Source organism: Dialister succinatiphilus (assembly GCF_928721695.1).
In the GTDB taxonomy this organism is placed as follows: Bacteria; Bacillota; Negativicutes; order Veillonellales; family Dialisteraceae; genus Dialister; species Dialister succinatiphilus.
The window spans coordinates 1,818,187-1,933,529 of record NZ_OV788641.1; the positions used below are offsets into that span (position 1 = coordinate 1,818,187).

The window sequence follows — 115,343 nt, forward strand, 5'->3', positions numbered from 1 at the left end:
ACACGGCGCTGAATCTTTTCAAAGATGAAGAATGCTACTGGACAGGCCTTTGGGTAGATCCCGTGGTGTTTGCGGTGAACGAGGACTATGTCAGGAAGCATCCGGCTTTTTCCTATAGCTGGAATGAGGTGCTTACCAGGAATTCCCTGCGACTTTCCATGACCGATTTCGTTGCTGCCGATATGGCGGAGGATCTCCTCATGTGTCTGGCTGAGCACTTCGGCATCGGGGAGACCTTTTCCCTTCTGGGTAAAGCCCAGAACCATATCGTTCAGTACGGAAAATACCTGTCCACGCCTTCCCGCATGGCAGGCATGGGAAAGTGCGATATCGGTATTTCCGGTCTGAATGAGGCTGTCCGCAGCCGTCAGGAAAAACTTCCGGTGGTCATTATGTATCCGGAGGACGGATCCCCCTGGTACCTTTTCGGTGCCGGTATTTCTGCTGATGCTGCCTATCCGGGCAGAGCCCAGAAACTTTTGAACTGGCTTCTCACTTCTTCCGAATACAAGGCAAGAATGGAAGAAAACCAGTATTATTATGTATATGTCAATGATTTCAATATGGCACCGGACAGCGGCGGCCATTCCTTGGAATTCTGGAATCTGGAAAAAGTATATTTCGATGAAGGAAGAAAGGATCTCCTCACACAGTGGGGCGAGAAGATACGTTTTGGAGGTACGAACAGTTGAAAAAGAAACTTGGATTTATAAGCCTGGGATGTTCCAAAAACCTGGTGGACACGGAAATGATGGTAGGTATTATGGAAAAGGCAGGCTACGAGCTCACTGAGGATTTATCCGAAGCACAGGTAATTATTATCAATACCTGTACCTTTATCGACCCCGCCAAAGAGGAATCGGTGGAGACTATTTTGAAGGCGGCGGAATACAAGAAAACAGGAAAATGTGAAAAACTGGTGGCCGCCGGTTGTCTGACCCAGCAGTATAAAGAAGCGCTGGGAAAGGAAATCCCTGAAGTTGATGTATTTATTGGTACCGATTCCTGGCAGCACATTCTGGACGCGGTGAATGAATCCTATGAAAAGGATGAAAAGGTGTATAGCTTTGATACCAATCCCTGCGCCAATGAGGAACTCATTCCAAGGCAGACCCTGACACCAAAGTACTCCGCCTATGTGAAAATTGCAGAAGGCTGCAGCAATGGCTGCACATTCTGCTACATTCCCTATGTGAGAGGACCCATGCACAGTCGTTCCATTCCTTCCATTGTTCATGAGGTGAGAAGACTGGCTGCTGAGGGCACCCGAGAATTCAACCTCATTGCCCAGGACCTTTCCTGCTATGGCAGGGATTTGAAGAACGGAACAAACCTGGCCGCCCTTCTTCGGGAGCTGGTAAAGATTGAAGGGGTGAAATGGATCCGTCTGTTCTATTTGTATCCCACTTATTTTGACGATGAGCTGCTGGACGTGATTTTGAAGGAAGATAAAATCTGCAAGTACGTGGACATTCCTCTCCAGCATATCAGCGATTCCGTGCTGCAGCGCATGCACAGAAGGGATTCTTCTGCAAGCATCAGAACCCTGCTTCACAAGCTTCGGGCCGCTTCCCCCAGAATGACTATCCGTACCACCCTCATGGTGGGTTTCCCGGGAGAAACGGAGGAAGATTTCAAAGAGCTCTGTGATTTCATCAGGGAAGTCCGCTTTGATGACATGGGAGCCTTCAAATTCTCTCCCCAGGATGGCACTCCGGCGGCCAGAATGACCGACCAGATTGAAGAAGAAGTAAAAGAAAACCGGTACCATGAACTCATGGCCATTCAGGCGGGAATTTCTGAAGAAAACAACGAAGACCTCATCGGCGTGGAAACAGAAGCCCTGGTGGAAGAACTGGTGGACGATGGAGAAGGTCACACGCAGGCAAAAGGCCGCACCGCCTTCCAGGCACCGGAAGTAGACGGCAGCGTGTATATTGACAATCCGGGAGATTTGAAACCCGGTGATTTTGTAAAGGTTAAAATCGTAGACGGCTACGCCTATGACCTCATTGCGGAAAGAATCTGACTTTCCAGGAAAATCTATGATTACTGAAATTATTACTACAGGGTCGGAGCTTCTTCTGGGAGAAATTGCTAATGAAAATGCCCAGTGGCTGGCTGCTTTCCTGAATGAGCATGGCTATACGGTGGCTTATATGACCGTAGTAGGGGATAATCCCCTACGCATGGAAGAAGCCTTCCGCCATGCCCTTACTCGGGCGGACCTTGTCATTACCTCCGGCGGTCTTGGCTCAACTTTGGGAGATATTACGAAAAAGGCAGGCGCCCGGGCGATGAATCTTCCCTTTGTTCGGATAGAAGAAGAATCGCGGCGGTTGAAACTATATTATGAGGAAAAACACCGGCCCTATCTTCCATCACTGGACCGACAGGCCTGGTTTGCCAAAGGTGCTCGCCTGTTCTTTAATGAAGCAGGATCGGCCAGCGGCTGTGCCGTAGAAAAAGGCGGCAAAATCCTTATCCATCTTCCGGGACCGCCCTTCGAAATGAAGACCATGATGAGGAACCATGTCATGCCCTGGCTCACCGAAAAGCTGGGTTCCCAGGGTATCATCCGCTCCCTTGTCCTTTCTGCCGTTCATATGACAGAAGCGGAAATTGAAGAGAAAATAGGGGACCTTCTCCGCAGTCAGTCCAATCCCACCATTGCCCTTCTGGCAAGGCCCGGATATGTGGCCGTGCGGGTCACCGCCAAAGGAGCAGATGAGAAGGAAACCATGGACCTCATCGAAAAAACGGCGGTCGAAATCGAAAAAAGGATGCCCCTTTCAAGATATCATCTGGAAGGAGATGTGCTCAACGATTTGCATCATTTTCTTCTGGAGAACCACCTTTCCGTCAGTGCGGCAGAATCCTGTACCGGCGGCCTCATTGGAAAATTTCTGACTGACAATCCCGGAAGTTCTTCCTATTTCAAAGGAAGCGCCGTCACCTACTGGAACGAAGCAAAGGAAAAGGTTCTTTCTGTGAATAAAGATACCTTGCGTCAGCTCACGGCCGTGAGTGGCCCTGTGGCAAAAGAAATGGCGGAAGGCTCCCGTGCTCTTTATGGCAGCGATATAGCTGTTTCTACCACCGGCTATGCCGGCCCCGGCAAAGGGGAAAGAGGGGAGGATCCGGGTCTGGTGTATATCGGCGTTTCCGGTCCTCTGGGCACGGAGGTGCACAAAGAGCAGTTCTTCGGCTCTCGGAGAAGCGTGCGCTATGGCGCGGCGGAAAAGGCGCTGTACTATCTTCTGCAGTATGGGAAAAGGATGAAATCCTGATTTCCAGAAGCTTCCTGTATATAGTAAAATAAGAATAAAAGATACATAAGGAAAGTGAAAGATAGCTGCTTTCCCATTTCATAAGGAGGATTTCCATGGCAAATCAAACTGAATTAAGCCCGGAAAAGAAAAAGGCCCTTGAAAGCGCCATGCACCAGATTACAAAGGAGTTCGGTGCAGGCTCCATCATGCGTCTGGGGGATATGGGGGACAAGCTGGACATTGATGTCATTCCCACCGGCTCTCTGGCCCTTGATATCGCGGTCGGCGTAGGGGGATACCCCAGAGGCAGGGTCATTGAAATCTATGGTCCTGAATCATCCGGTAAAACGACCCTGGCTCTTCATGCCATTGCGGAAGCCCAGAAACTGGGTGGCGTGGCAGCCTTCATCGATGCGGAACACGCCCTGGACCCCATGTATGCTCATCATCTGGGCGTAGATACGAAGGACCTTTTGATTTCCCAGCCGGACAGCGGCGAACAGGCCCTTTCCATCTGTGAATCCCTGGTACGGAGCGGCGCTGTGGATATCGTAGTCATCGACTCCGTGGCAGCTCTCGTTCCGAAGCAGGAAATCGAAGGGGACATCAGTGACCAGTCCGTAGGCCTTCAGGCTCGTCTCATGAGTAAGGCTCTTCGCAAACTGACTGGCATTATCAGCAAATCCAGAACCATCGTTATTTTCATCAACCAGATCCGCGAAAAGGTGGGAGTTATGTTCGGTAATCCGGAAACCACCACTGGCGGCAGGGCTCTGAAATTCTACGCTTCCATGCGTATTGAAATCAGAAGGGCTGAAGCCATCAAGAGCGGAACTGAAGTGATCGGCAACCGGACCCGGGCTAAAGTAGTGAAGAACAAGGTGGCGCCGCCTTTCAAAGTGGCTGAATTTGATATTATGTACGGCGAAGGGATTTCCAAGGAAGGCACCCTTTTGGATATTGCGGTGAATATGGATATTATCCAAAAGAGCGGCGCCTGGTATTCCTATAAAGGAAACCGCATCAGCCAGGGCAGGGAAGCGGCCAAGACTTATCTGAAGGAACATCCTGATGTGGCGCAGGAAATCGACAAGATTATCCGAGACACCCTGGTAGTAGAACCGGATCATTTCGAAGATGGCGTATTATCAGAACAGGACGAAGAAAACTGAGAGGAGCTGCTATGAAGCAGCCCTTCATCTCCTGAAATATCGGGGCCAGAGTGAAATGGAAATGCGCCGGAAACTGAAGGAGCGGGGCTATGGGGAGAAAGATATCAAAGAGACCCTGAAAAAGCTTATGCATTACGGGTATGTGGATGATGAAAGTTTGGCGGAAGATGTGTTCCGGTCCTTCCGCAGCCGCCGCTGCTACGGCAATAACTACATCCTTCAGAAAATGAAGGCTCGGGGCCTTCCCTGTCCTTACCGCATTCCGGAAGAAGAGGAAAGGGACAACGCCTTTCGCGTCCTGGCCAGCAGGGCTAAAGTGATGCCTTCCATTTTGAAAAATTACAGAAAAGCGGCTGCCTTTCTGCTCAGAAGAGGATTTTCTTCATCGGTGATTCATTCCGCCCTGGCTGAAGCAGGAGTGGAGGATGAGTTTCCTAATTGGTAAAAGTCAAAAAGAAAAGTCAAAAATAAAAAATAAGAAGCCCTTTTTCTATCATAGGAAGAGGGCTTTTCTTATGCCTTAATAAGAATATGATTCTCAAATAATATAGATAAAACCGAAGAAAAATAATTCCAGACCGATAAAAAAAGAAAAGTAAAATTTTTTAATTTAACCTATTGACTATTTGACATTAAAGGAGTACAATAGATTCGAAAGTTGAGAGATGAAGGAAAGTGGTGAGTGCTAAATGAATAATACAATGTTATCAGACAGGATTGAAAAGTTTATCCTGGAAATGCTTGATAAAGAAACGAATGACCAGGTGCTCCTGAAGAGGAAAGATGTGGCAGATCTGTTAGAATGTGCCCCCTCTCAGGTCACCTACGTCATCAATACCAGGTTTTCTCCTGATGACCGGTTTGTTGTGGAGTCCAGAAGGGGAAGCGGGGGATACATCAAGATTTCACTGAAAAGTCAGAACCCGCCGCCACGGCGGGAAGCGCCTTCACCAAACCGCGTGGGAAAAAGCAGCCAAAAGAGCAGTCCTAAAGACAATCCCAACAGCATAGAAGCCATTGAGAACGGATTGGACGGCTATTACCGCATGCTTGTTGATTATGACATTATTTCCAATCAGGAATACCGATTGATTTGTGCAATGACCCATACCATGCTGGAATATTGTCCTGAAAGCCACCGCAGGGAGGCAGCCAAGACTATGATTCACCGCGTCGAATGGGCTTTGAAAGGAGAATGAACTATGCTTTGTGATCGCTGTCATGGAAGAGAAGCAGTTGTCCATGTGACACAGATCGTCAATGGACATAGAACAGAAAGACACCTGTGCAGGGAATGCGCAGCCAGGGAAAACCTGGTGAATAACTCCATGGGTTTCTTTGGCCATGATTTATTCAGAAACAGTTTTGATACCTTTTTCAACGACGGTTTTATGGATTCCCTTTTCCGCCCTGCCAGAACGGCTATCGAAAACCTGTCCTGCCCGGAATGCGGAAAGACCTATCATGATTTCAAAAAAGACGGCCTGCTGGGCTGCCCGGGATGCTATGAAGCATTCCGCGAAAAACTCCGCCCCGCATTTCAGCATATGCAGGGAGCTCACCGCTACGAAGGCGATGAACCGAAGAAAGCGGAAGTGAAGGAAGAATCGCCGGAGCTCACAGACCTGAGAAACAAACTTTCCAAACTGGTGGCTGATGAGAATTATGAAGAGGCTGCCAAAGTGCGGGATGAAATCCATAAACTGGAAGAGGAAGGGAAAGGAGGTACATCCAAATGACCCTTCAGGAAATATTGGGAAATGAGCTTCCACGGTGGGCCCAGATTTCTAAGGATGATCCGGTCATCTTTACTAGGCTTGCCCTTTTCAGAAATATAAAGAGTACCCGTTTCCCCTCCATGCTTCAAGGCTCCGAAAAGGCAAAAGCGGCGGGAAAGCTGGATGAAGCGGTGAGATATATTAATGATCACGGCTTCGGGCCCTTTATCCCCTATAGCATGGAATCCCTGAATGAAGAGGAAAGGAATGTACTTTCAGAAAAAGGGTTCCTGCCGGAAGAGGGTAGGCTCCTGGATGGAAACAGCCGGCTCTATCTCAATGAAGACGGAAGTCTGGCCATCAGGACCAATGTCCATGACCACTTGGCCTTTCTGGGGTTTTCCGGAGGCAATACTGTGTTCAGTCTCTGGAAAAGGACGGCGCGCCTAGCCGACGAAGCATCGGATATTCTGGACTACGCCTTTGATAAGGAATTCGGATATCTCACTGCGTCGCCCCAGTTCACAGGCTCAGGGATGAAGATGGTCTCCCTTCTGTTCCTGCCGGGATTTGCCCTGCACGATAGAATCGGAAGCCTTTCCGAATTTCTGGAACTCCGTGGTTTCCACCTGTCACCGGCGGCGGGAAAAGCCGACGGGCGCCTGCCCTTCTACCTTCTGGAAAACACCAGGTCTCTGGGCATCCGGGAAGTGGACTACGTGTCGGAGCTGGATAAAATCCTTCAGGAAATTACGGAAGAAGAGAAAAAACTCTGGAAGGACACCTTCCAAAGCTCGGAGGAAGAACTTCGGGACCGCATCTGGCGAGCCCTGGGCACCCTGAAATATGCAAGACGCATGACTAGGGAAGAAGCCCTTTATCTCTCAGGTCTCATCCGCATGGGCATTAATGCGGACATGATTCCCGATGAAGACGGCCTCACATTTTACCGTCTATATTCCCTGATTCCCGACAGTCAGGTGGCGCTCATCAGCCACACCGCGCCGGATGACCGGACTGCTATGGAAAAGTGGAGATCCGCACTTCTGCGGGATGTGCTCAAAAACCTGTAAGAAAAAACCATTTGAAATGGTAAATACTCTGCTGTGAATCAGCTTTATCGTATATATTCATATATCAAATAGTAGTAAAAGTAGAAAACTCTGAAAAAAAGGAGGAGTTATTATGGAAGATAGATTTACTGACGGCGTGAAAAACGCCTGGAAATTTGCCGCTTCCGAAGCTGCCAAACTGGGCAGCGACTATATTGGCACGGAACATCTTCTTCTGGGCATTGCCCATGAAAAAGACAGTGCCGGTGGCAAGATTCTGAATTCCTTGGGCGTCACTGTGGATGCCGTGGAGCAGCTGCTCTCCCAGTACAGCCAGGGCCGGTCTCTTTTCAGCACCGGTGAAGTCTATGCAGCACCCCGCACCAAGAGAGTGCTGGAAATGGCAGTGGAAGAAGCCAATGAACTGGGAAATTCCTACGTAGGTACAGAACACCTGCTTCTGGCTATTCTTCATGAAGGCGGCGGCCTGGCTGTCCGTATTCTGGAAAGTTTCGGCGTTACCCAGGATAAACTGCAGAAAGCCTTTGAGAAAGTACTGTCTGAAGACAGCGGCAAATCTGATAAATCTGTGAATCTGGGCGATTTGGACGGCTTTGCAGTGGACCTCAACGAAAAAGCAAAACAGGGCAAAATCGATCCGGTCATCGGCAGAAACGATGAAATCAATCGGGTAATCCAGATTCTGTCCCGCCGTAACAAGAATAACCCTGTTCTCATCGGTGAACCGGGCGTTGGTAAAACGGCCATTGCTGAAGGTCTGGCTCAGCGCATTGTCAATAACGATGTACCGGAAATCCTTAAGAACTGTCATATCATTTCCCTTAACATGTCCTCCGTGGTGGCAGGTACCAAGTACAGAGGCGAATTTGAGGAAAGACTGAAAAAAGTCATTGATGAAGTGAAGAAACACAAAGACTGGATCCTCTTTGTAGATGAACTGCACACCCTGGTAGGCGCAGGTTCCAGCGAAGGCTCCATGGATGCTGCCAACATTATGAAACCGGCACTGGCAAGAGGCGAGCTGCGCTGCATCGGTGCCACCACTTTGAAAGAATACAAGAAATACATTGAAAAAGATGCCGCTTTGGAGCGTCGTTTCCAACCTGTCAAAGTGGGCGAACCGACTCCGAAGGACACTCTGGAAATCCTGAAAGGCCTCCGCGACCGCTATGAAGCCTTCCATAAAGCCAAAATTACCGATGAAGCACTGAAAGCGGCAGTAGAACTTTCGGGCCGTTATATTACCGATCGTTTTCAGCCTGATAAAGCAATCGACGTTATCGATGAAGCCGCTGCCAAAGTCCGCATGGAAGCATCCTCTACGCCGGAAGGACTGAAAAAGAAAGAAGAAGCCCTGGAATCGGTAAACAAAGAAAAGGAAGCTGCCGTTTCTGCCCAGGACTTTGAAAAAGCAGCCATTTACCGGGATCAGGCAAAGAAACTGCAGACTGAAATCGATACCCTGAAGAAAGACTGGAAAGGCGGAGACCACGATCATCTGACTGTCACAGAAGAAGATGTGGCAGAAGTGGTATCCAAATGGACCGGCGTTCCGGTGCAGAACCTGAAGAAGAGCGACTCCGAACGGCTGCTCCATCTGGAAGACGAACTCCATAAGAGAGTCATCGGCCAGGACGAAGCTGTCCATGCCGTAGCCACTGCCATTCGTCGGGCAAGGGCCGGCATGAAGGACCCGAAGCGTCCTATCGGCTCCTTCCTCTTCCTGGGCACCACCGGTGTAGGCAAGACTGAACTGGCACGGGCACTGGCAGAGTGTATGTTCGGTAGTGAAAAGAACATGATTCGCTTCGATATGTCTGAATACATGGAGAAACACGAAGTCTCCCGTCTTGTGGGTGCACCTCCAGGATATGTAGGCTATGAAGAAGGGGGTCAGCTCACCGATGCGGTACGCCGTAATCCTTACAGCGTCATCCTCTTCGATGAAGTTGAAAAAGCCCACATGGACTTCTTCAACATCCTCCTGCAGGTTCTTGACGATGGCCGTCTGACTGATGGTCAGGGCAGGACCGTGGATTTCACCAACTGTGTCATCATCATGACCAGTAACCTGGGGTCCAATTTCCTGAAAGGCCATATGGGCAAGAAACTGGGCTTCTCCTCCGGCGAAAAGGAAGAAAAAGAAGAATCCTTCGAAGATATCAGAAAGATGATTATGGACGAAGTGAAACGGACTTTCCGTCCGGAATTCATTAACAGAATCGATGAAATCATCGTATTCCATCCGCTCACTCCGGAAAACCTCTCTGAAATCGTAGATCTCATGCTGAAGAAAGTAGCAGGCAAACTGGAACGCTTCCATGTATCCCTGGACGTTTCCGACGAAGCCAAGAAGGTCATCATTGCCGACGGTACCGATGTGGAATACGGTGCTCGTCCGCTGAAGAGGACCATCCAGAAAGAAATGGAAGATCCTATTTCCGAACTTATCCTGCAGGACGGACTGAAAGATAAGAAGGTCCTCCATGTAGGTAAAGATGAAAAAGGCAAACTCACCTTTAAAGCGGAATAATCCCATGAGGGGAATGTAGTATAATGGAGCTGTGCATCACGCACGGCTCCATTTTTTGTTTTGTTTTTGAATAGGAGCCACAGAGATTGGGCGTCTCGCCAATATATGCTGATTTGGGCGGTTTCAAACGGCGTCCAAGAGGAAATACCGCCCCTTTGAGCTCTTTGGACCCTATGGATTCTGAAACCGGGGACTGCGAGGGATCCCGGGGGCCCACATTCCATGGAAGAATCTGTTTCTTCCCATCACGAAGGAGAACTTTATGAGCAGCAAGGTACATACGAAATACATATGCTCCAACTGCGGAGCGGAAACTTTGAAGTGGATGGGGCGTTGTCCCCAGTGCGGGGAGTGGAATACGCTGGAGGAGCGGGTAGAAACGATGGCGCCTAAGAGCTTGGGGCCTTCTCTTTCTGCCAATCTGCAGAGCAATGCCAAACCACAGAAGCTTTCAGCCATTCATTTCAACGGAGACAAACGCATTCTTCTACATATGAATGAAGTGGACCGTCCTCTGGGTGGCGGCATTGTGAAAGGATCCGTCATTCTTTGGGGCGGCGAGCCGGGCATCGGTAAATCCACCCTCATTCTCCAGATCTGCCATGCCATGGCTTCCCAGGGGGAGAGCGTGCTTTACTGCAGCGGCGAGGAGTCGGAAATCCAGGTGAAGCTTCGGGCGGAAAGGCTTCATGTGAATGACGAAAACTGCTATATCTATGCCGGCAGCAGCATTGACGGCATTTTGCAGGAAGCGGAGAACCTGAAGCCTTCCATGCTGGTTATCGATTCCATTCAGACCATGTATATTTCAGGCGTGGATTCCCCCATGGGAAGTCCTGCCCAGATTCGGGACTGCACCTCGGCGCTGGTCCGTTTTGCGAAAAGAACCAATATTTCCGTCATGATTGTGGGCCATGTGACGAAGGAAGGAAATCTGGCGGGCCCCCGCATTCTGGAGCACATGGTGGACGTGGTGTTTTATCTGGAAGGGGACAGGAGCTACCAGTTTCGAGTGCTCCGCACAGTGAAGAACCGATTTGGCTCCACAGGGGAGTCAGGCCTCTTTGTGATGGAAGGAAACGGACTCAAAGGCATTGAGGACCCATCAAAATACATGCTTAGAAACCGCAGCGAATCAGCGCCGGGCTCCATGGTGGTGGCATGCATGGAAGGCCTTCGGCCGGTGCTGGTGGAAATGCAGGCGCTCACGGTGCACTCGGTGCTTGCCATTCCCAGAAGAATTGCTGCCGGATACGACTATAACCGCATGATCATTCTTCTGGCGGTACTGGAAAAAAGGGTCCGTATTCCCTTTTCCTCTGATGATGTGTACCTTAACGTGGCAGGCGGCTTTCGGGTCAGGGAAACAGCGGCAGACCTGGGCATTGCCCTGGCTCTGGTATCGGTGAAAAAGGACATTCCCCTGCCGGGAGGACTCATGGCTTTAGGGGAAATCGGCCTCACCGGTGAAGTGATGCCGGTTTCTAAAATCGGTCCCCGTTTGAAGGAAGCGGTAAAAATGAAATTCGACCGGTTCCTCCTGCCAGAAGGAAACAGGGAGGAAGTGACAGATTTCTGCAAAAGTCATGGCCTCACCGGTATGTTGAACTCCATGGTCTTCATCAGGCATCTGTCGGAAGCGTTGGAGTATATACGGTGACACGCTTTTTGAGGGGATATGAAGTGTGCTCGGGTTCTGCCCGTCATGCCCTTTCTGCCTGCCCTCTTTCATTTCATAGAGGAAATCCCTTCCCGAATGTGATAAAATATAAAGGAAATTAGTATGCTGCATTGGACAGTTATGAAATTGGGAAGAAATTGACAGAAGAGAAGACTGGTGGCACCGGACTTCAAGGATTGAATTTGGTAGAAACGAGGGAAGTGCAGGCATGAAGAGAAGACTGTGCGTTCTGCTGTTGACAGGCGTGCTTGCTTTGGGGACAGCAGGAATTTCACATGCAGATTATATGATCGGCTCCCAGGGGCCGGAGGTGCGGAACCTGCAGAAAAGGCTCAATGTATATGGCTTTAAGGTCAAGGCTGATGGGAATTTCAATGTGGCTACCTGCAATGCAGTGAAGAAGTTCCAGCGGCGGAAGCATCTTTCCGCTGATGGCATTGTAGGTCCCGTGACTTATAAAGCACTCATGGGTAAGACCATGTACAGGGCAAAGGCAGACAAGCCATCCGGCAGGGGAAATGCGTCTATCCCTTATGTAGGCATCGACGATTCCCGGGTGGAATGGCATAAGGCAGGACCGGTGAGTGATACGGTCCGCGCCATTACCGATGAAGCGCAGAAGTATGTAGGTGTACCTTACCAGTTTGGAGGAACCACGCCCAGCGGCTTTGACTGCTCCGGCTTTATCCAGTATGTCTTCAACAGGAAGGGCATTATCCTTCCCCGAGGTGCTGACGAGCAGTACCTGTCGGGCAGAAAGATTTCAGTGAATGCACTGGAACCGGGGGATTTGGTTTTCTTCAATACCTATGAAGAAGGTGTTTCCCATTCGGGGCTTTACCTGGGGGATGGCTATTTCATCAGTGCCACCAGCAGCCGGGGCGTGGCTGTAGCCACCATGAAGAACGGTTACTGGCATGACCGGTATGTAGGCGCCAACAGGGTGCTTTGATAGAAAAATGAAACCAATGAGGGCTGTAAAGAAATATGATTCATATTTCCTACAGCCCTTTGTACATACTGAGGTGATGGAATGAGAATTGCAATGCTGCAGATGGATGTGGCAGAGGGAGATAAGGAGAGAAATATCCGCCACGGCTTTGACCTTTTGGAGGAGGCGGCATCATCAGCGGATGTACTGGTGATGCCGGAGCTCTGGACCATCGGGTACAATTTCCATGATTTTAAGAATCGGGTAACCAGGGTCAATGATGGTCTGCTGGACCGCCTTTCCTCTTTTGCCGCCTATCACCATGTGACGCTGGAAGCGGGCACCCTGCCCATTGAAAAAGAGGGGATTGTGAAAAATACGGGACTCCTTTTTGGCCCTGACGGAAGAATCCAGGCTCATTACAGTAAAAGGCACCTTTTTTATGGTTACCTGGAAGCCCAGCTCATGGCGCCGGGCACTCATCTGATGGATACGGCCATTGGCGGTGTCCGGACGGGCATGGCCGTATGTTATGAATTTTATTTTCCCAAAATGTGGAGAAAAATGGCCAAGGCCGGTACTACCCTGGTGCTGGCTCCCGCCTCCTGGCCCCGGGTCCATCTATCCCAGTGGGACGTACTTACCAGGGCCAGGGCCATTGAGAACGGCATGTGCATCTGCGCCGTCAACATGGTAGGCACCTATCACGGCGTGCAGCTGGGCGGCCATTCCCGATTCATTGATCCTGTGGGAAACCTGGAAGTGGAAGGGAATCTGGAAGAGCATATTTATTATGCAAACTATGATGAGGTGAAATATAAAAACCTGGGAAAGCAGCTGGCTGTAATCCGGTTGGAAAAGGAAATCGGGCAGTGAGGGGACGGAGCGCCCCTGAACCTGAAAGATTCAGAGGCTGCAGAAGGGCGCGTCAACCTTCGGAAATACCGATAAAAGCCTCACATAAATCTAAATCATAAACAAATATCTATTTGCATGGACTGTGCCAGTCATATATAATGAAGAACACAACTACATTAAGGGGGTTTATCATGAAGGGCAATGATATTCGTGAATCATATCTTTCATTTTTTGAAAATCAAAAAGGCCATCTGAGATTGAAGAGCTTCTCTCTGATCCCGAAAGATGACCCCAGTCTTCTTTTAATCGGTGCAGGCATGGCGCCGCTGAAGCCTTACTTTACAGGCAAGGTGGAACCGCCGCGTCATCGTGTCACCACCAGCCAGAAGTGCATCCGCACCGGCGATATTGAAAACGTAGGCCATACAGCCCGCCACCATACTTTCTTTGAAATGCTGGGGAACTTCTCCTTTGGCGACTATTTCAAGAAAGAAGCCATCAGCTGGGCCTGGGAATTCCTGACAGAAGTTTTGAAACTGGACCAGTCCCGCCTGTATGTCACCATTTATCCCGATGACCATGAGGCCCATGATTACTGGCACAAGATGGTCGGCCTGCCGGAAAACCATATTTATCCGCTGTCCGATAACTTCTGGGAAATCGGGGAAGGTCCCTGCGGCCCGGACTCTGAAATTTTCTACGACCAGGGCGAAGAATTCGGCACGGACCCGGAAAACCAGATGGGTGGCGACGGCGATCGCTTCCTGGAAATCTGGAACCTGGTTTTCTCCCAGTATGACCGCCAGAAAGACGGCTCCTACCTGCCTCTGGCTAAGAAGAATATTGATACCGGCGCCGGCCTTGAACGTCTGGCTGCCGTGCTTCAGAAGAAAAAGAATAATTTTGAAACAGATCTTTTCTTCCCAATTATCGAAGAAGCCGCTGCTTTGTCCGGCGTGCCCTATGGCCAGAGCGCCCAGGGAGATGTGGCTCTGAAGGTAATTTCCGACCATGCCAGAGCCATTACCAATATGATTGCCGACGGCATCCTTCCTTCCAATGAAGGCAGGGGCTATGTGCTCCGCAGAATCCTGCGCCGGGCTGTCCGTTTCGGAAAGCTTCTGGGTATTCAGGACGCTTTCATCGGCCAGATGATCGACGTAGTCATCAACATGATGAAACCGGCCTATCCGGAACTGGTGGACAAGCAGGCCTTTATTAAGAAAGTGGCTGGCGTAGAGGAAGACCGCTTCCATTCCACCCTCAATGCAGGCACGGATCTTCTTTCCGAAATGCTGGAAGATACAAAGAAGAAGCAGGGCACTGTCCTTTCCGGGGATAAGGTGTTCAAGCTGTATGATACCTACGGCTTCCCCTGGGAACTGACCGATGAAATTGCCAAGGAACAGGGCCTCACCATTGATAAGGAAGGCTTTGAAGCATCCATGGCAGAACAGAAGGAAAGAGCCAGAGCTGCCAGAGCCAAGGTTTCCGCCAAGGTGGCTACTCCGGACACTACCAAACTGGATGCAGCAAGCCTGACTACCGAAGACAGGGATGGAGAAACAAAACTTCTCCTTCTCGGTAAAGAAGGCAAAGAAATCAAAGAAGCTGCAGACGGCACCGAAGTGACTGTAATCCTTCAGAATAATCCATTCCATGCAGAAGGCGGCGGTCAGGTCGGCGACACCGGCACCATTACCGGCGCTGAAGGCGTAATTGACGTAGAAGATACAAAGAAACTTCCTGACGGCATTATGTACGTTATCGGCACTGTCCGTGAAGGCACCATTTCCGAGGGAGATACGGTGAAAGCAGTGGTGGATCGGGACAGAAGAGAAGATCTGGCCAGAAACCACACAGGCACCCATATGCTGCAGGCAGCGCTCCGTGAAGTGCTGGGCGGACAGGTCAACCAGGCTGGATCCCTGGTGCTCCCTGACAGGCTCCGTTTCGATTTCACCTGGCCTGAACCTCTTTCTTCCAAACAGCTTTCCGCTGTAGAAGAAGCGGTAAACCGTGAAATCCTTCATGCCCTTCCGGTAAATATCACAGAAATGCCTCTGGAAGAAGCCAAGAAATCGGGAGCCATGGCACTGTTCGGTGAAAAATACGGCTCCATAGTCCGCGTTGTTTCCGTAGGAGATTTCAGTAAGGAACTCTGCGGCGGCAGCCATGTAGGAAATTCCGGCGAACTGGGTTCTTTCCGCATTATCAGCGAAGGCGGCATCGGTTCCGGTCTGCGCCGCATCGAAGCAGTCACAGGCAAAAAGGCCTATGAAATGATGAAGGCTGACCGGGCGCTTCTTGAAAACTCCGCAGCCCTTCTGAAGGGAAAGGTGGAAAACATTCCGGAAAAGATTGAAAAACTCCTTTCCGAAGTGAAGGACTTGGAAAAACAGCTGGAAGCCATGAAGAAGCAGCAGACAAAGGATGAACTTGGTTCCATCATGCAGAACATCCAGGAAAAGAAGGGTGTTCCCTTCTTCGGTGCTGTGGTGCATGCGGATAATATGGACGACCTCAGAAAAGCCGCAGATGTGGTAAAAGCCAAACTGACCGGCGGCGCCTTCATTCTTGGCACCGTATCCGGCGACAAGGTGAATCTGGTGGGCATGGCTTCTCCGGAAGCGGTGAAAGCCGGCGTCCATATGGGCAAAGTAGTTTCCAAAGCAGCCAAAGTATGCGGCGGCGGCGGTGGCGGCAAACCGGCAGTAGCGCAGGCCGGCGGCCGTGATACATCGAAGCTGGAAGAAGCAGTCAGCGCAGGCGTTGCGGCTATTGCTGACATGCTTGGTTAAGGAGGGATATATATGTCAGTCTCTGATGAAACGATTTTGTTTAATACCAATGCTGATGAAGGAGAAAATCGGCAGGCAGCCATGGTTCTGCAGGAAGTTTATGCGGCTTTGAAAGAAGCAGGGCATAATCCTACGGTACAGCTTGTAGGATATCTTGTTTCAGGGGAGCCGACATATATTACCAGCCGCCATGACGCCAGAAGGCTTATTTCCGGCATCGAAAGAGATGAACTGGTGGAAGAACTGGTCCGTTTTTACGTAAAGCACAAGGGCCTCTGATATGAGGATCATGAGTCTTGACGTAGGCTCCGTCACCATTGGCGTGGCAGTGAGTGACCTCTTCGGCTGGACAGCTCAGGGCCTGGAAACCATCCGCCATACCACCAGGGAAGCGGATTTCAAAAGGCTCCGGCAGCTTACTGACCAGTACCAGGTGGAAGAATTCGTCATCGGTCTGCCCCTGAATATGGATGGCACCCGGGGAATCCGGGTGGAAAGGACCGAAGCTTTCGCCGAAGAACTGGCTAAGGCCTTTCCGGACATTCCCTATCACTTCTGGGACGAAAGGCTTACCACCGTGATGGCCCAGAAACAGCTCATCGCTGCCGACGTGAGCCGGAAGAAACGAAAGAAAGTCATAGATAAAATGGCAGCTGTGGCCATCCTGGAAGGATATCTGCAGCATCTTTCATTGAAAAACAGAGGATAAACCTATGACCGACAAAAAAGAAGACCCCATCATTATTACCATCACCGGTCCCGACGGCGATGAAAGGGACTACGTGCAGGACACGGTGATTCCCTTTGCGGGGAAAGAATTCGCCGTGCTTGTGTCCATTCCTGAAAAGGAAGACTCCGAAGAAGAGCCGGACATCATCCTGGCCAGAATCGACAGGGACGAAAATGGCGAAGCAGTATACCTGCCGCCTACGGACGAGGAATATGATGCGGTGGCGGACATTTACGACGCCATGTAAGAGATCAGGCAAAGAGAACTGCGGCTTACCCTGCCGCAGTTCTTTTGTGCTTATATATGTGATAGAATAGGAAGAAAGCGCTCTTGATGACACGCCCTGTCAGGCGTGAAGGGCGGGCTGCTTCACTGCGGCGGTTGTCAGTATTTTCGCATGCGAAAGGGGGAGCGCTTTTGGCGCCCGGGTTCTATCGTTCCCGTGCTCGTTCCTGTGCTGATGTACTAGTAAGGGTGGCCGCAGAGCGGGCACAATATGAGCCTCAAGCCAAGCCTCACCATTCATTGATGCATGTGACCGCCCCTTCCGTCTTGCTGCGTTTACCCCGAAAGGGGGCAGGCAAAACGGAGGAGAGGAGAGCGCCCCGATAAAACTGGCGGCGGAGCCGCCACCACCCTCTGAATCCTTTGAACTTTCGGGACCAAAGGGCCGGTCCATCTTAAGAACCTTACCTTTTAAACTAGAGTCTGGAAACTCCAGAGACATATACAAGGAGGACTTATGGGTAAACATTTTTCTTTTATCCATTGTGCTGATCTTCATCTGGGAGAACCGTTCCGCGATATCCGCATGGGAAGCAGCGGTCCCTGGAATGAACAGATAGGAAAGGCTACGTTTAAAGCCTTTGAAAAAGTGGTGGATGCAGCGCTGGAGAACCGTGTGGACGCCATTCTCATATCCGGCGACGTGTACAACGGGGATCACCACAGCTTGTCCGCCCAGATGGCCTTTGCCCGGGAACTGTACCGGGCAGCCCAGGGAGGCATTGAAATTTTTATGGTCCACGGGAACCATGATCCCGGCGAAGCCTGGCGCGCGGACATTCCGCTGCCGGAAACAGTCCATATTTTTCCGGCTGATCAGGTGACTTCCATTCCCCTGATGAAGGATGGGGAGAAGGCAGCCACTATTTATGGGATTTCCTATAAAACCCGGCATGTGAAGGAAAATCTGGCCAAAGAGTTTCATCGGGAAAAGGATGACGGCTTTGCCATCGGCATGCTGCATACCGACATGGGCGGCGCTGATTCACCCTATGCGCCCTGCACGGCGGATGACCTGAAGGCAGTAGGCATGGATTACTGGGCTCTGGGCCATGTACATACAAGAAAGACCGTTTCCACCTCTCCTTACATTGTGTATCCCGGAAATACCCAGGGTCTGTCCCTTCGGGAAATCGGACCCAGGGGCTGCTATCTGGTGGATGTAGGGGCCTATGGTACGGTGACTTTGAAGTTTATTGAAACCGACACCATCCGCTGGATGGATATGACTATGGATATTTCTGCCTATTCCCAGACAGAAGAGCTGATTTCCGCGGTGACGAAAAGGCGGAGCGGTTTGAAGGAACTGACAGGAAGGCCTAATATCATCCGTCTGGTGTGCACCGGCAGCGGCCCTCTTCATGCCGTACTCTCCAGCGAGGACGGCAGGGATTTCATTCTTCAGTCTTTGAACGACAAGGAACAGTTCCGATATCTCTTCGCCTGGTTCGTGCGCCTGGAAGATCGGACCCGCACGTCTATCGATCTGAAGGAGCGAAGGGAACTGCCTGATGTGACCGGCAATTTTCTCAAAGCCTACGATGCTTTGAATGACCTTCCGGTGGATAAGAAAAAGGAAGAGCTCCGTACCATGGCGGAAAGCCAGCCGGAATTTGTGAAATATAAAAAACTGCTCCATTCCCTTCCCGACGAAAGTCTGCTCCGGTCCTTCCGGAAAGCAGAATTTTTGGGAGCGGAAATGCTGACGAAAGAGGAGGAAAAATGAAGATTACCGATCTCCAGCTCCAGCAGTACGGCATTTACCATGATGCCTCCTGGCAGCCTTCCCAAACCTCTCTTAACATTGTGATGGGGGAGAACGAAAGCGGTAAGACCACCATGCTCCGTTTCATCCGGGACATGCTCTTCGGCTATGGCCGGGGCAAATGGCAGGGACGGAAAGGAAATATGGGATTCATCCGCTCCGACGGCCAGACTTATCGGGTATACCGTAATGAAAAAGAGCAGTGGTTTGAAAACGCAAACCATGTGAAATTTACGGAAGACCTGCCTGCCGCCTGGTGGCATGGTCTTAACCGGTCCATTTATGAAAAAATTTTCGCCGTAGGCCTGGAAGACCTGCAGGGAGCCAATTTCCTGGCCAATGATCGTGTGAGAAGCCGTTTCTTTATGCTCCAGGGCGGCGACAAGCTGGCAGCGGCCAAGGCGGAACTGGAAGAAGAAAAGGCCAAGCTCTTTTCAGGAAGCCCCCAGGGAAAGCGGAAAATCAACCAGCTGGCCGCCGATTTGGAAGAAGCGGAAAAAGAACTGGACGGCCTGTCCAATCAGGAAAAGGAATTTTCCGACCTCCAGCGCAGGCAGGAGGAAATGAAAAAGCAGGCTTCTGCCCTCAAGCAGCAGCTGGACAGGGACAACGAAGAAAACGACCGCCTGGAAAAAAGGCTGGGCGCATGGAAATACTACCAGCAGGCAGTAAACGTGAAACACCAGCTGGACCTGTCTTCCCAGGTCACCATGTTCCCGTCCAACGGTAAGGAACAGTGGAACCAGCTCATGAACCGCATGAAGGTCATCCATGACCAGAAGGAATCGCTCCAGGAAAAACTGGACGCCTACAAGCCCGTAAAGAAAGAGGAAATCATCCCCTGGATGGGCGTGGAAAACGAACTGGAAAAGCTGTATGTGGACCTGGGCCAGTGGCGGCAGACCCTTTCAGATGCGGAAAACATGGAAAAGGAAAAAGCAGACTGGCGCATGGATTTCGTCAATCTGGGCTATTCCCTTCCCCTCTGGGACCGCCCTTTAAGTTTGGACAAACCCTGCGCCAGCGTGGACTGGGAAGAAGGACGCCGCCTTGCCGGTAGCCTGGGCGTCCGGAACAATGAACTCCATTTCTGGGAGCAGCGGGAACCGGAAGTGGAAAAACTCTCGGGCGACCTGGTCCTTCCAAAACAGGAAGAATCGGAGTCGGACTGGCAGAAAATCGAATCCATGGCCGCTGAACTGGAGCAGGTGCTCCACGAGGAAGCGGACATACAGTCCGAAATAGATGATATCAGCGGCAGAGAAGATAAGAAATATACGCCCTGGCTGTGGATGAGCCTTGTGCTCCTTCTGGCAGCGGCCGCAGGCATTGCCGCCTTCTACACCGCCAGAGCCGGAGTGGCTGCTATGTACGGTTCTGCCGGTGCTGCTGTCCTGGCCATCCTTTCTTACGTTCTCCACAGCCATGTGGTCCATAAAAAAGGAAATACCCTGGAAAAACTGGCTTCCCGGAAAGACGAACTGGAAGCATCCCGCCAAAAGATCAGCGAAAAATTCCCCGGCCAGGCGCCGAAAACAGTGGATGAACTCAAGGCCTTCCACAATCTCATGCAGGAAAAACGATCCGGCTTCTACAAGGATCAGGCCAAAAGACAGGCCATTTCCTGGAAAAAGGAAACCATTCGGAAACAGGAACAGCAGCATAAAAACTGGGAAGAAGAAGGCAGCATCCTTACAGAAAAAAGGGATAAGGCCGAAAAAGCCTGGAATAACTGGCTTTCTGAAAACAGCCTTCCCCGGACGGGAGCGGAAAACCTGTCTGCTCTCCAGGAACAGTGGCAGAAAATTTACTCTGCCGAAGGGAAAGGGAAAATCATGGACCTCCGGCTGGAACAGATCGATGCCAAACTGGACGCCTTTGCTGAAAGGGCCCAGTCCATCATCGCTGCCACGAAACTTCCCTATGCCGTCAATCCCGACAGCATAGCCGACATTTACGAAGAAAACCACCGCCGAAGCCTGGAGTGGGAAGCGCTGCAGGAAAAGAACAACCAGCACGCCGCCTACGAAAAGGAAATGGCCAAACTGGACGAAGGCTGGGCCTCCTGCCAGCGTGAAATGGATACACTGCTGAACCTGGTCCACGCCAGAAACGCGGAAGAATTTGCAGAAAAAGTGAACGCCCACGAACACCATGACCAGATTGCCAAGGAATGGGAAAGAGTAAAACAGGACCTCCGCATGTATGCTGGCGGGGAAGAAGAATTCGAAACCCTTTGGCATGCCCTGGAAACAGGCCAGTACGACCAGTGGATGGAAAAACATAACGAACTTTCCAGAAAAGTAGAAGAAGAAACAAAAGAACTGGGCGAACTCCAGAGAAGCCAGGGCGCCATTGACAACGAAATCTTCCGCCTGGCAGGAGACGATTCTATGACCGCAGCGCTGCAGAAAAAAGAAAAAATCGAAGCAGAACTGCAGTCGGCTCTGGAAGAATGGCTCACCCTCATGTATACTGAAGAACTTCTGACCCGGGCCCAGTCCATTTACGAATCGGGCCGGCAGCCGGAAATCATGAAAATGGCCAACGAATTCCTGAAAGACATGACCATGGGGAAATACGCCCTTCATATTTCTGACAACGGAAAGGACATTTATATCGAAGACAGCATGCACGGCGTAAAGACAGAAAAAATCTGGTCCTCCGGCACCGGAGACCAGGTTTATCTTGCCATCCGCCTGGCCATGGCTCTCTCCTTTGGAGAGCACATTGAACCGCTGCCCATCGTTCTGGACGATATCTTCGTCCGCTTCGATGAAAAACGGCAGCGTGAAACCCTCCGCTTCCTCATGGACCTGGGCAAAAAACAGCAGATTTTCCTCTTCACCTGCCATGAAAGAACCATGCACATTGCAGAAGAAGTAGGATATGAAAAGGGAACAGGAGAGTTCATCCATCTGTCTGCCGGACAGATCGAGCAGGTAGGGCAGTAGAGGTATCAAACGTCAGAAGGTTGTATTCCCGGACCCAAGAGGGGGCTTCTTAGGCGCCACCGTCATACATCACTGATGGCACAAGGGTAAGCACGTAACGTCAGGCTCCTTCTTTGGACGGCAATTCTGCGTAGAATTCCAAGTCGGGCAAAGTTGGCCCTCACAGAATGATTATGATACTCGATGTGGACGTGACCGCCGAAAGGCGGCATTATAATACTCATCGCCCGAGAGGGCGATACCACCACCCTCTGAACCTTTTGAACCTTTTGAACCTTCTGAACCTTTTGAACCTTCTGAACCTTTTGAACCTTCTGAACCTTTTGAACCTTCTGAACCTTCACACCGAAGGTGTGTCCAAAGGCGAAGCCGCCACCACAACCCTCGGCCCAGGGGGGGGTCTAACCCCTGAACCCCGGGTCCCAAAAGCCTATCCATCCAAAGAACCCTCATCGCCCGCAAAGGCGATGCAGAAAGAAGGTATCCTATTGAACACAGAAAAAACAGTTTCTGCCGGCAGAAAGAAGAAGAAGCTCCATATTGAATTTCTTCGCGCTCTCTGCATCTGGCTGGTTATGTTTACCCATACATCGACTGCTGGCTTTTCTTTATATATTGAGAGGCCCGCTTCATTTTTCTATCCTCTCTATCTGGCTGTGCCTTTCTGGGTGAAGACGGCGGTGCCCATTTTCTTTATGATTTCCGGCGCCCTTCTTCTGGGAAAAGAGGAGCCGATCTCTACCATCTGGAAGAAGAGGATATGGCGGTTCCTGCAGGTGATTTTTGTATTTTCCCTGATTAACTATGTGTGGTTCTACCATAACCTGCCCCTGTCCATTCCCGGACACATAGCCAAGTTCTTTACCCTTCTCTACACGTCGGACCTGGCTACGGCCTACTATTTCCTATATATCTATATTTCATTCCTCCTCATGCTTCCCATCTGGAGGAAGCTGGTGAAAGTACTGGATGAGAAGCTTTATCTGTACCTCATCGGTCTGAACCTGTTCTTTGTGGGTGTGATGCCCATGGTGTCTTTCCTCATTTTCAAGGGGAGCGCGGAAATGAATTATTTCCTGAATCCTCTCCTGGCGGTGAGCGAGCCTACTTTTTACTTCCTCATGGGCTACTGGATTGAAAACGTGCTGCCTCAGAGCTGGCTGACGAAAAGGAATCTGGTGAAACTGGGAATCGCTGCTCTCCTCGGTACTGCAGCCGCCGGCGCCATGACCTGGTACCACGGCATCGCAGCGGGGGGGATGACCGAGGCCATTTCCGAACGGTTCTACGATTCCTTCCTCTTCTTGAATACCGCTTTTGTCTTCTGCACCTGCCGCTGGTGGTTCAGCACTCATCATGTGTCGGAAAAGGCGGGTAAGGCGCTGGTATTCTTTGGCAGCATGTCCTTCGGCGTCATGCTTTTTGAAGAAATTACAAGAAATCTGACCCACGTAATTTACACCCATATTCTTTTGAAATATATGTATCGTATTCCTTTCATTGATGCGGTAATATGGATTTCCATGGCCTATGCTCTGGGCGTTGTGATTACCTGGGGACTGAAGAAGATACCTTACTTTGCCCGCCTTATATAGGGAAGCACTGATTAATTCATAGAGTTTTCTTTTATAAGAATTTTTATGCACTGTTTCGTCATGGGCTTCCTTAAATAGCTCGCTATTCGCGTCAGCCCATTCCTCACATTGCATAAAAATTCAAGAATAAAAGCAAACAATGATTTAATCAGCGCTTCCATAGGGAGAACTCGTCCAAAGGGCGGTACCTCCGGATTCTCTCAATATACAAACATTGACAGACATCTCTGACCCGCCGAAAGGCGGGTTAAACTTAGTGTAAAATTTTACTCGGTAGGGGAATTTTTCCAGAAACAATAAAAGAGGAAAGCCTCCCCTTGAGTGGAAATGTTATAATTTCCGTGCACAAATAAAACAAAGAAAGGGCTTTCCTCATGGATATTATAACAAAAACTGGAGAAATTTGGAGTGAAAATGCAATTGGTGCAGTCATTTCTCTCATTAAGGAATCTGATGACTCTATCGAGGCTGAAAGGAAGCTAACTCATTGGCTCACTGAAATGAACTGTCAGCTTATAGCTATGGCCCTGGCGCGTATTGACGCTGAGCTGTATCAGATTTACAAGGTACAGGGGTGGCGTGTGGCGCGCCGGGACTCTAGGACGATTTGCTGCCGCTATGGAGAGCTGACCTATACCCGACGACTTCTGCAGAAAAAAGGGAAGACCTTCTATCCTTTGGACCGTAAAATGGGCTTTGAGCCTAGAAAACACTACAGCTTGGGAATGATTGAGCGGATTGTCGAGGCTGTCGCAATTACCACATCTCGCAGTGCCAGCGAACTCCTGCAAAGCCTGGCGGGAATTACCATCTCCCATCAGTCTGTTATCTCACTCAAGAACTATGCCGGTAAGAAGGCGAAGACTTATGAAAAAGCATTGGCAGAAGAGGAAAAGGTTGAAAAGCCGACACAACCGGAAATTATAGCGATTGAAGGAGATGGAATTGTACTCAAGAACAAGGAGAAAGGCGGCGTTTCGGAAGTGCACCGCCTCCAGGTATATGAGGGAGTCAGGAAAAATGGCAACAGGACAGAACTGGTAGGACTTCGCTGCTTTGCATCTACCAGCAGAAAAGAACTTTTTGCAATGGTAAGAAGCTATCTGCTTGGGCACTATGACCTGTCTAAGACCACAGTGCTGTCGAATGGGGATGGAGGGTCCGGATACCAGTTTCAGGACTTTGAGCAAATGGTAGAAGGCTGCCTGGATCACCAGCACTTCCGCGACTGCTATCATGTGCATGAAAAGATCCGGACCCGGCTCAGCTTCTGCAACAGGAAACTGATAGACCGTATTATCCGAGAACTTCACCAGAGCGACGATATTATGAAACAGATTCCCGTATGGATGGATACTGCCCGGAGCTGCGCCCGAACAGAGGCGGATTTGGAGGAGGTAGACAAGCTGCAGAGCTATCTGGAGAGAAATGCTCCCTATATCCCCAGCCTGAGTCAGCGCGGCATCCATACAGAGATTCACCTGGGGACTGCAGAAACAAACCACCGGTTTTACAGCTATCGCATGAAGCGGCAGGGACGTAGCTGGTCCAGCGAGGGAATGGAGTGTATGGTTTGGGTATTAACCGCCCGGAAGAATAAAACACTTACAGCAGCTCTCCTGTACCATGCTAATGGGAAAAGCTACAAAAAGATGGATAGAGCCATGCACAAGGCTGCGGTGCAGGCAGAGCGTAAAATCGCCCAGAATGTCCGGAATGAGGCGCAGAAGCGTAAAATGAGAAACTATAGGCCGGGATGCCTGGAGGGACGTATAGGCGTTTATGGAGCTTCTTCTTCACCAATGGGGAGACTGGCCAGAGCTATACAGAAATACTGATAAAGCCGAAGCCACGGAGATAGTAATTATCGACAGTCAAATGAATTACCGAGGAAAACTTGACACTTACCGGGTTAAATTTTCCCCTTGCAAGTGTCCTTTCTTTTTGATAAAATAGAAAAGCTTGAGTACAAGTACACATGTCCGTGGATTTCGTATCTGTGCCCTCTGACAGGGTGGTTACGGGAGAAGAAGCGGGCAGAGGTTATTAACAGGAGGTTTTTATTATGTCAGTTGTATCCATGAAACAGTTGTTAGAAGCAGGCGTTCATTTTGGTCATCAGACCCGTCGCTGGAACCCGAAGATGGCTCGGTTCATTTTCACCGAACGCAACGGTATCTACATCATCGATCTGCAGAAGACCGTGAAGAAAGTAGAAGAAGCATATGCTTTCATCCGTGATGTAGCAGCTAAAGGCGAACCCATTCTCTTCGTAGGTACCAAGAAGCAGGCTCAGAATTCCGTGAAGGAAGAAGCTACCCGCTGCAATCAGTTCTATGTCAACGAACGCTGGCTCGGCGGCATGCTCACCAATTTCCGCACCATCCAGACCCGTATCAACCGTCTGAAAGAACTGGAAAAGATGTTTGAAGAAGGCACCACTGACCAGTATCCGAAGAAGGAAGTTATCCTTATGAAGAGAGAACTGGAAAAGCTGGAAAAGAACCTGGGCGGCATCAAAGACATGAAGAGACTGCCGGGAGCTATTTTCATCATCGATTCCAAGAAAGAAGAAATCGCTGTTTCCGAAGCTCACAAGCTCCACATCCCCGTTGTTGCTACCGTTGATACCAACTGCGATCCCGATGTCATTGATTATCCGATTCCTGCCAACGATGACGCTATCCGCGCTGTAAGACTGCTCACCAGCAAGATGGCTGACGCTGTTCTCGAAGGCCGTCAGGGCCAGCAGGAAGAAGCCGCTGCTGAAGAAGCAGGCGAAGCTGCTGAAAACGCAGAAGAAGCTGCTGAAGCTCCGGCTGAAGATAAGGAATAATCTTAAACTGTAAGGCAGGGGCTTCCTTAAAGCCCCGGGGCTTCGGCCCAAGAATCAGACAAACACCTTGAATTTTATGATGGAGGTCATAAGATGAAAATCACAGCTAGTATGGTAAAGGATCTGCGTACTAAAACCGGTGCAGGCATGATGGACTGCAAGAAAGCACTGGTTGAAGCTGATGGCGATGTAGAAAAGGCTGTAGACATTCTCCGTGAAAAGGGACTGTCCCAGGCTGCGAAGAAGGCAAGCCGCGTAGCTGCTGAAGGTGCTGTAGTTTCCGCTATCTCCGAAGATGGCAAAACCGGTACCATCGTTGAAGTCAACTGCGAAACCGATTTCGTAGGAAGCAATGATGATTTCAAGGCACTGGCTCACTCCATTGCACAGCAGATTATCGCCGTAAATCCGGCTGATGTGGATGCTCTCCTGGCATCTGACATGAACGGCAAGTCCGTGAAAGACACCGTAACGGAAGCGGTTGCCAAGATCGGCGAAAACATTTCCGTTCGCCGCTTCGTCCGCTATGAAAGCGCTGAAGGCAAAGTGTACAGCTATATCCATGGCGGCGGCAAGATCGGTGTCCTGGTAGAACTGAAAGGCGGAGACGACGAACTGGGCAAGGACATTGCCATGCAGGTTGCTGCTGCTAATCCTTCCTACCTGGACCGCAGCGAAGTTCCCCAGGCTGAAATCGAACACGAAAAAGAAGTTCTTGCTGTGGAAGCAAGAAATGAAGGCAAACCGGAAAAGATTATCGAAAAGATGGTTCTGGGCAGAATCAACAAGTACTACAAGGAAGTATGCCTCGTAGACCAGGAATTCATTAAAAACGGCGATCTGACCATTGCCAAACTTCTGAAATCCAAGAATGCGGAAGTTCTTCGTTTCGCCCGTTACCAGCTTGGTGAAGGCATCGAAAAGAAGCAGGACGACCTGGCAGCAGAAGTTGCAAAACAGCTGAATCAGTAATCCTAACAATTATAAGAGGACACTTTTTAGTGTTCTCTTATTTTGTAAATGGGAGAAAATTACTATATAATAAATAGAGAACTTTTATGTTATTTCTGGGGGTGTACCATGGAAGCTGAAACGAAACATTACAAAAGAGTTATGCTGAAATTGTCCGGTGAGGCGCTGGCCAACGACAAGGGATTCGGCATTGATCCGGAAGTGGTTTACAGGCTGGCCCGGGAAATCAAGGAAGCCTGCGAATCGGGCGTAGAAGTGGCTGTAGTCGTAGGCGGCGGCAACATCTGGAGAGGCCTGAAAGGCAGCCAGGGCGGCATGGACCGTGCATCCGCCGACTACATGGGCATGCTGGCTACAGTTATCAACTCCGTGGCTCTGCAGGATGCGCTGGAAAAACTGGGCGTATCCACCCGCGTGCAGACCGCCATTGAAATGCGGCAGATTGCGGAACCCTATATCCGCCGCCGCGCCATTCGCCATCTGGAAAAGGGAAGGGTAGTCATCTTCGGCGCCGGCACCGGCAATCCCTATTTCACCACCGATACCACCGCGGCTCTGCGCAGCGCCGAAATCGAAGCAGACGTTATGCTCATGGCAAAGAAACAGACCGACGGCGTATACGATGCAGATCCCAAGTACCATCCGGAAGCCAAAATGTTTACGCACCTCACCTACAACGATGTACTGCAGAAACAGCTGGCTGTCATGGATAACACGGCCATTACACTGTGCATGAACAATAATATTCCTATTGTTGTCTTTAATATCGACGTTCCCGGAAATATTGTCAAAGCGTGCAAAGGCGAAACCCTGGGCACCCTCATTGAAAGGAAATAATTATGTACGAAGACGAACTGAAAACCTTATCCGAAAAAATGGACAAGTCCATCAACGCCCTGAAGAGCGAATTTACCTCCATCCGTACAGGCCAGGCCAATGCCAGCCTGCTGGACCGGATTTTCGTAGAGTATTACGGCAGCCGCACCCCGGTGACCCAGGTAGCCTCCGTTACCGTACCGGAAGCCAGGATGCTGGTAGTGCAGCCCTGGGATAAATCTCTGTTGAAAGAAATTGAAAAAGCCATCCTCCAGTCCGACCTGGGCCTGGTTCCCATGAACGATGGAAACCTCATCCGCATGGCCATTCCCCAGCTCACAGAAGAAAGACGTAAAGAACTGGTAAAAGTGGTCAATAAGAAATCGGAAGAAGCCAAAGTCGCAGTCCGCAACATCCGCCGCGACGGCAACGTATTCCTCAAAAAAGAAGAAAAGAACAGCGACGTGTCCAAGGACATCATCAAAGATACGGAAGACAAAATTCAGAAGCTCACTGACAAGAAGATTAAAGAAGTAGAAGCAGTGACCGAAAGAAAAATCAAAGAAATCATGTCCGTTTGAGACCCCTTCACGGGCAGGGCTGAGAGGATTTTCCCCGAAAGGGTTATAATTGGGCGCCTTTACATCATAAAAGGCGCCCTCTTATGATGTAACTGTTTTAGCCTGTGAGCTGGTGGCGGCCAGGATCGGGAGGGGGAGGTTCCCGCATGTCGTCATTTCTACCGATGCGAAGGAGGAGTGGAAAAAATCTCCCGGCAGAATGGGGCTGGCAGCTGGGGCGGCCAGGACCGGGATCGGGGCATGCTTTCCCGTATTCCTAGAAGGGCCTGCGGCTATGAGGGCTGCGGCAGGCACCTTAAATAGATGGCGCCAGTTTGTATAAAACCGGGGGAGTGACCCGGTGGGCTGTGAAAACCATACAACCGCCTTGCGGGCGTCGGAAATGCACCCCTTTTGGTGGCTGGCGCCACCACCTTCCCCCCGGCGGGGGGACTTTATTCTTCGCTATGCGTTAGCTTTATTCTGCCCCTGTGCACATCCTGCATAGGATGTGCAAGTCGGTCAAAGTAGGCCCTTAGCCTGCCCATAAAAGGGCCTTCCTTTCGATTGACCGACCGAACTGCGGGGGAAGTCTGGCGAAGCCGGATAGGGGGAGGCGAGCGCAGCGAGCCAGTCAGCAGAATGCGTATCAAGCTATATGACCCATAACGACAATCCCGTAACGCTGATTTTATAAGCATTGCCCCCTAAAGGGGAAACGACTCACTACATTTTGCGCGTCGCTAGCGCTCCTTCAAAATGTGTTCGCTGTGCACCGCCAAAAGCGGCTATCCACAACCCTCGGCCTGAAAGGCCGTTGCCCCCTGAGCGAAAGCGAACACAACCCGCCGCCGTCAGGCGGCCACAACCCTCGGGCCGTAGGCCCGTCAACCCTCACACCGAAGGTGTGTCCAAGCAATTAAATCTTTGTATCCTGAAACGAGGAATGATATATGTCTGATAAAAAGGCATTTCCTGAACATGTGGCCATCATTCTGGATGGCAATGGCCGGTGGGCCAGAGAGAGAGGCCGGGAGAGAACTTACGGGCACCAGGTAGGTGCCGCCAATGTGAAGACCATTGTACGGGCTGCCGGACATATGGGGATCAAGGTGCTCACTCTCTACGCCTTCTCTACGGAGAACTGGAAAAGACCGTCTCTGGAAGTACGCTTCCTGATGAAGCTTTTTAAAAATTATCTGATTTCCCAGTTGAAAGAGCTGGTGGAGGACAATGTGCAGGTCCACATTGTGGGCGATACGTCCGTTCTTTCCGAAGGCCTTCGGAAAGGCATTGCAGAGTGCGAGCGGGACACTGCCAAAAATAACGGCATGGTGCTCAATGTGGCCATCAATTACGGCGGCCGTATGGAAATTGTCCATGCCATGCGTGAAATAGCCGAAAAAGTAGAGAGGGGAGAGATTGATCCTTCTACTATTTCTGAAGATACGGTGAAAGCCCATCTCTATCCCTCCGATGCCATAGATGTGGATCTTCTCATCCGTACAGGCGGGGAGTCCCGTATTTCCAATTTCCTTCTCTGGCAGGCTTCCTACAGCGAGCTCTATTTCACTCCCGTGCTGTGGCCCGATTTCACAAAAGAAGAGCTTGAAAAGGCTGTGGACTGGTACACCGGAAGGGACCGCCGGTTCGGCGGCCTCACGGAAAAGGATCACTAGGAGGTATTATGAAAGTTCGTGTTTTGACTGCCATTGTGGGAATTATCGCCGTGCTCTGCCTCGTGTGGCTGGGCGGCTGGTTCCTGACGGGGGCTGTATTCCTTGTTTCCCTCATAGCCCTGGCGGAGTACGACCGCATGCTGAAGCAGCTTTCCATCCGCATCTACCGCATTCCTGCGGCCATTGCCATAGGGGCGGTGGTGCTGTCTGCCGGCTTCTATTCCGTGAAGGTCTTTACAGCGGTGATTTTCCTTTCCTTCTGTCTTCTTCTTTTCCTCATTCTTTCCATTAAGAAGGAAGAAATGACAAATCTGGTGTACACTTCCTTCGGGAGCCTTTATTTCGGCCTGGGGTTCGGCACCCTGGCCCTTCTCCGGGGCAGCCGCGAGCTGCTTCCCGCAGGGGCAGTGAACGGGGATCCGGGGATTTTTCTCATCCTCTTTGCCCTGGTATGCACCTGGGCCAGCGATTCCTTCGCCTATCTGGCAGGGAAGAGCTTTGGGAAACACAAAATGGCGCCCCATATCAGCCCCAATAAGACGGTGGAAGGACTGATCGGCGGTGTTCTGGGCTGCGTAGTGCTGGGCATGGCCATTGCCTATGGTTTTTCCTACGACATGACCCATGCTTTCTTCCTCTCCTTCATGGCGGCCGTTATGGCGCCGGTGGGGGACCTCTTTGAGTCCTACATCAAGCGGGCCTGTGATATTAAGGATTCCGGAAACATTCTTCCAGGCCACGGCGGCATGATGGACCGTTTCGACAGTCTGCTTTTTGTAGCGCCGTCCCTGGCGGCGGTGCTGGCCCTGCTTAGGTGAAAGGAGTTTCTATGAAGGAAATTGCAGTATTAGGTTCTACCGGTTCCATCGGCACCCAGACGCTGGACGTGATCCGCTCTCATCCGGACCTTTTCCATGCTCAGGTGCTCTGCGCTAACAAAAGCGTGGACAAACTCCTTCGGCAGGCAGAAGAATTTCATCCTGCCGCTGTCGTAGTCAGTGATGAAGAAGCGGGCAGGAAATTCAAATCTCTCTATACAGGACCGGCCGAAGTGATCATCGGGCAGGAGGGCCTCACTGAAGCCGCCCTTCGGGATGATGTGGATCTGGTGCTGGTGGCAGTGGTGGGCATTGCGGGACTGGCCCCCACTCTGGCTGCCATTGGAGCAGAAAAGGAACTGGCCCTGGCCAATAAGGAAACCCTGGTGGCCGGCGGCAGTCTGGTGCTGGCGGAAGCCAAAAAGCACCATGTTCTCATCCGTCCCGTAGACAGCGAGCACAGCGCCATTTTCCAGTGCATGCTGGGACAGGACAGAAAGCATATCCATAAACTTCTCCTCACCGCCTCCGGCGGTCCCTTCCGGGGGAAAACAAGGGAAGAACTGAAAAAGGTGACTCTGGCCGATGCTATGAAGCATCCTACCTGGAACATGGGCATGAAAGTGACCCTGGATTCGGCCACCATGTTCAACAAGGGTCTGGAAGTCATCGAAGCCCATTGGCTCTTCAACGTGGACTACGATGATATTGAAGTGATCGTCCAGCCCCAGAGCCTGATCCACTCCATGGTAGAATATGATGACGGATCCATTATGGCCCAGATAGGAAATCCCGATATGCGTCTGCCTATCCAGTTCGCCCTGACCTATCCGGAAAGACTGCCTTCCCCTTCGAGGCAGTACGTCAACTGGCGGGACATCGCCTCCATTATTATTGAAAAGCCGGACTTGGAAGTTTTCCGCTCCCTGAAAATGGCCTATGAAGCCGGGAAACAAGGAGGCACCGCAGGCACCGCCTTCAACGCAGCCAATGAAGAAGCCATCCGCGCCTTCATCGCCGGCCGTATTTCCTTCCTTTCCATTTATGACGTGGTGGAAGAAACCCTTTCCAGGTTTATCTCCCGTGAAATTCGCTCCTATGAGGACATTATGGAAGCAGACCGGCTGGCAAGAGCGCTGGCAGAAAGTGAAATCCGGAGGATTGCTTCATGTTAGTCAATATTCTGGCTCCCATCTTTGTTTTTGCAGTGATCGTCCTCATCCATGAAGGAGGCCATTTCCTGATGGCCAAGTTCACCGGCATGAAAGTAGAAGAATTTGCCGTAGGCTTTGGACCCAAACTGGGCGGTATAAAAAGGGGAGAAACCCTTTATTCCCTTCGGGCTATCCCCCTGGGAGGATTTAACCGCATCGCCGGCATGGACAGCAGTGATAAAAACGATGACCCCCGGGCCTTCGTGAACCGTCCCGTCTGGGCCAGACTCGTTGTCATTGCGGCAGGCTCCGTTTTCAATGTGCTCCTTGCCTTCTTCATCTTTGCTGGCGCCTTTCTCTACGCAGGATATCAGACATTCCCGGACCTTCCCGTCGTAGGCGGCGTCCTCTCCGGCACCTCTGCAGAAAAGCAGGGCATAGAGAAGGGGGACACCATCCTCACCGTGGCCGGCCGGAAAGTAGATACCTGGACGGACATCGGAAAAATCACAAAAACCCTGGACACCCGTATCGTCCCCGTCACCGTGAGCCATGAAGGAGAAGAGAAAACCCTCACCATCATGATGACAGACGGTGACAATGGCCGGCCCATCATCGGCATTTCCCCCTACCTGGAACACCATGACGTAGGCTTGGGAGAGGCCTTCCTTATGGGCGGAGATCGCTGCCTCTTCCTACTTAAAATGATGGTCACCGGCCTCGTCGATATGATTTCCGGCCACGAAGCAGACGTAGCCGGCCCTATCGGCGTCGCCCGCATGAGCGCCCAGGTAGCTGACACTGGCTTTCTCTCCCTCCTTCTCTTCATCGCCCTCCTCAGCCTGAACCTGGGCTTCCTGAACCTTCTCCCCATTCCCCTTCTGGACGGAGGCGTCCTCATTCTGACCCTCATCGAAGGCGTGAGTGGAAGAGAACTTCCGGAAAAAGCGCTCTACTACATACAGGCCGTGGGAGTCACCATTCTTCTGGGACTCTTCCTCTTCGCCATGAGCAATGATATTCAGGGACTGATGAAATAGGGCCGTCAAACTTACGAACCCTCCAGCCGTGAGGCCGGTCAATCTTAAGAACTTCACGCCGCAGGCGTGTCCAAGGGCGGAGCAGGCACCTACCCTTTGAACCTCCTGAACCCGGGCTGCAGAGTGGCCCCATGGCGATCACACAACCCTTCTACACAACCTGCGGCACCTACCTTAACCTTTTTTTATCTGCGGCGAAGCCGCTACCGCAACCCTCGGCCTGAAAGGCCGTCAAACTTACGAACCCTTCGGCCAACGGCCGGTCAATCTTAAGAACCCTCACATCAAAGAGGTGTCCATGAATACTTTATTAATTCAAACAATCAGGTGAAAAAATGGAAAAAACCAGACAGATCCATGTAGGCCCCGTTGCCGTAGGCGGCGGCGCGCCCATTGCCATTCAGTCCATGAGCACCTTCAGCCCTGTGGATACAGAATATGCGGCAGCTCAAATCAATGCCCTCCACAAAGCGGGCGCCGACATTGTCCGGGTAGCGGTGCCCGATAGAAAGGCCGCCGAATCCCTGGGGGCCCTTCGGGAAAAAGTGGACGTGCCGCTGGTGGCGGATATCCATTTCGACTACCGCCTTGCCCTGACTGCCATGGAACAGGGCATTGATGCCCTCCGTATTAACCCGGGAAACATCGGCAGCCGGGACAATGTAGTGAAAGTGGTGGACATGGCCAGGGAAAAACAGATTCCCATCCGTATCGGCATTAACGCCGGCTCCCTGCCTCAGCACATTCTCGACGCATACGGCGGCCATCCCACGGCGGAAGGCATGGTGGCCGGCGCCATGGAACATGTGAAAATCCTGGAAGAAGAAAACTTCCACGATATCGTCATTTCCGTCAAATCCACTGACGTTCCCATGATGGTGAAGGCCAACCGCCTCCTTCATGAAAAGGTGAACTACCCCCTTCATTTGGGCGTCACCGAAGCAGGGACCCTCTACCGCGGCACCATTAAATCGGCCATCGGCATCGGCAGCCTCCTTCTGGACGGCATTGGCGATACCATCCGTGTCTCCCTCACCGACGACCCGTTGAAAGAAGTGAAGGCCGCCAAAGAGATCCTGAGCTCCGTGGGCATGCAGCAGTACGGCCCCGTCCTCGTCTCCTGCCCCACCTGCGGCCGCACCCAGGTGGACCTCATCCATATGGCTCAGGAAGTGGAAGAAAAAATCCAGAAATTCAAGAAACCCATCCGCGTAGCCGTCATGGGCTGCGCTGTCAACGGTCCCGGCGAAGCCAGAGAAGCAGACTTCGGCATAGCCGGTGGAAAAGGCAGCGGTCTCCTCTTCAGAAAAGGAAAAATCCTGAGGAGCGTACCGGAAGGAGAACTGATTCCTGCCTTGATGGAAGAAATAGAGAAATTTGAAAATCAGTAATTTAAGGGCTGTGAATTCATTCATCACTATAGCGCCCTATGAAAACCAGAAAAAGGACTTTGGCACTTACGAGTGCAAAGTCCTTTTTCTGGTGAATACATGTTTATATTGACTCTCTCCGGTTAACCCGGATATACTAAAAAAATAATATGTCAACAAAAGCAAAAGACTCTAGCTTACAAAAAGGCGGAGGGAACATGATGGACAAGGTAAGGCGTGCAGGAATTCTGGGGACTGGGAGGTATGTGCCGGATCTTTGCCCAACAAGCTCAAGAGGGAATGTGCAAAAAACACACCGGAAGGCAGTACGGGGGAAGCTGAAGGAAGTACTATATTTTATATGGGCGAAGCCCTGAGAATAGGTCCGTATTTTGAGTAGTAGAACTGATGCTGTTCCTCCGTCGCCTGACGGCGTGCACAGCGAACACATTTTGCGCGTCGCTAGCGCTCCATCAACCGCTGCTGTCACTGACTCACTGGATTTTCAGGTCGCTGATGCTCCCTAACAAATCCAGTTCGCTAGTGCAAAATGTGTTCGCTATGCATCGCTTTGCTCAGGGGGCCGCCGATTGGCGGTCAGGACCGCGATGGAGCATCCTATCGGTGCTCTGCCCCGTACACCCTTTTGCCACTACGTGGCATTTCCCCTCAAGGGGAAACGAGAAAATAGGTGGCACTGGATATTGTGTCACATATGATACAGACAGCTAATCCCGTAACGCTGACTTTATATTCATCGCCCGAGAGGGCGATACCACAACCCTCGGCCTGAAAGGCCGTCAAACTTAAGAACTCTTGGGCCCGAAAGGGCCCATCAATCCTAAGAACCTTTTTCCGCAACCCTTCTATACAACCTGCCGCCATCAGGCGGCCACAACCCTCGGGGCGAAGCCCCGTCAACCTTCCCCTCTGAACCCTCTGAACCCTCACACCGCAGGTGTGTCCATTTTGATGATTGCATTTCTTTTGCATATTCCGTAAAATGAAGAAAAAATAAATTTTTTTATTTTCCACGTTCACATACAAGCGATTTTTTCTATTCATATAGTAGAAGGGACAAGTTTATAAAGCAATTCTGAAGTCACAGGCTTTCCTGCCAATCCTAGGTCCGGCAGGGAAGGGTATTTCGGACACGCGGGGATTCCCTTGTTTCCTTCCATCCAATTTGGCCAAAAAGGATAAAAGATATGAACTACACAATGAACCCAGGACTCTAAATCAGCTCCACATATGCAGAAATGACGGGAGACTCGTGTATGGCGCGCGCCGTCGTACTTCGGTACAGCAGCGGCCGTAGACCATGCAGACACCGAACTCATTGGGCATAGGGGATGGGAAGGTACCGGGGTTCTTTGTGGTGGGGGACGCGGCGAAGCCGCATCCTTTTGACGCAAAGGCGCAGCCCTCAGCGCAAAGGGGGCCAATGAACTCTTTGAACCATCTCCTGTTCATGATATAATGTCCATAATCACCAATAGAAAGAAGGTATACCATGCAGAGACTTGTTTCTTATAATTACAACGGCCAGCGCCAGTGGGGCGTGCTGGCTTCTGATGGAGTTTCCATTTATTCCGCTGAGGATCTGGAGGAGACTTATTTCATTCCTCTGGGGGAGACTATGGAGGAGTTTATCGAGTCTGGCGAGGAGGGGCTTTTGAATCTGGCCAGGGCTTTGGAAATGAATGAGAAGGATAAATCCATCGAGCCTCTTTCTCTGAAGGATGTGCGGCTGGAGGTGCCTTTTTATCCTCGGCGCAATATTCTGTGCGTGGGCAAGAATTACCAGGCCCATGTGAAGGAATTTGACCAGAATGCCAATGCGAAGAATCCTGCTGTTCCTATTTTCTTTACGAAGGCCACCACATCTGTCATCGGTCCTGAGGAGGAAATCGACAGTCATCCGGCTGCGACGAAGGAAGTGGATTATGAAGGGGAGCTGGGCGTCATTATCGGTAAGCGCTGCACTAATGTGGCTGCAGAGGATGCCATGAAGTATGTGTATGGCTACACCATTATCAACGATGTAACGGCCCGGGATCTGCAGAGAAAGCACGTACAGTGGTTCAAGGGGAAGAGTCTGGATACTTTCTGCCCCATGGGGCCTACGGTGATGGTGGGGGACTGGCCTGTGCCCTTTACTATTTACACGAAGGTGAACGGTCATCTCCGCCAGGAGGGGTCTACCAATGATTTGATTTTCTCCATTCCCCGGCTCATCGAGGTTCTTTCCGACGGCATGACGCTTCTTCCCGGCGATGTGATTGCCACCGGTACGCCCCAGGGGGTAGGTATGGGACAGAACCCGCCGCAGTTCCTGAAAAAGGGGGATGTGGTGGAAATCACTATCGATCCCATCGGCACTCTGAAGAATACAGTGAAATAAGGAATGTAAAAAGACCGGCTGCCCGGTCTTTTTTGATGCGCTTTTATCGGCGGAAATAGAAAAGAAGCGGCAGATATTGTATAATAAAACAAATATCCGTGATTCAAATGAATGGAGGAGATTTCTATGGAAGAAAAAAGAGAAGCCGCTAACTTTATTGAAGCGGAAATCAATAAAGACATAGCCAATCATGTCTATGCCAATGGAAGGGTGCTCACCCGTTTCCCGCCGGAACCGAACGGCTATCTTCATATCGGTCATGTAAAGAGTATCTGCCTGAATTTTGGGCTTGGTGAAAAGTATCATGGCGCCACTAATGTTCGTTTCGATGATACGAACCCCACGAAGGAAAATCAGGAGTTTGTGGATTCCATTCTGGAAGATGTGAAGTGGCTGGGATTCAAATGGAAGGAACCGGTCCATTTTGCTTCCGACTATTTCCCGGAACTCTATGAGTTTGCCTGCAAGCTCATCCGCATGGGCTTGGCTTATGTAGATGATCAGAGCAGTGAGGAAATCCATAATACCCGCGGCGATCTGGAACATCCGGGGAAGGAAAGTCCCTGGAGAAACCGTTCCGTAGAAGAAAACCTGAAGCTTTTCCAGGAAATGAAGGAGGGCAAGTACAAGGATGGTGAAAAGTGCCTCCGTGCCAAGATTGACATGGCTTCTCCGAACCTTGTCATGAGGGACCCTGTCATTTACCGTATCCTTCACGCCACCCACCACAGGACGGGAGACAAATGGTGCATTTATCCACTCTATGATTTCGCTCATCCTCTCTCTGATGCCCTGGAAGGCATTACCCATTCCATCTGTACCCTGGAATTTGAAGAAAGAAGACCTCTTTACAACTGGTGTCTCCAGGCCTTTGACGGCAAGGAAAAGCCGCGGCAGATCGAGTTTGCCCGCCTGAATGTAACCACCATGATAACCAGTAAGAGAAAGCTCCGTAAAATGGTGGAGGCCGGCCTGGTATCCGGCTGGGATGATCCCCGCATGCCCACCATCTGCGGTATCAGAAGAAGAGGATACACCCCGGAATCTCTTCGTCATTTCTGCGATCTCATCGGCGTGGCCAAAGCAGACAACCTGGTAGACGTTTCCCTTCTCGAATACTGCATCCGGGAAGATCTGAAGGCCAAGGCACCCCGCATTATGGCAGTCATCGATCCGGTGAAAGTAGTGCTTACCAACTATCCGGAAGATAAGATTGAATACATGACCCTGGAAAATAATCCCGAAGATGAATCCATGGGTACCCGCCAGGTTCCCTTCGGACGGAATCTGTACATCGAAAGAGAAGATTTCATGGAGCATCCGGTCCATAAATTCTTCCGCATGACCCCGGGAAAGGAAGTCCGCCTCAAAGGGGCTTACATTGTGAAATGTGAAGATGTGGTGAAGGACGGGGAAGGAAATATTACAGAAATCCACTGCACCGTGGACTTTGATACCAGAAGCGGCACACCCGGCGCTGACCGCAAGGTGAAGGGCACTCTTCACTGGGTATGCGCCGACACGGCGGTGGATGTGGAAACAAGGCTCTACGACTATCTCATTTCCCCAGATGACAAGGAAGACGGCAGGGATTTCATGGAAAAGGTGAATACTAACTCCCTTACTGTCATGAAGAGCAAAGCGGAACCGGCCATTAAGGAATACCCTGTAGGCAGCCGCTTCCAGTTCCTCCGGAAAGGCTATTTCATCATTGACCAGGACACCACCAAAGATCATCTGGTGTGCAACCGCATCGTAGGTCTCCGCGATACCTGGGCTAAACTGCAGAAGAAACAGGCAAAGGCGTAATCCATGAAGAGAGCATCTTTGGCGGCCTTCATGGCAGCATTCCTGATCTTTGCCGGCGCCTTGGAAGTTTCTGCAGCGGATAAGCTCAGTCTTTCGGGCATCGGCACCATGGACGTTCCGAAAAACATAACTTTCACCGAAGGCGCCCAGAATGCCCTGCCTTTCATGAAGGACGGCGGCACGAAGCGCTTCTTCATCCGGAAAGGCATGTCTGACAGCCAGTATTACACCATGACCTGGAAGAAGGGCCCTGACTTTTCCTACGGATGGGCCATGTCCCATGAAGCAGGAATCCCTTTCCTGCAGGACATCGGGGAGTTCAAACACAAGGACGATAAGCCGGAAGCCCAGATGGACATCATGGCAGCATGGCTGAACCGGCAGCTGACTCAACAGGGTGCCGTATTCGAAGGCCCGTCGCCTCTGCAGAAAATCAATGACAGCAGGCACCCCAGGTGGGAGGGCTTCGTGAAGGTAAAGACCACGGAGCAGGGCATTACATACAATGAAGCTTATACCATCATTCTCCAGTGCGACGGTTATTTCACAACTCTGGGCATCTTCAACACCGACGGCGACAGGGCAGACATTACGGAAGACGTAAGGAAAATGGTTTCGAAACGGAAATTTCCGAAAAAGGTGAAGCTCCTGGATCTTTCTAAAAAAGGCACATCCCTGACTGAATGGGATTAATTGTTTTTAGAAATTGACAAGGAGCTCTGGAATCAGTAAGATAGAAGAGTAAGGCATTTTATCAATTAGATATTGATAGGAGGAATTTTAAATGGCAAAAGTTGCAATTGTATATTGGTCCGGTTCCGGTAACACAGAAGCTATGGCTCAGGCTGTAGAAGAAGGTGCTAAGGCTGCAGGCGCAGAAACCACCCTTTCCTTCGTCAGCGACACCACTGCTTCCGATGTAGCTGCTTATGACCACATCATTCTCGGCTGCCCGGCTATGGGAAATGAAGAACTGGAAGAATATGAATTCGAACCGTTCTTCGAAGAACTGCTTCCCCAGCTCAAGGGCAAAGTAGTAGCCATCTTCGGTTCCTATGCATGGAACCAGGGCGACTGGATCGAAAACTGGAAGAAACGTTTTGATGAAGCAGGCATCAAACTGGCTGCTGACCCTGTCAAAGCATACAGCTATCCTGATGACGATGCACTGGAAGCATGCAAGAAACTGGGCGAAACTGTAGCTAAGGCATAATTTCAGAGATAAGAAGAGCGTTCTTTTTTAAGGACGCTTCTTTTTTTAGGGGAAGAAGGCTGTGAATCCTTAAAACCCTGTTAGTATAAAGGAGGCCATTATGTCAGAAAAAGTGGCTGTGATTTACTACTCTGCCACAGGAAATACGGAAGCCATGGCAGAGGCTGTGGCAGTGGGAGCCAAAAGCACCGGCGCCGAAGTGCTTCTGGCACCGGTTTCCGATGTGGATTCTGTGGAAATCGGAAACACCTACCATCATATTATCCTGGGCTGCAGCGCCTGGGGCGTCGAGGTCATTGAAGAGGCGCAGATGAAACCTTTCTGTAATAAACTGAAGCCCTATTTGAAGGGGAAAATCATGGGTATTTTCGGTTCCTGCGGATGGAGCCGGGGAGCCTGGCTCAATTCCTGGTACAATGAGCTCCATTTCGCCGGCGCTTCTTTCCCGGCCCAGCCTCTTCTGGCTTACGGCTATCCCGATGAGCCGTCGCTTAAGAAGTGCGAGGAACTGGGAAAGAAAGTGGCGGAAACGAAGTAAGGCGCCTTTCCATATTTCATATTGAAGGAGATTATATAGAATGAATTGGGATGAAAAAGTGGCATCCAATATTAAAGCGGTGCCTTTTTCCGGTATTCGTAAATTTTTCGACCTGGCCAGCTCCATGAAGGACGTGATTTCCCTGGGCGTAGGGGAACCGGACTATTCGGCTCCGGATAAGGTGATTGATGCCTGCATGGAAAGCCTGAAACGGAAAGAAACCTCCTATACGTCCAACTGGGGCCTTCTCCCGCTTCGCCAGGAAATTGCAAAGCTTTTCCATAACCGATACCATGTGGATTATGATCCGGTGGATGAGATCATGGTGACTGTAGGCGTTTCCGAAGCCATCGGCGTCGTCATGACCACCCTCCTCAATCCGGGAGATGAAGTACTCATTCCGGACCCCGCTTACCTGGCTTATCCTGCCTGCGTATCCATCGCCCGGGGCAAACCGGTGCTGGTGCCTACCAGGGCTGAAGATGAATTCAAACTCACTGTGGAAGAACTGGAAAAGAAAGTGACTCCCCGGACCAAGGCTATCCTTATTGGCTACCCCAATAACCCTACCGGCACTGTCATGGACAGAGAGTCTCTGGTAAAAATCGCCGACTTTGCCCAAAAGCATGATCTGGTGGTGATTTCCGATGAAATCTACTGTGATCTCACCTATGAAGGCACCCATACCTGCTTTGCATCGCTGCCGGGCATGAAGGAAAGAACACTCACCATGAACGGCTTCTCCAAGTCCTATGCCATGACGGGCCTTCGCGTGGGCTATATCTGCGGACCCCGTGAAATCATGGAGCAGATTTACAAAGTCCACCAGTATGAAATCCTCTGCGCCAGCGTTACCAGCCAGTATGGTGCCATCGCAGCTCTCAAGTACTGCGATGACGATGTAAAGGCCATGTATGATGAATACGCCGCCCGCAGGGAAATGGTCTACGAAGGACTGAAGAAAATCGGCCTTTCCGTGTTCAAGCCCAAAGGGGCCTTCTACATTTTCCCCGATATCAGCATCACCGGCATGGATGACGAAGAATTCGCCGACCGCCTGTTGAAGGAAGAAAAGGTAGGGGTAGTGCCGGGTTCCTGCTTCGGTCCTCAGGGAAAGAACCACATTCGTATTTCCTACGCTGCCAGCAGGGAAAACCTGGCGGAAGCGCTGAAACGAATCGGTCATTTTGTGGATAAGTATAGAAAGAATTAAAGAAGAGGGGCTGTGAAAAATGGTTTACATTTTTTCACAGCCTTTTTTGTATACATTCATTTTCATGGGAATTGACCAAATGACCGCCTGCTGCCTGTCTCTACGTCATTTCGCGGGATGCGGCCTGTGGTTATGGGTAGGCCCTTCGGGGCTTTCCGGCCCCTTGACAGAAGAGGTTTACACCTTCATAATAAACTAGTACCCTTACGTCCAGGTACTTTTGCATTTTGTTAAGGAGACTGCCCATGAAATATAGGATGAAGGCGGCGCTGCTGGCCATTTGTGTTTCTGCCTGCAGTGCCTTTGGTTTTTCTGTTTATGCCGAGGGGTCCCCTGCGGCAGCTGCCGTTTCTGATCAGAAGGCAGGGACCGGCGTGAATCACTCTGCAGAGAAGAAGCAGGGGGGAGAGGCCCATAGCCTTTTCCCGATTTCCGGAAAGACGCTTTCTGCCTTCGATTTTTCTGTGGGCGGTGTGTCTCTGGGAGATTCCATTTCTTCTCTTTCTTCTCGGGGCAGGGCGGAAAAGGTAATCCATGAGAATACCAGGGATTCTTATGTCTTTAAAGATATGACGGTAAAGAGGACAGCGCCTTTTCTTCTTTCCTATTCCCACCGCGTAGATCTGCCGGAGGACTTCAAGTTTCCCGGAAAAGGGATATCAGAAATCGTTGTGTCCGGTGCAGGCGCAAAGACGCCCCGGGGGATCGGCGTGGGCAGCAGCCGGGAAGATGTGCTTCGTGCCTATGGCAGGCCCCTTATGGTGCTTTGGGACGGCAGGGGAAAGTCTTTTCATTTCCGCTATGGTTCAGGCCTGCAGGAAATGGATGTGACTCTCACCGGTGACAAGGTGTCTTCCATTCGTCTTGCGTCTCTCACTTCTCCAGTGAAAAGGGGAGATGTTTCCTATGACAGCGGCGAAGGTCCCCTGTACCTGGGAGACCGTGATTTCAAGGTGGCTGGCTATGAGCTGGGAAGTACTTTCCAGGCTCATCCTTTTGAGGAATGGGAGAAGAAGATGGCCAATCCCAAGGAGGAAATCCTTTATTTCCCGGGTTATGCAGTGCGCCTTACGGTGAAGAGTTCTCTGATTTCCGCCCTCTTTCTCACGGATAACCGCATGGTCACTTCCCGGGGCCTGTCTCTGGGGGATGATGTGTCTACGGTGGATCTGCTTTACGGGAAGCCGCACCGGGTGGAAATGAATGTGTCCGGCAGCGAGCCGAAGACGTCTTACATTTATTTTTCCAAAGGGAAAAGTGATGTACTGATTATTAATTTTTCAAAGAATAAGGTGGAAGGCATTGTGAATGCCATGAATCCCACGAAGTAATGAACCGTTTGAGGTGTTAGAGTGTACGAATATTTCTGTGCTTTGGTTGTGGGCATTGTAGAAGGGCTCACGGAATATATCCCTGTTTCTTCTACAGGCCATATGATTATTGTGGGCCATATGCTGGGATTTGAAGGAACCCTGGCAGACCTTTTCGATGTATTTATCCAGCTGGGCGCCATCCTTTCGGTGCTGGTGGTGTATCATGAAAAATTTACCTATATTCTGAATACCCATCACTGGTTCCGCCGGAAAGGGCCTTCTGTATTTAATATCTGCATTGCCATGTTCCCGGCCTGCCTCATGGGCCTTCTTTTCCACGGCTTCATCAAGCACCGTCTCTTCAGTCCTACCACCGTCATCATCGGCCTGGTACTGGGAGGCATTTTCATGATTGTGGCGGAAAAGGCAAGAAAGGGAAAGGAATTTGCAGTAACCGATGTGGATAAGATTTCCACGAAACAGTCTTTTATTATCGGCCTCTTCCAATGCCTCTCCCTGTGGCCCGGCTTCTCCCGGAGCGGCAGTACTATTGCAGGCAGTCTTCTTCTGGGCATTTCCCGGAAGGCAGGCGCTGACTTTACTTTCATTATGGCAGTACCCCTCATGTTCCTGGCCTGCTTCTATGACCTTCTTAAAGTTATCGGAAGTCTCTCGGTAGGTGACCTGGGCGTGCTGGCGGTGGGGTTTGTCACTGCCTTCGTGGTGGCCTATGCTTCCATCCTCTGGTTCCTGAAGTTCCTGAATACTTCCACCCTGACGGGCTTTGCCATTTACCGTTTCTTTGTGGCGGCTTTTGCTCTGGTTTATTTCTGGTAAAGTTGTGAAATCAAAAGGGGCTGTGAAAAAATGTTCAATCATTTTTTCGCAGCCCCTTTTTTTTGCCAAACAGGGGGCTGGTATGGGGCGTTGTACATGAAATTCGGGGAAAGGGGAACGGTTGATGCTCCTGGCGGCGGGGGCTGTAAACTCATGCTTCAAAGACGCTGCCGACTACTTGAGCGAGAAGACGGTCAGAGGAAAAGCCAATGCCATGGAGCCGTAGAACTTGAAACTCTTTTTCTTTTCAGAACTTCCAGGCCCGGTGACCTGTCATTTTTCCCTGTCTTACACTCTCCATCCATGGTATAATAATACGAATCCATTGGAAAAGGCGGTATGCATGAGTATGTTTTCTGCAATGTTAAATTGCCTGGGGCTCGATATGGGATCTTCCCAGGTTCGTATATATCAGAGAGACAAGGTGCTTCTGGAAGAAGCTTCTACGGCGGTGGTGGATAATATCAGCGGCCAGGTGCTTGGTTTTGGCACGGAGGCGCTGATTATTTATCATAAGGAGCCGGAGAATTACACGCTGGAGTGGCCGGTGAGGAATGGGGTCATTGCTGATTATGATATGACTAAGTCCATGCTTCGTTTCTTTTTAAACAAGTCTCTCAGGCGGTCTGTTTCAAGACCCAATCTAATGGTGGCTATTCCTGCCGAAATTTCTTCAGTTACCCGGCATGCCTTGGTGGATGCGCTCATTCATGCAGGGGCCCAGGGGGTGTATCTTATCCCTTCGCCGGCAGCTGCAGCTATCGGCGCGGGAAGGGATCTGCAGGTGCCTTCTTCTACGCTGTCCCTGGTCATAGGGAGGGATGTGTCAGATGTGGGCATTTATGGCTGCGGCGGTATTTTGGCGCAGGAAGGGATTTCTTTCGGCGGTCATGATATTGACCGGGCTATCTGCCGTCATATCCAGGACCGCTACAGCATGATGATCGGTCTGGAGCAGGCGGAGAAGCTGAAGAGCGAGATGCTTTCCATGACGGGCACCGGAAGCGACCGTGCTTTCACGGTGCGCGGAAGGCGGCATGCCGACGGTGTGGAAGTGGTGGTGGAGCTTTCAGTGGCTGAAATGAGTTCTGTCATGCAGCGCATTATGGAGCCGGTGCTTCTTCTGATCAGGCGTGTCATGAGCCGGGCTACGCCGGAGATGGCTGATGATTTCCTGAAGAACGGCATGCTCCTTTCAGGTGGCGGCGCCCTTCTTGACGGTCTTAGGGACTGGCTTTCCGAGGGGCTTCATATGCCTGTTGTTATTCCGGCCGATCCGGCCTCGGTGATTGCGAAGGGCTGTTTTGCGGCGTGCATGATGGACAAGGATCATTCCCTGCTCATTGAAAATGGTGATAAATACTTTGGGGGAGCTTGATTTTGATATTCTTCAGTAAGAAAAAGATGTTAAGTATTGTTCTGCTTTTGGCTTTCCTTGGCGGCTGCGGATGGTTCTGGCGTCACAGGGAATATATTCCATTCGTGTCCCAGCCTTTGTCCGTAGGAGCTGCTCCTTTTGAGTACGGTGTGTCCCGGGCTGCCTGGCTGGGGGAGAATGGCATCGGTTTGTTCCGTCAGGTGTTTTCGAACTGGAAGGAACTGGATGAGCTCCGTAAGGAAAATGAAAGTCTTAAGTCTGAGCAGGATCATTACAGTGAAATCCTGGCGGAAAATATCCGCTTAAGGAGTCTTTTGCAGTTCAAGCAGGGCTATACCAGCTACCATATGCTGGGCGCTTCTGTGATTGAAAGGGATTACGGCGGCTGGACCCATACCATGGTCATTGACCGGGGCGAGGACAGCGGTCTGAAGAAATACATGCCTGTCATTGTGCCCTCGGGCATTGTAGGCTTTGTAAGCGAGGTATACCTGAATTCAGCCAGGGTGCAGCTTCTTCTGGATCCACGGACTACAATCGGCGGCATTGTGCAGCGGCCTGCTTCCCGGGTGGTTTCTATGGTGAGCGGCAACAGCGGCAATCCGGGTTACCTTTCCCTGGTATCCCTCCCCAAGGAAGCGGATGTGATTAAGGGGGATATTATCGTTTCATCGGGCTATGGCGGCGTGTACCCCAAGGGTATGGTCATCGGCACGGTGGAGCAGGTGGATGTGGATGCCGAGGGCGGCACCCAGTCTGCCCAGATCCGGCCGGCAGCCGATTTCTCCCATATGGAAGAGGTTTTCGTTATTACGGATCATATCCAGAAGACAAGCCCTGAAAGCATTACGGTAAAGCCGCCGAAGATCGAACCGCCTATGAATCCGAACAAGCAGCAGGCAGGTGATAAATGATGAGTACCTACAGCCTTGTGGTTTTAAGCGCTGTTATATTTCTTCTGCAGTCCTCTTTTCTGCCTTTCCTTTTCAACGGTATCATGCAGCCTGATTTATGGCTCACGGTGATTGCTCTGTCCGCGGTGATTCTGGACAGGAAATCGGCGCTCATCCTGGCGGGAGCCGGGGGATTTCTGCAGGATATTGTGACCAGTAATTTCTTTGGTCTCCATCTTCTTCCCTACCTGGTGATTACTCTGCTTTTTCTGAAATTCGGCAGAGATCGGTATAACCGGCACTGGTATGTGTCTCTGCTGTCGGTGCTTCTGGCTTCTGTCATTTATGTCTGTTTTTCCAGTGTCATCATGGGATGGGCCGGCAGTCGGTATCCCTCCCTCTTTTATTTCGTCTATCTGGGCATTCCCCTGGTTCTGATGAATGGGGGATGTGCTCTTGCTTTGCATCCTCTCATCTGGATGCTGAAACGGGAGGAGGAACCCCGTTGGTGAAGAAACGTATTCCTTCCATCCTGGATTCGCTGGTGAAGAATCGGGAAGAGTCGCGGTATGGCCGTATGATTTATGCGGCCATGATCCTTCTTCTCATCCTGAGCGCCCGCCTGTTCTGGATGCAGGTGGTGGAAGGCAATTATTATAAGGAAGAGGCCGACGGCAACCGTATCCGCCATCTGCCCCAGCAGGCGGCCCGGGGTGTCATGTATGACAGGAATGGTGTCATTATGGCAGGCTCAAGACCTGCCTACAGCGTCATCATGCCGGTGGAAAGGAAGAAGAATACCCTTTCCGATGAGGAGCTGGACCGTCTGGCCGCTCTTCTGAAGGTGAAGCCGGAGGATATTAAAAAGAAAATCAATGATAATAAGCTGGCTTTTGGTGCCATTTATCTGGCTAACGATGTGGGTATTGATGTGGCAACCCAGATCGAAGAAAAGAAGGATGATTTCCCGGGCATTGAAATCGAAGTGAATCCGCTCCGCGTGTATCCGCTGGGCGCCGCAGGGGCCCAGGTGCTGGGCTATGTAGGAGAGGCGGGACCGGACGACCGGGATGCCGAGGGGAATCCTTACAAGACGGCTACCCTGGTGGGCCGTTCAGGTCTGGAAAGGCAGTACAACAAGTTCCTGGAAGGAAAGAACGGTTCCAAGACGGTGGAAGTCAATGCGTCCGGCCAGCCGGTGCGCTATGTGGAAGGGACGCCTGCCGTATCCGGCAACAATGTGCGTCTCACCCTGGATGCGAACCTGCAGAAGGCGGCGGAAGATGCCATGGAAACCCAGGTGAGGACGCTGGCTCATTCCGGCGTTTTCCCCACCGGCGCTTTCGCTGTAGCCATCGACCCCAATACGGGGGCGGTGCTGGCTATGGCAAGCTGGCCAAGTTATGATCCCAACCATTTCAGCAAGGGTATTACGGCGGATGAGTGGAACAAGATTATCAACAACAAGAACCATCCTATGCAGAACAGGGCCATTGCAGCCATGTATCCTCCGGGCTCCCTGTTCAAGGTGATTACGGGTTCGGCTGCTCTGGAAGCCAAGGTTACCACGCCGGAGGAGAGAATTTTTGACTCCGGCAAGCACTGGCTGGTAGATAAGAGAAACTCCGAAGGCGAGGCTTTCGGCTGGATTAATTTCTATGAAGCTGTGGAAAAATCGGATAATGTCTATTTCTATGAAATGGGACGGCGCCTTGGCATCGACCGCATCTCTGCCATGGCCGGTGAGTACGGCCTGGGTAAACCTACAGGCATCGACCTGGCAGGGGAAGCGGAAGGCAATGTGGCCAGTGAAGAGTACAAGCGCAAAGTATTCAAGCAGGACTGGTATCTGGGGGAAACCATGGATGCTGCCATCGGACAGAGTTTTACTCTGACCACGCCTATCCAGATGGCCATGGTTTATTCTTCCATTGCCAACGGCGGTTTCCGCTACAAACCCTATCTGGTGAACCGTATCGACAAGCTGGACGGCAGCCCTCTTAAGATTTATTCGCCGGAAAAGCTGGGCACCCTGCCGGTGTCCAAAGCTACCCTGGATGATCTTCACCAGGCTCTGCGCATGGTTATGACGAAAAACGGCACCGGCGGCGCTCTTTTTGCCAATTATCCCATAGCCATGGCTGGCAAGTCGAGCACCGCCGAGACGAACGGCCTTGATAATGGCTGGTTCGTAGCCTATGGGCCTTTCGACAAACCGGAAATCGTGGTGCTCTGCATGTTCGAGCATTCAGGCTTCGGTTCCGAGTCGGCGGCTCCGGTGGTGAAACAGATCATGAATGCCTATTTCCATTTAGGCGATTATGCACCGGGAAAAAACAAGGACGAAAAGAAAGACAAAAATGGAGGTAACCACTGATGGCGGTCATTGTGTCTACAGCTTCCGGCAAAGGCGGGGTAGGAAAGACCCTGATTACGGCCTCCCTTGGCATCACTCTTGCCAGGCTGGGGAAGAAGGTGCTTCTCATAGACGGTGATATGGGTCTTCGAAACATGGACCTTATACTGGGATTGGAAAATGACTGCTTCTATAATATCTGCGATCTGGCAGAGGGAAAATGCTTCCTGGAGGATGCGGTGCTTCCGGTGACGGACCATCTCGATTTCCTGCCGGCGTCCCAGAAGGAATCCTGGGAAACCGTATTTCCTGCGGCCATGGACACGGTGATGGACGATATCCACCGCCTTTATGACTTCATATTCATCGACTGCCCTGCGGGTATGGGAAAGGGTGTGGAAACGGCCTTCCGCCTGTCAGACAGGGTGATTCTCCTGGTGGCGCCGTCCTGGTCTTCCAGAAGGAATGCGGACCGCCTGCTGCCTCTTATCGGAAAGGGAAAGATTTGGAAATACGTACTGAACCGTTTCACCGCAAAGGAAGGAAGCGGACTTTCTTTCCAGGAAGTCTATGATACGCTGGACGAAGAATCTTTCGGCGGAGTGATTCCCTATTCCATCATGGCAGACCGCCTGGGAAACAGGGGAGAGATTGCGGAATTCAGGGAAAAGAGTGCCTACGGCCGCGCCCTCTATGATGTGCTCCGCTGCCTTCTGAAGGATAAAGATATTCCTGCTGCCCGGTGGTTGAGTTCCCTGCGTCTTTCAGACAGGGAGAATGAGGAAGAAACAGAAAGCAAAAATGATAGAAATAAGAGAACTGAAAGGGCCGGTCTTTCCTGGCACTCTTCCAGCAGCGCCTATAAGTGGCGGCGGAGGAGATGAGAGACTATGAATCTGATTCGTTACTGGAGGAGGATTGACAGCAGCCTCCTCATGACTGTACTGGGGCTGGCGGTGGTATCCCTTCTCATCATTGCCAGCGCCACCCATGCCAATGTGCCGGGCCATCCGGGACAGTTTGATTTCGTCATCAAGCAGGGGGTGTTCCTTCTTCTGGGCCTGGCAGTGGCAGGAGGATCCCTCTATTTTGACTACAGGAAACTGTACCGCTTCGTGCCGGCCCTTTATGTGGTGAATGCGGTGATGCTGCTGGTGGTTAAATTTGCAGGTACCAGCGCCCTGGGGGCTCAGAGGTGGATCCAGATAGGACCTTTCACCCTGCAGCCATCAGAATTTGCAAAAATTATTATGATTATCTGCCTGGCCCGGCTTCTGTCCAATAATAAAAAGGGGTACCGCACCTGGAAGAGCCTTCTTCCTGTGGCGGGGCTCATGGCGCTGCCTACCCTTCTGATTTTTATCCAGCCTGATCTGGGTACCAGTCTGGTTTTCGGCGCTATTACCTTCGGCATGCTTTATATCTGCGGCCTTAATATGTCCCTGGTAAAGAAGGCTTTCATCGCCTTTGTGGCCATATTCCCGCTGATCTGGTTCTTTGTACTGCACAGCTACCAGAAAATGCGCATTCTTGTACTTTTCAATCCTTCCGTGGATCCCTATGGCTCCGGCTATCACGTGATCCAGTCCAAGATTTCCATCGGAAGCGGCGGCTTCATCGGCCAGGGACTCTTCGCAGGCACCCAGAGCCAGCTGAATTTCCTCCCTGAAAACCATACGGATTTCATCTTTTCCGTTATCGGCGAGGAACTGGGGTTTGTAGGGGCTATTTTCGTACTTTTCCTCTACTTTATCCTGCTCTATCGGGCCCTTATGATTTCCCGCTCTTCCGGCGACGCCTTCGGAAGTCTTCTGGCCTGCGGCATTTTTTCCATGTGGCTTTTCCAGATTTTTATCAATGTGGGAATGACCCTGGGCATCATGCCGGTCACCGGCATTCCGCTGCCTTTCATGAGTTACGGCGGCAGTGCCCTTTTGATGAATCTCCTCTGTGTAGGACTTTTAATGAATATTTATGTGCGGCGTAAAAAACTGATGTTTGATTAGGAGTGAACATGAATCCTGTAAAAATTGATCCCGTATGGCTGATGCATATCCAGAAGCCTGCCCGCTATATCGGCGGTGAATGGAACAGCGTGGTAAAGGACCATGACAGCGTGGATGTGAAAGTGGCCCTGGCTTTCCCCGATGTGTACGAAGTGGCCATGAGCCATCTGGGGCTGAAAATTATTTACAGCGTGCTTAACGCAAGAGATGACACGCTGGCGGAAAGGGTCTATGCGCCCTGGGTGGATATGGAAGCCCTCATGCGGGAAAAACATATTCCCCTCTATACCCTGGAATCCAAATGCCCTGTGAAGGACTTCGACGTGCTGGGGTTCACCATGCCCTTTGAAATGTGCTACACCAATATCCTGAATATGCTGGACCTTTCCGGCATTCCGCTCCTTGCCAGAGACCGGAGTGATGAGGATCCCATCATTGTCTCCGGAGGCCCCTGCGTGTACAATGCAGAACCGGTGGCCGATTTCTTCGATGTGTTCTTTATCGGTGAATCGGAAGAAGCTATCGGCGAAATGGCGGATATCGTCAAGGCCTGGAAGAAGGAAGGGAAACCGGGCGGGAGAAGGGAAATCATCCGCCGCATGGCTTCTATCAGAGGCTGCTATGTGCCTTCCCTCTATAAGGTATCCTATTATGAAAACGGCGTTTTCCGCTCCATTGCTCCTACCGACGAGGCGGCCCAGTTCCCGGTGGAAAAAAGGCTGATTCCCGATTTTGACAAAGTGAAGGTGGACGACAAGCCCATTCTGCCCCATATTGAAATCGTTCATGACAGGGCGGTGCTGGAAATGTTCCGGGGCTGCAGCAGAGGCTGCCGTTTCTGCCAGGCTGGCATGATTTACCGTCCGGTGCGTGAAAAGAGCGAAAAGAAATTGCAGGAAATCGCCGATACTCTGATCCGGAATACGGGGTACAATGAAATTTCCCTTATGTCCCTTTCTTCCGCTGACTATTCCTGCCTGCCGGAACTGGTGGACCATCTTTTGGAGACCTTTAAGAACCGCCGGGTATCTGTAAGTCTTCCCTCCCTACGGGTAGATTCCTTCTCCATAGACATTGCCAAGAAGATCCAGCAGGTCAGAAAGAGCGGCCTTACCCTGGCTCCCGAAGCGGGCACCCAGCGTCTCCGGGACGTGATTAATAAAGGTGTCACGGAAGAAGATATTATGGGCGCCTGTGCTAATGCCTTTAAAAACGGCTGGAGCAAGGTGAAGCTCTATTTCATGATGGGTCTTCCCACAGAAACTGATGAAGACCTGAAGGGCATTGCAGACCTGGCTATGCGTATCAAAGAGCTCTACCATACCATCCGTGGCAGGAACGACTGCCGCATCACTGTCAGTGTGGCCAGCTTCGTGCCTAAGCCTTTCACTCCTTTCCAGTGGATGGCCCAGTGCAGTGTGGAAGAAATCGAAAGGAAACAGCAGTACCTGAAGAGCCTTTTCACAGACCGGCATATTAAATTTGCCTACCATGACGCCAAGACCGGCCGTCTGGAAGCCGTGCTGGCCCGGGGAGACCGTCAGCTTTCCAAAGTCATTCTGAAGGCCTGGGAAAAGGGCTGCAAGTATGACAGCTGGACTGAATTTTTCGATTATGACCGCTGGATGGATGCGTTTGAGGAATGCGGCGTGGACCCTGATCTTTACGCTTCCCGGAAACGGGACGAGTACGAAGCGGAACCCTGGGACCATATCGACTGCGGTGTAAACAAGGACTACCTTAGAAAAGAATGGCGTCTGGCCCAGCGGGGCGTACTGACGCATGACTGCCGCCACCTGTCCTGCAACGGCTGTGCCGTATGCCCGGTACTGGATGTGAAACCAATCGATCATAAAGAGGAGAATGCACATGAAAAGACTGTTTTTATCTATCACGAAAGGTGAGGAACTCCGTTTCCTGGGCCATCTGGATTTCCTGCGCACCATGGAAAGAGCAGTCATGCGTTCTGAAATCCCGGTTGCTTTTTCCGAAGGGTTCAATCCTCATATGAAGCTTTCCCTGGACTCCGCCTTAGGTGTAGGTGTCACCGCGGATCCTTTGTATCTGGAAATCAAACTGGAAGAGGACATGTCCACGGAAGAAGTGAGGGAACGGCTTTCCCGCCAGCTCCCCAGGGGGATTACCATCCATTCCATTGTGGAAGCGGAAAAGAACTGGCCCAAGTTCGTAGCAGTTTTCAACGAAGATGCCTATGAAATGGAAGGCCCCGTAAAAGAAGGGACAGGAGAGAAGGATTTTGCAGAGGCCAGAGCGGCCCTTGAAGAATTCAATCATCTTTCCTCCTTCCTTTACAAAAGGGTGACTCCGAAAAAGGTGCGGGAAATGGACGTGAAACCCATGATTTTAGAACCCATGAAAGTAACCTTTACCAAAGACAGGGCCTATCTGACCTTCTCTCTCATCCGGAGCAATACAGGTACCGTTCAGCCCAAGGATATATGGAAAATGCTGGCGGAATCCTTCCACATGCCCTGGACGGAAGGAGAATTTATCTGCTCCCGCACCGGCACCTACCGGCGGCTCAATGGGAAACGGCTTACCCTTTCGGATCAAGGCGTTTTTCAGGGATTATTGAAAGGACAATGAAATGAAACAGCTTCTTCTCCACGTAAGACCGGACCAGACGGTACTTGCGTGCCTTGATGATGATATTCTTTCCGATCTCTTCGTGGAAAGAGCGGGGGAAGAAGACATTGTAGGCCGGGTATACAAGGGGGTCATCAAAAATGTGGTTCCTTCATTAAACGGCATGTTTCTGGATATAGGCATTGGACGAAACGCCTTCCTCAGAACCCGGGACATTCTGCCTGGATCTTCTCACACCGAAGGCAGCACTCTGCTGGTGCAGGTGGAAAAAGACAGCACCGAAACAAAGGGTCCTCTGGTGACGGAGAAAATCAGCTTTGCCGGAAGATATGCCGTTGCTCTCTACGGATCCTCCTATATCGGGATTTCAAAAAAAATCACCGATGAAAAAAAGAGGAATTTCCTCAGAAACCAGGCAAAAGCCATCTGCGGAGGCGCCATGGGCCTCATTGTCCGCACCGCCGCTGAAACGGCGGAGGAGGAAGATTTCAAAAAAGACCTGACGTCCCTTACCCGTATAATGGAAGTGGTCATGAAACGGGGAGCCATTGAAAAGGGACCGGCCCTTCTTTACCGGGACGGAGACCTGGCGGTGAAAAGCCTCCGGGACTACCTCACCGGCGGTGTGGAACGAATCCTGGTGGATGACAGAGATGTGTGGCAGCGGCTCATCACTATGGCCGAAGAGGAAAAGAATATTTCCAAAGACCGGATTCTCTTTTACGATGAGAGAGAAAGCCTTTTCAAATCCTTTAAAGTGGATGGACAGATAGAAGCCCTCTTCGACAGGACTGTGCCCCTTCCCACCGGCGGCTCTCTCGTCATTGACTATACGGAAGCCCTTACGGTGATTGACGTAAACTCCGGGTCTTTCCGGGGTAAAGGAATTCCTCATGACCAGCTGGCCTTCCTTATCAATAAGGATGCGGCCCGGGAAATCGCAAGGCAGATCCGCCTTCGCGGCATCGGCGGCATCATTATGATTGATTTCATCGATATGGAGAAAAAGGAAGAAAAAGAAAAACTTCTCCGCATCCTGCGTCAGGAAGTCAGAGATGACCATGTGAAAACCGTGGTGTGCGGCATGACGTCCCTGGGCCTTGTAGAAATGACGAGAAAAAGGACCACCAAAAGGCTATGGCAGTACTACTACGATACCTGCCCCCTCTGCAAAGGCACCGGCCGCATTCTCTCTACCCGGGCGGCGGCAGACAGGATACTGGAAGATCTGGAAAACAGAAGACGGAAGGGCCCTTTCCAGAGAGACCTGGAAATCCGCTGTCCGGCGGACGTGAAGAAAGTGCTGGAATCGGCCCCCTTCCGGGACGTACTCCAGAAAACGGTGCTTCGGGATATTCGAATTACCGAAGAGCCCCATTTCAGCCGCGAAACCTATACTATTCTATCCCTGTAAAGGAGACAATATGATCACAGAAATTAGAAATGACGCTGACCTGGATAGAGAATTCATAGACAAAAAAGGCTTTGTTCTTCTGGAACTGGGTGCTTCCTGGTGCCGCCCCTGCCAGGTCATGGCCCCTGCATTCAAGGCAGTGGAAGAAGAATTCAAGGGAGAAGTCCGCCTCTGCCACATCGATGTGGATGAAGCAGAAGACCTGGCAGCCCGCTTTGCCCCGGAGGGGATTCCCACCTTCATTTTCTATAAAGACGGAAAAGAACTGGGAAGAATCATCGGCTATCGTCAGAAGAATAAATTTTTTGAAGATATAGCTAAAATGATGAAATAAGACACGCCTGCGGCGCTTTATGGACAAGCCCCTATGGGGCTTGAGGGTTGACGGCCCTTCGGGCCGAAGGTTCTTAAGAGGCTTAAGTTTGACGCGCCTTTAGCGCGAGGGTTGATGGCGCCGCCGGGCCTGACGGCCCTGGGCGCCAAGGGTTCTGCCTGTGATCGGCTTCGCCTTACAGGCGGGTTGAGGGCTTTCGCCCTCGGGAGGTATATAGTACCGCTCCGCTGGGAAGGTGGGCGCCCTTTCGGGCGCCGGCATAAATGTCGCCTTTGGCGTCGAAAACCGGACAGCCGGGCTTCGCCCGAGGAAAACAGGCCAACCTCGCTGCGCTCGAAAGGTTGATGTGCACATCATGCATAGGATGTGCAAGTCAGCCAAAGTAGGTCCTTAGCCTGCCCATAAAGGGGCCTTCCGATTGTCGGCTGACCGACCCCGGATGACGAGTGTCCGGCGGGAAGAAATCGAGGCAGCACTGGTCATGGGATGGCCCCTTGACTCTGTCATTCTGAACGCAGTGAAGAATCTCGGTGCGTGGCGAGGATGACGTCATTGGAATTCATGCAGGGGCCTGGTACTTCGCCCTTCCCGCCGACTGGTATTTACTATCGATTAGCTCATAAGTGCCTTGTACCGAGATTCTTCGCCTACGGCTCAGAATGACGATGAGGGCGGGAAGGCAATCCCGTAACGCTGACTTTAAAACTTGCGGCGAAGCCACCACCACCACCCTCCGCCCGTTAGGGCTGTCGCCCCTTGAGCGCCAGCGAACACAATCCGCCGCCGTCAGGCGGCCACAACCCTCGGGCCGTAGGCCCGTCAACCCTCACACCGGAGGTGTGTCCAATGGCGCAGCCCGGATAGGGGGTGGCGAGCGCAGCGAGCCAATCAGCAGAATGCTTATCATGTCATATGACACTGAAAGTAAATCCCGTAACGTTCTTGCGTCCCCTTTAGGGGAAGAGGGCCACGAAGTGGCGAAGGGATGTACGAGGGTAAGAATGATTATGACACTCGATGTGGACGTGACCGGAAAGGCGGCATTATAATACTCATCGCCCCCTAAAGGGGAAACGACTCACTACATTAGGGGTGCTCACGAAGGCGTAAGAGCTGCCATGAAGCGTGGACTTATGGGGCCGGTAGAAAAGGTTTAGCTCACGGCAGGCACAGAACGTGTATGCCAGCACTGCGCAGGGCTCAATGGCAAGGTGGTTGGATTTGATGACAACTTTGACATTCCAGGCAGGATTCTATTCGATGGTATGCATGAGACACCTCCGGCCCATCCACGGTGTAGATGCGTCGTTCAGTACCGTGAGATAGGGGAGCCGGTAATACGTCAGCAAGAAAAAATGCCAACGCTTACAAAAGACGAAGAAGAGGCAATACTACGGTACATGAGTTCAGATTCATATGGCTTGAACGAAGCACTCAGGAATGGGGAGGAGCTAAGCGAAGAAGACAAGGAATGGGTCAAAACCTTGATAATGCACTTGATAAAATGCCATACTATGAAGGTTCTCTTCAACGTAGTCTATCGTTTTTAGCGAAGAAGGCTTGAATGATTTTCTAAAAGACCACCAAGAAGGCTATGTAGTTACATATCCTGCATATACATCAATGACAGCTAATGATACACCTTACGATACGAATGCACAGGTTCAAATAATTTTGCTCCATACTTCACATGGTAAAGACATTAGGCACTATAATAGTAATGAACAGGAAGTACTTTATAAACGTGATAAAAAATTTAAAGTGTTATATAATGGTGTTGTAGATAATGTCTATGTCATTTACATGGAGGAAGTGGGAAAATGAGCGAGAAACTTTTTTCAGCAAGAAAATGGAAGGACCCTCCTGCTTACAGAGTGGTAAAGGTCGGAGGAAGTAAGGAAGATAAAATTAACGGCGCTATATGGGCGCTAAAGAATGGTATTATCAACAAAGAAAAATACGATAAACAGATAAAAGAAATTGAAGAAGAATTCAAGAATAAGTAATTTATCAAAGCACTTACAGAAATGCAGGCGCTTTTATTTTGCTAAAAACGAAGGTAAACCATGATTACAGAGACTTCGATTCTTGAGAAACTAAATACACTCCAGTCGGCGTACAACGGCTCAGGCAGCGTTTTAGCCCTATTCACGCCCGTTTCTGCATCAGTCACTACTTACTTTACACAGGGGAAGGCAAAGCTGACGCATGATATCCAGTACACCATCTGCCAGCTCATGCTGGACATACAGAACCGTAAAACGGTGTACGAACACCAGAATCTAATGCCGTCAGCGCCCACGAACTACCCGGCAGGGTACGAAGATGTGAGGACGATTTTCACGGCAGAAGGAGAATATTAAATGGAGATTCATTTAATGAGTAAAGAGGAAAACGAAGCATTAGACGCATTCGAGATGGTACAAGACGAGTACATTCAGAAATTTGGAGAGGATTCTCTTGATACGGTTATTTTGATGAATCCTTCTCGTATAGACGTAAAAGAAATACAAGAGGCTACAAAGAAATTGCAGTCAGCTATAAAATCAGGGAAACCACTCCCACGGATTGATCCAAAAGTGTTTGAGCGTCTTGAGTTTTAAGATGGTCAAGGAGATGTCAAAATGAACGAACTTTTTTCAGACGTATGGGATTTACCAGAGAGAAACGATGATAATCCATATGCGGCTTATAAAGAAAAAGGGGAACCTTGTGGAGAAGAGCTGTATGAGTATTGGGAGAAATTTCATGTTCAGTTTCCTATTGGGTTGGATGGTTACATGAAGAGTGAAGAAATAAAAGTGCTCATTGCGGAGGCTATTAAAACCGGGAAACCTGTTGAGCCTCCTACATTACCGGATGGAGCAATTCCATGATTACAGAGACTTCGATTCTTGAGAAACTAAATACACTCCAGTCGGCGTACAACGGCTCAGGCAGCGTTTTAGCCCTATTCACGCCCGTTTCTACAGCAGTCACTACCTACTTTACACAGGGGAAGGCAAAGCTGACACATGATATCCAGTACGCGATCTGCCAGCTCATGCTGGACATACAGAACCGTAAAACGGTGTACGAACACCAGAATCTACTGCCGTCAGCGCCCACGAACTACCCGGCAGGGTACGAAGATGTGAGGACGATTTTCACGGCAGGCGGAGCCCTTGAAGCCATCATGAACATCACTCCGGAAACCTTCAATAAAGGGTATACATACACGGCAGGCACAGAAAAAACGGCGGCACCGATTTCAAACAGTTACCTTAATGAATGGAAAGCGGATATTGAAACTGCCAGAGATAAAGAGCTGGCAGGACTCACAGCCATTTCCTCATTCTGCGAATCAGGGAGCTACAACAGCGGGCTTGCATCGTATTTTGAAAGTCTCGGGAAGGTGGTTTCATCAATAGGCAAGGATGAGATGGCGGAGAGGATATTTAAAACAGGCGGATATAAAGAAATCATTCAAAGGTTTGGCCTTGATGTCCACATACCAACGTTAGTCAGATAGAGCGCTCAGAAATGGGCGCTTTTATTATGCAATGAAGGCGGAAAAATGAATACTACCATTGTAAAGGGGAGATTCAGGATTGAAAAGGCCGACAATGACAAGCGTCTTGCCTTCGGATGGGCCAGCATCTCATTGACAGAAGGCGGTGGAGAGCTGGTTGACATGGTCGGGGATTTCATAGACCCGGAAACGCTTGAAAATGCCGCCTATGATTTCGTGCTTAATTCACGGGACGGCGGAGGCTGAACCGGTAGAGGAAGGAGGTGATGAATAATGAAGAAACAGCATAAACTTAAGAATTTAAAAATCACGAAGGTCGATTTCGTGGATGCTGGCGCTAACCAGCGGGCAAACATCATGCTTAAGAAGCGTGCTCAGGAGGGGTTCAAAGAAGCGTTTGAACATGCCTTCAATAAATTTGCCGGTGTGCATGAAGTCAGCAAGAAGGCCATGAGCTTCACTGAAACCATGGAGGCTGTGAGGCTCCGAAATAATGGGGAGAAAATATGCGATGCCATGTATGCACTGCGTGACAGTATTTTCTCCATCATCAATGATGAAGACGTGTAAGATAAGGCAGAAATGCAGAACCAGACCATCGATTCGTTCGCTGACACCTGCAAGGAAATTGTAGGGGAAATCAAAAGCAGCGTTTCCAAGTATGAAACTCACGGTGAACCGGTAGTGTAAAATATTTTGTGTAAATGAATCTTGCTCAAAATATTTTCATACCTCATACTTAAGGGGAGAAAGAGGAAAAGGAGTTACTACCATGGCAAAGCGTACCCCTACCCCTGGCGAAAAAATTGCGCAGGAAATCTACGAAACCTACAAACCGACCACTGTCGAAGAGATGCAGTCCGCCTTAAAGAGTGTCTTTGGACCATTGTTTGAAGCAGCTCTTAAGGGTGAATTGGATAACCACTTAGGCTATCCCAAGAACGGCAGCACCCCTGAGGATTCCAAGAATACGAGAAATGGGTATTCCAGGAAGAACCTGAAGACCTCCATGGGAACGGTACCCATCCAAGTCCCTCGTGATCGGGAAGGTACTTTTGAACCCCAGTTAATCCAAAAATACCAGCGTGATGTTTCCTCTATCGAAGGGAAAGTTCTTGCCATGTATGGCCGTGGAATGAGCCAGAGAGACATCTCTTCGACCATTGAAGAAATCTACGGTTTCTCCATCTCCCATGAACAGATTGCCCATATTACGGACCGGATCCTGGACGAAGTATATGCGTGGCAGAATCGCCCACTGTTTCCTTTTTATACCTTTCTCTTCATCGACTGTCTGTATGTTCCCATGAAGACTGACAGAGCCCTGAAACAAAAGGCTGTCTACGTCATCCTTGGGTATGACATCAATGGTGAGAAGGATATCCTTGGTATCTGGATCAACGAAACGGAAGGTAAGCATACCTGGATGCAGATTTTCGATGAAATCAAGAACCGGGGAGTACAGGACATTGGTTTCATCTCCATGGATGGTGTCAGCGGCCTTGAAGAAGGCGCTGCTGCCATCTTCCCTGGCACAGTGGTGCAACGCTGCATTGTCCATCTGATCCGTAATTCCATGCGGTATATTCCCTGGAACAAATCCAGAGAGTTCTTGAAAGAACTGAAAGAAATCTACAAGGCTACCAATGTAGCAGAAGCTCGCAGATTGTTTGAAAAGTTCAAGGGAAAATGGGCAGCCTATCCTGGGGCTATAGCGGTCTGGGAAAACAACTTCCAGCACGTGGAACAGCTGTTTAACTACGGCTCTAATGTACGGAGAGTCATGTACACTACCAATGCCATAGAAAGCATCAATTCCAGTTTCAGAAAGGTAACCCGTAAGGGCTCTTTTGCCAATGACGAGGCCATCCTGAAGCTTCTCTACCTCCGTGTCCTTGAGCTCAAGAACACCAAATGGAAGGGCAAAGGAAAGGTCTTTAACTGGCAGGCTGTTATGAACCAATTATTGATTGACGAACGTATGAGCAAACTAATCGCTAAATACGATTGGTTAATCTAAAAACACAAAATTCTTGACATCCCCGGTGAACCTGCCAAAAGTACACCCAGTATCCAAAAATCTATTACAACTTGCGCGTCGCTAGCGCTCCTTCATCCACTGCTGTCACTGACTCACTGGATTTTCAGGTCGCTGGTGCTCCCTTACAAATCCAGTTCGCATAGTGCAAAATGTGTTCGCTGTGCATCGCTTCGCTCGGGGAGCCGCCGATTGGCGGTCAGGAAAATGATAGAGTGTCATATCTCTGCTCAGCCCCGTACACCCTTTTGCCACTACGTGGCATTTCCCCTCAAGGGGAAACGAGAAAATAGGTGGCACTGGATATTGTGTTACATATGACACAGACAGCCAATCCCGTAACGCTGACTTTATACTCATCGCCCGATAGGGCGATACCACAACCCTCGGCCTGAAAGGCCGTCAAACTTAAGAACCCTTGGGCCGAAGGCCCATCCATCTTAAGAACCTTTCCCTTCACAACCCTTCTACACAACCCGCCGCCGTCAGGCGGCCACAACCCTCGGGCCGTAGGCCCGTCAACCTTCCCTTTTGAACCCTTTGAACCTTCTGAACCCTCACGCCGCAGGCGTGTTCAAAGGTGTGTCCCATGGCGAAGCAGCTGTCACAATCTTCGAATCATTTTAAAGCCTTCTTTGGGGAGGCTTTTTTTCATTTATACCGGTCAGTCGTGATATAATATAACAATCTGGGGAATGTTTATTTCTTTTGTGTTTTACAAGTAAGGGGGCGGTGGTATGAAGAAAAAAATACTGATCGCTGTATTGCTCATTCTGATCCTTGCTCTGGGCGGGGGCTGGTACTGGTATAACCGGACCCATCAGAGCAAAAAGGATACTTATACGTTAGGCACTGTGAACAGGGATAACATCAGTCTTACTGTGGATGCTACAGGCACCATTGAACCGGACAACAGTGTCGATTTGTCTGCTACGGCTTCGGGCACCCTGGAAAAGGTGTACGTGAAGCAGAACGAGAAGGTCACGAAGGGGCAGGTGCTGGCCACCATTGAATCCAAAGCTCTGACGTCTACCATGAAGCAGGCCCAGAATACGCTGGAAAACAAGGAGTCCTATTTCAACCGGCTGAATTCTCTCTACAGCCAGGGCGCTATTTCCTATCAGGAAATGGACAATGCCCGGCTGGAGTATCTGAATGCCCAGGCTGCCTATGACAAGGCTCAGGCTGATGTGAATGATACAGTCATCACTTCGCCTATGGACGGCGTAGTTGTAGGTGAACCCATGAAAGAAGGGGAAACCGTATCCCAGGGGCTCTCCAGCCAGATGGTTATTGTGAGCGTGGCTGATCTTTCCGCCATGCGCATTGAACTTCTGGTAGATGAAACGGATATCGGCGAAGTGAAAATCGGCCAGAATGTAGATTTCACAGTCGATGCCTATCCGAACCGGACTTTCCACGGCATGGTTACCGATATTTCAAAGAAGCAGTACTCTTCTTCCTCATCTTCGTCGTCTTCCTCTTCCTCCTCCGTGGTGTACTACACGGTGTATGTGGAAATCAACAAGGATGAACTGGAGGGTCTCTATCCTTCTATGACGGCCAGAGCCACCATTCACGGCAGGGAAAGTGACAATGCCCTCACTGTTCCGGTGACAGCCATCCGAAGCGACGGTGAAGGTTCCTACGTGTACGTAAAGAAAGGGGATGGCGTGTCCAAGGCTTATGTGACCACCGGCATCACCACCGACAAGGAAGTGGAAATTCTTGACGGTCTCCATGAAGGAGATGAAATCGTGGTGAGCGGTACGGTGTCTGCGGAAAAGTCCACGCCCACCAATAAGAACCAGCGCGGACCGGGACCGAGGTTATAATGATGGCCGGCGCAGATAAAAATGAGGTCATTCGTCTTTCAGGTATCGGTAAAAGCTACTACATCGGCAAAGAAGAAGTGCCGGTGCTGACTCACATCGATTTATCCATCAGAGAAGGGGAATTTGTATCCATTATGGGGCCCTCCGGTGCCGGCAAATCCACCCTCATGAATATCCTTGGCTGCCTTGACCGTCCCACCAGAGGCTCCTACCTTCTGGACGGGAAGGAAGTGGCCAACCTGAATGACAGTGAACTGGCCTATACAAGAAACCGGAAAATCGGATTTGTCTTCCAGAGTTTTAACCTCCTTCCAAGGCTTTCGGCTCTGGATAATGTGATCCTTCCAATGATTTATGGCAGTCTCTTTAAAAAGGAACGGAAGGAAAGGGCTGTAAAAATGCTGGAATCCGTGGGTCTGGGGGATCGCATCAACCATATGCCTGCGGAAATGTCCGGTGGACAGCGCCAGCGTGTGGCCATTGCCAGGGCGCTGATTAACGACCCTGCCATTATCATGGCCGATGAACCGACGGGCAATCTGGACAGCCATTCCACCAGGGAAGTGATGGAAATCTTCTCCAAACTCTATGAACAGGGGAAAACCATCATCCTTGTGACCCATGAAATCGATGTGGCCGCCTATGCAGGAAGGCACGTGATTTTATCGGATGGCCATATCAGTAAAGATATCAGGGGGCCCCTGCCATGACAAACATTTACATTGAAAGCATCTTTATGGCCTGGGGCTCTATTCTGAGCAACAAAATGCGCTCCCTCCTCACCATGCTGGGCATTATCATCGGCGTAGCCGCCGTTATTGCCCTTATGTCCATCGGCTACGGAGTGCAGAGCGACATTGAAAATAATATTTCCTCCCTGGGTTCCAATACCATTACCGTAACCCCCGGCACCGGGAGAAAACCGGGCATCCGTCCGGCTGCAGGCTCTATGCAGACCCTGACCTACAAGGATTACCTGGCCATCAGGAACCTGCCCAATATTTCCTATGCCGCTCCCCTGGTCAATACAAGCTACCTGGTGGTGAATGGAAATAAGAACTGGACCACCCGTATCTATGGCTGCACCGAGGACTATGCCACCCTGTCCAGTCTTTCCGTGTCCGAAGGCCGGTTCTGGACGGATAAGGAATACAATGCCCGGGCCCGGGTGTGTATCATCGGCAAAACCGTGGCCACCAGCCTTTTCGGCGAAGAATCGCCTATCGGACAGAAAGTCCGCATCAACGGCAATCCATTCACTGTCATCGGAGAACTGGAGGAAAAAGGTTATTCTTTCATGGACCAGGATGACCGGGTCCTCATTCCCTTTACCACCGTGCAGGAACGAATGATGCACATTACCTATGTGAACAACATTGTCATTTCCTCTGACAATGCCGATGACCTCTCCCAGATCGAGTCCGACGTGACCAACCTTCTCCGTACCCGCCACCGCATCCAGACAGGGAAAGAAGACGATTTCTCCATCCAGAACTCCCAGGATCTTATGGAGACCATGAAATCCACTACCCAGACCCTGACCATATTCCTCGGAAGCATTGCCGCCATCTCCCTTCTGGTAGGGGGCATCGGCATTATGAACATCATGCTGGTGTCCGTCACGGAAAGGACCAGGGAAATCGGTATACGAAAGGCCCTGGGTGCCACATACAACATGATTATCGTGCAGTTCCTCATCGAATCGGTGACCGTCAGCGTAGCCGGAGGCCTGATAGGTGTTCTTTTCGGTATCGGCATATCCAAAGTCATACCCCTTGTCACCTCCCTCCACACCCTCCTCTCGGTGACCCCCATTGTAGGTTCTTTCCTTTTCTCTGTTTTCATTGGCCTGATCTTTGGACTTTATCCGGCCCAGAAAGCGGCGAGACTGAACCCCATCGATGCACTCCATTACGAATAAGAGCAAAACCGGCAGAATCTGCCGGTTTTTTGGTTGACACGCCCGAAGGGCGTGAGGGTTGACGGCCCTAATGGGCCGAAGGTTCTTAAGGTTGACAGCGCTTTTGGCGCTGAGGGTTGCGGTGGGCGCCTTTTAAATAATTGAAGGCGCCAATTTATAGAAAACCGTACAACCGCCCTTGCGGACGTGGGAAAGACATCAGAGGTGGCTGACTCGCCGTCATGTTTAGAGTGACTTATGCAGCGGGAAGGCAATCCCGTAACGCTGACTTCATAAGCATCGCCCGCAGGGCGATACCACACCCCTCGGCCCAAAGGGCCGTCGCCCCCTTCTACACAACCCGCCGCCCCGGGCGGCCCTAACCTGCGCCGTCAGGCGCGCCCCTTTCTCAAAAACTGCCGCGAAGCGGCCACCACAACCCTCGGGCCAGGGGCCCGTCAAACCTAAGAACCTTTGGGCCCGAAGGACCCATCAATCTTAAGAACCCTCACACCGCAGGCGTGTCCATCGCCCCCCTTCGGGCGATGGTCCCCCGGTTTCAAAATCCTTTTTGATAATCATTATGGGTTATGATAAAATATAAAAGTCATCATTTATTTCTGATAAAAAGTATGATAATGCATATATGAGAGGCGATTTTTATGGCACATTGCAATGAAAACTATTTAAATCTTCAGGGGGCTTATCTGTTCGCCACAGTGAGACAGAAGCAGAATGCCTATGTGGAAGCACATCCCAATGCGGATATTATTTCTCTGGGCATCGGGGACGTGACCCAGCCCCTGGCTCCTGCTGTCATTGAAGCTATGCACAAAGCTGTAGATGAAATGGCCCATATGGAAACTTTCCGCGGTTATGGTCCCGAACAGGGTTATCTTTTCCTGAGAGAAGCCATTGCCAAGCATGATTTCAAAGACCGGGGCTGCGATATCTCCCCCGATGAAATCTTCGTCAGCGACGGTGCCAAGTGCGATACCGGCAATATGCAGGAAATCTTTGCAGAATCCGATGTTGTGGCTGTTACGGACCCGGTATATCCGGTGTATGTGGACAGCAATGTCATGGCCGGCAGAAGCGGCAAGTTTGTGAATGGTTCCTATGAACGGCTGGAATACCTGCCATGCTATGAAGAATGCGGTTTCAAAGCAAACCTGCCATCCCATGATCCCATGATTATTTACCTCTGCTCTCCGAACAACCCCACCGGTGCTGCACTGAATAAGAAGGACCTCACCATGTGGGTGAAGTATGCAAAGCAGACAGGCTCTGTCATTTTCTTCGATGCTGCCTATGAAGCCTTCATTACGGAAGACGACATTCCCCACAGTATTTATGAAATCGAAGGAGCCAAGGAAGTGGCCATTGAGTTCCGCTCCTATTCCAAAACTGCCGGCTTCACCGGTGTACGCTGTGGTTACTGCGTAGTGCCGAAGGAACTGATGCTGGAAACAAAATCCGGTGAAAAGGTTTCTGCCAATGCCCTCTGGGACCGCCGTCAGTGCACCAAGTTTAACGGCTGTTCCTACATTGTACAGAGAGGCGCCGAAGCCATCTATACAGAAGAAGGACAGAAAGAAATCCAGGCAACCCTCGATATTTACAGAAACAATGCCAGAGTCATCCTGGAAGGTGTGAAGGAAGCCGGTCTTACTGCCTGCGGCGGCGTGAACAGTCCTTATGTATGGCTGTCTGTGCCGAAGGGCATGACCAGCTGGGAATTCTTTGACTATCTTCTGAATGAAGCCCAGATCATCTGCACCCCGGGTTCCGGTTTCGGACCCTGCGGCGAAGGCTATGTACGCCTGACATCCTTCAACACACCGGAACTGACGAAGGAAGCTGTGGAAAGATTGAAAAAGGCTGTCAAGAAGCTGGAAAAATAAACTGGTTTTGGGAGTAGAAATCTACCGTCCGTCCTGGGGGGTAGATTTCTGCCTGTTTAAGAATGTAAGGAGTTCTCATGAGTACAAATCTGCAGATTGGCATTGTGGGCCTTCCAAATGTAGGGAAGAGCACCCTTTTCAATGCCATCACAAAAGCCGGTGCCGAAGCGGCCAATTTCCCCTTCTGCACCATTGAACCGAACGTTGGGGTAGTGGAAGTGCCGGACCATCGCATTTACGACCTGGCAGCCATGTTCAAGCCCAAGAAGACTACACCCGCCTTCACAAGGTTCGTAGACATTGCAGGCCTGGTGGCCGGTGCATCCAAAGGGGAGGGCCTGGGCAACCAGTTCCTCAGCCATATCCGTGAAACCGATGCCATTGCCCATGTGGTCCGCTGCTTTGAAGATGGAAATATTACCCACGTGGAAGGTTCCATTGACCCCGTAAGGGATATGGATATTATCAATACAGAACTTTGCCTGGCAGATCTGGAAAGTGTGGACAAGAAGAAGACGAAAACTGCAAAACTGGCTCAGGCAGGCATCAAGCAGGCCAAGGTAGACCTGCCGGTTTTGGAAAAGGTGTACGATGCACTGCAGAACGGCACTCCCGCCAGAGCTCTCACCCTTTCAGAAGATGATCTGGAAGTGCTGAAAGAACTGAACCTCATTACCTTAAAGCCGGTACTTTACGTACTCAACATGGCAGAAGAAGATATTGCCGATCCCCTGGCCAACAAATTCGTCCAGGCAGCCAGCGCAGAAGCAGAAAAAGAAGGGGCCAAATGGGTTCCTATTTCCGCAGAAATCGAAGAAGAAGTGTCTGAACTGGACGGTGAGGAGGCCAAAGCCTTCCTGGAAGATCTGGGAGAAGAAGAGCCGGGCCTGAACCGCCTCATCCGCACAGCCTATTCCATGCTTGGACTGATTAACTTCTTTACCGTAGGCCCTGATGAATGCCGCTCCTGGACCGTAAGGGCAGGCACCAAGGCGCCGAAGGCTGCCGGAAAGATTCACTCTGACATTGAAAGGGGCTTCATCCGCGCAGAAATCGTTTCCTACGATGACCTTATGGCCTGCGGCTCCTACAATGCAGTCCGTGAAAAAGGGCTTCTTCGGGTAGAAGGCAAGGATTACATCATTCAGGACGGAGATATCGCTTATTTCCGCTTTAATGTATAAAAAGAGAAAGGAAAAAGACCGGCTGGTGCCGGTCTTTTTTGCAAATCATGGAAAGAATATATAAAAAACTGGTGGAAGGAAAATTTCTGGACCGGCCCAACCGCTTTGTATGCCATGCAGAAGTGGCAGGAGAAAAAGTGCTCTGCCATATGCCCAATCCCGGCCGCATGCGGGAACTTCTCTTTCCCGGCGTGACACTCTACATGACGCCTAATAGAAAAGGCCTGCGCACTGCCTATCGGGTAGTGGGCTGCGATAAAGAAGGCCGCATCATTTATTTGGACACCACCAGAGCCAACGATGCAGCGGCCTTTCTGATTCAGCACCATAAGATTCCGGGCTGGGAAAACTGTTTCCTGGCAGGAAGAGAGGTGACCATGGGAGACAGCCGCTTCGATCTTCTTTTAGGCGATGAAGAAACGGGAGAAACCTTTCCGGTGGAAGTGAAATCCTGCAGCCTCAGCGGCAGGCATGGCGCCATGTTTCCCGACGCTCCCACGGAAAGGGGCATGAAACACCTGACCCACCTGGTAGATATGGCAAGGGCAGGGGAGCATGCCGGACTTCTGGTGCTGGTCCATGATGGAAATGCCCGCTGGTTTCTGCCAAACTATCATACGGACCTCTCCTTCTCCGAAGAATTCAGGCAGGGCCTGGATCTCCTGGATTGGAAAGCCTGCGCCATACCCTGGACAAAGGACTTTCTCATGCCTGAAACAGTGCGCCTCATCCCCACGTCCAAGGAAGCGCTGGACAAAGAAATGGGAAATGCCGGAGATTATATGATCATTCTCCAGCTGGAGGAAGACAAAATGATTTCCGTAGGAAGTCTGGGAGATATCCATTTTCCCAAAGGCTTCTACGTTTACGTAGGATCGGCCAGAAAAAATCTGGACCAGCGCATAGCTCATCACAGAGCCCTTCGGAAAAGACGGCACTGGCACATGGACTACCTGAGAAGCGCCTGCCGCTTCGTGGGCGCCATCCCCATCCGTACCAGAGAAGACCTGGAACACAAACTGGCCCACGCTCTCTCCGAAATCGCCGGCTGGACCATAGAAAACTTCGGCTGTACCGACTGCCGGTGCCGCTCCCATCTCTTTGGATTTGCTGAAAACCCCATGCACGAAAGGGACTTCGTGAAAATAGAAGAAGATTTTGAAATCAACAGACTGGACCGGTATTTTTAAAAAGCTGCCGCCCACAGGCCCATAGGACCTGTCAGCGGCAGCTTTCTTAAGGGAAATACTGATTCATTTATGAAGTTTGCTTTTATATAAGAATCTGTATGCAGCGATGCATCATGAGTCTGACAAAAGACCTGCGGTGTTCCTTCATAAAAAGGGAGGAACTACCCCGGCTCATCATTGGTTCTCTTTTACTTCTTCCGTTCTGTCTTTCCTGTATTTGATAGAAAAGAATATGAATGCCGCTGTGGCTGCCACAAATCCGGCCAGGGCAGTGAGCTGGGCGCTCTTAAGTCCCAGGGCCAGAGTTCCGTAGTCTCCCCTGAAGTTTTCCAGGAAGAAGCGGAGAAGGGAATAAAGCATGATGTAGAGGCAGAAGGTGGTACCTCTGGCATGTTTGAAGCAGGAGTACCAGAGGAGCAGACCCAGAATGATAAGATCTCCCTGGCATTCCCAGACTTCCGCTGGCCACAGGGGCTGGGCGCCGTAGGTGTGGTAGGCCAGAGTGGTGGAGGGGTAGAGGATGCCGAAGTCAGCCCCTGTGGGATGACCAAAAGCATCGCCGTTCATGAAATTGGCAATACGGCCGATGGCCTGGCCGAAAATGATGGCCGGGGCAATGATGTCAGCGAATGGGAGCACCGGAATGTGCCTTTTCCTGAGAAAAATATAGCCGGCCACACAAGCGAAAATGACGCCTCCCTGAATGGCCATGCCTCCCTGCCATACATAGGGGATTTCCAGCAGATGGTTGTGGTAGTAATCCCAGTCAAAAAAGAACACATCCCACAGCCTGCCGCCGATAATGCCTACGAAGGCGATGGTGAGGCCCAGGTCAAACATGCATTCATGCCAGCCCCGGCCGTCCTTTTTCAGAAAATAGTAGGCCATGATACAGCCAAATATGATGCCTAATGAAAAAAAGATACCATAGAAGCGGATGGGAAATCCGCCGATGAATGTAACATACTGATGCATAGAAAATCTCCTTTTCCAAAAGACCTGTCAGATTGAGGCCTTTTTCTTTTTATACTATTATACAATAGTCTGCAACAGCAGAAGGAAGAGCCCTTTATAGGGCCGGATACATCTTCAGGTTTATCGTTTTATGTATAGAGTGTTTCGATTTGTAACTAATGAAACAATTATTAGCGAATGTCCCGAAACATTATATATTAATCTAATAGAACGCTCACAATAAAAATCTTTTATACCCATAGGGGGTATAGGTAAGGCTGATTTTTTAATCGATTTTTTAATATAGAACCTGATGAATGTAAGATGTCAATTTATGAGAAACTATCGATAAAATAGGGATTTAATCCGAATGAAAGCAAGAACATAGTTCATAATTAAACAATAATAATTAAAATCAAACTAATATAAATCTTTTATTTCTTATAGAAAGCACTTGAAATCACCAAATTTCATGGTATGATGATTATAGAAATTTTAAGTTCCAAGAAAGAACTTATGTCAGCTGCTTCAAGGAAAAATAATAATAACATCAAATTTCCATCATAACAACAATAATAAAGAGTAAAAAGCAGCTTTTTTGTTTGTTTTTCTTTTCATTTTTGGGAGGAACCATCATGAGAAACTGTGTATTAATTATTGAGCATGACCCCAGTGTGAGCCGTTTCATGCAGCTGAAGCTGGAAGAAGCGGGATTCACCAGCATGATTGACAATACCGGCGATTCTGCCGTAGACCTGGCAGGACAGAGACAGGCAGACGTTGTTATTCTTGATCCCGACGAACCTATGAAGAATGGCCATGAGATTCTTGGAAAGATTCGGGAAATCAGCCCTATCCCCGTTATTTATCTTTCTTCTGACAACAGCGTGGATGCCAAGGTAAAAGCCCTGAACGCAGGGGCTGATGACTATCTGACAAAGCCCTATGCTACCAGGGAACTGGTGGCCCGGATTCATGCGGCTCTGCGCCGTCACGAAGAACCTAAGATTATCGTGGATCCTGCATTCACCATCGGCGATCTTTCCATTTATCCCGATCGTCACGAAGTGAGGGCCGGGGATGAAGCCATCGACCTGACGAAAAAAGAGTTTGACCTGCTCCTTTTCCTGGCCAAGAACAAGAACCGTGTCATTAAGAGAGAAGAAATTCTTGAAAAAGTTTGGGGATACGGCTACGCAGGCAAGACGAATATTGTAGATGTATATATCCGCTACCTCAGAAGCAAGATCGATGAAAAGGTAGGCAAGAAATATATTCATACGGTCCGTGGCATCGGCTACGCAGCCCGGGACTGAATCTATGATTAAACAAGTCATTGTAGTGGAAGGAAAGTCGGATATTGCCCGGGTGGGTATGGCGGTAGACGCCGATATGATTGCTACTGAAGGCTTTGCGCTGAAAAAGACAACCATTGAAAAAATCCGTTATGCCTATGAAAAAAGGGGGATTATCATCCTTACGGACCCCGACGGGCCGGGTGAACGGATCCGGCAGCGCCTTTCCAAACTGTTTCCCAAAGCCCTTCATGCCTTCGTGCCTAAATCAGAAGCTTCTACGGAAGATGATGTGGGCATAGAAGACGCTTCACCGGAATCCATCCGGAAAGCGCTCCAAACGCTCCGAATTCTCTACCAGGATGATTTCGGACTCTTTTCAGTATCCGATTTATTTGCTGCCGGTCTTGCGGGAAATCCGGACTCTTCTCTCAAAAGGGCCAGGGTAGGTGCGATTCTCGGCATAGGCTATGGAAACGGAAAACAGTTTGTGAAACGGCTGAACCATTATGGAATTACCCGTGAAGAATGGGACAGGGCACTGCAAATGTGCCGGGAGGACGCCTGATGCTGGAAGCCAATCTTGCAGACCGCCAGGTAGTGCAGTATGTGATCCGCCGTTTCGGCATCCATGCCAAACATAAGCTGGGACAGAATTTCCTTATCCGCCCTGACGTGGTAGCTGCCATTGCGGAAGCAGCAGAACTGGGAGAAAATGTGCCTGTCATGGAAATCGGTGCCGGCATAGGCACTCTTACCCAGGCTCTGGCCGAGACAGGTGCTGATGTGACTGCTTTCGAGCTGGATAAAAGTCTGGAAAGAGTTCTGTCCCATACTCTGGAACATTACAAAAATATCCATATCATTTATGAGGATGTGCTGAAAGCCGATTTGAAGACTATCCTGGGGGATAAGGACTGGCGCTGCGCCGCCAATCTGCCTTACTATATCACTACTCCCATTCTCCTTTCTCTCATCCAGTCGGACCTGCCGATTTCTCTTTTTGTATTCATGATGCAGAAAGAAGTGGCAGACCGTATCCTGGCCAAACCGGGCTCCAAAGATTACGGCGCCCTGACCATCGCCGTGAATTTTGACTGCACGGCGGAAAGGGTGCTTGATATCCCGCCTTCTGCCTTCATACCAAGGCCCCAGGTGACCTCCACGGTTCTCAAAATCCGAAGGAGAGAAAAGCCGGCGGTAGAAGTAAAGGATAGAAAACTCTTTTTCTCCCTTGTCAAAATGGGATTCGGACAGCGGCGTAAAGTATTTACCAACGCCATGAAATCCGGCGGCATTCCTGCCGACTGGATACCTGAAATCCTGGAAAAAGCAGATATTGATGGCAAAAGGAGGGGCGAAACTTTCTCCATGGAAGAATACGCCCGCCTGGCAGATGCCTGGTATGATAAGATTCATGAATAGAACAAAGGGACTGTGAAAATATCAACCATTTTTCACAGCCCTTTTTTTATGGGGCCTGCCTTTTCTGACATGACCATGGCGAGAGGTACCGGAGGGGCGGGGGAAAGGATGGTCCCCGCTTTCTGCAGAAGCGTTCAAGGAAGGATGACAGGCGGTTTTGCCGCCCTTTTCTTTTATGACTTATAAATTTGAGTGGGAAACATAAACCCAATGGCCGAAGGCCTTTGGAGGAAAGACAAGGACCTTTGCCTTTTCTCAGGCCCCAATAGATACCTTTACAAACACCGGTACCGGCGCTATAATAAAATCAACGCAGGGAAAGAGAATACCTTTTCCTTATGCCTTTAGAGAAAAGACGGCTGGTGAAAGTCTTGGCAGAAGGGGGAGTTTCCACTCAGGAGCGGCCGGTGAGGAACCGGACGGCTGGTGACCGATACGAACTATGAGCTGGCTTTTGCAAATTGGGTGGCACCGCGATAACTTCGTCCCATGGAGGGGTGAAGTTTTTTTATTTTCTTGCTTATATGCCGGAAACCGGCAAATTTGATACAGGGAGAGATAGTTATGTTAGACATCAAATTTATTCGTGAACATGCTGACGAGGTTAAGCAGAATCTGGTGAACCGTCACAATCCCTTTGACCTGGATAAGGTGTTGGAACTGGACGGAAAGAGAAGGGAACTTCTGCAGGAAACGGAAGCGCTGAAGAGTGAGAAGAATGCAGAATCCAAGAAAATTGCCCAGGCAAAGAAGAATGGGGAAGATGCTTCTGATGCCATTGCTTCCATGAGAGAAGTAGGCAGGAAGATCAGTGCTATTGACAAGGAACTGGGAGAAGTGGAAGGTACACTGAATGAGCTGCTCCTTCATATTCCAAACATGGCTGACAAAACTGTTCCGGTAGGCAAGGATGACAGCGAAAATCCGGAAGTCCGCCGTTGGGGCGAAATTCCGAAATTCGATTTCCCCATCAAAGCTCACTACGAACTGGGTGATGAACTTGGGATTCTGGATGCTGAAAGAGCCGGCAAGGTATCCGGCGCCCGCTTCTATTTCTACCTTTCCGGCGCTGCCCGTCTGGAAAGAGCAGTATACAATTTCATGCTGGATCTCCACACGAAAGAAAATGACTATACCGAAGTGATTCCGCCTTATATCATCAACGGCAAATCCATGCAGGGCACCGGCCAGCTGCCGAAGTTTGCCGAAGATATGTACAAGGTGGAAGGGGAAAACATGTATATGACTCCAACTGCTGAAGTACCGCTGACCAACTATTTCTCCGGTGAAATCCTGGATGGTGATATGCTTCCGGTCCACCTCACCGCCCTCACTCCCTGCTTCCGCAAAGAGGCAGGTTCTGCCGGCAAAGATACCCGCGGCCTCATCCGTCAGCATCAGTTCCATAAAGTGGAAATGGTGAAGTACTGCAAACCGGAAGACAGCTGGGATGAACTGGAATCCCTTACGGCAGAAGCAGAAAAGGTGCTGCAGCGTCTGAAACTTCCTTATCATGTTGTATGCCTGTGCACCGGCGATATCGGTTTCTCCTCTGCCAAGACCTATGATCTTGAAGTATGGATGCCGGCACAGAACAAGTACCGTGAAATTTCTTCCTGCTCCAACTGCCTTGATTTCCAGGCACGCCGTGCCAACATCCGTTTCCGCCGCACACCGGGTGCTAAGCCGGAATTCGTACACACCTTAAACGGCTCCGGATTGGCTGTAGGCAGAACTGTAGCTGCCATTATGGAAAACTACCAGCAGGCAGATGGAACCATCAAGGTTCCGGAAGCTCTTGTTCCCTACATGGGCGGTATCACCGTGATCGGCAAGAGAAACGGTTTCCCCAGCTCCAAACCTGCTGCAAAAGAAAATAAATAAAATACGGAAATGAAAAATCCCTGCCTTCGGGCGGGGATTTTTTTAATACTAGTTGAGCATAAGGCGGCAGCAGGCGCCTTTGAATGAAGGAACCGACTATGCGGCCTGCATCCGCGTCACATGTTATACAAAAAAGACCGCTTGGCGGTCTTTTTTGTATCTATCAACTATTTATCATTGTAAATAGATTCCAGTGTCATAGGCAAATCGTTATTCACACCTTTGCTCAGGATGAACTGTCCTACATCCAGCACGCCGGTGCGGAAGCCTGATTCACAGCCTCTCAGGTAAATATCCCAGAGCCGTTTGAATTTTTCGTCATACACAGGCGGCAGGCTGTCCTTGTGGGCATTGAATGCTTCGGCCCAGCAATGGAGTGTCTTGGCATAATGGCGGCGGAGGCTTTCAAAGGCAATCAGCCGAAGACCGAAGAGAGGGAAGGTGGATACGGTTTCACGAATGCCGGGAACGTAGCCGCCGGGGAAGATGTACTTGGTCATCCAGTTATTCGTCTGTTTTTCCTGGGGGTCCATGTTGAGAATGGAGTGAAGCATGAAGAGTCCGCCGGGCTTTAAGAGGTTGGACACTTTATTAAAATAGAGGGGCAGGTACTTCTTGCCTACGTGTTCGAACATGCCGATGGATACGATTTTATCAAACTGGTATGCATCACTGTCCAGATCCAGGTAGTTTTCCAGAATGACTTCTGCTTTGCCATCCAGTCCTTCTTTATGAATCCGTTCTTTAGCTGTTTTGTACTGATCTTCCGACAGGGTAATGCCGTAAGCATGAATGCCGTATTTCTTGGCAGCATAGATAATGAGTTCTCCCCAGCCGCAGCCGATATCCAGAAGGTTTTCTCCCGGCTTCAGAAACAGCTTTCTGAGGGACAGGTCGATTTTATTCATCTGGGCTTCATACAGGCTGTCGTCTTCATGTTTGAAATAAGCGCAGGAATAGGTTTTCGTGGCATCCAGGAAGGAATCGAAAAGATCATTTCCCAAATCATAGTGGGCGTGGATGTTTGATTTTTCCCGCTTTTCCTCTTCCTCTATCATTTTCTGGCGAAGGGCGCCCAGATGGTAGGGGAGTTTCACCGGATCCTTCTGAAAGGCGGTGGCAACGATATCGTCCAGGTTTCCTTCAAAATCCACAATACCGTCCACATAGGCGGATCCAATGAGTACATCCAGGTCTTCTTTCAGTTCCGATGGAGAGAATGTGGGTTCCTGTTTGAAAATAACTTTAAACTTTGGAGGGGTTGAACCATAGCTTTTTTCCGTACCATCCCAGAAACGAACGGTAAAGCCGCCCTTTTTCCATAATTGCAGAGCCATGTTAAGTGCTTCCTTTTTAAACATAAGGCACCTCCTGATTTAAACTTTATTACTTAATTCTATTATATCACTTTACAGGAGGAATGGTTACAGTGCTTCGATAAAAATGGTTATGGCACGATGGCAGCTGTATATAGTATAATTTAAACAGGGAAAGGACTTGACTTTCTCTTCTACGCATATGGTAAGGAGGTGGGGCCATGAAACAGCATTTTAAAACTTTGCTTTTTCTCCTGCCCTTTTTTCTTTCTTTCGTAATGCCGGTTTCTGCCTTTGACGGTGCTGATGCTGCGGGGCTGATTAAAAACCCCATCATTGAAACGGTGCTGGCTGCGGTGATTCTGATTTCCATTGCTGCTGAAATTAAAACGGCCGGCTTTTCCGGCGGCGCTCTGGCGGCTGCCATTGCCGGATGTATTCTTATCGGAGCCAACTGGTATGAGGAGAAAAGTTTCTTCTGGGAATTTATTCTTTACTTTGGCGGTCTGGTACTCATTTTTCTGGATATTTTTCTTCTCATGTCCGGCGCCGGCATACTATGCGGACTGGTACTGGTCTTAGGGGGCCTGTTCCTCACCTTTGGCGGTGACATCACAGCCCTTTATATCCTGTCTTTTTCCATTCTGGCATCGGCAGTGGGTCTCTATTTCATTCTGGGCCATCTGGAAGGCAGCCGTTTATGGAAGAAATTGACTCTTCATACGGAACTGAGAGGAAGCAGGGGCTTCGTCTCTTCCTCCGGCAGCCTGAAGGGGCTGGTGGGGAAAAAAGGCACAGCCTTTTCTGTACTCCGGCCTTCCGGGAAAGTGAATGTGGAAGGACAGATGGTGGATGCCCTGTCGGAAGGCACTTTTATTCCCGCCGGAAGGGCTGTCATGGTCGTTAAGGCAGAATCCGGGTATGTGGTGGTGAAAGAAGTATAACCGGTCCATGAAATTTAATTTCATTATATAAATCAGGAGGCATATATGGAACTCATGATATTTCCTTTTTTGATTCTCGTTATAGCTGCGGCTGCTCTTTCTGTATTTCTCCACTTCGTACCTCTGGGGCTGTGGATTTCCGCCCTGGCCGCAGGAGTCAATATTTCCCTCTTCAATCTGGTAGGCATGCGTATCCGCCGGGTGGAACCTCGGATGATCGTGCTGCCCCTCATCAAGGGGACCAAGGCAGGGCTGGACTTGAATGTGAATCAGCTGGAAGCCCATTACCTGGCCGGCGGCAACGTGGATAATGTGGTAGATGCCCTGATTGCTGCCCACCGCGCCCAGATTGATTTGTCCTTTGAGCAGGCCGCTGCCATTGATTTGGCAGGAAGAAATGTGCTCGAAGCCGTGCAGATGAGCGTAAATCCCAAGGTCATTGAAACGCCTACCATTTCCGCGGTAGCTAAAAATGGCATTGAGCTGAAGGTGCGCGCCCGGGTTACAGTGCGGGCCAATATTGACCGGCTTGTAGGCGGCGCTGGGGAAGCGACCATTATTGCCCGGGTAGGGGAAGGAATTGTCACCACCGTAGGTTCTGCGGAAAAGCATACAGATGTGCTGGAAAATCCGGACCACATTTCCCAGACAGTACTGGAGAAAGGGCTGGATTCGGGCACTGCTTTTGAAATTCTTTCCATTGATATTGCCGATGTGGATGTAGGCAGAAATATTGGCGCCCAGCTGCAGACAGATCAGGCAGAAGCTGATAAGCAGATAGCCCAGGCAAGGGCGGAAGAAAGAAGAGCCATGGCTGTGGCTAAGGAACAGGAAATGAAAGCCTATACCCAGGAAATGCAGGCCAAGGTAGTGGAATCGGAAGCTGAAGTGCCTAAAGCCATGGCCGAAGCTCTGCGGAGCGGCCATTTGGGAGTTATGGATTATTACAACCTGAAAAATATAGAGGCTGATACGGATATGCGGGGCAGCATTGCCGGACATGAAGTCAAAGGAAAGTGATTAATTCACAAAGCCTGCTTTCGGAAGAAATTTCCTGGCACTGGAGCGTCATGGAATTCCTTGAGCAGGCCCCTGTTTCTGCTGCCTGAAAATTCAGTCATGACGGCAGTCAAGGAATGGAATCCTTTCTTTTATGAGAAGAAGGCTGTCATAAGGAGGACCTATGGAACATCCAGATCTCAAAGGCTATGATTATGAAAAGGTAAGGGAAAAGATGCTCCGTTCCTGGGGGAAGACCACCGGAGCAGTCCCTGAAAAGAAAGAGAAAACAGACAAGGAAGTTCAGCCTGAAAAGAAATTCTTTAAAGTTAAAAATAAATCTGTTAAAATAAAGACAGGAAGTAATGATTTAACGACAGGAAGCGAAGACCTCACCAGGGAAAAGAGGAAAACTTTCTCTGTTAAAAAGCAGGAATTGAAAGGAAGAAATTCTTCCGTCTTCACTTCTTCCTTCAAACAGAGTTTAAAGCAGGGGAATCCCGGAATGAAAGAACATGCCGGTGCCACTGAAAAAGCCGCTTTTCCTGGACCGATTCCGGACCTCAGGCAATGGGTCATCTATGATGCCCTGTTTGGTCCGGCCCGGTGCAGAAGACCATGGAAGCCTTTTAAATAAAAGAGAAAGAGTTGATTGCGTTGGATACCTATAAAGAAAAATTATACGGGAAAATACTATGGGAATGTTACCGATCAAAGCTGTATATCATTTTTTTATCCCTCGTTTATGTGCTTGTCAGTGCAGCCGCTGTGATTTTTGCTATATCTCACAACACCAATCATGGACTGATATTCTATTTCATTGCTGCCCTGGTGGTTGCGTTATCCCTTTGGCGTATCAATCGCGTTCACAATCCGGTGGCCCTCATCTGTGAGAAAAAACTGCTGGTAGCTGTGCCATGGTCTTTCATAAACTCGGATTATCATATTTCTTTCCGTGCTTTCTATATGCCTGTAGAATATAACGAAGTGGCCGGCGTTTCTCATAACTGGAGCCAGCTTTATATCGGTGCCCGGATTACCGGCGGCCTGGTGGCCCTTCCGGTACAGCTTTCCTACGTTTCCCTGGGCGATAAGGCAGACTTCCAGAACTGGGTGGAACGGAAACAGGAAGAAGTCATGGAAAATACATAAAACCATGAAAAGGAGCTGCGATACGCGGCTCCTTTTTTTATCTTTCTGCAGGCCTGGGCTGAAGGCAGATGCAATCCGCTGTACCAGCGTTCTTTTTATTTGTCAGGGAACCGCTGCAGCCCTCATATCCTTGACACTCTATTTTCTTCATCCCTTTACATTCCACTGTCCGTATGATAGGATAGTCCTAGTTTATGACTAATGAGGTGATTGATAAATGGCTGCAAAGATTACGTATACCATTCAGGATGTATTAGGTGATTTGTCCGTGGCTGCCAATGGCTGGAAAAAAGAGCTGACCTACACGAGCTGGAACAACCGGGACGAGAAGTTTGATCTTCGCTCTTGGAACCCGGACCATTCAGCTATGACCAAAGGAATTACTCTGACAAAGGAAGAAATTCTGAAGCTGAAAGACATTCTGAATGACATAGATTTTGATAAGTATTAATAGTCAAATAACTGCGGTCCATAGAAGGAAGGCTCTCCGAAAGGAGAGTCTTTTGGTATATATGGAATATTTTAGGTGCTCCTTTTTTGATTTAGAAAGCATGCAAATCCAGAAAATACTGATTTTCTGAACATACACAAACTTTCAAGAGGTGAATTTTTCTATGACATTTCTATTTTCCGGTCCTAACGGGGACAGAACTAAAAGAGCTTTTATGGCAGGACTGGTGGGCCTTCTGGTGAACCTTATGCTGGGTGTCTTCAAAATACTGGCAGGCTGGCAGAGTGGTTTCCTTTCCGTCATGGGCGATGGATTCAATAATATTACCGACATGGGTTCGGTGGTGCTTCTCATGATGACCTTTTACTATGCCGCCAAGCCGTCGGATAAAGAACATCCTTTTGGACACGGCAGGCTGGAGTATATCAACTCCACTGTCATGGCGGCAGTGATCCTCTATGTAGGAATCACCCTTCTGGTGGAATCGGTACAGAAGATTATTCATCCCAGAAATACGGAATTTACTGTTTTTGTCGCCATTATTCTTGTCATTGGCCTTCTGGCCAAATTGTTTCTGGCCTGGTGGTATAAAAGGGCAGGGGAGAAGATAGGTTCCAAAGCCTTCGAAGCCTACAGCGCCGACTCTTTATCCGACACTCTTTCCACCAGCGGCGTACTGGTGGCCACACTGGCGGAATATTTCTTCGGCATCCGGATCGATGGTATTATGGGCTGTCTCATGTCCCTTTTCATTCTGTGGACGGGATACGGTATCATGAAAAATGCGGTGAACTCCATCCTTGGCGCTACTCCTGACAAGGAAGTTTACAGGAAAATTAAGGAATGCATTCTTTCCTGCCCCGGCGTGTATGGTGTCCATGACCTGATCGTTCATGATTACGGCCCGGAAAACCACTTCGCCACGGCCCATGTGGAGCTTGACAGCAGCCTGAACCTGGTAGAAAGCCATGAACTGGCAGAAAACGTAATGACTACCCTGCGGGATAAACTGAATGTGCAGGCTACCATTCACGCAGACCCGAAAGCCGTATCTAATCCAAGGGAAGCAGAGTACAGAAGAGACCTGGAATCGGCCATTTACAGGACAAGGCTTCCTCTTTCCTATCATGATTTCTTTGTGGAAGAAAAGAAAGGGGAAATCCACCTGTCCTTTGAACTGGCATTGACAGGCCCCTGCAAATTGAAAGATAAAGAGATTTATGATGAGATCTGCAGCCATCTGAAGGCCATCAACCCTGAATATACAGTGGAAACCATGGTGGACAGAAACTTTATCAGCGGCAAATTATATGGATGGGATGAAGAGGAAGTCAAAGAAATTGCCGGTAGAAATAAGGACAAGTAAGGGGATAGGGACCTGTAGAAGTGACATATTCAGAAACCGCGACGGTAAATCCTTTAGAACCATCTATTGAACTCTCTGCATCTTTTTCATATGAAGCTGTCTTACCACTGTCTGATATGGGAAACTCTCTTTTTCAGAAATTTTTCATGATTTCTGTATAAATTATGTATACAATTTGGTATAATAATTACTACGAAAAGTTTGTTATGAGCCCATAAGCGGCAGATCGTCATATACCGGAGTTCAATTCCGGGTAAAAGTGGGATTCAAGAGAGTATATAAAGAGGGATTTATAAGATGCCGGAAAAAATTTTAAGAGGAATATTCATATTGCTCTTTACCGTTCTTGGCATCGTTCTTTCCAGGCAGGGAGAAACCGTTTTGGCGGCGCTTCTTCCCAATTCGGTGTTAACGGAAACCATTCTGGGCGTAACGTTCATGTCTCTGGGAGCGATGCTGGTAGGAGGGATACTGGGAGCCATTGTGGGCTGCTTTATTTCTCCCTATCTGAACAGGAGCCTTTTTGCCTTTACTTCCAGGGTAGAAAAGTCCCTGTCCTCCATGTCGGTACAGGACCTGGTGGCTGGCACCCTGGGCCTTTTCCTGGGCCTTATCATTGCCAACCTGGTGGGATTGGCTTTTATCAGCGTGCCTTATATCGGACCTTATGTATCCGTAGCCCTGAGCATCATCCTCGGTTACCTGGGTATGCATCTGGCGGTAAGCAAGAAATCGGAAATGGCCAGCTGGTTCCATTTCCATTCAGAACCGGAACGGAAAAAGAATAAGGATAAAAAAGACGGAAAGCTTCTGGATACCAATGTGATTATCGACGGCAGGGTGGCGGATATTTATCGCACCGGCTTTCTGGAAGGTCCTATTTATGTGCCTGTATTTGTACTGGAAGAACTGCAGAAAATTGCAGACTCTTCTGATGTGCTGAAAAGGAACCGGGGCCGCCGGGGACTGGATATACTGAACCACATGAAAAAGAACAGCAGGGACTTCCATATCATTACCGATGATTTCGAGGAAATGAACGAGGTGGATTCCAAGCTGGTCAAGCTGGCCCGTGCCAAAGGATATAAAATCGTAACCAATGATTACAACCTGAACAAGGTGGCAGAGCTGCAGGGGGTCAGTGTACTGAACATCAATGACCTGGCCATTGCAGTGAAGCCTGCCGTCATTCCCGGTGAACAGCTCTTTGTGCAGCTGGTCAAGCAGGGAAAGGAAGAAGGGCAGGGCGTAGCTTACCTGGAAGACGGTACCATGATCGTGGTGGAAAACGGCAGTTCCTGCATTGGCAGGGAAGTGCCCGTTATTATTACATCAGTCCTGCAGACCTCTGCAGGCAAAATGATTTTTGCAAAGCTGGACTCCAATGATTAATTCGCTCATACTGGTGGCTGCGGGAAACGGAAGCCGCATGCAGGCATCCCTGAATAAGCTGCTTCTTTCCTGCGCAGGCCATCCTCTCATTTATTACACCTTAAAAAATGTATTCCAGAGCCGCCTTCTTTCGGAACTGGTCATTGTTACCAAGCCCGAGGAAAAGCCGGTTTTTGAATCCATTGTCGATTCCATTCCCCATTCCATCCGTGTCATGTTTGCTCCCGGCGGCAGTGACAGGGCAGGGTCCGTGAGGAATGGATTTCACATGATTTCAAAAAAATCAGATAAAGTTCTTGTCCATGACGGAGCCCGCCCGCTGGTAGATGGTAAGACCATCGATGATGCTTTCACTGCCATCAGCCGGGAAAATCCGGCGGTGGCCGTGGGCGTTCCCTGTATTGATACCATTAAAAAGGTAAAGGGAAATACCATTGTGGAAACACCGGAGCGGAGCAGTCTTTTCCGGGCCCAGACGCCCCAGGGCGCTCTGACCGGACTTTTCCATCGGGCGGTGGAATTTCTGTCCCGGGGCGGCAGCTTCACCGATGATGCTTCCGTGCTGGAACAGCTCGGCGTGCCGGTGAAACTCATTCCGGGGAAGGAGCGGTTCTTTAAAGTGACGACGCCGGATGATATGGATCGCCTGGAGCAGGCTCTCCGGAAAGACCGCTGCCCTTTCCGCATCGGGCAGGGCTATGACGTGCACCGCTTTGACGAAGAAAGGCCCTTGATTTTGGGCGGCATCCGTATTTCCGAAAAAGGAGGCCTTCTTGGCCACTCCGATGCGGACGTACTTCTTCATGCCATTATGGATTCCCTTCTGGGGGCCTGCGGCCTTCCTGATATCGGCCATTATTTCCCCGATACCGATGACCGGTTTACAGGAGCTGACAGCAGCCGCCTTCTTATGGAAGTGAAGAGAATCATTGAAGATGAAGGGTACATGGTGGGGAATATCGACAGTACCGTCATCGCTGAAAAGCCCAAACTGGCCAAATACATACCGGCCATGAAAGAAAAAATTGCCGGTATTTTGGATATCTTGCCTGGTGATATAGGCATCAAAGCAACAACCAATGAAAAGATGGGAGCCATCGGCCGCCGTGAAGGCATAGCCGCCATGGCATCATCCATCGTATGCAGGAGGAGTTAATTTATGGAAAAGAAACTGAAAGTTCGTTTTGCTCCAAGCCCTACAGGCCCGTTCCACATCGGCGGCGCCCGTTCCGCTTTATTCAACTGGCTGGTGGCCCGCCATGCAGGCGGCACCTTCCTGGTCCGCATTGAAGATACAGACCTGAAACGTTCCTCCCGGGAATCGGAAGAAAATATTAAAGACTCCCTGAAATGGCTGGGCCTTACCTGGGATGAAGGCATTGACGTTGGCGGTGAAAACGGCCCTTATCGCCAGACCGAACGCCTTGACATTTATAAGAAAGAAGTACAGCGCCTCCTTGACGAAGGAAAGGCCTACTACTGCTACTGCACCGAAGAAGAACTGGAAGAAAGCCGCAAGAAGCAGGTGGCTGCAGGACAGACACCGGTGTATGACGACCACTGCCGTCACCTGACGGAAGAACAGGTGGCTCAGTACAAAGCAGAAGGCAGAAAACCGGTTATCCGCCTCAAAGTCAGAAAAGACGGCGTCTTTGCCTTTGACGATATGGTAAGAGGCCATGTGGAATTCCAGGCATCCGGCGTAGGCGATTTCATTATTGTCAAATCTGATGGCATTCCGGTGTACAACTTTGCCGTGGTGATCGATGATTCCCTCATGGGCGTGACCCACGTTATCCGTGCCGAAGAACACCTGTCCAACACACCCCGTCAGCTTGCCATTTATGAAGCACTGGGCTATCCGATTCCGAAATTCGGCCATATTTCCCTTATCCTTGGCGCCGATCACAAGAAGATGAGCAAGCGCCACGGTGCTACCTCCGTAACGGAATACAGAAATATGGGCTACCTGCCTGATGCCATGGTAAACTACCTGGCCCTTCTCGGATGGGCTCCCAAGGGCGAACAGGAAATCTTCACCAGGGACGAACTGATTAAACAGTTCTCCATGAAACGGGTTTCCTCCAACGATGCCGTTTTCGATATCGAAAAACTGAACTGGATTAACTTCCAGTATATGAAGAAACTCTCTCCGGAACAGCTGCTTGACCTGACCCTGCCTTTCATTGAAAAAGCAGGATACGTAAAAGCGCCGCTGTCTGCTGAACAGAAAGACTGGCTTACCAGGGTAGTTTGGTACGTCCGTGATCATCTTTACTACGGCGCCCAGGCTCCGGAAAATGTCAAACTCTTCTTTGAAGACCTGCCGGAAGTGACTGACGAAGAAACCCTGTCCATTATGAAACAGGAAACCAGCGGCAAAATCATCACCGCCTTCGCCGACGCACTGGAAAAGCTGGAAACCTTTGACGAAGCATCCATCAAGAAATGCTTCTCCTCTCTCATGAAAGAAACCGGCATCAAAGGCAAGGCAGCCTTTGAACCGGTCAGAATCGCTTTGACCGGTGTCACCCACGGACCGGGCCTTTATGACATGATCGCCCTCTTCGGACGGGAAAAGACCCTCTCCCGCTTGAGAGACAGCCTCAAATACTGCTGAAATCCATAAGAAAAGCTCCGGATTTTCCGGGGCTTTTTTGTTGTGGGGAAAAGGCCGGACGGTCTGACTACCAGACGGCAGATGTGCCCTGGGAAGGGCAGTGTAGCTGTCACTGCTTCATAGGATGCAAAGGTCTCCCTTTTTTCCGCAAATCCAGTTACCCCTGTGACTCCAGCTTCCTGCTGCCTTTAGGAGATAAGGGAAATGCAGAGTCCCTGACCTCTACCCTTAAACCTTCTGAAGCCTCTATCATAATATGGTATAATAAAGCCGATAACTCAAAATACGAGGAAAGTGTTGGACTATGAACATAAAAAGATCAAAACTGATACTGGCCGCCGGTCTCCTGGGGGCGTCCCTTCTCTTTGCCGGCTGCGGAAACAGTCTGGATGACCAGTTTGTCTTCGGGCGGAACCGCATTCACTGTGATAACCAGACCATTACCGTATCCACTCCTTTCGAGCTTGTTTCCAACGGAAAGCAGGTGGATCTGGGTGATAAGGGAGCTTCTGTGGTGAAGGCGGAAGGCCATAACAGCCATCTGCAGATTCTTGTGACCGGAGAAAAAGTGACTGCCGACATGAATGAAAAGGTTCTCATCTCACAGGCCCGGAATGTGCTGAAAAGCAATTCTTCTCTTTCCAATGTAAAGTTTGACAGCCAGGATGTGAAGATTGGAAATCTGGATGGTAAGAAACTGACCTTTACCTTTACGGAAACGAGCAGGGGCAAGAGTACGGATCTCACAGTGGATGAGTATATTTTTACCCAGAAGAATACGGTATGGCGGGTCATTTACCAGTACCGTACCGCCGATTCCATCGGAAAGGCTTTGGCTGAAAGAGTGGCTGGAAAAATCGCCCTGGGAAGCGAGTTCTAAAATCATAAGTCTTAAGGCACCTGAGAAATGTTTCCGCTTTTCTGCAGGCTGCTGGAGACAGAGGGGCTTAGTCACTCTGACTTTGTGATTTTTACCGCTAGCCCCGAATTTTCCCCGGGACCGTCAAACTTTGGAATCTTCGCAGCCGAAGCTGGGAAGATCCGATCACCTTTAATCTATAGGAGCTGTTACCATGCATTTTTCCAAGGGATTTTTCCCGCTTCTTCTTTTTCTGGCAGCCGGTGCTTTAATCGGCGGTATTTTGGGCCAGGTCATGGAAGGAGTTAATTTTGTGGGCCTTATGCCTTATCTGACCCAGACTTTTGAAATTTTCGATTTGAAGGATATCTTCCTGAATTTGGGCATCATCCAGTTTCATTTCGGCCTCCGGTTTGCACCGAATTTGATCAGTATTGCCGGTATTCTGATAGCTGCATGGCTGTACAAGAAATTTTAATTTCATAAGCATATCAATGATTGTTCCGCAATGAGGTGAAAATCATGTTGATACGGGAAATGCGAAGCGAAGATAAACCAAGAGAGCGATTCCAGATTTCTCCCCGCCTTGCCAGTAATACGGATCTGGTAGCCATTCTTCTGCGTACCGGCAGGCAGGGCCATTCGGTTATGGAAATTGCAAAAGAAGTGGTAGATCTTCTGGAGCGGGAAACGGGTATCAACGGCTATGAAGACCTGAACTGGCGGGATCTCACTGATATCAAGGGCATAGGGCCTGACAAGGCTGTCACCATCTGCGCTGCGGTGGAACTGGGGCGCCGGCTTTCTCTTATCTGCGATAAGCGGAAGCTGGTCAGTTTCAGCGCGCCGGATAAAGTGGCAGCCTTTTTTATGGAAAAACTGCGTCACGAAAACCAGGAACACTTCGTCACGGCCTATGTGAATGTGAAGAATCGCCTTCTGGGATATCGCATGATTACGAAGGGAAATCTGAACGCTGCGCCGGTGGATATAAAGGAAGCCCTGAAGTGGGGCATACGGTATAAGGCCTATGGCCTCATCCTGGTTCATAACCACCCTTCCGGCTATCCGGAACCGTCAAAGGAGGACCTGGATATTACAAAAGCCTTCGCCGCCGCGGCCAAACTGCTGGACATGGAAGTACTGGACCATGTCATCATAGGAGATGGCACTTTCGTCAGCCTTCATGAAAGAGGATGCCTTTGATGGGGAAGGGCTGTGGCATTTCTGCTCTGTCTAAAACTTCCCCCGCCATGCAGAAGCCGGTGAAAGATGTTATAATGTAAATGTAATATTTCAACTGTAAAGGACAGGTGTTTATTCATGGAAGAAATGGAAAAAGGAAAAAGATATTCTGCTGAATCTAAGGGTTATGACAGCACGATTTATGAAGTCCGGTTTACTCCTGTGATGGAACGGCCTGAATATCAGGAAGGACCGACCAGGGAAGCTCTGGAGAAGCTGCAGAAGGCCATGGCGGAAAAGGATTTTGAAAAGTACGTGAATAACGGCCTTATCCGCGTGACTTTTGACAGCGGACGGCTTCTTCTCATTGCGAAATCAGAAATCTACAGGACCATGCTTTACGGACCTTTCTTCGGCGTTATCTGCAAAGCTTTTGATGTAGATAATTTCCGCGTGGTAAGTCAGGTTAACGGATATTAATATCATCCATGCCAATGAGGGCTGTGAAAAAATGGTAATCATTTCTTCACAGCCCTTTTCAATGGCTTCCTTTTCAGTAAATGACAGTCAGCTGCCCGCCGGCATCGTCATCTCGAGCGGGGGGAACCTGCCGGTATGGGGCAAAGATTTTGGGCTCTAATGAAACGCAGAGCCGAGAGATCTCCTGCCACCCTGGGGCTTGCCACATTTCGGAGTGAGATTTCTCCACTCCGCAACGCTTTCGTCGAAATGACGGGAGGTGGAGTGATATCGGTGTCATTCATGCATTTCTTCACAGCCCCTTTATGTCCCGGAGAGGGGCGAAGGGAATATTTTTACCATTCATTTTTTACCTGTCATTTATCATTTACGCCGGATATTCAATGAATTTTATGTTCCTCATATAACCACTTATTTCTTAGTGTAAAATTTTACTCGGTAAGGGAATTTTTCCAGAAACAATAAAAGAGGAAAGCCTCCCCTTGAGTGGAAATGTTATAATTTCCGTGGCAAAGAATAAAACAAAGAAAGGGCTTTCCTCATGGATATTATAACAAAAACTGGAGAAATTTGGAGTGAAAATGCAATTGGTGCAGTCATTTCTCTCATTAAGGAATCTGATGACTCTATCGAGGCTGAAAGGAAGCTAACTCATTGGCTCACTGAAATGAACTGTCAGCTTATAGCTATGGCCCTGGCGCGTATTGACACTGAGCTGTATCAGATTTACAAGGCACAGGGGTGGCGTGTGGCGCGCCGGGACTCTAGGACGATTTGCTGCCGCTATGGAGAGCTGACCTATACACGAAGACTTCTGCAGAAAGAAGGGAAGAGCTTCTATCCCCTGGACTGCAAAATGGGCTTTGAGTCCAGAAAGCACTACAGCTTGGGAATGATTGAGCGGATTGTCGAGGCTGTTGCAATTACCACATCTCGCAGTGCCAGCGAACTCCTGCAAAGCCTGGCCGGGATTACCATCTCCCATCAGTCCGTTATCTCACTCAAGAACTATGCCGGCGAGAAGGCGAAGACTTATGAAAAAGCATTGGCAGAAGAGGAAAAGGTTGAAAAGCCGACACAGCCGGAAATTATAGCGATTGAAGGAGATGGAATTGTACTCAAGAACAAGGAGAAAGGCAGCGTTTCGGAAGTGCACCGCCTCCAGATATATGAGGGAGTCAGGAAAAATGGCAACAGGACAGAACTGGTAGGACTTCGCTGCTTTGCATCTACCAGCAGAAAAGAACTTTTTGCAATGGTAAGAAGCTATCTGCTTGGGCACTATGACCTGTCTAAGACCACAGTGCTGTCGAATGGGGATGGAGGGTCCGGATACCAGTTTCAGGACTTTGAGCGAATGGTAGAAGGCTGCCTGGATCACCAGCACTTCCGCGACTGCTATCATGTGCATGAAAAGATCCGGACCCGGCTCAGCTTCTGCAACAGGAAACTGATAGACCGTATTATCCGAGAACTTCACCGGACCGACAATATTATGAAACAGATTCCCGTATGGATGGACACTGCCCGGAGCTGTGCCCGGACAGAGGAGGATTTGGAGGAGGTAGACAAGCTGCAGAGCTATCTGGAGAGAAATGCCCCCTATATCCCCAGCCTGAGTCAGCGCGGCATCCATACAGAGATTCACCTGGGGACTGCAGAAACAAACCACCGGTTCTATAGCTATCGCATGAAGCGGCAGGGACGGAGCTGGTCCAGCGAGGGAATGGAGTGTATGGTTTGGGTATTGACCGCCCGGAAGAATAAAACACTTACAGCAGCTCTCCTGTACCATGCTAATGGGAAAAGCTACAAAAAGATGGATAGAGCCATGCACAAGGCTGCGGTGCAGGCAGAGCGTAAAATCGCCCAGAATGTCCGGAGTGAGGCGCAGAAGCGTAAAATGAGAAACTATAGGCCAGGATGCCTGGAGGGGCGTATAGGCGTTTATGGAGCTTCTTCTTCACCAATGGGGAGACTGGCCAGAGCTATACAGAAATACTGATTAAACCGAAGCCACGGAGATAGTAATCATCGACAGTCAAATGAATTACCGAGGAAAACTTGACACTTACCACTTATTTATAAACACTGGCAAAAATGAACTGTAAATGGTATCATTAAATTTATAGCGATGTGTATTTTTTATGGGAGAATGTTCATGAAAGCTTATATCCGTATCAAACATACCGGGGAGTTTTATGATCCCAGCTGTTATTATGCCTATACCGGCTGCAGGGAACTGGAAATTCCTGTGGTGAAGTACAAGGCGGTGTATTCTCTTACGGATAATGAGCCGGATGATCCGGTGGTGGGGACAGTTTCTGATGTGAAGGTGGCCCTTGAGCGGTTTGGCGTGAAGCTTGTGCCGCTGGATTATCCCGATGAGCTCCTTCCCTTTACAGGCCGCAAAATCTGGAAATCCACTCTCTTTACGATTACCAGCCATCCGGAGGACTGGCATGTGTTTGTGAAGCCTGTGGAGGATATCAAGCGGTTCCACGGTACGGTACTGGATAAATCGGAGGACCTTATCAAGCTGGGCGGCGGTCTGGAAGATATTGATGTATGGTGCAGCGAAAAGGTGCACTTTATTTCAGAATGGCGTCTATGGGTGCTTCATGGGGAAATACAGGGCCTGAATCCTTATAAGGGCCGCTGGGATGTATTTCCTGATGTGAAGGTGCTTCGCGAGTCTGTGAAGGCCTATAAGTCGGCGCCTGCCGGTTATGCCATTGATTTTGGCGTAACAGAAGAGGGGAGGACTCTTCTGGTAGAGGTAAGCGATGGCTATTCACTGGCCAGTTTTGGTTTGTCTCCCCGTGTATATATGAATATTCTGGCAGCCCGCTGGAAAGAACTGACTTCTGCAGTGAAGTAGCAGTATCTTTTCCGGGCCTGCATTTGGCACCGATGAGTGAGTGATTTTATGTTTCTCTTTTCTGTCGGTGCTTTCTTACTCTATAGGAAAATGATCAATGTTTCCAGGGCAGAGGGAGGAGGATTATGGCTGCTTTTAATGAGTTTATTCAGCAGTTAAAAGAGAATATTAATCTGGCAGACCTTATTGGCTCCTATGTGCCATTGAAAAAGCATGGACGTTATTATATGGCTTCCTGCCCTTTTCATGGACCCGAGAGGACCCCTTCCTTTGCCGTTTCACCGGATAAGGGATTTTATTACTGCTTCGGCTGTCATGAGAGCGGCGATGCCATTACGTTCGTAGAAAAGATGGATCATCTCACCTTCATGGAAGCAGTGCGCCGTCTCGCCGATTATGCTCATATGGACATGCCGGAGCGGGAGGAATCGCCGGAGGAAAAAAGGCGGGCCGCCATGGCTCGCGAGCTCCAGTCGGTGACGGAGCTGGCCGGTTCCTATTTCCACAGCTGCCTTACCAGGACACAGATGGGGAAGGCCGGTCTTGCCTACTTTGATAAGCGCCATCTTTCCATGGAGACCATAGAGAAATTCAAGCTTGGGTTTGCGCCGCCGGACTGGCAGAAGCTCTATCGGGATTTTACCACCAAGAAGAAGATCGGCGGAGATCTTCTGGTGGAAGCAGGACTCTGCGCCCATAAGAATGGTCGTTATTACGATGTGTTCCGCAACCGCTGCATGTTTCCCATATGGAACCTTTCCGGAAAAATCGTGGCCTTTGGCGGCCGCGTCATGGATGACAGCAAGCCCAAGTATCTGAACTCGCCGGAAAGTCCCATTTTCAACAAAAGAAGGCTTCTCTTTGCCATTTATCAGGCTTTGCCCACCATTAAGGCCAAAAAACAGGCCATTATGGTAGAAGGATACATGGATGCCATTTCCCTTCATGCCCACGGCGTGACCAATGCGGTGGCTTCCCTTGGGACCGCCTTTACCATCGAGCAGGCCAGGCTTTTGAAAAAATATGCAGATGAAGTGGTTTTCAGTTACGATATGGATGCGGCCGGGCAGAATGCTACGAAGCGGGCTTTGGAAATCGCCGGCTCCGTTGGGCTGAAGCTCCGTGTAGTGCATCTCGGGGAGGGCAAGGACCCTGATGAATTTGTAAATCTCCATGGCGGCGACGCCTATCTGGAAGCGGTGAAACAGGCGGAACCGGCTATGGATTTCCTTTTCCATTCTCTTTTGAAACAGTATGACAGCACCACCCTGGACGGGCAGCACCGTATTCTGGATGATATGTTTTCCGTCCTTCTATCCACGGGCGATGCATTCCAGCTGAATGCTTTCATTAAGAAAATGGCCCGGGCCATGCACATGGATGAAGGCATGATTCGCAGCGAGGCCCTGATATATGCCAGGAAGAATAAATCCCATGTGTATATTTCCCAGAATATGCCGGTGGAGAAGGAAGAATTGGATTTGAATCCGTTAAAGAAAAGGCAGCGGCTTCTGGAAGCGGGCTTCCTTAATTACTGTCTTATTTACCATATGCTGCCAGAGGGCTATACAGAGCTTGACCGCTACCAGTTTGCCGATGAATTCCATGGAAGGCTCTTTGCTCTTTTGAAAGATATGAAGGCAAAAAATATGCCCCTTACGGAAGAAGCGGTGGAAGGCCAGCTGCCCAGGGAGGATATCAGCCGCCTGGCCAAGCTTCGCATGGAAGGAGAACAGCCGGGCTCGGTGCCCAGGGAAGAATACATCTGGCCTATGAAGAAAATTTATCTGCAGGAGGAATATCGCATACATACGAAAAAAGCGCAGGAACTGATCAGCAGCGACCCGGTGAAGGCCCGGGAAGAACAGCTGCTCTGCATCCAGCTCAGTAAAGAAATACTGGCATTAAAATAAAACAGCATCATTCAGATTTTATCGGGGCGCCTGTGGAAACGCCGGAAGAGGTTCTTTTTCATCGGATGAGGGGTGATGAAGGGCTTTGGAAAACCGGCCTTTTCCCAGCCTTTCTCAAGGGGGGATTATACTATGGCAGCTAGGGATGAAAGATTGGAACAGTGGATCAGTGAGCTCACTGCAAAAGCGGGAAGCGGGGTCATTTCCAATAAGGATATCATGGACCTTGTGACAGAAAAAAATTTGAGCGGCGATGACCTGTCCAACCTCTATGAAGCCCTTCATGATGATCATTATGAAGTGAATTTCGATGAAGATGTTTCTGAAGAGGACATAGACTTCCTGAAAGAGGAAGAGGAACTGGAAAAAGAAGTGGAAAAGGAGGAGAAGGAACCGGTTCCTGACATGGATAACAGCGTCACCATTGATGATCCTGTCAAAATGTATCTGAAGGAAATCGGTGCGCTGAAGCTTCTCGACAGCGAAGAAGAAATCGTGCTGGCCAAGCAGGTGGAAAAAGGTTCTCTGCCTGATGCATCCGATGAAGATAAAGCAGCAGCCCGGGCGGCCAAAAAGGAACTGGCAGACCGGAACCTTCGTCTCGTAGTTTCTATTGCCAAAAAGTATCTGGGCCGGGGGCTTCAGTTCCTCGATCTCATCCAGGAAGGAAATCTGGGCCTTTTAAAGGCAGTGGATAAGTTTGACTACACGAAGGGCTATAAATTCTCCACCTATGCCACCTGGTGGATTCGCCAGGCCATTACGAGAGCCATTGCGGACCAGGCAAGGACTATCCGCGTTCCTGTGCACATGGTGGAAACCATTAACAAGCTGAACAGGATTTCCCGCCAGCTCCTCCAGGAAAAGGGCAGGGAAGCCACCAATGAAGAACTGGCCAGGGCCATGGGCGTTTCTGTAGGGAAAATCAGGGAAGTCAAAAAAATCGCTCAGGATCCTATTTCCCTGGAAACGCCTATTGGCGAAAAAGAAGACTCCCATCTGGGGGACTTCATTGAAGATCACGAAGCTGTTGCTCCCGATGATGCGGCCGGCTCCATTCTCCTTCGGGAGCAGATTGAAGAACTTCTTCAGGGCCTGACGGAAAGGGAGAGACAGGTGCTGGAACTCCGCTTCGGCCTTAAAGATGGAAAGACCAGGACTTTGGAAGAAGTGGGCCGTTACTTTGACGTGACCAGGGAAAGAATCCGGCAGATTGAGGGGAAAGCTTTGCAGAAACTTAAAAAGTCCGCACGGAACCTTATCATTAACCAGTAGAAAAGATGAAGTAAGCGGCACTTTCTCAAGGCAGAAAGTGCCGCTTCTTTTTTATGAAAATGATTGTAATCCCAGCCTCATTTCTGTATTTGTGATTTTTCATTTCTTTCTGTCAATATTCCTGTTCTGTTTTGAAACATCTTTTACGTTCCTCTCATCCATCGCGCTTCATGCTGCGTTTCCCTGCCGCTCGCTGACAGGTCGGCTGACAAAGGGACGGAAAAGGGAGTAAAAGTATGGAAAATGGGACAATGGGACACTTACCGGGAATGCTTAGTGTAAAATTTTACTCGGTAAGGGAATTTTTCCAGAAACAATAAAAGAGGAAAGCCTCCCCTTGAGTGGAAATGTTATAATTTCCGTGGCAAAGAATAAAACAAAGAAAGGGCTTTCCTCATGGATATTATAACAAAAACTGGAGAAATTTGGAGTGAAAATGCAATAGGAGCAGTCATTTCTATCATCAAGGAATCTGATGATTCTATTGAGTCTGAAAGGAAGCTAACTCATTGGCTCGAAGAAATGAACTGTCAGCTTATAGCTATGGCTCTGGAGCGTATTGATGCCGAGCTGTATCAGATTTACAAGGCACAGAGGTGGCGTGTAGCGCGCCGGGACTCCCGGACGATTTACTGTCGCTATGGAGAGCTGACCTATACCCGAAGACTTCTGCAGAAAGATGGGAAGAGCTTCTATCCCCTGGACCGCAAAATGGGCTTTGAACCCAGAAAGCACTACAGCCTGGGAATGATTGAGCGGATTGTCGAGGCTGTCGCAATTACCACATCTCGAAGTGCCAGCGAACTCCTGCAAAGCCTGGCAGGGATTACCATCTCCCATCAGTCCGTTATCTCACTCAAGAATTATGCCGGTAAGAAGGCAAAGGCTTACGAAAAAACATTGGCAGAAGAGGAAAAGGTTGAAAAGCCGACACAGCCGGAAATTATAGCGATTGAAGGAGATGGAATTGTACTCAAGAACAAGGAGAAAGGCGGCGTTTCGGAAGTGCACCGCCTCCAGGTATATGAGGGAGTCAGGAAAAATGGCAACAGGACAGAACTGGTAGGACTTCGCTGCTTTGCATCTACCAGCAGAAAAGAACTTTTTGCAATGGTAAGAAGCTATCTGCTTGGGCACTATGACCTGTCTAAGACCACAGTGCTGTCGAATGGGGATGGAGGGTCCGGATACCAGTTTCAGGACTTTGAGCGAATAGTAGAAGGCTGCCTAGATCACCAGCACTTCCGCGACTGCTATCATGTGCATGAAAAGATCCGGACCCGGCTCAGCTTCTGCAACAGGAAACTGATAGACCGTATTATCCGAGAACTTCACCAGACCGACGATATTATGAAACAGATTCCCGTATGGATGGATACTGCCCGGAGCTGCGCCCGAACAGAGGCGGATTTAGAGGAGGTAGACAAGCTGCAGAGCTATCTGGAGAGAAATGCCCCCTATATCCCCAGCCTAAGTCAGCGCGGCATCCATACAGAGATTCATCTGGGGACTGCAGAAACAAATCACCGGTTCTACAGCTATCGCATGAAGCGGCAGGGACGGAGCTGGTCCAGCGAGGGAATGGAGTGTATGGTTTGGGTATTAACCGCCCGGAAGAATAAAACACTTACAGCAGCTCTCCTGTACCATGCTAATGGGAAAAGCTACAAAAAGATGGATAGAGCCATGCACAAGGCTGCGGTGCAGGCAGAGCGTAAAATCGCCCAGAATGTCCGGAGTGAGGTGCAGAAGCGCAAAATGAGAAACTATAGGCCAGGATGCCTGGAGGGGCGTATAGGCGTTTATGGAGCTTCTTCTTCACCAATGGGGAGACTGGCCAGAGCTATACAGAAATACTGATAAAACCGAAGCCACGGAGATAGTAATTATCGACAGTCAAATGAATTACCGAGGAAAACTTGACACTTACCCGGGAATGATGGCGTACTTGACGCCTGGGGCGTTAACTGATAAAATAGCATAAGTTGGTGATTGCGGGCCCATAGCTCAGTTGGTCAGAGCCGACGGCTCATAACCGTCTGGTCCCAGGTTCGAGCCCTGGTGGGCCCACCAATGATACTCCCGCTGAGCGAAAGCTCAGCTTTTTTTATTTCCGGGAGGAATGATGATACAGTTGACAGCAAGGCTCCGCCATGTGGCGGACCTCATACCTTCCTGCCAATCCATGGCAGATATTGGGACGGACCATGCGTATCTGCCCCTTTTCCTTCTGGAGAAGGGAAAGGTTCAATGGGCCATAGCCTCAGATATTCACAAAGGGCCTCTGGAAAGGGCCAGAGCCCATTTGAAGGGACAGGAGAAAGGGGGAAACATAGAACTTCGTCTGGGCGGCGGCCTTTCGCCCCTTGAGGTGGGAGAAGTGGATGGGGCCGTTATGGCCGGCATGGGCGGCCTGATGATGAGAGATATACTGGAAGCAGATTTTCCCAAAGCCCAGGCTCTTTCCTGGCTGGTCCTGCAGCCCCAGAACCATGTGGCAGAGCTGAAGCAGTACCTGGCAGGTCATCATTTCATGATCCTGCAGGAAGATATGGCTATGGAAGATCGGCGGCTTTACGAAATGATGCTGGTGAAGCCTGGCGCTATGAAGGAAATCTCCCTTCTAGAGGGGGAAATCGGCGTTACTGAAAACTACAGGCAGCACCCCCTTTTTCATGAACACCTGCGCCGGCTAATAAGGAAACGGGATTTCCTTATTCAGGGCGTGGCAGAAGATACGGACAATGAGAGAAACCGCAGGAGAAGAGAAAAAGCGGTGGAAGAAAAGAAAAGACTGGAGGCGTTCTTATGAATATCAAGGCTCAGGATTTGATGGATCTGATGGAAGAATGGGCACCGGCGGCACTGGCGGAAAGCTGGGACCATCCGGGGCTCCAGGTGGGAAATCCGGATAGGCCGGTGAAGAAAGTGATGGTTTCACTGGATCTTACAGAACAGAATGTAGACAGGGCCTGCAGAGAAGGCGTGTCCATGATCATTTCCCATCATCCCTTCCTGTTCAAATCTCTCCATAGAATCGATTTATCTACCTATAAGGGAAGGGTCATTGAAAAGCTCATCTGCCATCACATTCTTTCCTTTGCAGCCCACACGAATCTGGACACTGCCAGAGAAGGGGTAAATGACGCTCTGGCTGATGCACTGGAACTGACGGAGCGGCAAGGCCTGGTTACGGAAAAAAGAGAACCTCTCCTGAAGGTGGCGGCGTATGCAGAATTTGTGAAAGCCAGGGAATTTAAGACCCTCCTGGAAAAGAAATACAAAGGGAGGGCCGGCCATTTCTACCTTTTAGGCGATGCCGATGACAGCAGCCGCATGGGAAAAATGGAATTTAATGCCGCTTCTTCCGCCCTGCAGGAAGTTATGGAAGATGTAAGACGTATCTGTGGAGATGTACACTGTGACATATATGAACTGAAAAACGGCGCCTCCTTTGAGTATATGGGCCGTGTGGGGAAGCTTCCCCGTCCCATGAAAGGGAAGGAAGCTCTTCTGTACATTAAAGAAAAGCTTGGCATCCCGGACCTTCGGTATGCGGGAAATACAGATATCATTGTTCATAAGGTGGCAGTCCTCGGTGGCGCAGGAAGTGAATTTGCCTCCCTTGCCAAAGCCAGGGGGGCGGACCTTTATCTTACGGGAGACCTGAAATACCACGAAGCCCAGGATGCGGCAGCTATGGGTCTTCTTATCGCTGACGGCGGCCACTTTTACACAGAAAGAGTGATTGTACCGAAACTGGCTGAAAGAATCAGGAAAGAAGCGGAAAAAAGGCACTGGAATCTGGAAGTACTGGAAGATACGGGAGCCGAAGATATCTTTTCCCATCTTTGAGGGATATGGCCTGGCGGGCTTGAGGGTTCAGGCGCCCTTCGGCGCGGTCGGGATCGGGACCTGGACGGTCGGGACCGGGACCTGCGCAGTGCGGTGCTTGCCAGTATTTCCGAAGGTTGATGTGCACATCCTGCATAGGATGTGCAAGTCGGCCGAAGTTGGCCCTTAGCCTGCCCATAAAAGGGCCTTCCGATTGTCGACTGACCGACCCCGGATGACGAGTGTCCGGCGGGAAGAAATCGAGGCAGCACTGGTCATGGGATGGCCCCTTGACTCTGTCATTCTGAACGCAGTGAAGAATCTCGGTGCGTGGCGAGGATGACGTCATTGGAATTCATGCAGGGGCCTGGTACTTCGCCCTTCCCGCCGACTGGTATTTACTATCGATTAGCTCATAAGTGCCTTGTACCGAGATTCTTCGCCTACGGCTCAGAATGACGATGAGGGCGGGAAGGCAATCCCGTAACGCTGACTTTAAAAATTGCGGCGAAGCCGCCACCGCAACCCTCGGGGCCAAAGGCCCCGTCAAACTTAAGAACCCTTGGGCCCGAAAGGGCCCATCAATCCTAAGAACCTTTCCCTTCACAACCCTTCTACACAACCCGCGGCGGAGCCGCACCCCTTTTTAAACTGCGGCAAAAGCCGCCACCCCTCCCCGAAGGGCCCTTATTTTTTTATTGACATTTCTCATTTCTCCATGCTATACTGTACCTTGCGAGTAGGAAAGATGATTGCGGGCCGTAAGGCGTGAGGAAAGTCCGAGCTTCGCAGGGCAGGATGCCGGATAACGTCCGGCGGGGGTGACCCCAGGGAAAGTGCCATAGAAAAGGAAACCGCCACGCAAGTGGTAAGGGTGGAAAGGTGCGGTAAGAGCGCACCAGCAGTCGGGAGACCGGCTGGCTTGGTAAACCCCATCTGAAGCAAGACCGAATAGGGAAGGGTTGAGGCTGCCCGCTGACCTTCCGGGTTGCGTCGCTTGATCATCCAAGCAATTGGATGGCTAGACAGATAATCATCACCGTGCAAACGGTACAGAACTCGGCTTATTGAATGCTCGCCATGCATACGGGAAGGATTGGAAATGGTGATTTCCAATCCTTTTTTGTTGGTTTTATGGACTTCTTCATTTAAAAAAGACCGGCGGAAGAGAGGATAATGATGCCTTTGTGTATGACGTATGCAAAATATAATCTTGAAGTCCTCTTTACATACTTCTTAAAATCCGTTATCATTGAGAGAAATACTGTTTCCTTTACTCTGCTCATTTAAAAAAATGCAGAGAATTGTATAAAATTAAGGAAATAGGAATATTGGATATTGGCAGGGGGAAAGTTTATGGATTTAGAAAATAATTGGCCCATTGCGCTGGCTTTCATACTGTACCTGGTACTGATGATGAGTATCGGCCTTTATTATTCCCAGAGACAGAAAAATCTGTCTTCCTATATTCTGGGGGACCGGCAGCTGGGACCATGGCTCACTTCCATGAGCGCCGAAGCTTCGGATATGAGCGGCTGGATGCTTATGGGGCTGCCGGGATATGCTTATCTCCATGGACTTTCCGCTTTCTGGACGGGCATCGGCCTTATTGTGGGTACCTGGGCAAACTGGGTCCTTGTATCCCAGAGGCTTAGAAATTACACGGAAGTGGCTGATAACAGCCTTACCATTCCGGACTATCTGTCCAATCGGTTTGAGGATAGGAAAAATGGTCTTCGGCTCATATGTGCCCTGTTTATTATCCTTTTCTTTATCATCTATACTTCTTCCGGCTTTGTGGCGGCAGGAAAGCTGTTCAATACCATTTTCGGGATTCCCTACCTTCATGCTCTCCTGCTGGGCGCTTTTGTAGTCGTTTTCTATACCTTCCTGGGCGGTTTTTCCGCCGTGGCCCTGACGGATTTTATTCAGGGCACCATGATGTTCTTCACTGTCCTTTACGTGCCTGTGGCTGCCACCATTGCTCTTGGTGGGCCCATGCCTACGCTGGATATTCTTTCTAAGGAAGGTTCTGATTTCTTTTCCTTCTTCCCTGATTCCACCGGCATATCGGCCCTTCTGGTTATGATTGTTTCTTCTCTGGGCTGGGGCCTTGGCTACTTCGGACAGCCCCATATTCTTGTCAAATTCATGGCCATCGGAGATCCGAAGGAACTTAAGAAATCCACCCGCATCGCCATGACCTGGGTGCTTCTGTCTCTGTCCTTTGCCATTGCCATCGGCGTAGTGGGCAAGGCTTACCTGTCTACGCCTTTGGAAAATGCCAATGCAGAACGGGTATTCATCCTTATGGCCGAATCGCTGTCGGCGCCTTTCATTACAGGCATTATCTGGTCTGCCATCCTGGCGGCTATTATGAGTACCAGCTCCTCCCAGCTTCTGGTCACCTCTTCCGCCGTATCCAGGGACCTATTCCAGGCTTTCTTGAAAAAGGATGCTTCAGAAAAAACTTTGATCCGGGTATCCCGGCTCAGCGTGCTTCTGGTTTCCGCCATTGCCGTATATCTGGGCTCTGATCCCAACAGCTACATTTTCTCCATCGTTTCCTACGCCTGGGCCGGCTTCGGCGCCTGCTTCGGCGCCACTGTGCTTCTCTCCCTCTATTGGAAGCGCATGACCCTGAAGGGAGCCTATGCAGGAGTCATCGTAGGCGGCTTAACAGTACTCATCTGGAAGCATTTTGAATGGTTCGGACTCTATGAACTGGTACCGGGCTTCTTCTTTTCCGTTGTTGCCATCGTCATTGTGAGCCTTATGGACAAGAAGCCTTCAGAAACCATTCTGAAAACCTTTGAAAAGGCCATGTCCCTGTCAAAATAAGAAATTGGACAAAATAAGAAATAGAAATGAAAAAGACTGTGAAAGAATGGATAGAAATCTTTCACAGTCTTTTCCTTTTGTCTCTACCGCTTTGAAAAAACGATAAGCAAATTCGGAAGGCGGTAAGCGGATAGGGGACAGCTGGTTCCCGCATCCGCTATCGGCTGACGGCTTTCCGATTCCCGTTTCCCGAGTTCCCCGTCTCCAGTCCCGATTCTCGAGTCCCGAGCCCCCAGTCTCCAGTCCCCAGCCCCATCTCAGTAATTCACAATGATTGGCGAATGGTAAAATTCCTGCCTTCCTTTTCTGTATGCCGGGGAATGCTGGCACCAGCTTTGGATATCGGAGGCGCGAATCTCCATTTCTAATGAAAGGCGGGTGTTAGCATCCGCTTTTTTCAATGCCCTGGCCATACTGGTAATCACTGGAATGGGAATCAGATTCAAAAAATGGCTTTCGCTTCTTCGAAGGGCCAGCAGGTGGGCATAGGAGGGAAGGGGAGGAGCTGAAAAAGGCGAAGGTCCCCGGCCGGAAAGAAGCAGCTGGGCGCCGATTCGTTTCAAGCGGCTGTAAAGATACCGCTTGCTTTTAATCCGGGAAAGCATGGCTTCGTAATCTTCATTTCCTGTTTCCCTGAACCATTTGTGCTCCAGCCCCTCTGAAAAGAGGCCGGTTTCAGAAAGATCACTCTCTGATACCAAACGGGAAGAGAGGAGGCAGGCATCTTCATAGCGGAAAAAATCGGTATGGCAGCCTGACTTTATGAGTTCTGTCGCTTCTTCTGCCTCCTTTGGAGGAAGGAGATTCGTTTTTTCCCCACGGAGAAGCTCTTTTCTGGCAGTGGTGGCGGAAATATTGCAGTCCATGTTCCGGTGAACCACGTGGATATCCATGGGGAAATGATGCTGCAGAATGGTTTCCGCATAGCGGAAGCCCAGAAGATTATTGGGTTTGGATAATTCTTCTGCCAGGAAAGGAGAATGACTCTTCATGGCTTCATAAGAAGCCCGGGCATAGGAAAGCCCCCCGCCCAGGGCTTCATGAAAGGCCTTTTTGTGGGAAGGGGTCAGGGAAAAGGAAGCGGCATCCCAAAGATCTTCTTCCGAAAGGGATTCCGTACCAAAAGCAAGTATTTCGGCACCCATGGAAGCAAGCAGCCTTACGCCGTAAGAACCAAACCGGTCCGCACTCTGCAGCACGCAGAGCACCGGAAGTGAAAATACGGCATCCACGCCTCCTTCCACCGCCCATCGTGCCCGGGTCCAGCTGTCAAAGAGGGCCGGTTCCCCCCGCTGCACAAAGGGGCCGCTCATGACGGCCATGATGAAAGGATCACCATAAGCCTTTCGAACCGAATGGACCATATCCTCATGCCCCCGGTGAAAAGGGTTCCACTCCGCAATGATTCCAACCACTTTTTCTGCCATTGTATTTTTCCCTTCTGTCTTTGATGGTTATATTTTATCATATCCGGAAGAAGGAAATCTGACTCTCTGTTTCCAAAATCCTTATCAGGCCCATGGCTTGGAGGGGGAGGGAGTTTTTTCAGCGATGATAAGCTGTTTATGAACTAAAAATTAAGGAAATATTATTTGACTAACCACACTTAAAATGATAATCTTGATATGAATGTTAGAGACTTAAGAAAGCTATCTAATGGTTTTAATGTATCAGGAGGTATGGAATGGATTTTCTGCATTTGTTCCGAGCCGGCGGATTTATGATGTATCCGCTGATTCTTTGTTCTTTGGTGGTAGTGGCTATTTTTATTGAACGGTTCCGGTATTATCGATCCAATCGTTCCCATGTGGACGAGCTTAGCCGGGATATTCCGAAATATCTGGAAAAACGGGATTATGAGGGGCTGAAAACTCTTCTTCAGCAGGATGGCGGTATTCCTGCTTCTGTGGTTCTTGCAGGAGTGGAGCATATGAACCTGAAAGTAGACCAGACGTCCCTGATTGAAGGGGCTGCTTCCCATGCAGCAGGGCTTTTGAAAAATTACCTGAATTACCTGGATGTGATCGTGACCCTGTCCCCTCTTATGGGGCTTCTCGGTACCGTTATTGGCATGATCGGTTCCTTTAATGTTCTCTCCGTTTCCAACGGCCAGCCCTTTGCAGTCACCGGCGGTGTGGCAGAAGCCCTGGTATGCACGGCCACCGGCCTTTTTGTGGCTATCATTGCCCTCATTGCGTATACCTATCTTTCCCAGCAGGTGAGCCATTTTGTTTCTGATATGGAAAAACTGGGTACCCTGTATTTGGCTATCGTAGAGGCGAAAGAGCAATGAAACTGGAATCTATGAATGTGGAGAAGAAGCCAAAGATTATGATCATCCCTATGATTGATATCATTTTCTTCCTCCTTGTCTTCTTCATGATGAGCATGCTTTCCATGGTGGTGCAGAAGTCTATCAACCTGAACCTGCCGCAGACCGCCACGGCCAAAGTGAATGTGGAAGAGACCCTTCCCATCAGTATTACCTCTGATGGTACGATTTATGTAGAAAAGGAAAAGATTTCCAAAGACGATTTTCGCCGCCGCATGGAAATCGAAAAGGGACGGAATCCGGACCTTTCCGTCGTTCTCCGGGCAGACTCCAAATCAGAACATGGAGATTTTGTATTTGTGCTTGACCAGTTGAAATCTGTAGGCATCAGCAAGGTTGGAATTGCTACAGAGTCCAAGACCGGTCAGAATCAGTAAAGAGGTGGTCCCATGCGTACTTTCAAGTACCGATGGTCCTCTGCCTTTGGATTGTCCTTCCTCTGCCACGGCATTGTCCTTGGCGCGGTGGCAGGCCTTCTCTTCCTCTTTCCTCCGGCCCAGCCCAGCCGGGAACCCATTGAAGTAGACCTGGTGTCCGATGTGGGGGGAGGTGGCGGGGGCGGTGGCGGTGGTGGCCAGGAAACGGAAGAACTTCCCAAAATCCACGAAGCCAAAGCCACTCCCACCGCGCCTCCTCCGGCTGTACCGACAGAAGCCGATGAAGAGGCAGCCAATGATGTCCATGAGGTGGCACAGGCCCAAAGCACCACTTCCCCAAGCAGCACCCCGGCCGGCGAAAGTGCTTCTTCCTCTTCTGAAGGAGGCAGCGGCGGCGGAACCGGCGGCGGTCAGGGCACCGGCGATGGCACCGGCTCAGGAAGCGGCACCGGTTCCGGAAGCGGAAGCGGCAGCGGCGGCGGTACCGGTGATGGCACCGGCGACGGTTATGGCAGTGGAAATGGAGACAGCGGCAGCGGCGGCGGAGAAACGATAGGTATCCAGCTTTTGAGCGCTCCGGCGCCAGCCTACCCCGAATCAGCCAGAAGGGCCGGTATATCCGGCACTACGGTGGTGGGCATGACGGTTTCCACTGACGGATCTGTTTCCAGCGCCTGGGTGGAAAGTTCATCGGGAAACAGCGCCCTGGACAGTGCTGCGGTAGCTGCTGTGTACAACTGGCGTTTCGTGCCGGCCAAACAGAATGGTACTCCTGTGACAGCCAATTCCAGAGTGCCGATTACCTTCAATTTGAATGGATAGATAGGAAAAAGAGATTTCAGAGGGATGAAATCTCTTTTTTCGTGGATGCTTTTGGGGACAGGCCTTAGGGTCATGGGGGTTCATAGGGAACAAAGGGAATCCAGGGTTCAGGGGAGGCATCAGGCGCCATTCATGATGGATGAGCCCCTTTGCATTACCTCTCGCCGGAGGATCGCCTGTAAGGGCTCTGCCATATTCTGCACCGGAGCCCTTGGCTTCGGGGCAGACGCCCTTGATGATGACGCCCCATTCCCACTTTTTTATGGCACCTCAAGAGTACTTATGTTATTATTTAAGGGTAGTATTGTCAGAAATCTGATAAAAGAAGGTGATGAAAGGACATGAATAACAAAATTTTTCTTGTTCTTGGCGGAGCCAGAAGCGGGAAGAGCGAGTTCGCAGAGAAGCTGATGTATCATTCCACAGGGAAAAGGAAGGGATACATCGCCACCAGCCAGATTCTGGATGATGAGATGCGGTACCGTGTGATTCTTCACAGGGAGAGGCGTCCCGCTGACTGGCAGACTTTCGAGGTCATGCATGGGGCAGGGGAGGAAATGGGTCATATCCTTGAGGAAGCGGATGCCATCCTTTTTGACTGTATTACCATGTATGTGAATAATATGCTCATGGACCACATGAAGGGGATTACCGTGGAGACGCTGGGGGTTTCGGATCTGACCACGCTGCAGGAGGCGCTGGAGAAAGACCTGACCCTCATGTTTGAGCGGATTTCTTCTGTTTCTGATAAGGAAATCATATTTGTGTCCGATGAGCTTGGAATGGGCATTGTTCCTGCCAATGCCATGAGCCGGGTATACAGGGATCTTGTGGGTCTGGCCAACCAGTATGTGGCCAGGCGGGCCGACAAGGTATACCTTTCTGTTGCAGGAATTACTGTGGAGCTCAAGGAAAGAGGAGTGGAGCTATAATGACAAAAATTGCAAAGAGAGTCATGTTTCAGGGAACCAGTTCTCATGTAGGTAAAAGTATTCTGACCACTGCTTTCTGCCGTATTCTTGCGCAGGACGGATATAAGACGGCACCTTTCAAGGCGCAGAATATGGCGCTGAATTCCTATGTCACCCTGTCGGGCGGTGAAATCGGCCGCTCTACGGTAGCCCAGGCGGAAGCTGCCGGCGCTCTGCCTATCGTTCAAATGAACCCTGTGCTTTTAAAGCCTACCGGAAATTCCTGCTCCCAGGTCATCCTTCTGGGAACATCGGTAGGGAATTACAGCGCTTCGGAATACCAGAATCATTACAGCCAGCGGGCCTGGGATACGGTGAAGAAGAGCCTTGACTACATGGAAACCCATTACGATGCCCTTGTCATTGAAGGGGCCGGATCTCCTGCCGAGGTGAACCTGAAGAAAAATGATATAGTAAATATGCGCATTGCCAAAGAATGTCAGGCGCCGGTATTTTTGATTGCCGACATTGACAGAGGCGGCGCCCTGGCTTCCATCGTAGGTACTCTGGAGCTTCTGGAACCGGAGGAAAGGGCTCTTGTGAAGGGGCTGGTGATTAATAAGTTCCGCGGCGACATTTCTCTTCTGGAACCGGCTTTGACTTTCTTGAAGGAAAAGACGGGCATTCCGGTGCTCGGCGTCATTCCTTACCTGGAAGATCTGGGCATTGATGACGAGGATTCCGTATCTCTCCAGGATCTGCCCAGTGACCATGTGATGCGGGATATCCATATCGCTGTCATGCAGACCCCGAAAATTTCCAATTTCACAGATTTCGATGCTTTGAATCATGAGCCCGATGTGAACCTCCGCTTCGTGCAGCAGGGAGATATGATCGGTGATCCGGACCTGATCCTTCTGCCGGGAAGCAAGAACACCACAGAGGATCTGCTTTATCTGAAGCGCCAGGGATATGCGAAGGAAATCGTTGAAATGGCAGAAAAGGGCGTGCCCGTCATCGGTATCTGCGGCGGCTTCCAGATGCTGGGCGAAAAGGTGTGCGACCCGCTCCATGTGGAAAGCAGCAATGATGAAGTAGAAGGCCTTGGCCTTCTGCCTTACACCACGTCCATGCACGGGAAGAAGAATACCTACCAGGTCACTTTCGACTGTGATGATCTGCCTTTCCTGGGCATGCAGTTTGCAGGGAAGGGCATGCAGGGCTATGAAATCCACATGGGTGAGACCACCCTTACGAAACCGGCGCAGTCCCTCTTCCATATCGTGCAGCGGAGTGAGGACAAGGTGGACCTTCAGGATGGTTTCATCAATGAAAAGCGGAATGTCTTCGGTACCTACTGCCATGGCCTCTTCGATAATGATGATCTGCGCCGGGCTGTGATTAACGCCCTGCGCCGTCGCAAAGGCCTTCCGGAACTGCCGGTACAGTTCAAGTACCGGGCCTATAAGGAGTCTGAATTTGACCGTCTGGCAAAAATGGTGAGAACCCATTTTGATATGGACGCTTTTTATGAAATCCTGAGGAATGAATAATTTGGACGGTTTAATTTACTCCGCATTTTATGCGGCTATCCCCCTGGCGGCCCTGGTCATCGACACCATTTATGGAGATCCAAGATCCGATTACCATCCGGTGGTTCTCATAGGGAAGGTGATTTCCTTCTTTGAGGGAAAGCTTTATCCCGAAAAGAAGACATCTGATGGAAATATGTTCTTCCGCGGCATGATGACTTCCCTCCTTGTGCTCCTCACCGTGGGCCTGGTGGTGGGATTCCTGACCTGGCTTTCCGTGAAGGCGGGCATTCTCATGTATGCCACTGTCAGTGCCGTAGTCCTTTATTTCACCATTACCCCCCGGGCCCTTGCCAGGGACGGCATGGAAATCTACGGCCTCCTGAAAGCGGGGGACATGGTATCAGCCAGGAAACGGCTCAGCTGGATCGTTGGCCGGGATACGGAAAATCTGGATGAAAGTGAAATCGCCCGGGGCACAGTGGAAACCATTGCGGAAAATACAACGGACGGTGTCATTTCCCCCCTTTTCTGGTTCCTTCTGCTGGGACCGGTAGGCGCAGCCCTTTACCGGGCCGGCAACACCATGGATTCCATGCTGGGCTACAAAAATGACCGTTACCTTTTCTTTGGCCGCTTTGCTGCGCGGCTGGATGATGTGCTGAACTATATTCCAGCTCGTATTACTTTTGTCCTCTTTGTGGCAGCTGCAGCGCTCTTGAAGCAGGATTGGAAAAATGCAGAAAAAATTGGCTTAAGGGATGCACCGAAGCACCCTTCTCCTAACGGAGGCTATGCAGAAGCCACGGTGGCCGGCGCCATGCATGTACAGCTGGGCGGATACAACTACTATGAGGGGAAACCGGAATTTCGCGAATACATGGGGGATCCTGACAGACCGCTAAAAGCAGAGCATATCAAGACTTCCATTTACATGATGTATGCTGCAGTCATTCTCTTTGCGGCAGTGGAATCAGCAGTTATATTCTTTGTGTGGTGAAGAAGACAGGAAAAAGGGGCCTCCCTGATGCATGGGAGCTGCACAAGCCCATGATCTTCAAGGCGAAACCTTTGTTTCTCTGACTCTTCTTTTTTGAACTTTTTTACAAATACTTGTGGTGATTGAATGAATTCTTTTTTAGTAGGTCTTCAATTTCTCACCCGTATCCACATTTCCAATGAAACGGTTTGGAAAGATGAGGAATTCGGAAAGAGCGTCATCTGGTTTCCTGTATACGGATGGATTATAGGCGCTTTCATGTGCCTCATTTACTTCCTGCTGAAACCTTTGGATATGCCTTATCTGACTGCTTTTCTGATTGTCCTGGGAGAGCTTTTCATATCCGGAGGCACTTTGGCTGACGGGCTCATGGATTCATCGGACGGTCTCTTTTCCGGCCGCTCCCGGGAGCGGTGCCTGGAAATCATGAAGGACAGCCTGATCGGTTCCTTCGGTATGCTGTCCATCATTATTTTCATCAACCTTTACACCCTCTCCCTGGGATCCATAGACGGGCTCCTTTATCCCATCCTCATTGCGGCACCGGCGCTGGGCCGGCTGAACCTTGTCATCAGCATCTGCGAATATCCCTATGCCCGCCCCTATGGCATGGGCAAAGCCTTTTCCGCTTATCGTCCAAAGCATGCAGTGGCCATCGCTTCTGTATTTGCACTGCTGCCGGCTCTTTATTTCGGATTTCTTTATGTTATACTGGCCGGCGCAGCTCTTCTGCTGGGGCTGTATCTGAATCGCTGGATCGTGGGTAAAATCGGCGGTACAACAGGGGATACCTATGGATTTGTAAATCAAGTGACAGAAGTCTTTCTGGCGCTCCTTTATGTTTTGATTACCAGGGGGAATGTATGGCATATGTAGTCAGCTCACCGGGATCCTGCGGTGAATTTATCCAGGGCTATGCAGAGGGCTCCTCCTTTATGGTGACCTGTCCCATAGATCGCTTCTCCTATGCTTTTTCCGGGTTTGAGGGAGAAGGAGAACCGCTTCCGCCCAAGGCTCTTTCAGCCGTAGAGAAAACCATGGCCTATCTGGGAGAAGAGAAAAGAGTTCCTTTAAAGCTGAAATCCCATATCCTCAAAGGGAAAGGCATGGCCTCCAGCACGGCCGATATCAGTGCCGCCTGCCAGGCCGCGGCCCTTGCCTGCGGCCGAAAGCTGTCGGAACGGGAAATTGCAGCTATTGCCCTTTCCATTGAACCCAGCGATGCCACCTTTTTCAAAGGAGTAGTGCAGTTTGATTACCGGGAAGGACGCCTTATCCGGGAAATGGGCCTCTGCCCGGCCATGCAGATTCTGGTTTATGACTGCGGCGGGGAAGTGGACACCATGCTTTTTAATTCCAGAAATGATCTGGTAGACCTGCAGAAGAGCAATGAAACGAAAATCAAGGAGGCCCTTTCTTTATTTAAGGAAGGAATCAGGCTCCAGTCCCTGGACCTGATCGGCAGGGCCGCTTCCATGAGCTCCTTTGCCAACCAGAAGATCCTTTATAAGAAACCGCTTGGCGATTTCTATCGCCTGGGAATGGAACAGGGCGGAAAAGGAGTGATCTGCGCCCACAGCGGTACCGTGCTGGGACTGATTCTTCCCATGGAAAAGGATGCCATGGCAGTGAAGAATTTTCTGGATAAAGAAATGAAAGGAAGGATCTCCTTCCTGGACCTTGTACATATTACAAACCAGGGCATGCAGTGCAGAAAGTGTGATATCCATGACTTTGAAAAGCTCTAGACATGGAGGGGATGTCTTTTCCCTAGCCCCCTCCGAACGGAATAAAATCCTTGATTTCAGCATCAATATCAACCCGCTCGGCCTTTCTCCCCTGGGGAGAAGGGCTCTTCTCCGTTATTGGGAAATAGAGACCCTCCGCTATCCCGACGTTGAAGACCGGGATGTGACGGCCTCCCTTTCCGCTGCCTATGGCATGGACAAGGATACCATTGCTTTAGGAAACGGGGCTACGGAGCTCATGTATACGCTGCTTCGATTCCTTAAGCCGGAAAAAGTGCTGGTGCCGGCGCCAGCTTTTTCCGAATACCGCCTCTCCGCTGAAGCCGCCGGCGCAGATACGGAAAGCTTCCTTCTGGATCAGGACCATGGCTTTTCCCTTCCTTTAGGGGAACTGGAAAGAAAAATGGTTCCCCGCTCCCTTTTGTACCTGGGACACCCAAACAACCCCGACGGCTGCCTCCTTTCCATGGAGGATTTCAAAAAAGTGATGGCCCTTGCAGAAGACAGGGAAAGCTATGTGGTAATTGACGAATCCTTCATCGACTTCGTGGAAGGAGACGTGTCCTACCGCTCTTTCGTAAAGACTTATTCACATCTGGTGGTCATTATGTCCCTCACGAAATTCTACGCCGTGCCGGGCCTCCGCATCGGATGCTCCTTTGCCCATCCGGCCCTCACAGAAAAAATCAAAGACCACCTCATCCCCTGGAACGTGAACGGCCCGGCCCAGCTCTACATGACCTGCGCCGCTAGGGACAGGGAATACATTGAAGCGTCCCGTGCCTTCTGCTCCTCCGAAAGGAAATATTTCGCAGGGAAACTGGGAGAACTGGAAGGCCTTACGGTCTACCCCGGCTGCGTCAATTTCATCCTTCTGAAACTGACCGGCTCCATAAGAGATGCCGCCGATTTACAGAAGCAGCTTCTTCCTGAAGGCATTTTCATCCGCCAGTGCGGCAACTACGAAGGTCTTGACAACTCCTTCTTCCGTCTGGCTGTGAGGACAAGGGAAGAAAACAACCGGCTCCTTAATGCATTGAAAGAGGTTTACCATCCATGATTACACTTTATCTTATAAGACACGGCCAGACTGTATGGAACAGTTCCGGCAGGTATCAGGGCCGCACCGATGTGGCCTTAAGCGAAAAGGGGATAGCCCAGGCGGAAAAGACAAAAGAACGGTTCCGCACTGTCTCTCTGGATGGCGTCATTTCCAGCCCCCTTAAACGGGCTGCCCATACAGCGAAGGGCATTGCCCAAACTCACGGCCTTCCACTGGAAACAGATGCAAGGCTGAAAGAACTCTCCTTCGGAGACTGGGAAGGAAAGACCTACGATGAAATCGAAAAAATCTGGCCCGGCATGATTGAAGCTATGTATCACGATGCAGGCACCATGAAACTCCCCCATGGGGAATCCTTTGCAGACTGCCAGAAACGGTGCATGGAAGCCATCAGCGATATCATCAAACGAGGGGACAATAAAACCTACGCCATCGTCTGCCACGGAGCGGCGCTTCGCACCATCATATGCGGCCTCATCCAGATCCCCCTTGCCAGATCCTGGAACCTGGCTCTCTCCAACGCCAGCATTTCACAGGTCAACATCTATCCGGGGGATATGAATATGCTCTATACCCTGAATGATACATCCCATCTGGGAGATTTGAAATCAGGGAGCTGAGGGGAAACGCCGATAGGCGGGAATGGAAGAAGGTTTTCCTGTATTCCCGAAGGTTGACACGCCCTTACGGGTGTGAGGGTTGGGCCAGCCGCCGGGCCTTTCGGCCCTGGGCGCCAAGGGTTCTGCCTGTGATCGGCTTCGCCTTACAGGCGGGTTGAGGGCTCCGCCCTCGGGAGTTATGGAGTTATATAGTATTGTGGAGGTCCTGCATAGGACCTCCAAGTCAGCCAAAGTAGGCCCTTAGCCTGCCTATTAAAGGGCTTACCTATTGGTTGGCTGACCGTGCCCGCTGGCGAGGTACGGCGCCCTTTGTGGGCGCCATTTTTTATGCCGCCTTTGGCGGCGAAAACCATACAACCGCCCTGCGGGCGTGGAAGTGCATCCCCCTTTGGTGGCTGGCGCCACCACTTTCCCGCCCCGCTGGGAAGCGTGTCACTGGATTCTCAGTCGCCACGGCTTCTTGCGAATTCAGTTCCCTTGCCACCACTTCGTGGTGGGACTATGGGTACTTAGCAATGGAGCCATGTCTCTACAGGAAAGCATAGAAATCTATTCTGCCCCCTGTATAGGGGGAAGTCCGGCGCAGCCGGATAGGGGGAGGCGAGCGCAGCGAGCCAATCAGCAGAATGGTTATTTTGCCCCATGACACCGAAAGCAAATCCCGTAACGCTGACTTTATAAGCATTGCCGCAGAGCGGCAATCTACCACACTCTGAACCCTTTGAACCCTTTGAACCCTTTGAATCCTTTGAACCTTATGAACCCTTTGAACCCTATTCCAGCCAGTGAATCTAAAAGCAAAGGAGTACAAATGAAAGAGCTGTCCATCGACATCGAAACCTACCAGGCCGTTAGGGCGTGTCAAAAAATCTAGACAAAAGGCCCAAGATACTGTATGATTATAGGGTAATGGAAGAGAGTGATCTTTTTGATTGATAAACAAATGATTTCCGAATCCCTGGCCAAATGGGGCGTGGATGGCCTGTTTGTGCAGAAGGATGAGAATTTACGGTACATCAGTGGATTCACCGGTTCTGACAGTTATCTTTTTGTGACGCCGGAGTCTTTTTATCTTCTGACTGATTCCCGGTATGTGGAGCAGGCGAAGGAGGAAGCGAAGGGGTTCACTGTGGTGGATTACAGGGGGAAGCTGGCGGAGACGCTGGCCCGTCTCTCCAGTTCCCGTCATGTGAAGCGTCTGGGCATTGAGTCGGTTTTGTCTTACAGGATGTATCTTTCTTTTGATGAGACCATGCCGGATGTGGATTTTGAGTTCTGCCCGGTAGATGATGTGCGGCGCATCAAGTCGGATGAGGAGCTTTCTCTTTTAAAGAGGGCCTGTGAAATTTCCGATGAGGGATTTAAAAATACGATTCCCTATATCCGCGCCGGCGTGACAGAACGGTATCTGCAGGCGGTGCTGGAGTGTGAGATGCTGAAGGCGGGGTCTGAGGGAAAGTCCTTTGATACCATCGTGGCATCCGGCGAGCGGGGGGCTTATCCCCACGGCACGGCTACAGAGAAGGTCATCGAGAATGGGGACCTCATTACTTTTGATTTCGGCGCCATTTATAAGGGATATCATTCCGATATTACAAGGACCGTGGCAGTGGGAGATATTTCCAGCCGCCAGCGTTTCCTTTACGATAAGGTTCTTGGCTGCAACGAACATGTGGAAGGCCTTCTGAAGGCAGGCATCAGGGCCGATGAGGCCGATACGGCAGCCAGGGAGTATTTCAAGAAATGGGATCTGGATGCCTATTTCACCCATGCCCTGGGTCACAGTGTGGGCCTTGAGATTCATGAAGCCCCAGTGCTGGCCCAGAGGGACCATTCGGTTCTGGAAGTGAATATGACGGAAACTGTTGAACCGGGGGTCTATATCCCCGGCACCGGTGGAGTCCGTATCGAAGATACGGTTGTTATAAAGCAGGATGGCATTTCCATTCTGACTCAATTTCCCAAAAAATTTTTGCAAGTGTAGCAGGAGGAAGATTTAAATGATTTCTAGTAATGATTTACGTCCCGGTATTACCGTTGAACTGGATGGCCAGGTTTGGCAGTGTGTTGAATTTCTGCATGTAAAACCGGGCAAAGGCGCCGCTTTCGTACGTGCCAAGCTGAAAAACCTGCAGAATGGTTCCGTAGTGGAACGTAAATTCAATGCAGGCATTAAGCTGCAGCCGGCAACAGTAGAACGCAAACCCATGCAGTATCTTTATGAAGCTGATGGCTCCTACTGCTTTATGGATACAGAAACTTATGAACAGATCATGCTGAACAAGGAACAGCTGGGTGACAAGATCAACTTCCTGAAGGAAGAAATGGAATGCACCGTCATGTTCTTCAACGGCAACATTATCGGTGTAGATATTCCGAATTCCGTAGAACTGAAGGTCGTTGAAACTGAACCCGGCATCCGCGGCGATACAGCAACCGGCGGCTCCAAACCGGCTAAACTGGAAACAGGCTATACCGTTTCTGTTCCGCTGTTCATTAACGAAGGAGAAGTTCTCCGCATCGATACCCGTACCGGCGCATACATTGAACGTGTAAAATAATCCGGTCATCCTATGGAAACGGTATCTCAGGAAAATGATCTGGGGAAGGTGCGCCTGACGGACCGGGTGATTGCGATCACCGCCAGGGCGGCAGCGCTGACCGTTCCGGGTATTGCAGGCATGGGGGAAACTTTTCTCCAGAGCCTTTCTTCCGTGATGTCCGACAAGGATACCGATGGCGTCCATGTGGGTTTCAAGGATGGCGCTGTGGAGGTAGACCTCTATGTCTGCGTTCGTCACGGGATGCGGATTCCTGCGGTGGCTTTGAAGCTGCAGGAAACGGTGAAAGAAGCGTTGTCTGACTCTCTGGGTATCCGGGTATCTGCGGTGAATGTGAATGTGTCCCAGGTTATTTTTGATAAGGATAAAGCAAAATGAGTCAGGATGAATCTGTTACCATCGTGCCGGAAGAGGAAGTGTATGAGAAAATCGAGAAGGCCGTACTGGCTCTTCCCGAGGTTTCTCATTTTACTGCCGACGGTTATCAGGAGATGATTTCCGGTATTTCCCAGGCCTTTGGCTTTCGTGGCCATAAGGGGCTTCTGCTGCGCCGCAGCAGAAAGAAGGGAATCAAGGTCTATATGTCCCTGGCCCTCCATAAAGGGTGCCGGGTCAATGAAACGGCCCGCTATATACAGATGGTAGTGAGAAATCTTCTCCTTTCCCTTACCGATGAAACCATTTATGGAATCGATGTAACCATTACTGATATTGTGGATTGAAAGAGGTCATCATGAGCAGAAGAAATGCAAGAGAATATGCTCTCAAGGTTTTATATTCCCGGGAGCTGAATCCGGATACGGAAACGATTGATTCCGACGGATTGGAGTTATCCGAAAAGGACAGGGATTTTGCAGATGCTCTGGTGAAGGCGGTATCTGACCATGGAGAAATCGATGATATGATTTCTGCTCATGTGACGAACTGGTCTCTTTCCCAGCTGAATGTGGTGGATAAGAATATCCTTCGCCTGGCGCTGGCTGAATTCCATTTCATGGGTGATGAGGCGGAAGACAGGAAGCTGATTATCAATGAAGCTGTGGAAATGGCCAAAGTCTACGGCGGTGAATCATCTTACCGCTTTATTAACGGCGTTTTAGACAAGGCAATGAAAGGATAACTATGGCCAGGTTTCTTGGAATAGATACCAGCTGCTACACTACGTCGGCCGCTGTTTATGACTCTTCCGGGGAGCTGGCAGGGGAAGAAAGAATCGTGCTTTCTGTGAAGGTGGGAAATCGGGGACTTTCCCAGTCTCAGATGGTTTTCCAGCACACGAAAAATCTTCCTGTCATTCTGCAGAAATTATCTCCTTTACTGCAGGATATCAAAGGAATAGGAGTATCTTCTTTTCCACGGAGGCGGGCAGATTCCTACATGCCCGCCTTTCTTGTTGGCAAAGGAACGGCCTTTTCCCTTGCTGCTGCGCTCCATGTACCGGTATTTGAATTCAGCCATCAGGAAAATCATGCGCTGGCTGCCTTAAGAAAAGAACCTTCCCTGTGGGGGAAGCCTTTTTATATGATGCATATGTCCGGCGGTACCCAGGATGTGCTTTCCTGCACTTGGGAAGGGGATTTTATGGAAATCAAAACCCTTATGGACTCCCGTGACATTACGGCCGGCCAGTTCATCGACCGGATCGGGGTAGCGCTTGGTCTTCACTTTCCCTGCGGGAAAGAATTGGAAAAACTGGCTCTTGATGGACGCCATATTTACCATATTTCCCGTTCCTCGGTGAAAGGTTCCTTTTCTTTCTCCGGTCCGGAAACAAAAGTACAGAGGGACATCGCATCGGGACAATATCATAAAGAGGATATAGCGGAAGGGGTGCTGGAGCATATCGGGAAAGCACTAGATAAAGAGCTCTCCGACTATCCTTTCAAAAATGACCGTCCCTTCATTGCCGTAGGCGGTGTCATGTCTAATCGGTACCTTAGAAACAGGGTAGAAGAAATTCTCGGGAAAAAAGGAATCAAAGCATACTTTGCTGATATCACCGCCAGCAGCGATAATGCCACGGGGAATGCCTTCGGGGCGTATATGCTGGCCCTTATGGACACGCCCTGATGGGCGTGAGGGTTCTAAAGTTTGACGGGGCTGTGGCCCCGAGGGTTCTTAAGTTTGACAGCGGCTATGCCGCTGAGGGTTGTGGTGGCGCCTATGAATTGATAGAAGGCGCCAGTTTGTATAAAACCGTACAACCGCCCTGCGGGCGAGGAAATGCATCCCCCTTTGGTGCCTTACGGCACCACCTTCCCCCCGCAGAGCGGTGGGACTATGGGTGCTTAGCCATGGAGCCATGTCTCTGCAGGAAAGCATAAAAACCTATTTTGCCCCTGTATAGGGGTGGCAAGGGAACACGATTCGTAAGGAAGCAAAGCGACCTGAGAATCGTGTGACACGCTTTCCCGTGGAGAAGTTCGGCGCAGCCCGGATAGGGGGACGAACGCAGCGAGCCAATCACCAGAATGCCAATCAAGCCCTATGACACAGACAGCCAATCCTGTAACGCTGACTTTATACTCATCGCCCGATAGGGCGATACCACAACCCTCGGCCCGAAGGGCCGTCAAACTTAAGAACCCTTGGGCCCGAAAGGGCCCATCAATCCTAAGAACCTTTCCCTTCTCAACCCTTATACACAACCCGCCGCCGTCAGGCGGCCATAACCTTCGGCCCGTAGGGCCGTCCACCCTCACGCCCAAAGGGCGTGTCATAAAACTATGAAAATCTACAGCGTAAATGAATGCACCCGCCTTCTGGCAGGTCGCATGAAGAAAGATTATATTTTCAGCCATGTGGCTGTACGGGGAACGAT

The 115,343-nt window shown here is 50.2% G+C and carries 108 protein-coding genes, 1 tRNA gene and 1 other RNA gene (2 of these 110 only partly in view); 107 read left to right on the forward strand and 3 right to left on the reverse strand.

What is annotated here, in order from left to right; translation table 11 throughout:
• From NW747_RS07575 to sfsA, 63 genes are all read left to right on the forward strand, one after another.
• Nucleotides 1-692, forward strand: partial view of an ABC transporter substrate-binding protein gene (locus NW747_RS07575; RefSeq protein WP_273186500.1) — the 3' portion only. The gene continues 352 nt to the left of window position 1, outside the view; 692 of the gene's 1,044 nt are visible here — the last part of the coding sequence; the start codon falls outside the window, past its left edge; its stop codon occupies nt 690-692.
• Nucleotides 689-2,029 (forward strand): 30S ribosomal protein S12 methylthiotransferase RimO, encoded by a 1,341-nt coding sequence (gene rimO, locus NW747_RS07580; RefSeq protein WP_273186501.1) that lies wholly within the window; start codon nt 689-691, stop codon nt 2,027-2,029. Before NW747_RS07575 ends, rimO begins: the two co-directional genes overlap by 4 nt.
• 16 nt (nt 2,030-2,045) lie before the next feature.
• Nucleotides 2,046-3,290, forward strand: coding sequence for a competence/damage-inducible protein A (locus NW747_RS07585; protein WP_273186503.1), 1,245 nt, complete (start codon nt 2,046-2,048; stop codon nt 3,288-3,290).
• Between the two features lie 95 nt (nt 3,291-3,385).
• Nucleotides 3,386-4,444 carry a recombinase RecA gene (recA, locus tag NW747_RS07590; protein WP_008859243.1) on the forward strand — a complete coding sequence of 353 codons (1,059 nt, stop codon included), beginning with the start codon at nt 3,386-3,388 and terminating at the stop codon, nt 4,442-4,444.
• Nucleotides 4,410-4,889, forward strand: a complete 480-nt coding sequence (locus NW747_RS07595) for a regulatory protein RecX (RefSeq protein WP_273186505.1) — start codon at nt 4,410-4,412, stop codon at nt 4,887-4,889. Before recA ends, NW747_RS07595 begins: the two co-directional genes overlap by 35 nt.
• Before the next feature lie 244 nt (nt 4,890-5,133).
• Entirely contained in the window at nt 5,134-5,643 is a 510-nt protein-coding gene (locus NW747_RS07600; RefSeq protein ID WP_008859241.1) for a CtsR family transcriptional regulator, read from the forward strand.
• Between the two features lie 3 nt (nt 5,644-5,646).
• Nucleotides 5,647-6,183: a UvrB/UvrC motif-containing protein gene (locus tag NW747_RS07605; RefSeq protein WP_273186508.1), complete on the forward strand. Its 537-nt coding sequence runs from the start codon at nt 5,647-5,649 to the stop codon at nt 6,181-6,183.
• Complete coding sequence (locus NW747_RS07610) at nt 6,180-7,235, forward strand: hypothetical protein (RefSeq protein ID WP_273095111.1); 1,056 nt, start codon at nt 6,180-6,182, stop codon at nt 7,233-7,235. Before NW747_RS07605 ends, NW747_RS07610 begins: the two co-directional genes overlap by 4 nt.
• 112 nt (nt 7,236-7,347) lie before the next feature.
• Nucleotides 7,348-9,768, forward strand: coding sequence for an ATP-dependent Clp protease ATP-binding subunit (locus tag NW747_RS07615; RefSeq protein WP_273186510.1), 2,421 nt, complete (start codon nt 7,348-7,350; stop codon nt 9,766-9,768).
• A gap of 262 nt (nt 9,769-10,030) precedes the next feature.
• On the forward strand, nt 10,031-11,428 hold the full coding sequence (radA, locus tag NW747_RS07620; RefSeq protein ID WP_273186513.1) for a DNA repair protein RadA: 1,398 nt from the start codon (nt 10,031-10,033) through the stop codon (nt 11,426-11,428).
• A gap of 229 nt (nt 11,429-11,657) precedes the next feature.
• A complete protein-coding gene (locus NW747_RS07625) occupies nt 11,658-12,401 on the forward strand; it encodes a C40 family peptidase (RefSeq protein WP_273186516.1) in 744 nt (247 codons plus the stop codon).
• Nucleotides 12,402-12,482: 81 nt separating this feature from the next.
• On the forward strand, nt 12,483-13,256 hold the full coding sequence (locus tag NW747_RS07630) for a nitrilase-related carbon-nitrogen hydrolase (protein ID WP_273186518.1): 774 nt from the start codon (nt 12,483-12,485) through the stop codon (nt 13,254-13,256).
• A gap of 173 nt (nt 13,257-13,429) precedes the next feature.
• Nucleotides 13,430-16,039 (forward strand): alanine--tRNA ligase, encoded by a 2,610-nt coding sequence (gene alaS, locus NW747_RS07635; protein ID WP_273186520.1) that lies wholly within the window; start codon nt 13,430-13,432, stop codon nt 16,037-16,039.
• A 12-nt stretch (nt 16,040-16,051) separates the two neighbouring features.
• A complete protein-coding gene (locus tag NW747_RS07640) occupies nt 16,052-16,318 on the forward strand; it encodes an IreB family regulatory phosphoprotein (RefSeq protein ID WP_008859233.1) in 267 nt (88 codons plus the stop codon).
• Between the two features lies 1 nt (nt 16,319).
• Entirely contained in the window at nt 16,320-16,748 is a 429-nt protein-coding gene (ruvX, locus tag NW747_RS07645; protein ID WP_008859232.1) for a Holliday junction resolvase RuvX, read from the forward strand.
• A 4-nt stretch (nt 16,749-16,752) separates the two neighbouring features.
• Nucleotides 16,753-17,016, forward strand: coding sequence for a DUF1292 domain-containing protein (locus NW747_RS07650; protein WP_008859231.1), 264 nt, complete (start codon nt 16,753-16,755; stop codon nt 17,014-17,016).
• A 495-nt stretch (nt 17,017-17,511) separates the two neighbouring features.
• Nucleotides 17,512-18,780, forward strand: a complete 1,269-nt coding sequence (locus NW747_RS07655; RefSeq protein WP_273186523.1) for a metallophosphoesterase family protein — start codon at nt 17,512-17,514, stop codon at nt 18,778-18,780.
• Nucleotides 18,777-21,773, forward strand: coding sequence for an AAA family ATPase (locus tag NW747_RS07660; RefSeq protein WP_273186525.1), 2,997 nt, complete (start codon nt 18,777-18,779; stop codon nt 21,771-21,773). Before NW747_RS07655 ends, NW747_RS07660 begins: the two co-directional genes overlap by 4 nt.
• A 488-nt stretch (nt 21,774-22,261) precedes the next feature.
• Nucleotides 22,262-23,368, forward strand: coding sequence for an acyltransferase (locus tag NW747_RS07665; RefSeq protein ID WP_040379872.1), 1,107 nt, complete (start codon nt 22,262-22,264; stop codon nt 23,366-23,368).
• Between the two features lie 374 nt (nt 23,369-23,742).
• Nucleotides 23,743-25,206: an ISLre2 family transposase gene (locus tag NW747_RS07670; protein WP_273186528.1), complete on the forward strand. Its 1,464-nt coding sequence runs from the start codon at nt 23,743-23,745 to the stop codon at nt 25,204-25,206.
• A gap of 227 nt (nt 25,207-25,433) precedes the next feature.
• Nucleotides 25,434-26,204, forward strand: a complete 771-nt coding sequence (gene rpsB / locus NW747_RS07675; RefSeq protein ID WP_273186531.1) for a 30S ribosomal protein S2 — start codon at nt 25,434-25,436, stop codon at nt 26,202-26,204.
• Between the two features lie 93 nt (nt 26,205-26,297).
• Entirely contained in the window at nt 26,298-27,176 is an 879-nt protein-coding gene (tsf, locus tag NW747_RS07680) for a translation elongation factor Ts (protein ID WP_273186533.1), read from the forward strand.
• 108 nt (nt 27,177-27,284) lie between these two features.
• Entirely contained in the window at nt 27,285-28,013 is a 729-nt protein-coding gene (gene pyrH / locus NW747_RS07685) for a UMP kinase (protein WP_008859224.1), read from the forward strand.
• 2 nt (nt 28,014-28,015) lie between these two features.
• Nucleotides 28,016-28,573 carry a ribosome recycling factor gene (gene frr, locus NW747_RS07690; protein ID WP_008859223.1) on the forward strand — a complete coding sequence of 186 codons (558 nt, stop codon included), beginning with the start codon at nt 28,016-28,018 and terminating at the stop codon, nt 28,571-28,573.
• Between the two features lie 177 nt (nt 28,574-28,750).
• Nucleotides 28,751-28,876, forward strand: a complete 126-nt coding sequence (locus tag NW747_RS07695) for a hypothetical protein (RefSeq protein WP_273186536.1) — start codon at nt 28,751-28,753, stop codon at nt 28,874-28,876.
• 629 nt (nt 28,877-29,505) lie between these two features.
• On the forward strand, nt 29,506-30,231 hold the full coding sequence (locus NW747_RS07700) for an isoprenyl transferase (protein WP_273186539.1): 726 nt from the start codon (nt 29,506-29,508) through the stop codon (nt 30,229-30,231).
• Between the two features lie 8 nt (nt 30,232-30,239).
• Nucleotides 30,240-31,049 carry a phosphatidate cytidylyltransferase gene (locus NW747_RS07705; protein ID WP_273186542.1) on the forward strand — a complete coding sequence of 270 codons (810 nt, stop codon included), beginning with the start codon at nt 30,240-30,242 and terminating at the stop codon, nt 31,047-31,049.
• Between the two features lie 11 nt (nt 31,050-31,060).
• A complete protein-coding gene (locus NW747_RS07710; RefSeq protein WP_273186543.1) occupies nt 31,061-32,224 on the forward strand; it encodes a 1-deoxy-D-xylulose-5-phosphate reductoisomerase in 1,164 nt (387 codons plus the stop codon).
• Complete coding sequence (rseP, locus tag NW747_RS07715; protein ID WP_273186546.1) at nt 32,218-33,243, forward strand: RIP metalloprotease RseP; 1,026 nt, start codon at nt 32,218-32,220, stop codon at nt 33,241-33,243. Before NW747_RS07710 ends, rseP begins: the two co-directional genes overlap by 7 nt.
• A gap of 335 nt (nt 33,244-33,578) precedes the next feature.
• Nucleotides 33,579-34,634 carry a flavodoxin-dependent (E)-4-hydroxy-3-methylbut-2-enyl-diphosphate synthase gene (gene ispG, locus NW747_RS07720; protein WP_273186548.1) on the forward strand — a complete coding sequence of 352 codons (1,056 nt, stop codon included), beginning with the start codon at nt 33,579-33,581 and terminating at the stop codon, nt 34,632-34,634.
• Nucleotides 34,635-36,126: 1,492 nt separating this feature from the next.
• A complete protein-coding gene (locus NW747_RS07725) occupies nt 36,127-37,017 on the forward strand; it encodes a fumarylacetoacetate hydrolase family protein (RefSeq protein ID WP_008859217.1) in 891 nt (296 codons plus the stop codon).
• Nucleotides 37,018-37,143: 126 nt separating this feature from the next.
• Complete coding sequence (locus tag NW747_RS07730; protein ID WP_008859216.1) at nt 37,144-38,826, forward strand: glutamine--tRNA ligase/YqeY domain fusion protein; 1,683 nt, start codon at nt 37,144-37,146, stop codon at nt 38,824-38,826.
• 3 nt (nt 38,827-38,829) lie between these two features.
• Entirely contained in the window at nt 38,830-39,519 is a 690-nt protein-coding gene (locus NW747_RS07735) for a hypothetical protein (RefSeq protein ID WP_273186551.1), read from the forward strand.
• Nucleotides 39,520-39,610: 91 nt separating this feature from the next.
• Entirely contained in the window at nt 39,611-40,039 is a 429-nt protein-coding gene (locus tag NW747_RS07740) for a flavodoxin (RefSeq protein ID WP_008859214.1), read from the forward strand.
• Between the two features lie 100 nt (nt 40,040-40,139).
• Nucleotides 40,140-40,577 (forward strand): flavodoxin domain-containing protein, encoded by a 438-nt coding sequence (locus tag NW747_RS07745; protein ID WP_273186554.1) that lies wholly within the window; start codon nt 40,140-40,142, stop codon nt 40,575-40,577.
• Between the two features lie 40 nt (nt 40,578-40,617).
• Complete coding sequence (locus tag NW747_RS07750) at nt 40,618-41,790, forward strand: pyridoxal phosphate-dependent aminotransferase (RefSeq protein ID WP_273186557.1); 1,173 nt, start codon at nt 40,618-40,620, stop codon at nt 41,788-41,790.
• A 245-nt stretch (nt 41,791-42,035) separates the two neighbouring features.
• Entirely contained in the window at nt 42,036-43,121 is a 1,086-nt protein-coding gene (locus NW747_RS07755) for a hypothetical protein (protein WP_273186559.1), read from the forward strand.
• A gap of 21 nt (nt 43,122-43,142) precedes the next feature.
• Entirely contained in the window at nt 43,143-43,940 is a 798-nt protein-coding gene (locus tag NW747_RS07760; RefSeq protein ID WP_273186562.1) for an undecaprenyl-diphosphate phosphatase, read from the forward strand.
• 361 nt (nt 43,941-44,301) lie between these two features.
• On the forward strand, nt 44,302-45,318 hold the full coding sequence (locus NW747_RS07765; RefSeq protein WP_273188280.1) for a rod shape-determining protein: 1,017 nt from the start codon (nt 44,302-44,304) through the stop codon (nt 45,316-45,318).
• A 26-nt stretch (nt 45,319-45,344) separates the two neighbouring features.
• On the forward strand, nt 45,345-46,232 hold the full coding sequence (gene mreC / locus NW747_RS07770) for a rod shape-determining protein MreC (RefSeq protein ID WP_273096650.1): 888 nt from the start codon (nt 45,345-45,347) through the stop codon (nt 46,230-46,232).
• A complete protein-coding gene (mreD, locus tag NW747_RS07775) occupies nt 46,229-46,723 on the forward strand; it encodes a rod shape-determining protein MreD (RefSeq protein ID WP_008859207.1) in 495 nt (164 codons plus the stop codon). Before mreC ends, mreD begins: the two co-directional genes overlap by 4 nt.
• Nucleotides 46,720-48,588: a penicillin-binding protein 2 gene (mrdA, locus tag NW747_RS07780; RefSeq protein WP_273186565.1), complete on the forward strand. Its 1,869-nt coding sequence runs from the start codon at nt 46,720-46,722 to the stop codon at nt 48,586-48,588. Before mreD ends, mrdA begins: the two co-directional genes overlap by 4 nt.
• Complete coding sequence (locus NW747_RS07785; RefSeq protein WP_273186568.1) at nt 48,588-49,451, forward strand: AAA family ATPase; 864 nt, start codon at nt 48,588-48,590, stop codon at nt 49,449-49,451. The genes mrdA and NW747_RS07785 overlap by 1 nt, the downstream gene beginning before the upstream one ends.
• A 6-nt stretch (nt 49,452-49,457) precedes the next feature.
• Nucleotides 49,458-50,573, forward strand: a complete 1,116-nt coding sequence (gene rodA, locus NW747_RS07790) for a rod shape-determining protein RodA (RefSeq protein ID WP_008859204.1) — start codon at nt 49,458-49,460, stop codon at nt 50,571-50,573.
• 8 nt (nt 50,574-50,581) lie between these two features.
• Entirely contained in the window at nt 50,582-52,477 is a 1,896-nt protein-coding gene (locus NW747_RS07795; RefSeq protein WP_273186570.1) for a TIGR03960 family B12-binding radical SAM protein, read from the forward strand.
• Nucleotides 52,443-53,180, forward strand: a complete 738-nt coding sequence (locus tag NW747_RS07800) for a TIGR03936 family radical SAM-associated protein (protein WP_273186572.1) — start codon at nt 52,443-52,445, stop codon at nt 53,178-53,180. Before NW747_RS07795 ends, NW747_RS07800 begins: the two co-directional genes overlap by 35 nt.
• A gap of 1 nt (nt 53,181) precedes the next feature.
• Complete coding sequence (locus NW747_RS07805; RefSeq protein ID WP_273186574.1) at nt 53,182-54,594, forward strand: Rne/Rng family ribonuclease; 1,413 nt, start codon at nt 53,182-53,184, stop codon at nt 54,592-54,594.
• Between the two features lie 10 nt (nt 54,595-54,604).
• Nucleotides 54,605-54,928, forward strand: a complete 324-nt coding sequence (locus NW747_RS07810; protein ID WP_273186577.1) for a thioredoxin family protein — start codon at nt 54,605-54,607, stop codon at nt 54,926-54,928.
• Between the two features lie 1,560 nt (nt 54,929-56,488).
• Nucleotides 56,489-56,752: a hypothetical protein gene (locus NW747_RS07815; protein ID WP_273186580.1), complete on the forward strand. Its 264-nt coding sequence runs from the start codon at nt 56,489-56,491 to the stop codon at nt 56,750-56,752.
• Entirely contained in the window at nt 56,749-56,934 is a 186-nt protein-coding gene (locus tag NW747_RS07820) for a hypothetical protein (RefSeq protein WP_273186583.1), read from the forward strand. The genes NW747_RS07815 and NW747_RS07820 overlap by 4 nt, the downstream gene beginning before the upstream one ends.
• A gap of 60 nt (nt 56,935-56,994) precedes the next feature.
• A complete protein-coding gene (locus tag NW747_RS07825; protein ID WP_273186586.1) occupies nt 56,995-57,291 on the forward strand; it encodes a hypothetical protein in 297 nt (98 codons plus the stop codon).
• The gene (locus NW747_RS07830; RefSeq protein WP_273186589.1) at nt 57,292-57,531 is read left to right on the forward strand and encodes a hypothetical protein; all 240 of its coding nucleotides are present in this window, start codon (nt 57,292-57,294) and stop codon (nt 57,529-57,531) included.
• A gap of 21 nt (nt 57,532-57,552) precedes the next feature.
• On the forward strand, nt 57,553-57,804 hold the full coding sequence (locus NW747_RS07835; RefSeq protein WP_273186592.1) for a hypothetical protein: 252 nt from the start codon (nt 57,553-57,555) through the stop codon (nt 57,802-57,804).
• Entirely contained in the window at nt 57,801-58,439 is a 639-nt protein-coding gene (locus NW747_RS07840) for a hypothetical protein (RefSeq protein WP_273186595.1), read from the forward strand. Before NW747_RS07835 ends, NW747_RS07840 begins: the two co-directional genes overlap by 4 nt.
• A gap of 45 nt (nt 58,440-58,484) precedes the next feature.
• Nucleotides 58,485-58,685 carry an XkdF-like putative serine protease domain-containing protein gene (locus NW747_RS07845; protein ID WP_273186598.1) on the forward strand — a complete coding sequence of 67 codons (201 nt, stop codon included), beginning with the start codon at nt 58,485-58,487 and terminating at the stop codon, nt 58,683-58,685.
• A 27-nt stretch (nt 58,686-58,712) separates the two neighbouring features.
• Nucleotides 58,713-59,009: a hypothetical protein gene (locus NW747_RS07850; protein ID WP_273186600.1), complete on the forward strand. Its 297-nt coding sequence runs from the start codon at nt 58,713-58,715 to the stop codon at nt 59,007-59,009.
• A 202-nt stretch (nt 59,010-59,211) separates the two neighbouring features.
• On the forward strand, nt 59,212-60,459 hold the full coding sequence (locus tag NW747_RS07855; protein ID WP_273186602.1) for an IS256 family transposase: 1,248 nt from the start codon (nt 59,212-59,214) through the stop codon (nt 60,457-60,459).
• 755 nt (nt 60,460-61,214) lie between these two features.
• Nucleotides 61,215-62,312 (forward strand): efflux RND transporter periplasmic adaptor subunit, encoded by a 1,098-nt coding sequence (locus tag NW747_RS07860; RefSeq protein WP_273097006.1) that lies wholly within the window; start codon nt 61,215-61,217, stop codon nt 62,310-62,312.
• Nucleotides 62,312-63,022 carry an ABC transporter ATP-binding protein gene (locus NW747_RS07865; RefSeq protein ID WP_008859197.1) on the forward strand — a complete coding sequence of 237 codons (711 nt, stop codon included), beginning with the start codon at nt 62,312-62,314 and terminating at the stop codon, nt 63,020-63,022. Before NW747_RS07860 ends, NW747_RS07865 begins: the two co-directional genes overlap by 1 nt.
• The gene (locus tag NW747_RS07870) at nt 63,019-64,233 is read left to right on the forward strand and encodes an ABC transporter permease (protein ID WP_008859196.1); all 1,215 of its coding nucleotides are present in this window, start codon (nt 63,019-63,021) and stop codon (nt 64,231-64,233) included. Before NW747_RS07865 ends, NW747_RS07870 begins: the two co-directional genes overlap by 4 nt.
• Nucleotides 64,234-64,874: 641 nt before the next feature.
• Nucleotides 64,875-66,116, forward strand: coding sequence for an LL-diaminopimelate aminotransferase (locus tag NW747_RS07875; RefSeq protein ID WP_273186606.1), 1,242 nt, complete (start codon nt 64,875-64,877; stop codon nt 66,114-66,116).
• Nucleotides 66,117-66,193: 77 nt separating this feature from the next.
• On the forward strand, nt 66,194-67,300 hold the full coding sequence (gene ychF / locus NW747_RS07880; RefSeq protein WP_273186609.1) for a redox-regulated ATPase YchF: 1,107 nt from the start codon (nt 66,194-66,196) through the stop codon (nt 67,298-67,300).
• A 47-nt stretch (nt 67,301-67,347) separates the two neighbouring features.
• Nucleotides 67,348-68,490: a DNA/RNA nuclease SfsA gene (gene sfsA / locus NW747_RS07885; RefSeq protein WP_273186612.1), complete on the forward strand. Its 1,143-nt coding sequence runs from the start codon at nt 67,348-67,350 to the stop codon at nt 68,488-68,490.
• A 174-nt stretch (nt 68,491-68,664) separates the two neighbouring features.
• On the opposite strand, the gene lgt is transcribed toward sfsA, so the two are convergent.
• Entirely contained in the window at nt 68,665-69,465 is an 801-nt protein-coding gene (gene lgt, locus NW747_RS07890; RefSeq protein WP_273186615.1) for a prolipoprotein diacylglyceryl transferase, read from the reverse strand.
• A 614-nt stretch (nt 69,466-70,079) separates the two neighbouring features.
• Between lgt and NW747_RS07895 the strand changes: the two genes are divergently transcribed.
• The 4 genes from NW747_RS07895 to serS all read left to right on the forward strand — a co-directional run bounded on the left by NW747_RS07895 (nt 70,080) and on the right by serS (nt 74,048).
• A complete protein-coding gene (locus tag NW747_RS07895; RefSeq protein WP_008859190.1) occupies nt 70,080-70,760 on the forward strand; it encodes a response regulator transcription factor in 681 nt (226 codons plus the stop codon).
• A gap of 4 nt (nt 70,761-70,764) precedes the next feature.
• Complete coding sequence (gene rnmV, locus NW747_RS07900; protein ID WP_273186619.1) at nt 70,765-71,307, forward strand: ribonuclease M5; 543 nt, start codon at nt 70,765-70,767, stop codon at nt 71,305-71,307.
• Nucleotides 71,307-72,164: a 16S rRNA (adenine(1518)-N(6)/adenine(1519)-N(6))-dimethyltransferase RsmA gene (gene rsmA, locus NW747_RS07905; RefSeq protein ID WP_273186621.1), complete on the forward strand. Its 858-nt coding sequence runs from the start codon at nt 71,307-71,309 to the stop codon at nt 72,162-72,164. Before rnmV ends, rsmA begins: the two co-directional genes overlap by 1 nt.
• 564 nt (nt 72,165-72,728) lie before the next feature.
• Complete coding sequence (gene serS / locus NW747_RS07910; RefSeq protein ID WP_273096425.1) at nt 72,729-74,048, forward strand: serine--tRNA ligase; 1,320 nt, start codon at nt 72,729-72,731, stop codon at nt 74,046-74,048.
• Nucleotides 74,049-74,215: 167 nt separating this feature from the next.
• On the opposite strand, the gene NW747_RS07915 is transcribed toward serS, so the two are convergent.
• Entirely contained in the window at nt 74,216-75,409 is a 1,194-nt protein-coding gene (locus NW747_RS07915; RefSeq protein WP_273186625.1) for an SAM-dependent methyltransferase, read from the reverse strand.
• 176 nt (nt 75,410-75,585) lie between these two features.
• Between NW747_RS07915 and NW747_RS07920 the strand changes: the two genes are divergently transcribed.
• The 23 genes from NW747_RS07920 to putP all read left to right on the forward strand — a co-directional run bounded on the left by NW747_RS07920 (nt 75,586) and on the right by putP (nt 99,556).
• Complete coding sequence (locus tag NW747_RS07920; RefSeq protein WP_273186629.1) at nt 75,586-76,308, forward strand: NfeD family protein; 723 nt, start codon at nt 75,586-75,588, stop codon at nt 76,306-76,308.
• A 45-nt stretch (nt 76,309-76,353) separates the two neighbouring features.
• Nucleotides 76,354-77,328: a flotillin-like protein FloA gene (gene floA / locus NW747_RS07925; RefSeq protein WP_273186632.1), complete on the forward strand. Its 975-nt coding sequence runs from the start codon at nt 76,354-76,356 to the stop codon at nt 77,326-77,328.
• A gap of 163 nt (nt 77,329-77,491) precedes the next feature.
• Nucleotides 77,492-77,944 (forward strand): hypothetical protein, encoded by a 453-nt coding sequence (locus tag NW747_RS07930; RefSeq protein WP_273186635.1) that lies wholly within the window; start codon nt 77,492-77,494, stop codon nt 77,942-77,944.
• A gap of 131 nt (nt 77,945-78,075) precedes the next feature.
• Nucleotides 78,076-78,459, forward strand: a complete 384-nt coding sequence (locus NW747_RS07935; protein WP_148363688.1) for a hypothetical protein — start codon at nt 78,076-78,078, stop codon at nt 78,457-78,459.
• Nucleotides 78,460-78,676: 217 nt separating this feature from the next.
• Entirely contained in the window at nt 78,677-78,910 is a 234-nt protein-coding gene (locus NW747_RS07940) for a YdbC family protein (RefSeq protein WP_008859180.1), read from the forward strand.
• 163 nt (nt 78,911-79,073) lie between these two features.
• Nucleotides 79,074-80,276, forward strand: a complete 1,203-nt coding sequence (locus NW747_RS07945; protein WP_273186638.1) for a cation diffusion facilitator family transporter — start codon at nt 79,074-79,076, stop codon at nt 80,274-80,276.
• A 297-nt stretch (nt 80,277-80,573) separates the two neighbouring features.
• Nucleotides 80,574-81,668 carry a PIN/TRAM domain-containing protein gene (locus tag NW747_RS07950; RefSeq protein ID WP_008859178.1) on the forward strand — a complete coding sequence of 365 codons (1,095 nt, stop codon included), beginning with the start codon at nt 80,574-80,576 and terminating at the stop codon, nt 81,666-81,668.
• Entirely contained in the window at nt 81,661-82,824 is a 1,164-nt protein-coding gene (gene ispD / locus NW747_RS07955; protein ID WP_273186641.1) for a 2-C-methyl-D-erythritol 4-phosphate cytidylyltransferase, read from the forward strand. The genes NW747_RS07950 and ispD overlap by 8 nt, the downstream gene beginning before the upstream one ends.
• Nucleotides 82,825-82,827: 3 nt before the next feature.
• Complete coding sequence (gene gltX, locus NW747_RS07960; protein ID WP_273186644.1) at nt 82,828-84,288, forward strand: glutamate--tRNA ligase; 1,461 nt, start codon at nt 82,828-82,830, stop codon at nt 84,286-84,288.
• A 304-nt stretch (nt 84,289-84,592) separates the two neighbouring features.
• Nucleotides 84,593-85,168 (forward strand): hypothetical protein, encoded by a 576-nt coding sequence (locus tag NW747_RS07965; RefSeq protein WP_273096401.1) that lies wholly within the window; start codon nt 84,593-84,595, stop codon nt 85,166-85,168.
• 193 nt (nt 85,169-85,361) lie between these two features.
• On the forward strand, nt 85,362-85,625 hold the full coding sequence (locus NW747_RS07970; RefSeq protein WP_008859174.1) for a DUF4321 domain-containing protein: 264 nt from the start codon (nt 85,362-85,364) through the stop codon (nt 85,623-85,625).
• A gap of 44 nt (nt 85,626-85,669) precedes the next feature.
• The gene (radC, locus tag NW747_RS07975) at nt 85,670-86,353 is read left to right on the forward strand and encodes a RadC family protein (RefSeq protein ID WP_273186648.1); all 684 of its coding nucleotides are present in this window, start codon (nt 85,670-85,672) and stop codon (nt 86,351-86,353) included.
• Between the two features lie 117 nt (nt 86,354-86,470).
• Nucleotides 86,471-86,812 carry a hypothetical protein gene (locus tag NW747_RS07980; RefSeq protein WP_273186651.1) on the forward strand — a complete coding sequence of 114 codons (342 nt, stop codon included), beginning with the start codon at nt 86,471-86,473 and terminating at the stop codon, nt 86,810-86,812.
• Between the two features lie 541 nt (nt 86,813-87,353).
• Nucleotides 87,354-88,817, forward strand: a complete 1,464-nt coding sequence (locus tag NW747_RS07985) for an ISLre2 family transposase (RefSeq protein WP_273186357.1) — start codon at nt 87,354-87,356, stop codon at nt 88,815-88,817.
• Between the two features lie 156 nt (nt 88,818-88,973).
• Nucleotides 88,974-89,693: an ATP-grasp domain-containing protein gene (locus tag NW747_RS07990; RefSeq protein ID WP_273186653.1), complete on the forward strand. Its 720-nt coding sequence runs from the start codon at nt 88,974-88,976 to the stop codon at nt 89,691-89,693.
• A 125-nt stretch (nt 89,694-89,818) separates the two neighbouring features.
• Nucleotides 89,819-91,606 carry a DNA primase gene (gene dnaG, locus NW747_RS07995; protein WP_273186655.1) on the forward strand — a complete coding sequence of 596 codons (1,788 nt, stop codon included), beginning with the start codon at nt 89,819-89,821 and terminating at the stop codon, nt 91,604-91,606.
• Nucleotides 91,607-91,738: 132 nt separating this feature from the next.
• Nucleotides 91,739-92,881 (forward strand): RNA polymerase sigma factor RpoD, encoded by a 1,143-nt coding sequence (rpoD, locus tag NW747_RS08000; protein ID WP_273186657.1) that lies wholly within the window; start codon nt 91,739-91,741, stop codon nt 92,879-92,881.
• A 396-nt stretch (nt 92,882-93,277) separates the two neighbouring features.
• On the forward strand, nt 93,278-94,741 hold the full coding sequence (locus tag NW747_RS08005; protein WP_273185646.1) for an ISLre2 family transposase: 1,464 nt from the start codon (nt 93,278-93,280) through the stop codon (nt 94,739-94,741).
• A gap of 136 nt (nt 94,742-94,877) precedes the next feature.
• Nucleotides 94,878-94,954, forward strand: a tRNA-Ile gene (locus NW747_RS08010).
• 52 nt (nt 94,955-95,006) lie between these two features.
• Nucleotides 95,007-95,693, forward strand: a complete 687-nt coding sequence (locus NW747_RS08015) for a tRNA (adenine(22)-N(1))-methyltransferase (RefSeq protein WP_273186662.1) — start codon at nt 95,007-95,009, stop codon at nt 95,691-95,693.
• The gene (locus tag NW747_RS08020) at nt 95,690-96,736 is read left to right on the forward strand and encodes a Nif3-like dinuclear metal center hexameric protein (RefSeq protein ID WP_273186665.1); all 1,047 of its coding nucleotides are present in this window, start codon (nt 95,690-95,692) and stop codon (nt 96,734-96,736) included. Before NW747_RS08015 ends, NW747_RS08020 begins: the two co-directional genes overlap by 4 nt.
• Before the next feature lie 715 nt (nt 96,737-97,451).
• Nucleotides 97,452-97,797: RNase P RNA component class A (gene rnpB, locus NW747_RS08025), an RNA gene on the forward strand.
• A 274-nt stretch (nt 97,798-98,071) separates the two neighbouring features.
• On the forward strand, nt 98,072-99,556 hold the full coding sequence (gene putP / locus NW747_RS08030) for a sodium/proline symporter PutP (RefSeq protein ID WP_273186681.1): 1,485 nt from the start codon (nt 98,072-98,074) through the stop codon (nt 99,554-99,556).
• Nucleotides 99,557-99,813: 257 nt separating this feature from the next.
• On the opposite strand, the gene NW747_RS08035 is transcribed toward putP, so the two are convergent.
• Nucleotides 99,814-100,983 carry a nucleotidyltransferase family protein gene (locus NW747_RS08035; RefSeq protein ID WP_273186683.1) on the reverse strand — a complete coding sequence of 390 codons (1,170 nt, stop codon included), beginning with the start codon at nt 100,981-100,983 and terminating at the stop codon, nt 99,814-99,816.
• Between the two features lie 257 nt (nt 100,984-101,240).
• Between NW747_RS08035 and NW747_RS08040 the strand changes: the two genes are divergently transcribed.
• The 17 genes from NW747_RS08040 to xseA form a co-directional block, all read left to right on the forward strand.
• Nucleotides 101,241-101,849 (forward strand): MotA/TolQ/ExbB proton channel family protein, encoded by a 609-nt coding sequence (locus NW747_RS08040; RefSeq protein WP_273096884.1) that lies wholly within the window; start codon nt 101,241-101,243, stop codon nt 101,847-101,849.
• On the forward strand, nt 101,846-102,265 hold the full coding sequence (locus tag NW747_RS08045; RefSeq protein WP_273186685.1) for an ExbD/TolR family protein: 420 nt from the start codon (nt 101,846-101,848) through the stop codon (nt 102,263-102,265). The genes NW747_RS08040 and NW747_RS08045 overlap by 4 nt, the downstream gene beginning before the upstream one ends.
• A gap of 12 nt (nt 102,266-102,277) precedes the next feature.
• Nucleotides 102,278-103,087, forward strand: coding sequence for an energy transducer TonB (locus tag NW747_RS08050; protein ID WP_273186686.1), 810 nt, complete (start codon nt 102,278-102,280; stop codon nt 103,085-103,087).
• Between the two features lie 341 nt (nt 103,088-103,428).
• The gene (cobU, locus tag NW747_RS08055; RefSeq protein ID WP_273186688.1) at nt 103,429-104,019 is read left to right on the forward strand and encodes a bifunctional adenosylcobinamide kinase/adenosylcobinamide-phosphate guanylyltransferase; all 591 of its coding nucleotides are present in this window, start codon (nt 103,429-103,431) and stop codon (nt 104,017-104,019) included.
• Nucleotides 104,020-104,027: 8 nt separating this feature from the next.
• The gene (locus tag NW747_RS08060) at nt 104,028-105,551 is read left to right on the forward strand and encodes a cobyric acid synthase (RefSeq protein WP_273188281.1); all 1,524 of its coding nucleotides are present in this window, start codon (nt 104,028-104,030) and stop codon (nt 105,549-105,551) included.
• Nucleotides 105,544-106,530, forward strand: a complete 987-nt coding sequence (gene cbiB, locus NW747_RS08065) for an adenosylcobinamide-phosphate synthase CbiB (RefSeq protein WP_273186689.1) — start codon at nt 105,544-105,546, stop codon at nt 106,528-106,530. Before NW747_RS08060 ends, cbiB begins: the two co-directional genes overlap by 8 nt.
• Before the next feature lie 126 nt (nt 106,531-106,656).
• Nucleotides 106,657-107,406, forward strand: coding sequence for an adenosylcobinamide-GDP ribazoletransferase (gene cobS / locus NW747_RS08070; protein WP_273096871.1), 750 nt, complete (start codon nt 106,657-106,659; stop codon nt 107,404-107,406).
• A complete protein-coding gene (locus tag NW747_RS08075; protein ID WP_273186691.1) occupies nt 107,394-108,278 on the forward strand; it encodes a GHMP family kinase ATP-binding protein in 885 nt (294 codons plus the stop codon). Before cobS ends, NW747_RS08075 begins: the two co-directional genes overlap by 13 nt.
• Nucleotides 108,259-109,338 (forward strand): pyridoxal phosphate-dependent aminotransferase, encoded by a 1,080-nt coding sequence (locus tag NW747_RS08080; RefSeq protein WP_273186692.1) that lies wholly within the window; start codon nt 108,259-108,261, stop codon nt 109,336-109,338. The genes NW747_RS08075 and NW747_RS08080 overlap by 20 nt, the downstream gene beginning before the upstream one ends.
• Entirely contained in the window at nt 109,335-109,961 is a 627-nt protein-coding gene (gene cobC, locus NW747_RS08085) for an alpha-ribazole phosphatase (protein WP_273096865.1), read from the forward strand. Before NW747_RS08080 ends, cobC begins: the two co-directional genes overlap by 4 nt.
• Nucleotides 109,962-110,880: 919 nt before the next feature.
• Nucleotides 110,881-111,945 carry a M24 family metallopeptidase gene (locus NW747_RS08090; protein ID WP_273186693.1) on the forward strand — a complete coding sequence of 355 codons (1,065 nt, stop codon included), beginning with the start codon at nt 110,881-110,883 and terminating at the stop codon, nt 111,943-111,945.
• Between the two features lie 16 nt (nt 111,946-111,961).
• Nucleotides 111,962-112,522, forward strand: a complete 561-nt coding sequence (gene efp, locus NW747_RS08095; RefSeq protein WP_008859000.1) for an elongation factor P — start codon at nt 111,962-111,964, stop codon at nt 112,520-112,522.
• A 12-nt stretch (nt 112,523-112,534) separates the two neighbouring features.
• Nucleotides 112,535-112,900 (forward strand): Asp23/Gls24 family envelope stress response protein, encoded by a 366-nt coding sequence (locus NW747_RS08100; RefSeq protein ID WP_008859001.1) that lies wholly within the window; start codon nt 112,535-112,537, stop codon nt 112,898-112,900.
• Nucleotides 112,897-113,244 carry a hypothetical protein gene (locus NW747_RS08105; protein WP_008859002.1) on the forward strand — a complete coding sequence of 116 codons (348 nt, stop codon included), beginning with the start codon at nt 112,897-112,899 and terminating at the stop codon, nt 113,242-113,244. Before NW747_RS08100 ends, NW747_RS08105 begins: the two co-directional genes overlap by 4 nt.
• An 11-nt stretch (nt 113,245-113,255) precedes the next feature.
• Nucleotides 113,256-113,642, forward strand: coding sequence for a transcription antitermination factor NusB (gene nusB / locus NW747_RS08110; RefSeq protein WP_008859003.1), 387 nt, complete (start codon nt 113,256-113,258; stop codon nt 113,640-113,642).
• 2 nt (nt 113,643-113,644) lie between these two features.
• The gene (locus NW747_RS08115; RefSeq protein WP_273186696.1) at nt 113,645-114,592 is read left to right on the forward strand and encodes a tRNA (adenosine(37)-N6)-threonylcarbamoyltransferase complex transferase subunit TsaD; all 948 of its coding nucleotides are present in this window, start codon (nt 113,645-113,647) and stop codon (nt 114,590-114,592) included.
• A 656-nt stretch (nt 114,593-115,248) separates the two neighbouring features.
• Nucleotides 115,249-115,343, forward strand: the beginning of a protein-coding gene (gene xseA, locus NW747_RS08120; protein WP_273186698.1) for an exodeoxyribonuclease VII large subunit. 970 nt of this gene lie beyond the right edge of the window; 95 of the gene's 1,065 nt are visible here — the first part of the coding sequence; its start codon is at nt 115,249-115,251; the stop codon falls past the right edge of the window.

Bases quoted from the DNA above. Each gene is read 5' to 3' on its own strand.
- NW747_RS08035 (WP_273186683.1), bottom strand. From the start codon at position 100,983: ATGGCAGAAAAAGTGGTTGGAATCATTGCGGAGTGGAACCCTTTTCAC.
- NW747_RS07600 (WP_008859241.1), top strand. From the start codon at position 5,134: ATGAATAATACAATGTTATCAGACAGGATTGAAAAGTTTATCCTGGAA.
- alaS (WP_273186520.1), top strand. From the start codon at position 13,430: ATGAAGGGCAATGATATTCGTGAATCATATCTTTCATTTTTTGAAAAT.
- NW747_RS08050 (WP_273186686.1), top strand. From the start codon at position 102,278: ATGCGTACTTTCAAGTACCGATGGTCCTCTGCCTTTGGATTGTCCTTC.
- ychF (WP_273186609.1), top strand. From the start codon at position 66,194: ATGAGTACAAATCTGCAGATTGGCATTGTGGGCCTTCCAAATGTAGGG.
- NW747_RS07845 (WP_273186598.1), top strand. From the start codon at position 58,485: ATGAATACTACCATTGTAAAGGGGAGATTCAGGATTGAAAAGGCCGAC.
- NW747_RS07795 (WP_273186570.1), top strand. From the start codon at position 50,582: ATGAATCCTGTAAAAATTGATCCCGTATGGCTGATGCATATCCAGAAG.
- NW747_RS07835 (WP_273186592.1), top strand. From the start codon at position 57,553: ATGAACGAACTTTTTTCAGACGTATGGGATTTACCAGAGAGAAACGAT.
- NW747_RS07895 (WP_008859190.1), top strand. From the start codon at position 70,080: ATGAGAAACTGTGTATTAATTATTGAGCATGACCCCAGTGTGAGCCGT.
- NW747_RS08115 (WP_273186696.1), top strand. From the start codon at position 113,645: ATGGCCAGGTTTCTTGGAATAGATACCAGCTGCTACACTACGTCGGCC.
- NW747_RS07725 (WP_008859217.1), top strand. From the start codon at position 36,127: ATGCAGAGACTTGTTTCTTATAATTACAACGGCCAGCGCCAGTGGGGC.
- NW747_RS07755 (WP_273186559.1), top strand. From the start codon at position 42,036: ATGAAATATAGGATGAAGGCGGCGCTGCTGGCCATTTGTGTTTCTGCC.
- rpsB (WP_273186531.1), top strand. From the start codon at position 25,434: ATGTCAGTTGTATCCATGAAACAGTTGTTAGAAGCAGGCGTTCATTTT.
- ispG (WP_273186548.1), top strand. From the start codon at position 33,579: ATGGAAAAAACCAGACAGATCCATGTAGGCCCCGTTGCCGTAGGCGGC.
- NW747_RS07810 (WP_273186577.1), top strand. From the start codon at position 54,605: ATGATCACAGAAATTAGAAATGACGCTGACCTGGATAGAGAATTCATA.
- floA (WP_273186632.1), top strand. From the start codon at position 76,354: ATGGAACTCATGATATTTCCTTTTTTGATTCTCGTTATAGCTGCGGCT.
- NW747_RS08005 (WP_273185646.1), top strand. From the start codon at position 93,278: ATGGATATTATAACAAAAACTGGAGAAATTTGGAGTGAAAATGCAATA.
- NW747_RS07865 (WP_008859197.1), top strand. From the start codon at position 62,312: ATGATGGCCGGCGCAGATAAAAATGAGGTCATTCGTCTTTCAGGTATC.
- NW747_RS08015 (WP_273186662.1), top strand. From the start codon at position 95,007: ATGATACAGTTGACAGCAAGGCTCCGCCATGTGGCGGACCTCATACCT.
- NW747_RS07595 (WP_273186505.1), top strand. From the start codon at position 4,410: ATGGCGTATTATCAGAACAGGACGAAGAAAACTGAGAGGAGCTGCTAT.
- NW747_RS07585 (WP_273186503.1), top strand. From the start codon at position 2,046: ATGATTACTGAAATTATTACTACAGGGTCGGAGCTTCTTCTGGGAGAA.
- NW747_RS08080 (WP_273186692.1), top strand. From the start codon at position 108,259: ATGACTTTGAAAAGCTCTAGACATGGAGGGGATGTCTTTTCCCTAGCC.
- lgt (WP_273186615.1), bottom strand. From the start codon at position 69,465: ATGCATCAGTATGTTACATTCATCGGCGGATTTCCCATCCGCTTCTAT.
- NW747_RS07980 (WP_273186651.1), top strand. From the start codon at position 86,471: ATGGAAGAAATGGAAAAAGGAAAAAGATATTCTGCTGAATCTAAGGGT.
- NW747_RS07765 (WP_273188280.1), top strand. From the start codon at position 44,302: ATGTTAAATTGCCTGGGGCTCGATATGGGATCTTCCCAGGTTCGTATA.
- NW747_RS07710 (WP_273186543.1), top strand. From the start codon at position 31,061: ATGAAGGAAATTGCAGTATTAGGTTCTACCGGTTCCATCGGCACCCAG.
- dnaG (WP_273186655.1), top strand. From the start codon at position 89,819: ATGGCTGCTTTTAATGAGTTTATTCAGCAGTTAAAAGAGAATATTAAT.
- NW747_RS07740 (WP_008859214.1), top strand. From the start codon at position 39,611: ATGGCAAAAGTTGCAATTGTATATTGGTCCGGTTCCGGTAACACAGAA.
- NW747_RS07950 (WP_008859178.1), top strand. From the start codon at position 80,574: ATGCCGGAAAAAATTTTAAGAGGAATATTCATATTGCTCTTTACCGTT.
- radC (WP_273186648.1), top strand. From the start codon at position 85,670: ATGTTGATACGGGAAATGCGAAGCGAAGATAAACCAAGAGAGCGATTC.
- NW747_RS07875 (WP_273186606.1), top strand. From the start codon at position 64,875: ATGGCACATTGCAATGAAAACTATTTAAATCTTCAGGGGGCTTATCTG.
- frr (WP_008859223.1), top strand. From the start codon at position 28,016: ATGTACGAAGACGAACTGAAAACCTTATCCGAAAAAATGGACAAGTCC.
- NW747_RS07640 (WP_008859233.1), top strand. From the start codon at position 16,052: ATGTCAGTCTCTGATGAAACGATTTTGTTTAATACCAATGCTGATGAA.
- cobU (WP_273186688.1), top strand. From the start codon at position 103,429: ATGAATAACAAAATTTTTCTTGTTCTTGGCGGAGCCAGAAGCGGGAAG.
- NW747_RS07940 (WP_008859180.1), top strand. From the start codon at position 78,677: ATGGCTGCAAAGATTACGTATACCATTCAGGATGTATTAGGTGATTTG.
- NW747_RS07610 (WP_273095111.1), top strand. From the start codon at position 6,180: ATGACCCTTCAGGAAATATTGGGAAATGAGCTTCCACGGTGGGCCCAG.
- NW747_RS07805 (WP_273186574.1), top strand. From the start codon at position 53,182: ATGAAACAGCTTCTTCTCCACGTAAGACCGGACCAGACGGTACTTGCG.
- rnmV (WP_273186619.1), top strand. From the start codon at position 70,765: ATGATTAAACAAGTCATTGTAGTGGAAGGAAAGTCGGATATTGCCCGG.
- NW747_RS08075 (WP_273186691.1), top strand. From the start codon at position 107,394: ATGGCATATGTAGTCAGCTCACCGGGATCCTGCGGTGAATTTATCCAG.
- NW747_RS07985 (WP_273186357.1), top strand. From the start codon at position 87,354: ATGGATATTATAACAAAAACTGGAGAAATTTGGAGTGAAAATGCAATT.
- tsf (WP_273186533.1), top strand. From the start codon at position 26,298: ATGAAAATCACAGCTAGTATGGTAAAGGATCTGCGTACTAAAACCGGT.
- NW747_RS07850 (WP_273186600.1), top strand. From the start codon at position 58,713: ATGAAGAAACAGCATAAACTTAAGAATTTAAAAATCACGAAGGTCGAT.
- rpoD (WP_273186657.1), top strand. From the start codon at position 91,739: ATGGCAGCTAGGGATGAAAGATTGGAACAGTGGATCAGTGAGCTCACT.
- rsmA (WP_273186621.1), top strand. From the start codon at position 71,307: ATGCTGGAAGCCAATCTTGCAGACCGCCAGGTAGTGCAGTATGTGATC.
- recA (WP_008859243.1), top strand. From the start codon at position 3,386: ATGGCAAATCAAACTGAATTAAGCCCGGAAAAGAAAAAGGCCCTTGAA.
- NW747_RS07735 (WP_273186551.1), top strand. From the start codon at position 38,830: ATGAAGAGAGCATCTTTGGCGGCCTTCATGGCAGCATTCCTGATCTTT.
- NW747_RS07800 (WP_273186572.1), top strand. From the start codon at position 52,443: ATGAAAAGACTGTTTTTATCTATCACGAAAGGTGAGGAACTCCGTTTC.
- NW747_RS07965 (WP_273096401.1), top strand. From the start codon at position 84,593: ATGAACATAAAAAGATCAAAACTGATACTGGCCGCCGGTCTCCTGGGG.
- NW747_RS07700 (WP_273186539.1), top strand. From the start codon at position 29,506: ATGTCTGATAAAAAGGCATTTCCTGAACATGTGGCCATCATTCTGGAT.
- cobC (WP_273096865.1), top strand. From the start codon at position 109,335: ATGATTACACTTTATCTTATAAGACACGGCCAGACTGTATGGAACAGT.
- NW747_RS07605 (WP_273186508.1), top strand. From the start codon at position 5,647: ATGCTTTGTGATCGCTGTCATGGAAGAGAAGCAGTTGTCCATGTGACA.
- NW747_RS07660 (WP_273186525.1), top strand. From the start codon at position 18,777: ATGAAGATTACCGATCTCCAGCTCCAGCAGTACGGCATTTACCATGAT.
- NW747_RS07705 (WP_273186542.1), top strand. From the start codon at position 30,240: ATGAAAGTTCGTGTTTTGACTGCCATTGTGGGAATTATCGCCGTGCTC.
- NW747_RS07670 (WP_273186528.1), top strand. From the start codon at position 23,743: ATGGATATTATAACAAAAACTGGAGAAATTTGGAGTGAAAATGCAATT.
- NW747_RS07615 (WP_273186510.1), top strand. From the start codon at position 7,348: ATGGAAGATAGATTTACTGACGGCGTGAAAAACGCCTGGAAATTTGCC.
- NW747_RS08045 (WP_273186685.1), top strand. From the start codon at position 101,846: ATGAAACTGGAATCTATGAATGTGGAGAAGAAGCCAAAGATTATGATC.
- cobS (WP_273096871.1), top strand. From the start codon at position 106,657: ATGAATTCTTTTTTAGTAGGTCTTCAATTTCTCACCCGTATCCACATT.
- ispD (WP_273186641.1), top strand. From the start codon at position 81,661: ATGATTAATTCGCTCATACTGGTGGCTGCGGGAAACGGAAGCCGCATG.
- serS (WP_273096425.1), top strand. From the start codon at position 72,729: ATGTTAGACATCAAATTTATTCGTGAACATGCTGACGAGGTTAAGCAG.
- putP (WP_273186681.1), top strand. From the start codon at position 98,072: ATGGATTTAGAAAATAATTGGCCCATTGCGCTGGCTTTCATACTGTAC.
- NW747_RS07625 (WP_273186516.1), top strand. From the start codon at position 11,658: ATGAAGAGAAGACTGTGCGTTCTGCTGTTGACAGGCGTGCTTGCTTTG.
- NW747_RS07870 (WP_008859196.1), top strand. From the start codon at position 63,019: ATGACAAACATTTACATTGAAAGCATCTTTATGGCCTGGGGCTCTATT.
- sfsA (WP_273186612.1), top strand. From the start codon at position 67,348: ATGGAAAGAATATATAAAAAACTGGTGGAAGGAAAATTTCTGGACCGG.
- rseP (WP_273186546.1), top strand. From the start codon at position 32,218: ATGTTAGTCAATATTCTGGCTCCCATCTTTGTTTTTGCAGTGATCGTC.
- NW747_RS07630 (WP_273186518.1), top strand. From the start codon at position 12,483: ATGAGAATTGCAATGCTGCAGATGGATGTGGCAGAGGGAGATAAGGAG.
- ruvX (WP_008859232.1), top strand. From the start codon at position 16,320: ATGAGGATCATGAGTCTTGACGTAGGCTCCGTCACCATTGGCGTGGCA.
- NW747_RS07750 (WP_273186557.1), top strand. From the start codon at position 40,618: ATGAATTGGGATGAAAAAGTGGCATCCAATATTAAAGCGGTGCCTTTT.
- NW747_RS07920 (WP_273186629.1), top strand. From the start codon at position 75,586: ATGAAACAGCATTTTAAAACTTTGCTTTTTCTCCTGCCCTTTTTTCTT.
- efp (WP_008859000.1), top strand. From the start codon at position 111,962: ATGATTTCTAGTAATGATTTACGTCCCGGTATTACCGTTGAACTGGAT.
- NW747_RS07945 (WP_273186638.1), top strand. From the start codon at position 79,074: ATGACATTTCTATTTTCCGGTCCTAACGGGGACAGAACTAAAAGAGCT.
- NW747_RS07745 (WP_273186554.1), top strand. From the start codon at position 40,140: ATGTCAGAAAAAGTGGCTGTGATTTACTACTCTGCCACAGGAAATACG.
- NW747_RS07855 (WP_273186602.1), top strand. From the start codon at position 59,212: ATGGCAAAGCGTACCCCTACCCCTGGCGAAAAAATTGCGCAGGAAATC.
- NW747_RS07655 (WP_273186523.1), top strand. From the start codon at position 17,512: ATGGGTAAACATTTTTCTTTTATCCATTGTGCTGATCTTCATCTGGGA.
- NW747_RS08040 (WP_273096884.1), top strand. From the start codon at position 101,241: ATGGATTTTCTGCATTTGTTCCGAGCCGGCGGATTTATGATGTATCCG.
- NW747_RS08100 (WP_008859001.1), top strand. From the start codon at position 112,535: ATGGAAACGGTATCTCAGGAAAATGATCTGGGGAAGGTGCGCCTGACG.
- pyrH (WP_008859224.1), top strand. From the start codon at position 27,285: ATGGAAGCTGAAACGAAACATTACAAAAGAGTTATGCTGAAATTGTCC.
- NW747_RS08105 (WP_008859002.1), top strand. From the start codon at position 112,897: ATGAGTCAGGATGAATCTGTTACCATCGTGCCGGAAGAGGAAGTGTAT.
- mreD (WP_008859207.1), top strand. From the start codon at position 46,229: ATGATGAGTACCTACAGCCTTGTGGTTTTAAGCGCTGTTATATTTCTT.
- nusB (WP_008859003.1), top strand. From the start codon at position 113,256: ATGAGCAGAAGAAATGCAAGAGAATATGCTCTCAAGGTTTTATATTCC.
- NW747_RS07915 (WP_273186625.1), bottom strand. From the start codon at position 75,409: ATGTTTAAAAAGGAAGCACTTAACATGGCTCTGCAATTATGGAAAAAG.
- NW747_RS07830 (WP_273186589.1), top strand. From the start codon at position 57,292: ATGGAGATTCATTTAATGAGTAAAGAGGAAAACGAAGCATTAGACGCA.
- mreC (WP_273096650.1), top strand. From the start codon at position 45,345: ATGTTAAGTATTGTTCTGCTTTTGGCTTTCCTTGGCGGCTGCGGATGG.
- NW747_RS07785 (WP_273186568.1), top strand. From the start codon at position 48,588: ATGGCGGTCATTGTGTCTACAGCTTCCGGCAAAGGCGGGGTAGGAAAG.
- NW747_RS07990 (WP_273186653.1), top strand. From the start codon at position 88,974: ATGAAAGCTTATATCCGTATCAAACATACCGGGGAGTTTTATGATCCC.
- rodA (WP_008859204.1), top strand. From the start codon at position 49,458: ATGAATCTGATTCGTTACTGGAGGAGGATTGACAGCAGCCTCCTCATG.
- NW747_RS07930 (WP_273186635.1), top strand. From the start codon at position 77,492: ATGGAACATCCAGATCTCAAAGGCTATGATTATGAAAAGGTAAGGGAA.
- gltX (WP_273186644.1), top strand. From the start codon at position 82,828: ATGGAAAAGAAACTGAAAGTTCGTTTTGCTCCAAGCCCTACAGGCCCG.
- NW747_RS07860 (WP_273097006.1), top strand. From the start codon at position 61,215: ATGAAGAAAAAAATACTGATCGCTGTATTGCTCATTCTGATCCTTGCT.
- cbiB (WP_273186689.1), top strand. From the start codon at position 105,544: ATGAATAATTTGGACGGTTTAATTTACTCCGCATTTTATGCGGCTATC.
- NW747_RS07820 (WP_273186583.1), top strand. From the start codon at position 56,749: ATGAGCGAGAAACTTTTTTCAGCAAGAAAATGGAAGGACCCTCCTGCT.
- NW747_RS07840 (WP_273186595.1), top strand. From the start codon at position 57,801: ATGATTACAGAGACTTCGATTCTTGAGAAACTAAATACACTCCAGTCG.
- NW747_RS07650 (WP_008859231.1), top strand. From the start codon at position 16,753: ATGACCGACAAAAAAGAAGACCCCATCATTATTACCATCACCGGTCCC.
- radA (WP_273186513.1), top strand. From the start codon at position 10,031: ATGAGCAGCAAGGTACATACGAAATACATATGCTCCAACTGCGGAGCG.
- NW747_RS07825 (WP_273186586.1), top strand. From the start codon at position 56,995: ATGATTACAGAGACTTCGATTCTTGAGAAACTAAATACACTCCAGTCG.
- NW747_RS08020 (WP_273186665.1), top strand. From the start codon at position 95,690: ATGAATATCAAGGCTCAGGATTTGATGGATCTGATGGAAGAATGGGCA.
- NW747_RS07970 (WP_008859174.1), top strand. From the start codon at position 85,362: ATGCATTTTTCCAAGGGATTTTTCCCGCTTCTTCTTTTTCTGGCAGCC.
- NW747_RS07730 (WP_008859216.1), top strand. From the start codon at position 37,144: ATGGAAGAAAAAAGAGAAGCCGCTAACTTTATTGAAGCGGAAATCAAT.